Here is a 115,343-nt window from a genome sequence, read left to right as displayed (position 1 = left end):
TATCTTGTCAGCTCTAATACTTAATCCAATCTTGCTCAGGAGAGTTATTTATTGGCAATAGTTCATAAGTTTTGAAGATATTTCCGTCTTGAGATAAAAGAATGGCTATAGGTCTGGTTTTTTCAAAGTGAGCAAAGATTATCATCATCATAACGGTGATGGGTACGGAGAGAAACATTCCTAATATTCCCCATATTGCGCCCCAAACTGCTAATGCAATTAAGATAACCAATGGACTTAAATTTAATGAATTACTTAAAAAACGGGGTTCAATCAAATTTCCAACAATAAATTGGATGGTTCCTAAACCCAGAGTGATTTCAGCAAAAGGAATCCAACTGGCAAACTGAACCAGAGCCAGAGAAGCAGGAAAAGCAATCGCAATAATGGCTCCAATATTGGGAATAAAATTAAGAAAAAAGATGAGAAGTGCCCAAAACTCTGCAAAATCCAATTTAACCCATTTCATAATTATCCAGCTGGAAAGTGCCGTAATAATACTCAAAATGGATTTGATCCCCAGATAGGTCTGAGTGTTATTCACAATATGGCTGATGATGTTGTTCACTATGAGACGACTTTCCAAAGAGGGGAACAGCGAATCGATTTTTTTTAGAAAAAAATGTTGTTCCACAAATAAAAAGGCAACATACAATAAAATGAGTACAGTAGAGCTTGCAAGTGTTGTGAATACTCCATATACACTGGTGAAAATCGTTTGGAAATTTAGACTTTTGATCATGCTGTTCATACTCGCTAATATTTGGATATGAAATTTTTGATCAATATTGTTAAAAATTGTTAATAAGTTTTCTTGATAGCGATTAGATGCCGCGATGACACTAGTGACATTATTAGTAATGATATTTATAAAAATTAAAAGAGATATTCCAAGTATGGCAAAGGCAAAAATCATACTGAGCCAACTGGGGACCTTGGGTATTCGTTGAATGATATTACTTATGGTATTAAGAAGATACCAAATGAAAACGGCGATCACGAATGGAATCAAAACATGACTTCCTATCACTAGGAAATAACCCACTATCCAGATGATAATTAATCCACAGGTAAAAAGAAGCATGCGACTCATTGATTCAATCCTAATAAATGAGTGAGCTTAGTAGATACGCCCCGGCGCATAATACACTTCCTTTTGAATTTCTAATTATTATACCAATAATAGCACTTATTGCAGGAGGATAATTTAATATGAAGAATTTATTTTGTGGAAACTGAATTTAATGTTATTGAGTAAGCTGCTTGAAATATAACCTGGAATGTGAGTCCCAGGTTATATATAAAATCCGTATTAGCTTAGTATGAAACCACATGGAAGATCTTCAGGACCTTCAATCGCTACGTTGGTGAGTGCTTGTTTTGTAGTGGTATATGCTTCATTCATATCTCTTTTCAAGCCAAGATCGTTTTTCTCTACTGTAAAATAGGGTTCGCCAAAATAATGCTCCAGAACGGCGTTAATAAATGCTTTGAGCTTATTCCCAACCCCTGTATGTGCCATCAAGGTAGGTTCCCAACTATAAATAGCAGAACGACACTCATTGGCAAATTCTTTGACACGATATTTATAATTAAGCAGTCGTATCCCATTATCATAATCTTCGTCAAACTTAGTCATTGTTGATTCGAGCTGAGCTCTCAATTGTCGTAACGCATTGAAAACATCGCTAGGAAGTGGTTTTTTTTTGTTTGCATCAATTTCCACATCTAACTGATTAATTAACTTTCTAACTGAAGTATAAATTTGAGGTTTATCTGTAACCAACCCCCCAAGATCTGCCGCTTTATTTTTAAAGAACTTCAAAAATGCCATATTATCAACCTCGCTCTCATTATAAAATTCAAGCTTTCTCTAAATGGTAGAGAAGGCAAGCGGCATCTTAGCACAACTAGATCACAAATTAATAGTGAAGTGCAAAATTAGATCTCTTTGGTTCAATTTTAATCCGCTTAAAATAAAAATCGAGATATAATCTTAGGTAGAGGCGGATTAGGCACCCCTTATATTGCGCGAGCAAGGCATGCTGGGTACTCACCCATCCTAATACGCTGCCCAGCCTGGATTCCTTTGACGTAGTTGGGTGCCGAAGGCTTCACTGCACCTGCATTCAGGCTACATTGGAAATTTGCTATTCTTAAGTCGAATAATTTCATCGCACATCTGCTGAATATTAAGCTCTTCCGTGTCAATACATAATTCACAATACTTCTGGAAGTTGAATCGCTTTAACCAATGAAGCGCCGAGCCTTTTAACCGATCACCTCGAGCGTCCTCTCTTTGTGCAATTACTGTTTCTGAGGCATAAAGATAAACAAATAAAATTCCAAAGGGTTCTAACGTTTTTTTGTAGGCATTAAATTCGTCTATAGTGGTAATAAAGGAGTCAACAATAATATTGAAGCCTTCCTCACCGAGGAGCTTCAAAACATTGGGTATCGTTAAATAGAGTTTTGAACACAATGCTCCCGGCACGATTTCATAAGTTCCATCAGTATGTTTTTGTGCATAACAAATATCATTAGGAACACATACTTGGGGATTATCTGGATGTAATCCATCAAATCTATCGCCCAGCATACCCAAATATCCATCCGTACTAAAACTGAGCCAACCCTCATCAAGTCTGCTTTGTAATTCTTGGCAAAGAGTTGACTTTCCTGAGGATGAAGTACCACAAACAATAATAATCATTTTTTACCTTGAAATAATAAGAAATATTAAGTTTTAATTGGTGCTAAAGTGAGTTCGTGATTTAATAAATAGATTAAGTTTAATGTTAAAAAAAAGTTTTGTGAAAGGGTATTAAAGACGAGTTAGTATAAGGGGAAATACATGACAAATAATGGTTCAATTAGCCCAGAAGATATTATACCCGATGGAGTAGATAACATATCCATCAACGGCACCCTTGTAAGAAAAGGTACGGTTGCTGCTTTTTTAGCAAATGCAAAGGTTCTTGAACACCAATACAGTACCGAAATACAAAAAAACGAAGCAATTAAAACCATGAAGGAATTAGCCCCAGCGATAATTGCTACGGGTTTACATCAACATGTAGTATTTAAAAATAAGGAAGTTGAGCAAATTCTTATTGATGCTGAGTAATAGAGATAAATACTTAAAAAGTAAGGGCGGAGGAGATCCTATACTCGAGTAATATCGCCTATACTATGTATTGAATTTGCTCATTTACTATTAATCTCATGAATTCACCAAACTATCAGAGCCTTGCTTGGGCCCATCCGCTTGTTCAGGATTGGTTTATCCAGAAAGTAGGACAACCTACCGAACCCCAGGAGCAAGGATGGCCTTTTATTTTGGCGGGTAATGATACCCTCATTTCATCGCCGACGGGCTCGGGAAAAACTCTGGCTGCATTTTTAGCATGCTTGGATAGTTTAGTGCGTAAGGCGGTATCCGGAAATTTACAGGATATGACTGAAGTCTTGTATGTTTCCCCTCTTAAAGCACTCAGTAACGATGTACAAAAAAACTTACTTATACCCCTAGAAGAAATTACTGAATTAGCCAAGGGAAGAGGAATGCCTATTCAGGAAATCCGTGTGGCCGTGAGAACTGGGGACACCCCTAGCAGTGAACGACAAAAAATGCTTAAGCAGCCACCGCATATTCTTATTACTACCCCAGAATCGTTTTATATTTTATTAACCGCCGAGAAAAGTCGTATTAATTTGGCAAGTATCCATACGGTGATTGTTGATGAAATACATGCTTTGGCCAACAACAAACGAGGTACACACTTAACTTTATCTCTTGAACGTTTGGAAGCACTCACCTTAAAACCCTTTATTCGTATTGGATTATCAGCAACACAAAAACCTTTGGAAAAAGTGGCCCATTTTTTAACGGGTGCTAAGAAAACTAAAGTAAAATTAGTCAACATAGGGCATGCACGTCAGCTGGATTTGCACGTTGTGGTACCAGACATCGAATTAGCTGCCGTTGCTTCCAATGAAATGTGGGATGAGATTTATGAAAAAATTGCTGCCTATGCCCGAAAACATCGTTCTACTTTGGTATTTGTCAATACGCGAAAATTGGCAGAACGGGTTGCTCATCATTTAGAACAACGTTTAGGTGAGCATAAGGTTTTAGCTCATCATGGTAGTTTATCGCGAAAATTAAGACTCGAAGCAGAAACAAAATTAAAAAATGGATCGCTCCAAGTATTAGTTGCTACTGCTTCTTTAGAACTGGGTATCGATATTGGAAGTATTGATCTGGTTTGCCAAATAGGTTCCCCGCGTGCAATTGCCACCGCATTACAACGCATTGGAAGGGCAGGGCACTGGCATGCTGCGATTTCTAAAGGACGTGTTTTTGCCACCACCCGCGATGAATTATTAGAATGTGCTGCACTGGTCTACGCAATACGACAAGGAGATTTGGATCAGCTAATCATTCCAAAAGAGCCACTCGATATCTTGGCGCAACAAATTGTGGCCGCTTGTGCTACTCAGGATTGGGAAGAAAAATCGCTCTTTAACTATTTTAAAAACGCCTACCCTTATCATCATTTAACATGGGAAAAGTTTGAAGAAATTCTTACGATGTTATCCGAAGGAATCGCGGGTTCTCGAGGACGTTATGGTGCTTATATCCACAGAGATCAAGTCAATCATATGATTAAAGCACGACGAGGAAGTCGACTTGCTGCGATTACTAGTGGGGGTGCTATTCCTGACAATGGATTATTTACGGTTATTGCGATGCCTGACAACGCAATGGTGGGCACTTTAGATGAAGATTTTGCGGTAGAAAGTAACCGTGGGGATATTTTTTTATTAGGGACTAACTCGTGGAGAGTACTTCGTATCGAAAATGGGCGCGTACTTGTGGAAGATGCACATGGAGCGCCGCCAAGCGTACCTTTTTGGTTGGGGGAAGCACCTGCACGGAGTATTGAATTATCACTACAAGTTTCGCAGATGCGCGAAAAAATCAATGAACTATTGCCAGAAAAAAGTCCGCAAATTGTTGATATAAAAAATTATCCTGAAATTAAATCTGCGATTGAATGGTTAATCAATCATTGTGGACTGGATAATTCCGCTGCGGAACAGTTGCTTGAATATATTCGTTTAGGTCGACAAATTTTGGGAGCCGTTCCAACCCAAAAAACAGTAATTGCAGAGCGTTTTTTTGATGAAAGTGGGGGAATGCAACTAATAATTCATGCACCTTTTGGTGCGCGTATCAATAAAGCTTGGGGATTAGCTCTACGCAAGAAATTTTGTCGATCCTTTAATTTTGAATTACAGGCAGCGGCAACCGATAATGGGTTAAATATTTCTTTGGCAGAACAACATAGTTTTCCTTTATCTGATGTGTTTCATTTCTTGCATACCAACACGTTAAAAGAAGTTGTGACTCAAGCAGTTTTACAATCCCCATTATTGGGCATGCGATTTCGCGCAGTGGCTTCCCGTTCTTTAGCACTATTACGTTTTCGGGGGGGTAAAAAAATTCCTCCAAACATCCAACGTATGTTAGCAGATGATTTATTGGCCGCTGTTTTTCCCGATGCTGCGGCCTGTCAGGATAATTTGGGTGGACTTGATGTTATTTTACCTGAGCATCCACTGATTGAAGAGACCATGAAAGATATTTTAACGGAAGCTTTAGATATTGATGGATTTGCTGAGGTGATCCATGCTATTGAGTCCAAGAATATCGCTTGTCTTGCAGTGGATACCCCCGTTCCTTCGGTATTTTCCCATGAAATTTTAAATGCTAATCCCTACGCATTTTTAGATGATGCTCCTTTAGAAGAACGACGTTCGCGCGCAGTCGAAATGCGCCGAGTACTTCCCGAATCACTTTTGGAGGAGGTGGGTAAACTCGATCCTAAAGCCATTTCTGAGGTACAAGAACAAGCGTGGCCAGATATTCGCTCTGCAGATGAATTACATGATATCTTACAAGCGGTAATTCTGTTTCCTGAAACCATTCAATTGTCTGAGTACCAATCTACTTTGCCCGCATGGAAACATTATTTTATTGAGTTACAGCACCAGGGAAGGGCTGCTTTAGCTTCAGTTGCCGGTAAAAACTATTACGTGCCAACGGAAAAAAAGAAAACTTTTCTTGGCATTTTCCCACAAGCAACATTTGCTAACGAAATTGCTGATATTGAGCATAAACCCAGCTCACAAGATGAGGGCATTTTAAATACTCTACGCGGTTGGCTTTTACATACAGGTCCCATAACCCCAAAAATTCTTAGTGACTTTTTGCAGCTTTCTTCTTTGGATGTTGAACATGCTTTACTCAAATTGGAAGCCAGCGGATATCTATTACGGGGGAATTTTCGTGCAGAGCATGTTGGAGAAGTCGAATGGTGTGAGCGTCGTTTACTCGCACGTATTCACCGTTACACTACAGAATCCTTGCGCAAACAGATCAAACCCGTTACACGGGCACAATTTATGTCCTGGTTGTTGAAATGGCAACATGTGACAAAAGGAAATCAAATGCGTGGCGAGGTTGGATTATTAGAGGTTATCAAACAACTACAAGGTTTTGAACTTGCTGCAAATGCCTGGGAATCAGAGATCTTTCCTGCACGGGTGCACAATTACGATCTATTGATGCTGGATAAGCTCTGTATGAGTGGTCTGGTGGGATGGGGACGAATGTCTCCTCATCCTTCCATAGTGGTTAATGAAGAAGAAACAAAAAAATCAAGGCGCTTAACACCAACTCGAAATGCACCGATTACATTTTTTGTCCGCGAAGAAGCCGATTGGATTCCACCTCATGAACTTGTGGATAATATCGAAGAAGTAGATAGTTTGAGTCATCCTGCACGTAATATTTATCAATTCTTACAAAAATATGGTGCCTCATTTTATGCCGATATTGTGCGTGGCACGGGAAATTTAAAAGTGGAAGTAGAAAATGGGTTATGGGAGTTGGTTGCAGCGGGAATGGTCACCGCCGATAGCTTTGATAATGTACGTACTTTGCTGAGTACCAAACGTAAAAACAGCAGGAGACATCGTAGCAGACCACTATTTCCACTGAGTACAGGACGTTGGTCTTTGTTGCATGTTCACGCACAAGCGGATTATGAAAAGCGTGTGGAAGCTGCATGCTGGATGCTTTTGAAACGCTACGGTGTGATATTCCGTGATTTGCTCGTCCGTGAGAAAAATATTCCTCGCTGGCGAGATTTATTGATTTTTTTGCGACGTCTTGAATTACGTGGTGAGGTACGCGGAGGCCGTTTTGTTGACGGATTTTTAGGCGAACAATTTGCATTACCTTATGCGGTTGATTCCTTACGTGCTATGCGAAAAGAGGAACTTGATGGGGAACCCCAAATTATTTCGTCTGTGGATCCTCTAAATTTAGTAGGTATTGTATTGCCAGGTGATCGAATTTCTGCAGCAACAAAGTCAGAGATCCAATTAGTAGCTGGTCAAGTTTCTATGTAAATTGACTCCTCTTCAAATCCAGGTGAATTTTTTTGAGATTCTCTGCAAATAATTGAGAAAAATTCGGTACTATTAAACCGTTATAATGCTATAGATTTAAAATAAATTTTTTGTTATATATTTAGATAAAATGTCAATAATTTGAAACAATTGTCAGTCAAATTTTGTTTGTTTTACCTGTTAAGTGTTCTTCGTATTCCCTTAATCACCTCAATCAGACATGGAGTAAAAGAATGAAAGTCAGTGAGTTAAAACTACGAATGGGTGAACTTAAAAGTAGTATTGAATTATTAGAATTTCCCAAAGAAATCGTAGAGTTGGTCTCAAGACAAACTGAGATGCTTGCCTTACTCGAGGATCAAAAAGAGGTTGATTCGAATGTGATGCTTCTTGTTAAAGAACTCATCAATCAATTTTGGCTATGGGTTATTAGAAATGTCGCTTATGACCAATGGGCCACGGGTACGCACGTCAGGCCTTGGCTTTTATTCCAAAAGTCATTGGCTAAAGCGAATTTGTTAGAGGCGGATTTCCTTCATCCTATACTGTATGAAAAGTTATACAATCATTTTGATGATTTAGCTGAAAATCGCTTAAGGGTAACCGAACTCATGCCTTTACTTATTTCTGCTAGTCGAATGTTAGGGTATAAGGAGGTCACTGAAAATAATTATCCTCTCGAACGGTTAAACGCAAGGATATCTTCAGAAAAGCCTCAAGTAATTGCAAATATAAAAGATGTGATGTTTTTATTAAGAACTATTTTTTATCTAATTCATAGATATTGCACTTTTGAACAATGTTCTTTATTGCCTTCCTTGATTTATTTTCGTTCCCATACTACAGATGAAGAACGACGTTCTGAGTTGGCAATTTTTAATTGGTTAACTCAAAATACAGTTGAATGCACCCAATTTTTTAATACACATAATCAATACATTGATACTCGCTCAATTAAACTCATTGAAGCTTTGCAAAGGGTTGCTCATTTTCTTCCGTCTTTACGTGTCGAGTTTCTAAGTGCTACGAACCAAAGTCGTTGGCTTTACCCCTTTATTCAGCAAACCAGATTGGAGCAAAAGGATACCGAAAATAGTTTAATAGAGAAAACATTTCATTTATTAGAGACAGATTTTAAAACTCAAAAAGATAAATCTCTTGCCGCAAGCTTAAGTTTTGTTTCCGAAGTGAATAGACAAGCCCGAATCCTAACAAACCCAGAAGCAAAAATTGTTTATTCAGCAACCTACTTATTTTGCTTGGAACAATATAAAAAGCATCGCGAAAAGGATTTGCGTGACAAACATTCTTTATGGTCGCTTTCCGGAGACACAAAATGTCAAGCTGCGGAGAAAAAAAAGTTAGTTGTTCTTGGCAAACCGGTTAGGTTTGATTTTTTTGAAACCTTAGCCATTAATCAAGGACGTTTGAAAAAAATAGTCAATTTTCTTGATGAGAAGCAAAGTTTAGAGTTGGAAGATTATACTTCTTATCTATCGAACTAACTACAACATCGAGTGAAAACGATTGTTTTATATAAAATTTATTCCATTTGAAATTTGCTTTTCCATTTTGCGTAACATATATTTATTATTAGCTTTGGTATCTTAAAATCATTTTTAAGTTATTAAGAAAAGGAGTTCTTATGCGTGTCATCAACAAACTGTCCCTAGCAACCATGTTAGGTATTTTAGCAGTGTCACCCAGTATCTACTCTGCAGATACACCTGATATTTCTGGATCCTATAAATGTTCGTACCACGATCCTTTTACAACTCCCAATGATGGTACTGAAACTGTAGTATTCAAGAAAAATGGTGATGTTTATAAAATCTCCGGTATTCCTACTGGAAGCGTATTCCCATATTACATTGGTAAAGGCATATTTAATAAAAACGTCAATAATGCGATTGGCTACATATTTTGGCAACCAAAGTCCCCCTCTGTAACAACAATCCAAATTTTTACAGTGAAACCTGATGGCACTTTGGATGGTGTTTTTGCAGAAAGCAATAAGGATAAAGGTGGTACTGAAACCTGTACTAAATCAACCCAATAGTGAATATTCGCATAAAGGTGAGAAAAGGAATTTATTATGAAAACTGTAATGAAAAGTATTTATTTAGTTACTGCATTATCCCTACCCACTTTAACAGCCTATGCAGATACAGAGAGCACGAGCACGACTCCTTCGAGTACTCCTAGCAGTTCGAGTACACCAAGTAACTCAAGTACTCCGACAACTACTCCTGCTACGAGTGACACTTCAACAAGTAAGACCGGAACATCTTCTTTTTTAGGAGATTATCAATGTCAACGTGTTGATGCGGCAAATAATACTGCAACTTATCCTCTTACCGTATCCAAAACAGGGGATACTTATACGTTAGAATGGGATAATAGTAACGGAGATCCTGTTCTTTACGGTACCGGTGTTATGCATCCAAATCAAACAAATGTGGTTGCCTCTTCATTTTGGGATCCAAGGAAACCGGACACAATTGGTATTCAAATGATAGAAATCAAACCCGATGGTTCATTGCAATCTAATTGGGTTTTGCAATCAGACAATCAACTTGGATCAGAGACTTGTACTAAAAGTAAATAATCAAAATAATCCAAGCATAAAGGGTTACCTTAGGGTAGCCCTTTCATTCTAAGTACCTAAGGAAACTTCAGTTCTGAATATAAAGTTCAATTACCACACTAAATTCTTAGATAAATAGGCTCATAACCTATTTTTCATTTTATAAAAAATTATGGCAAAGGGTTCTTTGAGAAAGTAACGTGAGCTGTATTTGTTCTTTATCCAGCAGGCACTTGTTATTGCAGGAGAACTGAATACGGTGAGGCCCAGTTTTTGAGCTACTAGAATGGCTCGTGGGGCATGAAAAGGTTCAGTGACTAAAATAATGGATTTAAATTGGTTCGCTTGCAATAATTTTTTAGAATAAAGAAGATTTTGGAATGTGGAAGTTGATTCGGATTCAAGCAGAATGTCTTTTTCGGGTACGCCCAAAGATATAGCAATTTTTTTCATGGTTTGTGCTTCATTTATGCCATCTTCCACATCCGTACCGCCTGAGAAAAGTAGTTTTGGAGCATAGTTAGCCTTATATAAATCAATTGCATGTTTTACGCGAGCCACAAGGCAAAGGTTATAGGAATTATTGCGATAGGCTTTTGCTCCAAGAACTAATATAATATCGGCACGTTTTCTCTCATCTTTTTCCGCATTGTTTATAATATACACAGCTAACAAAGCATAAATAGCAAGAGTCGTAATCAAGAGAAAGATACCTAGGGGTATGTACAGTTTCATTGAATTCTCAAAATAATTCGTAGGGTTCTTAGTAACGGAAAGTTTATCAGATCTTATGAGGCTGAATAAAAAGAGTTGGCTGTAAGTAATTTTTAATTATGTAAATGGGCCAATTGGCCCAATTTTTAGTCAAGAGTTTTTTAATCAATGGTGTTGATGGTATTGAGGGTAGGGTGCACCATTTTCCACTACAATATAATCTCTTGGCGGCGTCCAGCGATGAGCATTTCTCCATCTTGAATGATGATGGTGATGGCGAAAATTTTTAAATCGTGGATAATAATCATGGGTATGATAAAAAGCAAAGGATGTAGTGGAAAATAAAGTAGCCGCGCCTAACATCCCGCACAGCAATATTTTTTTGATCATCATTTTTATTCCCCTCTTTAATTGTTATCTGCTGCTGAGTCTAAATAATGAATGTAACAGGGATATAACAAAATGTTGTGAAATTGTAACAACGTTGTTACAAAAGATGACACAGTGGAAAGAACTAACGGCAAACGCTTTTTCCTACCTCCACGCAGTTCAATTTAATAGATTTTCTTTTTACACGGAATTTTTTCAATGAATGGCAGTTTGTTTCAGACTATAAAATAAATCAGTTATGTACGTTTTTAGCGTAAGCTAATTTTCGGTTGTTGTTGTGATTCCATGTGAGTAACTACCTCAGTTAAATCAACTACCTCATCAGGAACATTAGGGATGCTGCAATGTGCAATCAATTTTGATACTAATATAGAGGCACAAGGACTGAAACATCCTGTAACTATTACCGTGGCAGGTAGTGTAGTAAGAAAAGTTAAACTCGTTGAATAAGGTACTTCGCTTGCGCGAAGAATATAATAAATACCAAGATGAACTCCAGCACCAAGGGCCATCGCAGCAAGAATTGCGCATTTTCTATAACAACAATTCTCGTTAATATTGGAAGAACGTTCCATAATCATTTCATCTCGTTCTTTTACATTAGCCAAATAAATATCCTTATGTTGGCTAACAAGCTTTTGGACTAAAGGAGTAATGTATTGACTTTCCAAGTCAGGAGGTAATTTTTTATTGTTGTACAAAGTAAAAAAAAGATGAGGATTCGTTTTTTCGATTTTCTGTGCTGCTAGAGTAACAAGTGTGGGTATTAGTTTTGGCATGATTAAGCCCCTATCTAAATTCTAATGATGTTTTTATGAGTAATTGTTGTTATTTTGTATCAAATCATTAGGATTTGTTTCCATTTACTGGGTCAAACTATCCTGATTTTTGTTTATTTCCTGTGTATGTTGCGCTTCAATACTCAAAAATAAGGCCATTTTAGCCTAAGCGCGCGAAATGTAAACAGCCATTAAAAGATATGATGTTTTTGACAAAATAATTTAAGCTATACGAGAAGTGATTTTTATGGATTCATTGTACGACAACGAGATTATGATTAAGGATAAACATGTGGGATTTTTTTTATGGCATGGGTTATATGCTTCGAGGAGTTCGAACCCTTTCTACCTCAGGCTTAAGACGTTTTGTGCTATTACCTTTAGCAATTAATTTTATAATGTTTTCCGGATTGTTTTATCTGATACATCACTATGTATTGCCTTATGCTTATCATTACCTTGATAAGTTGCCTTCTTGGTTAAGTTTTCTTAGCAGCATATTTTTTATCATTTTTATCCTGAGTTTTTTCTTAATGTTTTTGTCGCTTTTTACTGTATTTTTTAATCTAATCGCAGCTCCTTTAAACGGATTATTAGCGGAGAAAACACAAAAAATACTGTTTGGGAGTGCAATTCCTTCTTTATCATTTTATCAAGTGGTACTTCGCAGTATCAAGCGTCAAGGTGAGTTTCTTGGCTATTTTTTGCCTCGATTTGTGATTATAGTTATTTTATTTTTTGTACCCTTTATCCAGCCGATTTATCCTCTCTTATGGTTTTTATTTAATGCTTGGATACTAAGTATCCAATATCAGGATTTCGCCATGGATAATAATCTGATTAGCTTCAAAGAGGCGCGAAGAATCGTTGCTCGTAATAAAATGCGTTCCCTTGGATTGGGTTTTTCTATAAATATAGCCAGTTTTATACCTATCTTAAATTTCTTGATCATGCCTGCAGCAGTGATAGCAAGTACCATTCTCTACTGTGAGCTTAATAAGAATTTGCTTCCGTCTATAAAGCAGGAATGAGAGTTATAGCCTCGGTGTAGCGCAGCCCAATCTGGATAATAAATCCGATTTTCGCTACGCTATTCTGGCCTATGGTGTTAATACGCTTGAACTACAATTTTTCCTACGGCTTTACCTGATTCGAGTAATGCATGGGCTTTATCAATATTCTCGAAATAAAAAAGATGAGGATCAATAAGCGGCTTTAAAGAATCTTGATCCGCTAATGTTGCGATCTCTTTTAGAATTTTGCCATGACGTTCACGTTCGATGTTGCGTAATAATGGCAATAGCATGAATACTGCATGTAGACTTGCCGATTTACTATGTAAGGGTGAGAGATCGTGGTTTGAAGCGGCTTGAATGCTAATTACATTTCCATATAAGGCAACCGCAGCTAATGACTTATCGAGATTCTCTCCACCGATTGTATCAAATACAATATCAAATCCCTTTCCGTGAGTTAGTCGATTAACATAATCTTGAACGGATTCAAGCCGATAATTAATCGTTTCTTTAGCTCCAAGCGATTTTGCTATATCTGCTTTATCTGGGGAGGATACCGTTGTGTATACTTCCGCGCCAGCCCATTTGGCGAGCTGGATCGCAATATGTCCAACTCCTCCAGTACCAGCATGAATTAATACTTTTTGTCCCGGTTTAATTTTAACTTTTTCAAATAATGCTTCCCAGGCAGTAATGGCCACTAGAGGTAATGCAGCGGCTTCAACCATACTCAAGGTTTTAGGTTTTTTCGCAATTAATTGGGCATCAGCAAGCATAAATTCTGCTAAAGCACCTGGTTCATTGAGGAATCCTCCCGCACATCCATAAACTTCATCGCCCACAGCAAACTCAGTTACGTAGTCACCAACTTGTTCAACAATACCTGCTACATCACTATGCAAAATGGCAGGAAATGGAGGAGAAATTTGGCTGTATTTACCAGAGCGAACTTTACAATCGACGGGATTTACGCTAGTTGCTACAACTCGAATGAGCACATAGCCGGGTTTAATTTGGGGAGTGGGGAGTTCAATCGTTTCAAAGATTGAAGCGTCACCAAAAGATGATATTGCTTGTGCTTTCATAGCGTCCTCCTAACTTGATGCACCAGACGTTTATTAAAATTGAAGAGAGCCGAAAAAATCTATCTTCCTTAATGCAAAATAGCATTCTAAAAAAATCGCAGAACATTTTCCAGCAACCGTTAGTTTTTTAATGGTTTTTTCAGGTACTTGCTCTGCAATTAAGCTTTTAGAATAACAGTTGTAAAAGTAAATTGGCATAGTTCAGCTTAACTGCACTATAGTGTTCATTAAACATTAAATTTATGATTAATAAAATTAAAAAGGATGAACACATGATGTGGCCGACAAAATTGACTCAAAAAATGGGCATCAAATTTCCAATTATCCAGGCCCCTATGGCAGGAGGTGCAACTACTCCGGAACTCGTCGCGGCGGTATGTAATGCAGGTGGTTTAGGTTCATTAGGAGCGGGATATATGCCTCCTGCTGAAATAAAAAGTGCACTCAAAAAAATACGAAAATTAACGAATAAACCCTTTGCAGTGAATCTGTTCATTCCCGAGCATCATTATGCCACAACCGAACAAATTCGAAAATCGTGTATGGATATCAAACACTCTTGTCTTGAATTAGATATAGAAATTGAACCCGTTTTCGAACCTTATGCACAATCCTTTGAGGAACAGATAAATGTCTTAATAGAAGAAAAAATTCCTATTTTTAGTTATGCATTTGGTGTGTTGGATTCGAAATGGATAGCCAAATTTAAAAGGAATCACACTCTTTTAATAGGTACAGCAACCACTTTAGCTGAAGGACACCAACTTGCAGAATGTGACATCGATGCGATTGTTGCTCAAGGAAGTGAAGCGGGCGGACATAGAGGAACTTTTATAGGGCCAGCAGAGGAGGGATTGATCGGTTTGTTTAGCTTGGTGCCGCAATTGGTGGATGAAATTAACCTTCCAATCATTGCTGCGGGTGGAATTATGGATGGCAGAGGAATTAGGGCCGCACTGGATTTGGGTGCCGAAGGCATACAAATGGGCACTGCTTTTTTGAGTTGCCTGGAGTCCGGTATTCCCGGGGTGTATAAACACGCTTTACTATCACAACAGCAGGATAATACTGTACTTACACGAGCTTTTTCAGGTAAATTAGCACGAGGTATACGCAATCAATTTATCGAGCGTATGAATACTAAAACACTAAATATCCTGGATTATCCCATTCAAAATACCTTAACGAGCGGGATGCGAAAAAAAGCAAAAGAACAAAACAATATTGATTTTATGTCTTTGTGGGCAGGTCAATCTGCTCAATTATGCAGGGATGTAAGTGTAAATGAGTTAATGAATGCATTAGTGCAGGAAGCAGAGGCATTAAACTAAGGTACATGGTACACACTAAGAAAGAAAAAATAATAAGAACTCCCATTAAACATGGTGTGGGAGTTCTATAATTAATTTAGAAATAATAGCTATTTGTTGATTCCATTTGAGCAACCTCATCTGGCTTTGCAAATTCCTTTCTAAATTCTTTGTCAATTTCTTGTCTTTGAAATTTGAAGCTATTTATAGCCTCCACTTGGTTTGCGCGTAGTTCATTATTGCTGGAGAAGAACGAATGTTTTTCCGTATAAGTACGGGAAGCATCGGTACATTTGTCGAGTTGTTGATACATTGTGTAATAACTTTGGATTTTACGAGCAAGATATTGATTATCTAAAATATCGATAGAGTACCTTCTGGAGTTTACTAAGTGTGTCTTTAGTTCAATTAGCAAAGTAACATAATTATCTCTTACCGACGTATTTTGAAATTTAATACATTGAGTATCAATGCAATCGAAAATTAACTTGTAATCTCCACTAGATAACGCTTCCAATACCTTCTTAAACGAATTGCGACGTTCATAATAGTCCTTCCCTTTAGTTTTACTTAATAAACAGGTTGCTTTGCCCAAATCATGCACATACTGGTGTATTGCTCTTAATCCTTGGATTATTGGCAAAGGATTAGGTTTTTCGGATAAATTCATTGTAGGGATAGATGGAGAGGATTTTGTCTTCTCGGAATAACAAGCAGAATATTGTTCCCACGTTAGTCGACTTGTTTTTCTCTTCTTTGTTGAATTATCAAAGGAATCAATTTCTTCTTTTTCTATAAAGAAATCGCCTCTAAGATCCTGAATAATGCAATTGCTCGCTAAAACATTACGATCATATAGGGCCTTCACCGCTCTATAGAGACAAAATGGCCCAGGTCTATAGTGGCCGCTTCCATTTGTGATTTCAGTTATCTTGCCATCTTTGACCGTAATTTCTCCTGCACAGGCTACAGCATTTCCACGGGTAAATGCCGGGTGACCAATCCGTTTCCCCTCTTTATATTCATCATCAGGATGTACAAATAAATTTCCTTCTATATCCATAGAGTAAATATATCGGGTGCCAGAGGAAAAAGGTTGTGTGGTGCCACTAAGACAAAGTTCGTTTTGATTATTGGTTGTAAGCATACAATATAGTGCTTCTTCATAAGAAAAATAATAATTCTTAATCACTGCTTGAGATTTTTTTGTTTCATCAAACTCAATTTCTACAGTTAAATCTTCGCATTTGGGTTGTTGTTTTTCCCATGCATCATGAATGGGTTCCAAGGCTGCTTTGGTAGTAGGATATAAAGTTCCCCATGCACGATGTTGAGGGTCTAAGAATTCTTTTTGCACTCTATCTGGTAATGCTAACCCTTGCTGATTTAATAGCGCGTGTACATCTCTAGTCACATCCAAGTTATCTTCGGCATACGGACGAGCTTTTGATTTTTCTTGTTCAGAAATATCTCTTGAAAGGAGATGAGCTTTACACTCAAAACTTTCCTTCACGATAAAGCTTTCTGCCCAATAATTGAATTTTCTACCTTGTTGTAATAACTTAAATACATCATCTTTAATCGCTTGATAGTGTGCTTTTTCCGGGGTTTCCAGAGACAGTTGGCGGGAGGCATATTTATAAATTTCGATTAATTCACCGCGGTTATGTTTGATGAAATTATAAATTGCAATAATCACTTCGGTCTTGGAACTATTATCCTGAGAAAATTGCTGGATAATAGGAAGTAACTTAGAGTTATATCTCTCTTGATACCTTCTTATTAGATCTTTTAAATAGTCATCGTGTGTACCGTGGGGATCTATTTTTTTTACAAAATCAAAGTTCTTAGTTTTAAGTTGATTTACAAAGGAAGTAATTTTCATCGGTTCTCCATCGATTGTTGGACTTTTTTTATGGTACCAATACTGACTTAGAGAACTATTATTAAATATACGCGAATTGTGCAAATAAGAACCATAAAAGGGCAAGATAGGAAGCTTATGCCCCTTCAGCGATAGGTCATAAGCTTAAGAAAAAATAACCGTTAAGATAATATTCTTTTACAGGATCATTCCATTACCACTGCCTTCATCCATTTCAACATCGTTACTAAAACTCTCAGGATATTCTTCTTTTGTTTCTGGATATAACGCTTGATAAAAAAAACTAGCCCCAGATTGACTTACGAAAATAGAGTTCTGACTCTCTTGCGATATAGAAGGGGATGCAGCAAGGAATTGTGATTGTGAAATATCAGGTTTCTTCGATAGATGATGTATTTGTTCTTCCAAATGTTGCATTATCTGCTGATCACTTTTTTGCGGTACTTTTATCGCTTGTAGTGTTTTAAGTGCTTGCTTATATGTTGCAATGGTATCTCCTAGCCGTTGATTTTGAATATGGGCTTTGGCCAGTGCTAAAAGTTGCATTGCCATATTACGGTATGCGCCATCGCTAGGTGTTTCATTGATTAAAACAGGAGTAAATGGATGTTTATCAGCAGATAGAGAAAGCTGATTTAACATATTTTCTATATTGTGGTCAATTTGTTGAATTTCATGAATGGAGATGGTTTCAAACTGTTCAAAAAGTGCTTGCTCTTGTTTTGCAAATTGTCCTTCACTGAGTAAATGTTCATGATTAGCAAACTTGGAAGAAGCAATATATGAATCCGTTGAGAGCTTCTTTTCATAATGTCCATGGAATTGCTTGAAATTAACAACTGGATCACCAATCTTTTGTTCCTCAAAAGTTTTATCTTTAATACAGCCGAATGCTTTTATGGCATTCGCCATAGCCTCATCTCCTGCTGGTTGCTTTAATGATTCATAACATGCATCTGCTAAATCCATATACAACTCAGTTAATTTCCTATAACTTTTATCATGGAGAGGGGTTTGCAGTATTTGGTTTATAGCATCCATATAACATTGCGCTGATTTTTCATATTGAGCACTATTAAAATGGAGGATCGCCAGATCATGGTAAGCAGAAGAAAGATCTTCAAAATCTGTTATTGTTTTATTAACAATTTGTAGAAATAAATTGATTCCTTGTAAGTATCTTCGGATTACTGCTTTTTTGGTTAGAGATGCTGTCTCAAGATATTTGGCTTGTGCAATTTGTAACTTAGCTTGTTTTCTGTATTCTTCATCCATTAAAGATCTCCTAACTCATTAACATTAAACTGTTTCCAATCAAAATATCATTATCGGAGATAGAAATACAATGGCATCAATTTTCATTGCAAGAGGAAACTCGAATATTTTTAAGAAGGATTCCTGGACTCGCTTCGCGTCAGTGGAAAGCGGGCCTCTTTAGAGATGCGTTCCCTCTTTCGGGGGAACGGTAGTCTTTTTTAATGGTACCTATCTTCATACATCAATTGGTGGATTTTTTATTACTCTACTGCAATTAAGGTGGATAATTCGCGTAGTGCAACAAAGAAAATCGTGTAATCAATGCTTGAGCTACCGAGTAACATCTCCAGCAATCTTTCCCATCGTTGCTGAATAAAGGGATTTTTTGAGAACCAGTAAGTGATCAGTTCTTCTGAACTCAGCCCTTTTTGATTATTCTTCAGAATGACAATGCTGAGCCGACGTTGCAAATTGTCCAATTCATCACGTAGAGATAAACGTGCCAGGCTATTCCAATGTCCTTCACGAGAATCATTACCAATTTGGTCCCGGAACCAGACCAGACTAAATTTGCTACCTACTTTGAAATAAACTTCAGCAGTTCTTCCTAGATCAAATTTATTTTGTGTCGCTACTTCCACTACATTTAATACGGTATACATAGCACGGGTAGTAGCGATTTTTTTTGCAGCTTCTTCGGGTAAACCAATGTCGACAAATTGAATAACAATTTTTTCTAAATATTCTTTTGTAACCCCAGCCATCAAATTAGGAATTGATTTTTCAAGTTTGGCTATAGATTGACTGTAGTGGGTAATATTATTAGTAATTCCACCGCTTAAACGTTTATGGTGCAAGAACCATCGAGTAGCCAAATTCATTAATTGTCTGACGTGGTGAAGCAACTCGTACTGAGTTTGTACTGTGACTTTGTAATTAAGCGAATCAATTAATTGGTGTAATTGCTCGGTTCCATATGCCTTTGAAGCAATAATATAAGCACGGGCAATGTCTGCAACTGATTGTCCAGTTTCCATTTGTAAACGATACATAAAGGTAATACCCATGCTATTCACAATTTGATTACTAAGCTGGGTGGCAATAATTTCACGTCGCAAACGATGTGTTTGCATGGATTTGGCGTACGATTTCAGCAACATGGATGGGAATCCGGTCTGTAGAATGGTTGCAAAATAAGGATCATCAGGTAAGTCGGATTTTAATAATTCACTCGTGATATAAATTTTTGTATAGGCCATGATAATAGATAACTCTGGGCGCGTTAGACCTTGACCCGCAGCTTTACGTTCCAAGAGATGTTTATCATCCGGAAGAAATTCGACGGTTCTATCTAAATGTACCAATCCCTCCAATTCCTTAATATAAGCTTGATATAAACCACTGTAAGCGAGAGCGTTTATTGCAGAAAAGCTTAGAACCAATGCTTGGTTGTAATTATCTTGTAAAACCAGCTGGGCGACTTGTTCCGTCATTTTGGTAAGCAGCTGGTTGCGTTTCTTTTCGGTAAGCTTGCCTTGATTCATTTCTTTATTGAGGAGAATCTTAATATTCACCTCATGGTCAGAGCAATTTACTCCAGCGGAATTATCAATTGAATCGGTATTGATCAGTCCCCCTGTAAGCGCAAATTCAACTCTTCCAAGTTGAGTAAATCCGAGATTACCCCCTTCTCCCACAATTTTGCAGCGCAAATCATTACCATTGACACGTAAGAATTCATTGGTTTTGTCACCTACATCTGCATTCGATTCAGTAGATGCTTTTACATAGGTACCAATACCGCCGTTGAATAATAAATCTACAGGGGCTTTTAATATTTCACGAATCAGTTCATTGGGGGGTAGCGAGTCTGCTTGAATATCGAGTGCTTTTTTTACTTCAGGTGTAAGGGTAATCGATTTGCTTGAACGCGGATAAATACCCCCACCTTTAGAAATTAATCGAGGATTGAAATCTTCCCATGAAGAGGTAGGCAAATTAAATAAGCGTTGACGTTCTTCAAAAGTTTTACGACCATCAGGATTTGGATCAAGGAATATATGACGATGATCAAAGGCTGCAATTAAAAGAGAATGATTGGTATAGGTTAGGCCATTACCAAATACGTCTCCACTCATGTCGCCGATACCAACCACCGTAAAATCTTGTTTTTCAATATTAATGTCTAGTTCACGGAAATGTCTTTTAATGGATTCCCAGGCTCCACGCGCTGTAATTCCCATTTTTTTATGATCATAGCCCGCAGATCCTCCAGAAGCGAAGGCGTCTCCAAGCCAAAATTTGTATTCTTTAGATATACCATTTGCAATATCGGAAAATGTGGCGGTTCCTTTATCGGCTGCAACAACAAGATAAGGATCAGCGTCATCATAGCAAATAGTATTCCGGGGCGAAACAACACGGTCCTCTTCATAATTGTCTGTCAGATCAAGCAAACCTCTGATAAATGATTGGTAACAGGCAATGACCTCATGTTTTATCTGCTCTCGATCAAGCAGGTGAGCTGCTTTCTTTAAAACAAAGCCTCCTTTGGCTCCAGAAGGTACTATTACTGAGTTTTTTACTTTTTGAGCTTTCATCAAACCCAGAACTTCTGTACGAAAATCTTCGGGCCGATCAGACCAGCGAATACCACCACGAGCCACCTTGGCGCTACGCAAATGTATACCCTCAAATCGTGTAGAATACACAAATATTTCATACATAGGTTGCCCAGGTGGTAAATCAGGAACTTTGGCGGAGTTGAGTTTAAATGACAAATAATCTTTGGGATTTCCATCATCGCCTAACTGAAAATAATTGGTACGAAGTGTTGCTTTGATTAAAGACCAAAAAAAACGAATGATATAATCTTCATCTAAGCTGGTAATCGCATCAATATTCGCTCGAATTTCTTTCTCCAATTCAATGCGTTTATTTTTACTTTTAGTGTTTTGTTTCAAACTAAACTTTAAACAAAAAAGTTCAATAAGTTTGTTGGCAATGGGTGCATAGTTAGCAATGGTTTTTTCAATATATTGTTGGCTAAAACGAAATCCAATTTGTTGCATGTATTTGGCATAGGCACGAATAATCATTATTTCACGCCAGGATAATCCCGCCCCTAACACCAATCTGTTAAACCCATCGTTTTCACAAAGCCCGACATTTATTTTGATTAAGGCTTCATTAAAATTGCTTTTAACTTGATCCAGCGTGAGTAAATTAGGATAGGAATAAGAAACATTAAAATCACCAATCCAAATAAATTGATTGGGTTCTAAAGCAATTTTATAGGGTCTTTCGGTATAAGTGCGTAATCCCATGTTTTCAATCATGGGTAAAATATCTGATAAGGGAATAGGGCCGCCGTATCGATATAGTTTAATGTGTAACGGGTGTTCCCCGCGTGCTGATTCAAAAAACACAATCGCCAAGGGGTTTTGTAGGGATAGATTATCAATTTGAGAGAGATCTTCTACTGCTTCTTCAATTGTGTGTTGTTCACAATAACTCATTGGTAATGCAGGAAGATATTTTTCAGCAAATTCTTTACCTTTTTTCGTACCGAACTGTTTTTTTAATTTTTGATGCAACTGATCTTTCCATGTGTTTTCCATTTTTATATCTCACACAGTTGAGTGTTATTATTGAATAAGTATAGGACATGAAAATGAATTGCATGTAATGGAGAGATTTGTCCCAATAAATGTCAGTTTTTCATTGCATTTCAAATAAAATCATTCATGTATAAAAGATATAAACCCTCCTTCCCAAGGCTGAATGATGGCTAGGGCTCATTTCCTTTTATTGAGACCAGCAAGCTTGTGGAGTTCTGGTAGTATTAAGTCCATTAACTGTCAAGGTTAAGGTACTACACGAAACGCCATTCTGGGTGTCATTAGCTTGGGCACCTTGGGCAGTTGCAGTAAGAGTATACCCCGTTGCGGTATTGTTAGTAGCTGATAATGAATAGTAGTTATTTTCTGTAGTAGTTACGGCGTTCCAAACGTCTGCTAAGGTACCATAAGTTGGGTTTTGACCACGGTATTTTTCTTCCTCAAGTTGGATACTGTTTAGAGTATTAATCCCTTCTGTGCGTCTAGAACGCATCACATAATTAAAGTAACTGGGCATACTAATCATAACAATAATAGCAATGATGGCGAGGGCAATTACTAACTCCATCAATGAAAATCCCATTTTATTCTTTAAATTATCCATTTTAAAGGCTCTCCTGAATTACCCTCTTTAATCTTAGACTAAACTAATAATATATATTACCCATTTTGCATGGATGATAAAGTAAATGGAGTTTCTTTTTATGACCGTTCAAAGGATTGGCACCTATAAAGTAATGGGCTTTAGTTTCCTTGAGTTATTAATTACCGTAATAATTCTCGTCATTATTACGAGTATTGCTTTTCCTGCCTACACAAATTTTATGAACCAGAAGCGTGTCAGGACCGGAACGGAGGAATTGTATAATTTTATTAAAATTGCGCAATCAGAGGCTCTTACTACAAAAAATACCTATTATCTTAGTTTTAGTCCAACAACTTGGTGTTATGGGCTTAGTGATACTGCTCCATGTGATTGCACCGTAGTAAATAGTTGTATGGTTAAAAGTATTCAAACAATTGTTCGAAGTAGTGATTACTCAGGTAACCCGGTTGCTCTTTCTATAACTGGATTTTCAGGAACAAGTTCTGCCCCTTACATTATTTTTGACGGATTCCATGGAACAATAACTTCTGGAGGATCTATAACCGTTTCTTTGTCAGATAAATCTGCCAGAATTAATGCTAACAGTATGGGGTTGGTAACTGTGTGTTCTAATACTGTTTCAGGATACCAAACATGTCCTTAATACCGATTAAACAACACAAGGGTTATACCCTGCTCGAAATACTAATTGGAATTGGTATAGGTTTATTCTTATTAGGGGGGAGTATTGTAATTTATATCTCCTTAATGCGTTCTTTTTACAGTGTCATAGCAATTAATCGACTGGATCAACAATTACGTTCTGCCATGAATATGATGGTTATCGAAATCCGTCGTGCAGGTTATTCTGCAAATGCTGCTAATGATATAGGGACTGGAACGATTACGAATCCTTTTATTGCCTCTGCTAATGATATTACTGTCCCTGTAAGCAGCTGTATCTTATTCACCTATGATATCGATTCAAATGGCACTATGCCTTCATTAAATTCAGCCGGTTATGATAAACGCTTTGGATTTAGACTTTCAAATAATGTCTTACAAGCTAGAGCAGCAACAGACTCATTTTTTGATTGTACTAATGGCACCTGGATCAATTTGACAGATCCTAATCAGATCCAAGTGACTAATTTATCATTTACCCTGACACCTACGGTTATCACATTAAGTAATGGAGTCAGCACACTTACGATACGAAATGTTACAGTTACGCTAACAGGGAATTTGATTTCTGATACTTCAGTAAGCCGAACATTTGTCCAAGAAATACGAGTACGTAATGATAAATTTCAGCCCTGAATTATAGGAGGAGGGTATATTGCTATGAACTTTCAACGTGGCTATGTCCTGCTTGCTACATCGGTGATGATTTTGCTGGGAATTGCAATCACGGCACTATTAACCAGTAAAACAGTGGATTTTGATCAAAAAATAGAAAATAACTTTTATCGGACCTCCCAATCATTCATGGCTGCTGAAGCGGGTTTAGAATATGGGTTAGCGTATCTTGAAGCAAATAAAACCGCCATTCGTGTTGATGCGAACAATGATGGTTTTATAGATACCTATACCAACTCTCAAATAACCAATGTTGCTTTTAGTAATAATACAAATTATACCGTCACTTATAGCAATCCAGTATATAATAGTTTCAACCGCATTACGGTATCTTCGAAGGGAACGGCAGATAATAACTTAGCCTCAACTACTGTAGTTCAAATTATGCAGATTTATCCCTTTGTACCGACACCTACACCTGTCCCACTCCTTGTAAAAGATAATGTAAATTTGAGTGGTTCTTTGACTATTAGTAATACAACAACAGGGACAACTATTTGGAGTGGAGGTGATACGGTTCTGGGCGGCTCGGCAAGCACATCCTCAAATGCAAGTTCTGGCTCTAACAGTGGTAGTCTTCAGGCTGATGTGGTGCACCACGATTCAAGTTTAAGCAGTTTGAGCTCCGATCAATTTTTTAGTAATTTTTTTGGAACAACAAAAACTTTAGCGCAACAATCTGCAGATATTACCTATACTAATAGTAGTAACACCGATTACAGTGGTCTTTTAAATGGAGTGGTGGGTCAATCCATTTGGATTAACCAAACTGGAACAAGTTCAGCCGGCTTCTCAGGTAATGCCACGATAGGTTCCCCTACCAATCCGGTTGTCTTAGTAGTTAACGGGCCTCTGCAGTCTAATGGTACTACAACAATTTACGGTATGGTTTATGTAATGGGAGATTGGAATAATAGTGGGGGGGGAACATTGGATATAATCGGAGGAGCCGTAGTCGAAGGTTCAATCACTTCAACTGGTTCACCGAATATTACTTATAACACAGCAGTCCTGAATCAATTGAACAAAGTGGGGGCTTTTGTCAAAGTTCCAGGATCTTGGCGAGATTTTTAAGGATTTATAGGTGAGGAGAGAGACGATGAACGCTCATCAATTCAACTCAACCTCTTGCAAACAGAAAGGCTTGGGACTGGTTGAAGCCATGGTTGTTACCTCACTATTAATTTTTGGGATGGTAGCGGGTAGCAAGACTGAAGTGCATCTTATTAAAGCTAAGGCCAATACCAATCAAGATTATTTGTCCACTCAATTATTTAATCAAAAAATGGAAGAGTTACGTAATTACTCCACTATTGCAGGGTATAATGCCATTACAACGGGCTCCGATATAACTACTGAGTTTGATTCTACTTTTTATCGTACCTGGACGATTACCAATAATTCTAAATATAAAAAAGTGGATCATATTGTTACCTGGACCAATTCTAACGGCGAAAACTTGTCTCTGGTATCTGCTAGTTATATTAGTCAAAATGATCCGGCGCTCAGTGGCCAATTGTTTAATTCCACTTTTACAAGTACGAGCTTACCTCCTATAGGCTCAGGGGTTCCTAATGCAAATCCAAATCCCAATCCTCCTTCGGTTCCAGCTGGCTCTACTTATACGGTTACAGTTCCTAACACTAATATTGTGCTTACCTATGATTCAAATAATAATGTGACATTAATTAATAGTGAGCACGCTGTAACGCTATCAGGAACGATTGCTCTGGGTACAGGAGGTAATGCACCTCCTAATACGGTAGATCTGTCGAATGTAACTATATCCGTCGATTCATCCAATTCCCAGACTGCCACCTGTTTTTATGTAGGATCTTCAGCCGCCTTTAACTGCATTATGGCTTCAAGTTGGAGCGGCCGGGTTTTGTTGGGGGGAGTGAGTAATGTCAATGTATGCACCAGCAATCAACAACCCTATACTAATCTGCTTACTTCCTTAAATAATCAAGATTATCTAATTATAAAATCCAATAGAAACTGTCCTTCGAGTAATCCATTCTTATTGCAGTCTCTCTAAATACTCACCGAACACTTCAAATCTTTAGGGAAGGTAGGAAACCAAGAAATCAATCGATTATTTTCTATAATTAAAAGATTCAACTAAAAGGCTTAGCGGAGCGCCGTGTATGATAAAGGAACCCAATATGGATACACCAATCAATTTTAACGCAGGACCTGCAACCCTACCTGTGCAGGTATTGGATATTATTCAGAAAGAGCTATTTAATTGGAACAATACAGGGGTTTCAATTCTATCGATTGGTCATCGTACTCCCCAATTTTTGGAATTAGGGGAGAGGCTGGAGGCTTCAGTTCGACGTTTGCTCCACGTACCTAATGATTTTGCGGTTCTATTTTTACCAGGTGGTGCCCAAATTCAATTTGCAATGATTGCGATGAATTTAACGCGAGGCTTTAAGTGTGCCAATTATATTGAAACCGGTTATTGGTCGGGTATGGCTATAAAAGAAGCACAAAAATACATACAAGTACATTTAGCTGCCAGTAGTAAAGATCGGCAATTTACAACTATTCCTGCTCAGGAAACATGGGATCTCCGACCCGATGCCGCATTTTTGCATTTCACTGATAATGAAACAATCGGTGGAGTTGAATTCCCCGATTTCCCACAGGTAAGCGATAAGGTATTGGTCAGTGATATGAGTTCCAATATTTTTTCAAAGCCGGTGGATTTTAATCGTTTGGGGTGTATCTATGCTTGTGCGCAAAAAAATTTTGGCATCTCGGGTATGAGTTTGGTGATTGTCCGTCGTGATTTGTTAGATCGGGCTTTACCTGAAACACCCGCTGTATTTAATTATGCGATGCAGGATAAAAATCATTCACTTTTAGCTACACCTACCACCTTTGCCTGGTATATAGCCTCGCTTGTATGTGATTGGATAGAGCAAGAAGGCGGGGTAGTCGAGATGGAAAAACGAAGTTTGGCTAAAGCCAAATTACTTTATAGATGTATCGATGAAAGCAATTTCTATCATAATTCGGTATCGACTGATTGTCGTTCACGAATGAATGTTCCTTTTCTCCTTCCCAATCCCAGTGTGGAGGCGGAATTTTTCTCGTCAGCAAAAAAGGCAGGCTTATTGTATTTGGAAGGTCATCGCAGTGTTGGTGGTGCCAGGGCAAGTATTTATAATGCTATTGGTTTAAAAGATGTTAAAAGATTGACTGAGTTTTTAAACTTTTTTGCTAAAACGCACAGAATGCATTAAATATGTTCTCGAAAGGTAAAAAATTTATGTCCCAGATACGTTGTAAAAGTGGGGAAAATAAGTCCAATTGCGTGTGCTGTTTCTAGAGGAAATGATTTAATACCCAACTCAGGAAAAATATGTTCGGCGAGAAACAAACTAACCAGCCAAACTTGAACCATACCAACTAAATTGACGAGGATAAAAAACATAATCGAACGTAAAAAGGTTTGCTGACTGTTCTTAAATACAAATAATTTACCCAGAATGAACGAGGTGATCATCCCGGTAATATAAGCCAAGATAATAGAGATTGAAAAGCTGAACTCATAGTTATAGAGAATTCTGCTGCAGAAATTTACCATAACTGAAATTGCTCCTGCCACTATGAAAGCAAGGAACTGTTTTGATTTAAATGCCTTGATCACAAAACACTCTCTTCAGTTTTTCCAGTATGTAAGATGATAGTTCAATCCATGTAGACTGATTGTTCATAAATACAGTTTCCTAGTTCGCGGGATTAGCTCTTATTAAGATTATTCCAGATTTTTTTACCTATCCAATAAACAATCAAAACGATACAAATCCATAATAGTAGTAAGGGTAAAACATACACAAAGAAAGCGATCAAGCCATAAGTAAAATTGCGTAATTGATCAATGAGGGCATGATATGAGTTAATAAATGTTTCGGTAATTTTCCATTGTTTTTGTTGCTCTGTTTGAACGATCGGGTTCATGCTTAGGTTAATATTGATTAATGAATAAGCTACTGATTCCTTAAAATATTTAATTTGTCCTTGGATGACATCAATTTGTCCTTGGGTATCGCTTAATTGCTTAAAGACACTCAAAACGTCAGATGTATTTGTTGCGCTGGTCATAATTTTGGAGAGCTGTTCTTTGGCTTTTTGTAAATTGCTCAGTTGGCTTTGTAAATCAACAAATTGTTGGGTAATGTCTTCACCAGTTACTGATTCTTGCATAACGCGGGTTGCGAGGGACTTTAATGCAGTTAAGGCTTTATGTAAGCCTTGGGCAGGTACTCTAATACTAATATTTGCATTAGTATTATTGGTTGCATCGTTATCCTGAGTTACATTGGAGCTTACAACATAGCCACCTGAATTTTCTGCTAGTTGAGAAATTTTTTCTATTGCGGTGTTAATGTTATTAACTTGCAAGGAAATATTCGCATTACGAATAATCATACCTCGCATAACCTGATCTGATGGTTGGCTTCCAGAAGATGGGCTTGTGCTCTGCATTGCTACAGAGCCACCAGCATACTCTTGCTTTCCGACTGCCGCTGGCATGGGTACAGGACCGCCCTCATACATCGTCGTTCCCGTTATGCTAAACCATTGAGCGATAAAAAATAATATAGCCAAAGTGCCAATGAAAGCTAAAAAATAAAGGATTATTTTCTTCATTATTATTTCTACTCGTTACAATGGGTCAACTAAAGTGTGGCAAAGGTTTATTAAATTGTAAAATAATTGGCCTATTTGTTATAGGCTAAGGACGCCAAATAGATCGGTTTCCAAAGCTTTTAAAATGAAAAAACCAGCAATTCTGAATCAATAAATTGCTGGTTTGTCTGGACTTTGCCCTAAATATAAAAAATTTTATCTTTATCGGAGCGTCGGGACGAATTATAAGCTTTGCCTAATGCTTGTCACAAAACGCGACACATACTTTATGTTCTCTGACTTCCCCGCCACAGGCGGAATAACAATCACGATACGTAGACTCACATTGACACGAATTGGTACAGCTATTGCTTCGATCAAAATCAGTTATAGATTTACTAATCGGTAAGCCCATTCTTTTTTGGTCTTCTTTGTATTGTTTGTATTCAAACATCGCATTTTGTTGAGCTCTTAGGCGGCAATTTTCATTGTCTACTCGGCAACTTTGTTGGCAATCATTTTTACTTTGAATACACTGGGCAGTGCACATTTTTGCTATATCTGATTTTGGCGGAACATAACTGTATTGGGTATTATAGATAGGACCACAGGCAGTCAATACGCCAGCTAGAACCAAAATAGAAACAATGAAGAATTTTCGAAGCATATTTATCCTCTTTTGATGAGTTAGGTAAAGCAATAGTTCTGGCATAGTGGTCATATAGCATGCAGACAAGTCTTAAACAGAACAAAATAGGGGTAGTTTAGTAATGCCTAATTGAAAAAGCAAGCGGGGATCTGGCTCAAGTATGCAAGATCTTAAAATAAAGTATCGTTACTTTTATTCCTATTTTGATATATAATTAATCAACTTTTTAATCGTTTAATGATCATGCTTCGCATCATCAATCTCTTATTTTAAAAAACATGAATACTTCATTTTTATTTGGCTTTTTAAGCGGTTGTTTTACTACTGCTTTAGGTGGGTGGCAAGTACAAAAATTCGTGCAGAATAAGAATAAAACAGAACATATAAAGCAAAAAAAAATATTGGATTTAGATAAACTTTTTAATGAATACTCTCATTTCATGAGTGTGATTAAAAATGATGTGACCAATCCAAATTTTAAAAATATAAAAGAATTTTTTGTTGTCGATAAGGACGCAATATTGAATTCTTCTGTACCCAGATTCCGCTATGAGTTGTCTCCAGATGTTCTTCCAGCTTTAAATAGACTAGAAGAATTAGGTTATATTGAAAAAGTACAAAATAATTGCCTGCATTATAAAATTGCTGAAGAGTTTATAATGCAGCTGAAATCAATTAATTAGTGGCCTTTTAAGAAGTTATAGTCTTTTCAATAGACATGACCCCTATTTGATTCTTGGCCTTTTTGTGAATCAAATAGATTAATCCTGCTCCCATCAACGCACACAAAGGTATTAGCACTAATGCATGATAATAAGATTGGATACTGTATTGTCTTAGGCCATCTTCAGTGATACCTCCCTCCCAGTAATAATTCATTATTTTGCCTATTACTGTATGAAAAATTGAGCCGCCAAACATATTCACACAGTTTAAAAAGGCTATAGTTATTCCCAAATGTTTTGGGGAAACCAGTGTAGAGCCTGCTGCAAATACAATTACTTGATAACAGCACAAGATCCCAACCGTGAAAAATAAAATACTAAGTATCCACCAATTACTCACATTTCCTGTGAGAAGTGTTAAAAAAGTTAAGGCCAATCCAATTCCACAAAATCCTATAACTTTATAATTTCCTATTTTTTTACTCAAAAATGCCAACACGGGGCCACCAAACAGCATGCCTACGAAGATAAATGAAACGAGGAGGGCGGCATCAGATTTAGCAAAACCATAGTCTGTAGTAAGATAAGCTACCCCCCAAACATCTGCAAAACCCTCCAGTGCGCCTACCATGAGCAAATTTGCCAGGGCAAGCGTCCATAATATTCTTGAGTTAAATAAAACCGATAAATAAGATAGGCTTATCGCATTGGATTTTGTTGTTTTAATATTCTTTGGAGTGCGTAAGATTAAATAAACCAAAATTCCTATACTGATACAAGTGAGTGCAAGTAATAAACCAACCTGTTGACCACCGTAAGTCTCAATGAGCTGGGTTGCTGGCTTGCCTCCATATACCGCCCCTAACAGCCCAATACTAAATGAAAATCCAACCATTTGAGAGTATTGAGTACTACTGAACCATTCCGAAATAACTTTGGACACTCCTAAGAAGCCAACAGCAGAACTCGCCCCAATTAAAAATCTACTCAACAAGGCTAGATAGAAATTATCAGTTGAGGTAAAGAGTAAGGCGCTGAGGCCACAGAGTACTGTAAAAATAAAAATTACTGTTTTGGTGCCAAATTTTTCGAGTAATAGCGCCATAGGAATTTGCATTCCCGCATAACCATAATAATAAAATGCAGCTAAGAGCCCAAAACTGGATGCATCTATTGAAAATTGTTTCATTATTTCGTGCATCATTAATCCTGGCCACAGACGCAAAATAAATTGAAGCGCAAAAAATGATAGGGGGAAAAACCACATCAAAAAGGGCAAACAAGTATTATTTAATTTAAAAAAATTGGTGCGAGTCACGATACCCTCCAGTATAGACAGTTATTCTAGTATCCCAAGACTTCCTCCCTAGAGAGGTTGGGAATAGAAAAAGCTAACCGCTCTAGGGTAAAGAGGGCAAAATAATAATAATGTGTACTAAAGAGGTTGTTATCTGAAGGAAATCATGGCATGGCGATACTTTTGCAGTAAGCACTGCACTATAATTATTGCCTTTGTTCGTATCGCGATGATTCATATGGATAGCAGTTTGACTAAATTTTATCTATTATTGGATTAACATACCAAATTAGCCTTCAATATGTCAATTTAAATTTTCAGAGCATCACTTGGATTGATTGAGTAAATATTGGGGTAGGGGAATAAATCTATGAAACGAATCGCACCATTTATTTTATTGATGGCTTCATTGAATCCATTATTTGCAATGGATAGTACACAATGGACTCTTTCACCGGATGGTTTAGGTCCTATTAAAATGAATATGACCCTGAAACAGGTTGAACGTAGTACTGGGAAAACATTCAACGCTACAAAACCCAATCTCGATCAAGCTGAAAATGAAGGGTGCTTTTATGTCACTTTGAATGGGGTAAAGAACGTATCCTTCATGGTTTCAGGTAATAAAATTGTGCGTATTAACATTAATTCTCCTAAGTATTTGACATCAAAAGGCGCAAAGATTGGAGATACTGAATCTCATGTCCAAGCGCTATATAAAGGTAAATTATCCATAGAACCCCATCATTATGATCCTCAAGGTCATTATCTCACTTTTTTTGAAAAACCCGATAATCGGGGTATTCGATTTGAATCTGATGGCAAGGTAATCACTTTAATCTATAGTGGCAACCATGAAGAAGTTCAATATGTTGAAGATTGTCTTTAAGTGGAAGGCTTATATTTTTAGTACCAGTTTTTTATAATAAATCCTAATGAAACCTCATTGTATCTTTCTATTAAATTTAAATGCTTAGAAAACATACTGACTCAAAGAAGAACAATGAGTTCTTCTTTTTCAATGAACAAACATTAGAGTTGCTGTATTCAATAATTGACAATAGGCTCGATGTAATTCGCGTCTGTTGTAGTTAATCTACCGCTTTAGGGCTGAATCATTCAGACAGCAACCTTGAATGTCGCTGAATGAGCTTGACGATAAATCTCATTAATTATAAGTTGAATGGTTGTACTTAATAAATATAAATTTTTTTTACTCCAAAGGAGGGTGATAATAATAATGAAAGGACTTATTAGATTAAGTAGTATTCTACTATTTAGCGCAAGTTATGGATTACATGCTCATGGATCCATGGAAATACCTATTTCAAGATCTTATCAATGCTATAAAGAAAATCCTGAGAATCCAAAATCTGCTGCGTGTCGCGCGGCTGTCGAATTAGGTGGTGCTCAACCACTGTATAATTGGAATGAAATCAATCAGGCGGCAGCTAATGATCGCCATCAAGATCTTATTGCTGATGGGCAACTATGCGCAGGTGGAAGAGATTTTTTTAAAGGGTTTAATCTTCCTCGAGCGGATTGGACTACAACTACAATTAAACCTGATTCTAATGGTCATTTTACCTTTACTTATCTCGCGAGTGCGCCTCATCAAACAAAGTATTTTAAATTTTATATCACGAAAGACAGTTATAACTTTAATGAGCCGTTGAAGTGGTCTGATTTAGAGGCTAGCCCATTTTGTACGATAACTAATGTAACTCTCGCTAACGGACGTTACAAAATGGATTGCCCATTACCTACTAATATGAGTGGTAAAAAAATAGTGTATGTAATATGGCAGCGTTCAGATAGCCCTGAAGCATTTTACTCGTGTAGTGATGTATTTATAGATAATGTTTCTCTACCTACTTCCTGGTTTGAATTGCAAGATTTTTATGGTTCAGCAGATATTGCGGTAAATACCCAAGTGGTATTACGTGTCTTCAAGAATGAAGTTGAAGTCGAAAATAATAGCTTAACGGTCACTGATAGTAATAATAAGGCAACTCAATGGCCATTGGCTCTGGGACAAATAGTTAATGCTAATTCAAATTTAGTACACATTGGTCGGTTAGATCCTCAGACGGGACAAGTCGTTTTAGAGGCCGATCAGGCAAATAAAATTTATCTAAGTGATAGTGGAACCCAAAATTATCATGTGGTCCTTGATTTTATTGAGCCTAACGGCCAAGTCGATTACATCTATCCGGATGGCATTAACAATTACAAAGCAGGTACCGTAGTTATGGGGCGTTCGGATCATAAGCGGTATCAGTGTAAACCTTGGCCTTATTCAGGATGGTGTGCGCAAGCCCCAGCTTATTATGAACCTGGCGTAGGTTTGGCTTGGAGGGATGCTTGGGTGTTGTTGAATAATTAATTCTTAAAGTTTATGGTAACTCGTGCAGGTTGAGTTGATTCAACCTGCACCATTAATACCTATCATTTAGTATGGACTATTGCTGGTAAATTGACTCTCAGACCGATTAATACAGTGTTTACATAAGGCTTATAGCGTCCTTGCAGTGTCTCATCAGATAATGGTTCAATCTGAGTTCGTTCCGTACTGCTGTACTGGATAAATTGATACGTTAAGAGTAGATCCAGATTATTATTGAGCCTTGTGATGGCTCCTGCTTTTAAACCGCCACCGATTAGCCATTTTTTAAAATTGTCGCTAACTCCCACATTCCCTGCAGTATTGTTCATGCTCACCGCAAAACGACTTCCTGAAATTCCAGGTCCTACGAAAAAACGAGCTGACTCATTATATTGGTATGCAGGCAATAAAAAGAGGGAGAATCCATATTCTAAATGTTCTTCAGCATGAACATCATTATTAAAGAACCATTCATTGATTCTATATCGTGACTTCCCTGTGAACAGATCTGCATCTGCTTCTAACGCAGTAGAAAATCTTGCGCTAAAGAGCAATTCATATCCTGCTGTAAGTTGTCCATGAAAATTAGTATATGCGTTGTTAAAACTGGAAGAAGTAGGTGTGACTTCTTCAAGAGGATAGCTCAAGCTTTTATCTATTGTAACTGAATTAATACCTAAATTTAGACCAGAATAAACGCCTGTATATCCATTACATGATAAGATAAAAGCGAGGATTGTTGATAGGGAATGTTTATTCATATTAAAGCCTTTTCTATAAAATACTGGGAATAGTAATTGGGTTTGAAGTTTGACTTACGTGATTTTCACTGGTCGCAGTAATCGTGACATGAGGAATCCTTTTGGCCGATCGAATGTTTCCAATAACGAAGCGATGGTTCTTAATATCCAACTTTACCGTGGCGCCAGGTAAACCATTCACTGTATAGACATCATTGGATATGGAAATACAATTAGCATATGAAACAAATGCTGTACTGGTGTTCATAGGATCACGCTCGGCTGCCGTTAATACCGGAGCTTTTGTCGGAACTGCGGTGATTGAGAAATTATTTTTTGACATATTAAAGAAGGTTCCATTACTTGCTTGCACCATAATCCGGGCTTTAGTGGTATTTAAATTAGGTGCGCAGATTTGTTCGTGCCCATCGTTTGGTATGTTAGACAAAAGAGTATAGGGAAATGTTTTACCGCCATCAGTAGATAAAAGAACGTTTACATTCTTGGCATTAACCGGAGAAAAATTAGTATTTGCTACATCCCAAGTAATTGTTTGTGGGGATAAACCTATCCAGCTAATACCTTTACCGGTGGGGGAGGTCACGATAAAAGGACCTGCACTCCTTGTGGTGGTTACAGTGGTATCAGTATATGCGTTGCAAGATCCCCCTGGTGTATTCCCGCGTACTGAAACTCTAAACTTCATAACACGTGAAACTGAAGGTAAAACTTCCCAGGTAAACGGACCTCCATTGCTGAGTGCGGTGAGACTTGGGAAAAAACGAGTACCTTTTGGTTGTGGTGAAAAACTTCTAAAGCTGGGTCCTCCTGTTGCTGTACTAGTTGGAGGTTGGGGAGAAACTTCATTGTTCATTTGTTCCCAGGTATAGGTTAATACTCCATTGCCCTTACTTTTAGTTGCGGATGCAGTCAAAGCAAAAGGTGTTTGAGCAGGAATAATAACCCCTCCATTAACACTAGAAATCTCCGGTGCACTAGGGATCTCTGTAGTAACAGGACAGGTATGTGAAGGACTAGAAACAAAAGCTCCCATTTCTTGAAGACTAATCCCATTAAAATACGCATCTGAATTTTTTTGAACATTCGGGGGGCAAATTCCCGCATAACCCATAATGGTACTGCCACTTCCTGGTTCTACAGCTGTAGGCCCATTTCTTTGGCAGCTGTTATTTTGTACGTGATTTGCTCCAAATTGATGGCCTATTTCGTGAGCTACATAGTCAATATCAAAAGGATCTCCTACAGGCTTGGTTTGTCCCGTGACTCCACTTGCTTTATATGCATCAATACAAACACTGGATAATTGTGCGAGACCGCTTCCTGCTGAATCTACAACATGACCAATATCATAATTGGGTGCACCAATAACTTGATTCACATTCTTCTGATTTTCTCTAATCATTTTTTGGGGGGAACCGTGTGTATAGGGTTGATCATTAGGATCGGTATAAATAATGAGATTATTATTAGCAATAATTTGCATAGTAATTGCCATGTCAATTTCATAAACGCCGTTCACTCTGTTCACTGTGGTTGCTTCTGCTCCCAATGCATCGTTTATGGTTCCACCTTGAAATTGGGTGTACTCTGCTGTTGCAGCCATGGCCAAGCGGTACTTTTTGAGTTGACAAGGATTAAAACGAGCAAAATGTTTTGAACGAACAGGTGAGGTTGCAAATGGATTTTGACTATGGACCTCGCATTTTAAGCGCTTTGAAGTTATAAAATCCTTTTTACTATAAACCATATAATACTGATTGTTTCCTTTTCTTAAGGGATCAATAAAAACCGGACTTAGTCCTGGTCTGAAAATCATTGCATGAAACCCCTGGGGTGTTAGATCCAACTTAACAAATTCACTTGGATCAGTAATCCCATAAGCATCGTAGGTTTTGATTGTGGGGAATTTTGCACTGAGCTCTGGATGCAAGGTGCTATTTTCAACAACCTGATACAGCTTTGTGGTTTCATCAGGCAGAGGAAGGGCAATTTGTAATCCAGCTCCTGATTTTAATTCATCTCGATGTGGCGCGTTCTCCAGCTCAGCGTAAAGTTGGCTGAGGTCAATTTCAACAAGGCGAAAATGGGTGGCCTGTATATTGTTTTTCGTCTTGGAAGACAATACTGAGGGATTTACATCTTTAAAAAAATGCTCAATCACTTGATCTTGTGCAGAGGCAATGGAACAAAACAGCATGAATGATGAAGTAAAAAACGTCCGTGTCATTATATTTATCTCTAATAATTGAGTGACAAAATTTAACATTAGAATAAAAGGAATTCAATTTAAGATAGAATTTTTGCATAAACAAAAAAAACGATCGTAGTTTATTGTATTTAAAGCAATAAAAGAATTTTTTAGGTATCATAAAAAAGATTCTTTATAAAAGGAGCAACCCTAATGATCGTTGAAATGAATGTTATTCTTGGAGGAATTCTTCTTGGAGTAGCTGCCGGAGTAATGTTGTTGGTTCGAGGAAGAATTCTAGGTTGCAGCGGAATACTTTTTAATGCCTGGAACTTTGCTACTTATCGACCCAATATCGATAATCTTTTATTTATTATGGGGTTATTTTTAAGTGGATTATTCTTTGATTTGTTAATAACTGTGTCCGATCCCCTAGCAATTTTTAAAACCAATTATTGGCTCATATTCCTCGGAGGGGTATTAGTTGGCGGCGGTACCTATTTAGGTAGTGGTTGTACCAGTGGACATGGGCTTTGTGGACTGTCTCTATTACGTAAACGCTCCATCATCGCGGTGGCTATCTTTTTTCCTGTGGCAATAATCACCTCTTGGTTAGTGCACTAAGGAGCTAATATGAAATCTATAATCTCATTAATTGCTGGATTGATATTTGGTTTAGGGTTAATTTTAACGGGAATGTATAGTCCCGACATTATTATTTCTGGCTTAAAAATTGGTGCAGCTACCTTTAAAATAAATTTATACCTCACTTTTGTTACTGCTTTATTGGTAACTTTTCTGTTATTCCAATTACGTAAATGCCTTCCTAAACCTTTATTAAATACCCGTTATGAATTACCCACCAAAGAAAAAGTTGACTGGCAACTTATTCTTGGTGCAATCGCTTTTGGTGTGGGTTGGGGAATTAGTGGAATTTGTCCAGGTCCCAATATTGTAGGGCTGGGAATTTTTGTCTGGCCGTTTTACTGGATAAATTTTATAGGTGTTATTATTGGTTTTTTGCTCACTCGATTTTTTATGGAAAAACGAGCGTCGAACTCCAAAAGAGTCTCGTCCTAATCAACTCAAGAAAGCTCCTCGATTACTGAGGAGCAGTATGTTCTTGTATAAATTATATTTTTTAACAGAGTGCTTTCTTCTTTTAACTCCTTGCTTTAAAATCGTTCTATTCATCATTGAGATGATAACAATGATTTGCTCATTGAGAAGGAAACTTATTTATTATATCGAAACTCAAAAATGAGGATGGTGTATGTGGCGGATACTCAAAAGATCTTATCTTGCGATAATCTTAATCAGTGTAAGTCCTATTCTTTCGGCAAGAGCTATTATTGACGCCGATGTCCTCCAAACTTTGAAACATTCCAGAAGTTCTTCACATGCTCCTTTGTCACTTCTGATTTTTTTACATGATTTCTCTGAAAAAGAATCTTTTATTGAAGAAATAAAAAAAATTCCTAATGTAAATATAAAAGATTTAGGCTTTATGCCTGCAGTAGGGATACAAATTCCTAGAGATCGTAACTTAGTCTATCGTATTGCGGGTTTAAATGCAGCAGCACAAATTTCTTCTCATCCAGCAGCTATGCCAGAGTTAGATGTTACAGCGCAAGTTTTAAAACTAACGCCATCATCCTTTTACCCTAATGTAAATAATTGGTGGGCTCATGGTTATACGGGTCAAAAAGGTATTATAGGCATTATCGATACCGGGGTAGATCCTTTACATCCTGCTTTAGCCAGTAAACGATTAGTAGTGCGTCAAGATGTAGGCTCTGGATATTCTAATTTGATTAATGGTGTAAAAGAACCTCATGCAACCGGCGTAGCCTGTATTTATGCCAGTACTCATGAGAAATATAAGGGAATTGCTTATGGGGCCTCAGCCATCGTTTCTGGATTAGCAGGAGAGGAAACCGCTGATCCTGCAAGTATTATGCGTACCATGGAAACTTTGGATTGGATGTTGAATCGTTCTGAGTTGAAACCCACCATTATTAATTACAGCATGGGGAATGGTCGACTTGATTTAAATTGCCCTGCTTGTCCTGAGTGGAGTGGGCTTGCAAAAGTCATAGATTATGTAGTAAATACTCAGAAAATTCTTTGGGTAAAATCGGCAGGAAATGCTGGATACATAGAACCCGCGCATCAATTTACCTTTGCTTCCACATTAACAGTCCCAGGCGATAATTATAATGCGCTTACCATTGCCAATATGAATACTCTTGTTGCCGAAAATGAAACGATGGTGAAAACCGTAGATAGAACCAAACATCATATAAAGAATACCAGCAGTCGAGGTCCTACACCCTTTGGTAGACGTAAACCTGATTTAACTGCTCCGGGCCATGATACGATGACCTGCGCTCCCGATCCTAAAATATATGGTTTCGTCTATTCCAATGCGATGAACTATAGAGATGGGTATCGTCTTATGGGGGGAACAAGCTCAGCAGCTCCTCATGTAGGTGCGGCAGCTTTGTTATTACAAGATGCAGGGATTCAAAATCCCATGGCCATCAAAGCCTTACTCATTAATAGTGCAGATACGTGGACTGATGCGGGTACCATGGATACAGGACATACTAAAATCATGGGTTCAGCCTGGAATCGAACTTATGGATGGGGTTATCTCAACATGGAAAAAGCATTTCAACAAAGAAATGACATTGTGGAACGTGAGTTAACCGTAGAGCAGCCCACATGGGAGTATCAAACTACTTTAAAAAGAGGGCAAAAAGTTACCCTAGTTCATGAACGACGCGTTGGGTATACTCCCGAAGGAAAAGAATGGAAACTAAGCCACCTTGAGTTAGTGCTTATTGATTTGGAGCATCAAAAAGTAATAGATAGCGATAACAGTCCTATCGATACAGTACACCAGGTTTCAAACTGTAAAAGAGAGCCGAATGAGACAAAATGTTCTGATGACAGTAAAACAAGGAAGGTTTTAATACGAGTTACGCTATTAGATAAAGTTATCGATGGTAGCAGAAGCGAACCCTTTGCTATTGTGGTTCCTCCCAACAATGAAGAGCATTAAAGGTAGAACCAGCAATTGTTTTCTTGGGGTTTAATTAAACTGATATCCAAATCTAATTGATTAATTCAAAGGACTATGAAATGCAAAAGTTGCCTCAATTAAATTAATAAACATATACTATCTATCTTAAAAATAAGAAGATTTTTATGTCAAAATTCTTAGCCAATCAATTTTTAGTTCGTGTGATTAACCATTTAAAGCAACAATCTGATCCATCCATTATCAAAAAATACTACATGATTTTAGATTAAATTCACTTGAACTTCGCGACCAGGGGTTAAAGAGTTTTTTGGATAAACTCACCGAAAAATCCATTAATTTAGAGCAACTTATTGATTCTGTGAAGGAGGGATTGCTAAACAATCCGCCCATATGCGAATTACTTGCTTTTATAGAGCGAGAAAAATTAATTAGCGATCATGAGTTAAAAATAATGACAGAGCAGCTGCAAGTTCAACTGAATTTATTATGTTTATTTGAAGCATTTGCAGTGACTATGGTAAACAGCTTCACTTTTAATGAAGATATATATAATTTTACAAAAAAACAAAGGAATACTTTTTATCCTGGAAATCCTATCAACAATTTCTTTTTTTGTTCAAATAAGAATAATAGTTCTCTTTTTAAAAGCCTAAAATTAGTTTCTGTTGATCCTGTAATCACAGAAGGTGCATTTATTCGTGCATTAGGAGATGAGGAGCTTAGCCAGGAAGAACTTGTTAAAAAATCAGAAGAGTTTATTAGGCAACATGGATTAGCATTGTGGAATGCGAAGATTTGTCCTCCTCCATTAGGCCAAATGCAGGATGATTCAGTTAAAAATGTGAGCTTAAATATATTAAGCAACTTGGGAAGAACAATACACCAAGGATGGAAAACCGGCTGACAATGCGTTTGTAGGAGCTACGCTTATTCGCATGTTAGAATACCTTCGACCTCCTCACTGTTATTTCTTTAGAAATTTAGTTTTGCCTGAGAAAAGTTCAATTACAGAGGATGGAAAATATAGTCTATTACCGGACTTAATAGTAAATCTATTACAGAAACGAGTCAGTCAATTTTATCTATCGAAAGAATGGATGTATTTGTACAACAGTTGGAATTTACTATTTGTAATCCGGAATTTAGAAGATAGTAAATTCCTTGCGCTTAAACTTCTCATTCCTTCGGTATTGAATGCTATGCCAATGCAATATATGGAAACCCGAGTTTTTGTTCTTTATCTAATGGGCAATTTATATCATTTCAATAAATTAAGTATTTTCCCAAATGAGGCTCGACTCACTCATGCCAATGTCATATTGAAGAAATGGGGAGAGATCAATAAAAAATATGCTGATCTTCTACTCAAAAAGTGTTGCCCTGCATTAGCTGAAACTCCGGAAGGGGTTTATCATGATATTTTTGGGGAACATGCTAATTTTTCGTTAGCGTATCATATCGCCAATTTCATCCGAGATTTTGAAAATTTTCGAATTACCCCTGAAGAAACGAACACTTATGGAGTCCTTGCACCTGGAGCTAGCAATTACGAAATCTCATAAGTAGGGTTGTTGGTTTTTATTGTTCTTCGTGATACAACTCCATGTTCCTATTAGGATAGCAGATTTAACAAAAGGACTAGATTTCATAATGAGAACAGCAGCTTTAAGTCTTATACTTGTATTGAGTATAATGATTTCACCCCTATTTGCGAACGATAAAATAGAAATTTATGATTCCTCATCTAATGAATGTATTGAAAATATAGAACTACGTGTTAGCGAGGGAGGTTTATTCCTGGATCAGTGCAGTCTCCGCGATCGTGATATTCCACACATTTTATCCTATCTCAATGAGCACCCAGAAATCACTCGTTTAAGTCTATCGGACAATCAGATTGGTTACCAAGGGGCAGAATTACTTTCTACTAGTACTCATGTTCGATATCTTTTTCTCACCGGCAACCGTATTGGTTCGCTAGGAGCTGAAGCATTAGCAAAGAATGTTTCTTTGATATACCTTCTTTTAGGGAACAATCATATTGGTCCCTATGGAGCGCAAGCTTTGGCAAATAATACTTCATTGATCTTTCTTTCTCTGGATGGTAATCCTATAGGTTCTTCGGGAGCTAAATCATTAGCAAAAAATAAATCATTAATTCATCTTTCTCTCAAAAGAAGTCAAATAGGGGCAGAAGGTGCGAAAGCATTGTTTGCGAATCAAACATTAAAAAGTTTATATATAAGCCATAACCGCTTAGGGAATGAAGGTATCGAGTTTCTTGATAAAAATTTCTCCCTGAACTTTATTGATTTAGAAAACAATAATATTGATAAAGACGGCGTCGAGATTATAGCAAGAAAACCTAATTTACTTTATCTCACTCTGGATAATAATCCGTTACAAAATGAAGGAGCGGATTTTTTAGCTCATGCCAGTTCACTTGAGTGGCTTTCTATTGCGGGTTGTAGCATAGGCAATGCAGGGGCTCAAGCTTTATCAAATTTGAGTCACCTTACTTTGCTTAATATCGACAATAATTTAATTGGAGATGAGGGTATTGCAGCTCTCGCAACAATGAGTTCTCTAAATAATTTATATGCTGATAATAATCTTATTGGAGATGAGGGGGCAAAAAACTTAGCTAAAGCGATACCACTTCAAAATCTGAGTTTGAGTCATAATTACATTGGAGATGAGGGGGCTTTAGCCTTATCTGAAACGACAACGCTTTACACGTTAGATGTAGGATTTAATCAAATTACTGCCATCGGAATAAACGCACTAAAAAACAATGAGGTATTGACTTATCTGAATACTGAAGGCAACCCTGGAGATGAACGAAATACGCTCTAAACTTGGGGCCTGGGTGAAATGAAGTGGCCTGGGTTACGTCTTTTCGACAAAACCCAGGGTACTAAGATGAATCTACTTATTTGAAGCCAGTTGAACGATTGTCTCAATTGCATTATCCAAACTTAGTAGTTGTGTTTCTCCATTAGCTCGGTTTTTATATTCCACACAGTTTTGTTCCATATTCCGTTCACTTACGATGATACGATGTGGAATACCAATCAAATCGTGATCCGCAAACAATACGCCAGCTCTTTCATTGCGATCGTCAATTAATACATCGACGTCTAACTCTTTTAAACGTTCATATAACGCGTCTGCTTGTTCTTGGACTAACGGGGAGCGATTTCCGTTCAAAGGAATAATGACTACTTGGAAGGGGGCAATATTCTGAGGCCACAGAATGCCTTTTTCATCATGATGTTGTTCGATTGCGGCTGCAACTACACGAGTGATACCTAAACCATAACAGCCCATTAACATAGTTTCTAATTGACCTTGTTCATTAATGACTGCAGCGTTCATGGCTTTGGCATATTTGTCGCCCAGCTGAAAGACATGGCCAACTTCAATGCCACGGCAAGAGCGCAGTACCCCTTTCCCATCTGGACTGGGATCGCCTTCTTTTACATTACGTAAGTCGTAAACATGATATTCATGCACATCTCTATCCCATGCAGCATGTTGGTAATGCTTGTCTGCTTGATTGGCACCACAAATAAATGAATCCATAGCCAGTGCATGGTAATCTACGATAACAGGAATCGGTAAATTTACCGGACCCAGTGAACCAATGGGTGTCTTCAGGTTAGTTAAAATAGATTCCTCATCTATAAATTGCAAGGGAGAATGCACCAAAGGATTTTTTATGGCTTTGACTTCATTGAGTTCGTCATCACCTCTTAAAACTAAAGCAACCATAGGATGATCTTTTCCCTTTACAATCAGGGTCTTAATAGTTTGACTACTCGCTACACCCAGGAAGTTTGACACTTCAGCTATGGTTTTTTGTTTTGGGGTATCGACCAGAATCATTTTTTGAGTGGTAGGATTTGCTTTTTTAGGTTTGAGACTGGTTGCTTGTTCAATATTTGCGGCATAATCTCCGTGATCACTATAGAAAATTAAGTCTTCACCCGAATCAGCTAATACTTGAAATTCATGAGATGCAGAACCACCGATAGCACCTGTATCTGCTTCAACGGCACGATATTTAAGACCCATGCGATCAAAGATACGGCAATAAGCCTGATACATATCTTGATAGGTCATTTGAAGACTTTCTAAATTTAAATGGAACGAATAGGCATCTTTCATAATAAATTCTCGTGCACGCATCACCCCAAAACGTGGTCTGATTTCGTCGCGGAATTTGGTCTGGATCTGATAAAAACTTGCGGGTAATTGCTTATAGGATTGCAATTCATTACGCATAATATCCGTGATTACTTCTTCGTGGGTTGGGCCATAGCAATATTCTCGACCATTAGAGTCTTTCATGGTAAGAAGCTGGCCACCAAAGGTGTCCCAACGTCCTGTTTCTTGCCATAGCTCTGCAGGTTGCACTGCGGGCATGAGTAACTCCATGGAGTTGATGCGGTTCATTTCCTCTCGTACTATTTGTTCTATTTTACGTAATACTTTTAAACCCAAAGGCATCCAGGTATAAAGGCCTGAACCCAGCTTACGAATCATTCCAGTTCTCAGCATTAATTGATGAGAAACAATCTCAGCATCGTTGGGAGTTTCTTTGAGAGTGGCTAAAAACCATTGAGACGCACGCATTTCTGCTCCTGAAAAATAGTATTGTTCTTGAATTCCAATGCATTATACAGAAGGTTTCTGTTCAAAAACAGATGAATTGATGTGAGATAATGGCCCAACGAAGTTGAACCCAGGGTTAAATAAAGAGCTCCCAGGTCCTACTTCGCTGGATTTACTTAGAGGCTATTCCTTAATCTTAGCTTCTTCTAATAATGTATTTAATTTAGTTGCAAAGTGGGCGTAATTTTTTTCACCAAGTTGACTTAGTTCATACTCATAATTTTTATAGTGGACTTTACCTGTTTGAACATTATAAATCGCACCCACTATAGCTATATCATTTTGTTCAATCATGTCGTGCAAAATAGAGCTGCGATCATAAATTTCTTGCATGGTATGGGCTACGTTTAACTCAGTAACATTATCTACAAACGTTTTATTTTTACTGTGACGATTCGTATCAGTTTCGTTTTCAGCCTGGATAGCGGGTTTTATTTTGTTCAGTAATTCAGTGATATGGCCTTTTTCAACCCCATCACAAGCAGATTGAATTGCACCACAACGAGTATGGCCCAGAACGATAATCAGTTTAACACCCACAACATGACAGGCATATTCAATACTGGCCAAAACGTCATTATTGACGACATTGCCAGCAACTCGGACACAAAAAATATCACCGAAGCTCACATCAAAAATGGTTTCTACAGGAACCCGGGAATCAATACAACCAAGAACAATGGCAATGGGATGTTGCCCTTTAGCAGTGAGTTTAATGTCCAAATGGTTTGAACGGTGGATCCGGCTATCATTAAGGAAGCGTTGATTTCCTTCATATAAGATATTTAATACCTGTGCAGGAGATAGGTGCGATTGTACGTCATAGGTGGTTACATTGATAAACTCAATATAATTATGAATCTTATAATGTTCTTTAAAGCCAATAAGATTCAATGAAATTTTCTTATTGGGAGCTTGCTCTTCTTTAAACTCTTTTAAAAGCTCCGTAATTTCCTTATCAATATACTGAGTATAACGCGCATCAATAATTAATTGAGACTCTCTCGGTATGGAATCAAGTTCCGCAACCAAAGCTGCCTTATTAAGGAAAGTCATTTGTTGCGGAAGCATTAAACGATTAATTTCTCCGGTGGGATGAATTTCTTTAAGAATATTAATTCGTGCTTGGCTGTTTGATTTCAATATATAAAATAAACTTACTGCTAATCCGATTAAAATACCCGTCAAAAGGTTAAACACAATGATGCTGATCACGGTAGCGAGAAATGGAATAAATCGATCACTTCCCTGAGCATAAATGGAGCGATAAATTGAAGGCTTATTTAGCTTATACCCGGTGTAAATTAAAATGGCAGCTAAAGAAGATAAGGGAATCTTATTTAGAGTACCAGGGATTAACATCACTGCAAAGAAAATAAAAATACCATGTAAAATAGCTGAAATTTTGCTTTTCGAGCCCGCTTGAATATTAATAGAGGTCCGTACGATTACCGAGGTAACGGGAATTCCACCAATTAAGCCTGCGGTCATGTTTCCAACCCCTTGAGCAACTAATTCTCGGTTTGAAGAGGGATGACGACGTTTTTTATCCAGTTTCTCTCCGGCCTTAAGATTCAATAAGCTTTCAAGAGAAGCAACAATGCCAATAATAAAAGCATAAAGATAGACTTTGGGATTAGTTAAAGCTGCCCAATTGGGGTATTCCAATTTATTAACTAGCTCACCAAAACTTCCTGTATGCGGAATGTTAACTAATTGTGGAGAATTTTGAACCATACTTGAGTTGGTCCATTGAAAAAATTCATTAAGTAGTACTCCCAAAATAACGACGAGTATTGGCGCAGGTATTTCTTTTAGTATTTTATTTTTGGTTAGATCAAAATAAATTAAAGTACTGAGCGAAAGAACTGTAATCAACATCGCCCCTGTATTGATATGTTGATACAACCCAAGAATAGGACTCAACTTGATCTCTTCTGCTGTTTCTAACAAATGCATTTTGAGTTCATTGAAATCTGCAGAAAGAGTAAATGCTAGCGGTAGCTGTTTGATTATTAATAAAATACCAATAGCACATAATAAGCCTTGCACCACATTTGAGGGGACATAGTCTGCAACAAATCCAGCGCGTAAGCTTCCTATAACCACTTGAAGGATACCTGCGAGAAAAAGGGCAATTAAGAATGTATTGAAATCCCCAAGTTGGGTAAGAGCAGCAACTACCACCGCGGCCATACCGGCTGCTGGCCCGCTGACACTAACGTGCGAGCCACTTATACAACCTACGACCACTCCGCCTATAACCCCACTTAAAATTCCTGAGAAAAGAGGTGCGCCTGAAGCTAAGGCAATACCCAGACATAAAGGTATGGCAACTAGAAATACGACTATGGCTGCTACAAAATCAAATTTAAAATAACGCTTTGCATAAATTCGAAATATACGGGAGTCAACCGTTGAATTTGTAAACATGGGGTAAAATCCTCTATTAACGAAATAAAGTAAAAGGGTTACGTAGAATTTTCTGATTTTAGACTAAAGTGCCATCTAATAAAACATCATTGTAACAAAAATGTTATTAAAATGTTACGGTTTTGTTAAGATTTGTGTTTGATACCAGCTTATTGATCTATATTTGAGCATTATGTTTGTTTAATTCGGTTTGGATAAGACCAATAAATAGAAAGTTATAACGGGGGTGTCGCGTGAAACTAGGAAGATGTTTTGCAGGTAATCCTGGGCTCTTCACCCAGGGTCAGTAATTTAGACTTCAACTGGATCGAATTCTTCAGTACCAAAGACTTCGTCGGTATTAATTGTTTGGTTGGTAATTAATTCATTCTCAAGATTTCTAAAATTCCACATGTTTTGATCCATAAGCTGGCTGGGTTTAATACTTTGCAGCGCATGCAGGATATTACTAGGAACTTTGGGATTTTCTTCTGCAAGCTGATTAATTAAATGGGTTACTTTTTTCCGCATTAAATTTTCTTGAGAACCACAAAGTGTACATGGGATAATTGGGTAAGATTGTTCCTGGGCGAAGGTGATGATATCTTTCTCTTGCACATAACATAATGGGCGAATGACGATATGTTTTTTATTATCGCTAAGCAATTTAGGAGGCATTGAGCGGATATCCCCATTATAGAATATGGACATTATTAACGTACGAACTAAATCATCACGATGGTGACCAAGGGCAATTTTATTGAAGCCATGTTCCTCGGCATAACGATAGATAATCCCACGACGTAATCGTGAACATAAGGAACAATAGGTTTTACCTTCAGGAATTTTTTCTTTTACGATACTGTAAGTATCTCGAGTTAGGATTTCATACGGAATGGAACGATCAGCAAGCCATTGTCGCACGGCAGTATCATTCCAACCTGGTTGGGCCTGATCCAGAGTAAAAGAGAAAAGTTCAAATTTATTACCAGAACGCCGGCGTAATTGATCTAAAATCGTTAAGAGCGTAAAAGAATCTTTGCCACCAGATAAACAGACCATGACGCGATCACCACGCTGGATCATATTAAAATCTGCAATTGCTTTACCTGTATAATGGAGTAATTTTTTTTCAACTTGAGAGGGATTGGACATTATTAAAAACCTGAATTAAAGTGTTATTTAGTGATTTTGGTCTTGCTTACAGTAGAAATTGATCCATTAATACGAGTTGTTTCTAACCATGAATTTATCAACTCAAGATCATTTACATTCAATGTTCCGGCAAGATATTTTAGAGTTAAAACAGCATTAATTAAACTGTATTGATCATTAGCAAGCTGGTTCTGCGCTTCAAAGAGGCGCTGTTGGGCATTTACCACATCTACCATGGTGCGAGTACCTACTTCAAATTGTGCCTCTGTACTTTCCAATGAATTTTGTTGGGAAATAACAGTTTGCCTGTCCGCTTTTACTTTGCTAATTCCATCAGTAATGGTATTAAAGGCAATCCGGCTGTTTACCACCACATCTCGATAAGTTTGTTCGACTCGTTCACTGGTGGCTCGAAAATTATGTTTTGCTTGCCGTGTTTGCGAGAGTACAAGTCCTCCTTGGAATGCAGGAAAGTTTAATGCCAAACCCACGCTGGATTGCTTTTGATTTGCGGGTAAAAACGGGCTGGAAGTGTTTACTTCATTGTTTGTTTCTGTGGAGTTGCCTTGGATCGCCACGGTAGGCCAGTTTCCTGCAGAGAGTGCCTTCATATTTTGACGGGCTACTTCAAGATTGCATTTAGCAGACAGTAATTTATAGTTTTGCCTAAGCCCTGTATCTATCCATTCATCTACATCGTTGGGTTCTGGCTTAATAAGAGGAATTTTTCCATCGCGTAGAGGCGCTATGAGTTCGTAAACATGATTGGTTAATTTCCTCAAATTTTCGTTTTGATTGATTTGATTGTTACGGGAAGCAATCACTGTAGCAATTGACTGATCATAAGCCGCCTTTGCTTCATATACAGAGGTAATTGGATCAAGTCCTACTTCAAAACGTTGTTTGGCTTGTTCATATTGGCGCATGTTTGCACGCTTTTTTGCCTCGGCAAAATTTAAGGTATCTTGGGCAAACAGTATATCAAAATAGGCTTTTGCTGTTCTAAGAATCAAATCCTGAGCTGCATCGTTAAAAGTGGCCTGTGCTGCTTTAACAGAGGCTCTTGCTTGTTTTACTTTTGCCCAAGCTTGGTAATTGAAAATAGCCTGAGATGCGGAAAATTGCCAGGTTCTAGATTTGTAATAGTCGTCTTGGACAGTAAAGAAGCCATCATTAACATGAAGGAAATTTCGCGATGTTCGTGCTGTAAGACCGGCCTGGGGAAGCAATGCCGCCCATGCTTGAGGCACAGCTTCCCTATTAGCCATGTAGGTTTCATAGGCATTTTTAAATATAGGATCATTTTCAAGAGCTTGATGATAGATATCCATTAAGTCCGTTGAAGCAAATGTTGGCGACAACAGACCAAAAGCCATAAGATAGCAAATCAACAATTTTTTCATTTAAACCAAATCCTAAAATACAAATTGTTTATGCATAGATTTATCGATCAACAAAGGAATGTTTGTTTCAAAAATCAGTGTTTCATGCCAATGTTCACTATGATCCAATTCGTACAATCGGCCTTGCATTGCAGGAGATGTTCCTTCAATAACAAATAATTTTCCGCCCGGAAGTATCTGTAATTTTTGAGTCTCATTTATTTGTTCTTTGGCTCCCGTGAACACAACCACATCATAAGGAGCATTTTCTAACCACCCTTGGCTGGCATCACCCGTAATTAATTCGACATTATTACAGTGGTGTTTTTTTAATACACGTGCTGCATGGCTCGTGAAATCGGCAAAATAATCTACGCTAATTACCTTTTTGCATAGCTTACTGAGTAAAGCAGTAAAAAATCCACTGCCGGTTCCTACCTCCAAAACTGTTTCATGGCCTTGCAAATCCAGGGCTTGGAGGATTTTTCCTTCTTCCAAAGGCGTAAGCATGCATTGATTATGATTCAGAGGTATTTGCATATCTGAATAAGCAAAATCGATAAATTGCTCGGGAACGAATTCGTGTCTGAGTACTATATCATATAGATTAAGTATGAATTCGTTTAAAACATCGCCAGTTCGAAGTTGTTGTTTGACCATGTTAATGCGTGCGCTTTGATAACTCATTTGTTCTACCGGGTTGATTGTTTTAGGTTAAGATTGACTATCATTTGCCAAGATTGCTCTTTCGCGATTTATTCGCGGTGATCTATTTTTAGTGATTTTAGAATTCCGCAAAATATGCTGTGAAACGAGATGGCAGCAGTGAATTGTCAATACACGTTCAAAACTGTTACACATCTTAGCAAAAAAATAGCGCATGCGCTAAGAAATAATGTCTGAATCCCAAATTTCGTGGTGACTCTGTTTAAAGTTTGTTATGATCTGCAATTTTTAATGGTTTTCTTAACCGATTTATATTTACCGATACATCAGTCACGAGATGAATGACTGGAGAAAAAAACAATCTAACGTAGGGGAGAATGCAGTGCTTGAGCAATTTACTGATTATTTGCAAACTGAAATAGCGACACTTAAGAGCGAAGGCTTATATAAAGGGGAGCGTGTTATTTCCAGCCAGCAACAAGCTGCTGTCACCGTAAATCATAAAGAAGTAATCAATCTTTGCGCTAATAATTATTTAGGTTTAGCCAATGATCATCAACTTATTGCTGAAGGACAAAAAGCACTGGCTCAGTATGGGTATGGTATGGCTTCTGTGCGTTTTATTTGTGGCACCCAAACTCCTCACAAACAGCTCGAACAGAAAATTAGTCAATTTTTAAGCAAGGAAGATACCATATTATATTCTTCATGTTTTGATGCGAATACTGGGCTTTTTGAAACCTTATTAGGTGAAGAAGATGCGATTATTAGTGATGCTTTAAACCACGCCAGTATTATTGATGGGGTCCGTTTGTGTAAAGCTGCGCGGTATCGATATGCAAATAACGACATGAAGGCATTAGAGGAACAATTAATTGCTGCTCAAGGTGCGCGATTTCGTTTGATTGCTACCGACGGGGTTTTCTCTATGGATGGAATTTTAGCAAATCTTCCAGCCATTTGTGAATTAGCTGACAAGTATAATGCCATGGTTATGGTTGATGACTCACATGCAGTAGGCTTTATGGGTGAAACAGGTCGAGGAACTCCAGAGCATTTTGGCGTGAGTGATCGTATTGATATTATAACGGGTACTTTGGGTAAAGCCTTAGGCGGTGCTTCTGGCGGCTATACTTCAGCAAACAAGACGATAGTTGAGTGGTTGCGCCAACGTTCTAGACCTTACTTATTCTCAAATACTTTGGCTCCTGTTATTGCGCATACCTCTTGTGTCGTTTTAGATAATTTAATGGCCAATAATCACTGGGCTGAGAAATTAAAACAAAACAGCCGTTATTTTCGTGAAGGAATGACCCAATTAGGATTTAAGTTAATCCCGGGAGAGCATCCAATTATCCCCGTTATGTTAGGTGACGCAAGCTTGGCAGGACGCATGGCAAATCGTCTGTTGGATTTAGGTATCTATGTGGTGGGTTTTTCTTATCCTGTAGTACCTAAAGGGTTGGCTCGAATTCGTACTCAAATGTCTGCAGCACATGAGTTGCATCATTTGGATAAGGCAATCGAAGCTTTTGAAACCGTAGGTAAGGAATTTTCTGTTATTTAGTAAAGTGCTCTTCTCAAACTTAAAGAAGAGCTTTTGTTGAGGTACTTTTATGAAATCATTAGTCAAGGCGAAAAAGGAACCTGGAATTTGGATGGAAGATGTTGCTATGCCTGAATACGGCGTCAACGATGTATTAATAAAGATTAAAAAAACTGCGATTTGTGGTACTGATATCCATATTTATTCCTGGGATGAATGGGCGCAAGCGACCATCCCCGTACCGATGACTGTAGGCCATGAGTTTGCTGGTGAAATTGTTGCAGTAGGGCAGGAAGTACAAGGACTTCATGTTGGACAACGAGTTTCTGGAGAAGGTCATATAACCTGTGGTTTTTGCCGAAATTGTCGTGCAGGTAAACGTCATCTGTGCCGTAACACTTTAGGTGTAGGTGTCAATCGGCCTGGATGTTTTGCGGAATATCTCTCTATCCCGGCCACTAATGTGATTGTTCTTCCAGATAATATTACCGACGAACAGGCTTCGATTCTTGATCCTTTTGGTAATGCAACTCACTGTGCTTTGGCTTTCGATGTAGTTGGAGAAGATGTATTGATTACCGGTGCTGGACCCATTGGAGTTATGGCTGCAGCTATAGTAAGACATATAGGGGCTCGCCATGTAGTTATTACGGATGTGAATGATTACCGTTTGGATTTAGCCCGCAAAATGGGTGTAACTCGTGCAGTAAATGTTAAATATGAAAAACTGTCAGATGTCACTGCAGAGCTGGGAATGCTAGAGGGTTTTGATGTAGGCTTGGAAATGTCAGGTAATCCCATGGCGCTTAATGATATGATGAAAGCGATGAACCATGGTGGGCATGTCGCCATGTTAGGTATTCCTCCCCAAGAAACAGCTATTGATTGGAATCAAGTTATTTTTAAAGGATTAGTAATTAAGGGTATTTACGGACGTGAAATGTTTGAAACTTGGTATAAAATGATTGCTATGTTACAAAGTGGATTGGATATTTCACCTGTTATAACGCATCGTTACCCAGTGAATGATTTTCAACATGCATTTCAAATTATGGCATCAGGCCAATCTGGCAAAGTAATTCTTGATTGGTAGAAGACGATGAATTTTTTAATTGCCTCCCCCAGGCTATAAAGACAGTTTAAAGAAGACGGAGTAGTTATGTCACAATATATTTTTACCATGAATCGTGTCAGTAAAATTGTTGAAAACCAAAGATTTATTTTAAAAGATATTTCCTTGAGTTTTTTCCCTGGCGCTAAAATCGGCGTTTTAGGATTGAATGGTTCGGGTAAATCAACTTTATTACGCATTATGGCGGGGGTTGATACTCAATTCGAGGGCGAGGCAAGACCTCAACCAGGAATTAAAATCGGTTATCTTGAACAAGAACCTAAATTGGATCCGGATAAAACGGTACGGGAAGTTGTGGAAGAGGGCGTGAAGGAAATGAAAGAAAAACTCGCACGCTTTGACGCAATTAGTATGCGTTTTGCAGAACCAATGAGCGATGATGAAATGAATACGCTGCTTGCTGAACAAGGTGAATTGCAAAACGATATTGAAGCCGGTGGCGGTTGGGATTTGGATAGAAAATTAGATGTTGCAGCTGATGCACTTCGATTACCCGATTGGAATGCAGTGGTCGGTAAATTATCCGGAGGTGAGCGTCGCCGAGTCGCATTATGCCGCTTGCTGCTTTCTAACCCCGATATGTTGTTGCTTGACGAACCAACCAACCATTTAGATGCAGAATCTGTAGCCTGGTTAGAACATTTCCTGGAAAGTTTTCCGGGTACTGTTGTTGCGATTACGCACGATCGTTATTTCTTGGATAATGCTGCAGAGTGGATATTAGAACTCGATCGTGGTGAGGGGATACCCTATAAAGGCAATTACTCTGCTTGGCTTGAGCAAAAAGAAGCTCGCCTAGAGATGGAACAAAAGCAAGAAGATGCCCATATGCGTGCAATGAAAGCAGAATTAGAGTGGGTACGCACCTCACCTAAAGGACGTCATGCTAAAAATAAGGCTCGTCTTGCCCGATTTGAAGAAATGAATTCGAAGGAATTCCAAAAACGCAATGAGACAAACGAAATATACATTCCGCCAGGGGAGCGCTTGGGTGACCTCGTTCTTGAAGGTGAAAAAATCAGCAAATCATTTGGCGACCGAATCCTAATCGACAATTTGGATTTTAAACTTCCTAAAGGGGGTATTTTAGGGATTATTGGTCCTAACGGAGCGGGTAAGTCTACATTTTTGAAAATGATTACAGGTCAAGAAGAGCCAGATAGCGGAACTATTCGTATCGGAGAAACCGTACAATTGGCCTATGTAGATCAATTACGTGATGAATTAGATCCCAATAAAACAGTGTGGCAAGAGATTTCTGATGGTCATGACATAATGCAAGTAGGTAGTTTTCAAATGCCTTCCCGTGCGTATGTAGGTCGTTTTAACTTTAAAGGCACCGATCAACAAAAGAAAATGGCCCAACTTTCTGGGGGAGAGCGCAACCGTGTTCATTTAGCAAAACTATTAAAAAGTGGTGGGAATGTATTACTACTTGACGAACCGAGTAACGATTTGGACGTGGAAACGTTACGTGCGTTGGAAGGGGCTATTCTCAACTTTCCTGGTTGCGTCATCGTGATTTCGCATGATCGATGGTTCTTAGATAGAATTTGTACCCATTTGATGGCATTTGAAGGGGACTCACAAATTACCTTTATTGAAGGCAACTATAGTGATTATGAAGCAGATAGAAGACGTAGGTTGGGTGATGCAGCAGATAGGCCATCACGCATTAAATACAGAAAATTAGAATCGTAAGTTTTAATTAAATGTATAAAGCTATCAGATGGAAATAAGAGTTAAATATCACTACTTATTTCTAACTGCAGGTCTAGAATGGATTGATTAATTTCTAGATTCTGCAGTATTTTTTTGTAACTATTCGAAGGGAACAAGGTGTAGGGAAATGAGAATTTCAAGAAAAGTTTTAATTAAGTGGAGATAAAATTTAAATGAATAAGTTGTTTTGGGCAGGTTTGTTACTATGTATCGGGGGGTTAACATCCTGTGTTGAGAATGATCCATCTACTTTAATTACTGATGATGCAGGTTATGTGCATCGAACAGTTCATTATACAAAAGATAAACGAGGTCGTGATTATTATCCGCAGAAGATTCAAGCAACGGGTGAGAGACGCTTTATTTTTGATCCAAAAGTTTCCGCATGGGCTGCTTATGATGAAGATGGGAATCGATTATTGACTGGGGGTGGATCCGCAGGTATTGATGTATGCGAAGAAAATCCAAATCAATCATGCAGAACTGTTACCGGAACATTTAAAGTTTATAACCGTCGCGGAGTCGATTGTAAGTCTGGGGAATATCCTGTTGATAAAAATGGCGGCGCTAAAATGCCTTATTGTACCTACTTTTATCAAGGATATACCGTTCACGCAGCCTACGATGTTCCAGAACATCCATCTAGCCATGGCTGTGTACGTATCTTCCCAAGTGCTGCAAAATGGTTAAGTGAAAACTTTTTCAAAATAGGCACAAAAGTTATTGTACTGGAATATCCTAATGAAGTGGGTGCCAATAAACCTGCTGTATCCGCATAAGGGAGAGATGAATTTATTCATCTCCCTAAAAACCAACTATAGCTTTGGTGATAAGTACGTATGTTCGTTAGAATAAAAGTCACCTCTAACGTAGTAAGGGGCGAGCTCCTCAGTAAATTCTTCCCGGGTTCCGCGTACGCTTCACCCAGGCTGCCATTCTAACGCTGGAAAGACAATAGTCCAAATTAAGGAGTATTAGGTGGTAGTGATGGTTGTGTGGAGCGATTTTCAGGCAAAGTAGGCTGTCCAGGGGTAGCTGGGGTCTGAGTCGCCGCCGGATTTGCAGTAGTGGGTTGGGTTGTTGTCGTTGGAGTTGACGGTGTAGCTTGATTTGGTGCAGTTGTGGGGGCCGGTGAGGTCGTTGGCGTTGAAGTATTTTCCGTATTTGGATTCATTACTGTAGCAGGGTTAGGATTAAAATCAGGCGGTAGTTTTTGAGTCACTGTTCCTCTTGGAGCAGCAATCATCTGGGTAATTCCCAAGTCTCCAGTCATTTTACGACCAATAGTCACGTCAACACTGAGTAATTGGGTTACTTTTTCTTTCTCATTCTGATAAACAACTTGTATCGGTAAATTAATTTTCCATTGATTGTCTTTTGCTTCTGTTAAAATAACTGGCCCATCTACTTGACTGCTTACAGTCAGCTTTTGAGATTTAATGGCTTCTAAATTCCCTGATTTTTGCAAAGCAGTGTTAAATCCAGTCCAGCCTTGCTCGGTAAAGCAAGGTTGCAATTTTTGCAGTTGAGCCTCCAAATTATTTGGATCAAAATCAAACGCTTGGGTAACTGCCTTCCCTGCCCATTTTAAAACCAAGGATTGATCGATAGTTTTAGTTTCTGCAGGAATTTTATACTCACAATTAATCGGTGCTGTGGGGGCTTGTGCTGGATTTATTGAAGGTATATTTTGACCCGGAGGTGTTGGTGTAGGAGGGGTCTGTTGTACTGCGCCTGGACTTTGAGGCGTTGGTGTCACTGGCTGAGTAACATCTGCATGTACTTGAGTACCCAGCAGAGCAAATAGAGTACTCCAGAGTAATGTGTTCTTCATGAAATTGACTCCTTAAATAGTATGTAGCAATTCTGCGATAATAAGAGCCGCCAGTCTAGCAGTTTTTTGATCTTGATCCAAAGGCGGTGATAGTTCAGCAACATCAAAACTAACTACTTTGCCACTTTGAATAATGTATTTCAAGAGTGGTAAAATTTGCCAGGGGGTAAGGCCCAAGGGTTGAGGCGCACTGACGCCGGGTGCAAAGGACTCTGCTAAAACATCCAAACAAATTGTCAGATAAATATGATCTAAATTGAGCATAAAATCATCAAGAAAAGCCAAGTGCCAAGCTAAGCTGTTCCCATATAACTCTTCTGCTGTTAAATAATTAACATTAAGTTCATCTGCTTGTTCGAAAAGGGAGGGCGTATTTCCCATTTTTTGAATACCCATACAGCAATAATTAAAAGCTTGATTATTTTCTTTACAGTAGGCTGCAATTTGTGAAAAAGGGGTCCCCGATGTACCAGGCTGATTTTTTTGATGGGGTCTTAAATCAAAATGCGCGTCAAAATTGATAATACCTAACTTAGAATAATGGGGCGCTAAACCCTGATAATGTGCCCAGGCAATTTCGTGTCCTCCTCCAAAGGCAATTGTTTGATGCCCTTGTTGATGGCAAAAACTGATTAAATTAGCAAATTGAGTTTGTGCTATTTCCAGTTCATCTTGTTCACAAAAAATAGTTCCTAAATCGAAAAGTGGTTTATCAATAGAGCAAGGGAGTTTTGCTAATTGAGTTTTAATTTGATCCGGGCCTAATTTTGCTCCTGGTCTGCCCATATTTCGAAGGACACCTGCATCACTGGCGAAACCAAGAAAAACCGTTTTTTTCTCTTTAGTGATTAAATCAGTTTGTTTAACAGGAAAAATAATTTTTTGAAAGAACCGCTCCGCATTAATTGTATCTTTTCTACCTTGCCAGAGTGCAGGATTGGCACGTTGGTAATTGGAAAGATGTTCAAACATTAAATTCTCCCTATAATCATTATGATATTACAATTTATCTTTGTTTATAAAAATCGGCATTTATCCTTATCCTTTAGATCCTACTTATTAAATTCATTTTAGTTTTCATAACTCTGAGCTTAAATACAGTGGATGGCAACTACTTTCGAAAAATTTGCATTATAAGTTACAGTACACGATTTTGTTCCTACAGGTAGTTTTTGTATCAACTGAATTTGAGTCTGGGTGTACTCACAAGCAATCCAAATTTCTTGCTCACCAAATGTCCAGGTTAGTTTTTTAATTTTAGAAGATTCAGTATCCGGTGCAAGGCTTGCATGGTCTTTAGGATGTCCAGAATAAAAGGTGATCCGTTCAAAATGATTAGTGTTATTCAAATTATCCATAAATCCATTCCACGGGGTTATTTCCTGCTGTAAAGATTGATTTGTTTGAATGACCGCAGGACAGTGGATTGTTGCTGCAGACGCAATGGGGCATAACCCGATAAATCCCAGAAAGAAGCTGTAGCCCACAGTAGTTTTCATTTAACTTGCCTCTCGTGTTTTTTACTTATTGAATTCATTATAACATGTCAAAAAGATTTGACTTCGGCACTAGTTCATTTGATTTTTTGCCAGGACTCTCAATCTATTGCGATCGATTTTCCCAGTAAAACCATAAGGAAGTTGGTTCAAAATGATCACTTGATAGGGACGTTTGTTTATTGGGAGTGACGCATGAGCAAAATTCATTAAGGTTTGTGGCGTGAGTTGCGACGCTTTGGTTTTAAATGTGACATACACAACAATATGATCCTTATTTTGCTTATTAGTATTGGGTAAAGCAATGGCCGCAGCTTCTTTAACCCCATCAAGTTGATAAAAGATATTTTCAATTTCTATAGGAGAGATAAGTTCCTCATTATAGCGAATAATATCTACTTTACGACTGACGAACCAATAGTATCCCTCTTTGTCTTGATAAGCTAAATCACCGGTATGAAACCAGCCATCTTTTATAGTTTTTGCTGTCAGAGTCGTATCTTGCCAATATCCCGAGCACATACTTTTGCCACGAACAATTAGCTCGCCAATTTTGTGGGGCGTCACAATGGTTTTATTTTTATCATCTATTAAGCATATTTCCATATTGGTTATCGGGAAGCCTATGGATCCGGTTTTCTTTGCTCCATAGGGTGGATTCATGGCGTAGATCTGTAATTCAGACATACCACAACCTTCGGTAATTTCGATATTAAATAGTTCTTTAAATCGCTCCTGAAGTGAAACCGGTGTTGCATCGCCTCCTGAAAAACAAAAATTAAGTGTGTTAATTTTAAAATCTGAAGACTCTACGTGGTTAATGAGCTCCAAATATAGCTTAGGAAAGCCGTAGATTTTTGTAATCTGATGAGCCTGGAGCTTTGCTAATGCATTCTCTGGATGAAATTCAGGTAATAGCACTACTGTCGCACCTACAGCGTGAAAAGGAAGAATTTGTGAACCAAGTCCAATTAAATAACACACTGGAAACATTACTAAGGTTTTATCCTCATGATTAATCTTAATTTGGGTGATTTGATTGCGCGTCCCTTGATATAAGCTTTGATGGCTGTGTACAACTGCTTTAGGTAGTCCCGTAGTCCCAGACGTAAAGAACAGCAAAGCGTTTTTTTTTAATCCAATTTCCATATTTACTGGAGAAGCTGTCGCAGATGAGAGTAATTGTTGAAAGTCTTGCACTCCAGGATAATTGTCTGATTTGAATGTTAGATAGCATTCTTTTATTACTTTTAATATTTTTTCATCTAACTGATTATAATATTCTGGTGACGTTATAAAAATACGCGCATTACTGTGTTCTAGCACATAATGAATCAATTCATTATTAAATCGAATGTTAACCGGGACAGCAATAGCTCCTATTGAAAAACAGGCGTAGTAGCATAGGATAATCTCGATGCAGTTTGGTAATAGAAAAGCGACACGCTCTCCTTGTGAAATACCTCTCTTCAATAATGAAGCAGCCAGAGGTATGGTTAATTCGTTGAGTTGTTGGTAACTGTAGCACCGTTGATCAACAATCAAGGCAATATTTTCAGGGAATTGTTCCGCTGATTTACCAAGTAATGTGCTTAATTGAGACATAAGACCTCCGGGGTTATTTTACAGAGTAAACTACTTACGTCAGCAGTAATTATTGCATATGGATTTTTAAATTGCTCCAGAGGTGAGTTATAAAGTTTTTTAGTTTCCTACTACTTTTCGATTATTACTACATCACTGGAAGGCATGCCCGGATCGTCGTCTAGATTAACTTCTTCTATATTTTCGGCTTCGTATAAGATTTGGGTTGTTTTATCCCGCACTAATTTATTTTTAATTCCCGTAAATATCGAAAATAAAGCAAAGCCATGAACTGTTCTAATTCTATCGATTTCATCTTTGAAATCCTTATAGGAAGAAAATGAACCAGTATTAAGCTGCATCATTTTGGCTATCCTCATAGGAACCTTATAAGTTAAATCCCCATATTGGATTTTTGTTCCTCCATCTGCTAATACTTTTTCTTGCCAATATTTTAGATGTTCAGGATTTTGTGCGTCTAACTTTAATTTTTCTTTTAAAATGAAAATATCTTTAAATTCTATTGCTTGGGCTGTTTGTACTTCGGCCTTTATTTTAAAAAGGGAATCATTAAAAGAATGAGATGTATCTGTCCCCGCATAGGCTTTATTATCAGAAAAATATTCTTTCAATTCTTCTTTGAAATCCGCCTCGCAGGTGTCCATGTTTAAATTTAGTACGAATTTTCTAAATTCTTTGCTTTTTAAAGCCTCAGTTTTTAGTATGTTGATACGCTCCTGAAAGAAGCTGTGAATCTCTTCTTTTAATTCAAGGTCTGCTGGGGCATTCACTTCTTGGATCATATCCAACGTTTCTGGTGGATAAACAAGTATTCTTAAGATTTGAAGATATATTTCTTGTTTAAATAGTTCATTTTTTTTAAGCTTCTCCTTTATTTCTTTTTTAAGACCTCCTGCCCATATAACGGGATGGAATACTTTGGGTGACAAAATATCATCCAGATCTTCGAAACTAAAATTGATTTGATTCACATCATTTTCTATGGACATTATTTTTTTAACAAATGGCCACAAAGAAGAGTCATGATCAATTTTAACGCTTCTGGCATTAGAATTTGTACCAATGTTATCTGATTTTAGGTCCGTTTCAGCAAGAACCAAAGCACTAACGAGAATCCGTGCAAAAGTCTTATAGTCTGTAGGCTCTAATCCTTTTTCCATTATAGATTTAAAGGTTGTGAAACCAGGAACGCCTTCGGAGGCTACATAACGGTTCCCTAATTTGTCAGTTACTAATCGAGTTTTAGGTTGTGTGTTTCCAATCCAGAATCGATAAACTTCACCTGAAATTACTTCCAGTTCTAAGGGCTCATCTGGAGAATAGGCTTGTTTAACGAACCAAATTTTTTTATTACGTGCACTAATTTTTTCAGTGTTTTTTGGCTTTTTTTTGTAAACCCCAGCGGTATGTCCACCCGATTTGTCTTGAATGCCTTCTGACTCAAAGTTTTCTAGCGATTTGATTAATTTATCTTTCGAGAACATATCCACCAGCTTTAAAAATGACCTGATTTAAATATAATTATATCAAATAATGGCCAAAATTAGTACAGATGGGTTTGTTTTTGATATATTGGATTAAAAAATAAATGTGACCCGGTCGAAATGGAATAAAATAGATGATTAAGTTAGAATGCTCTGTTTTAGCTGCAATTGGTGTTCAAATATGGAGTTCTTCACGCTTCAACCGTATCAATCTATTCAGGAAATGAAAAACCTGTGGAGAATAGCCATGCACATGGCATACGTGAATACCCATCAGCAAAATCACACCATCTTAGACTGTTCATTATGTGTAGATAATGAAACCAAGGCAGAGATTGTTAAACGTTTGCTATCTACGCTTTCTTATACCAACTCAGCGGATATAACCTCAATAACTTTTTTTTGTTTAGGTGTATTTCATACAGGATTGCAAGCAGATGAGATAACTTTTCAAAACGGACTAGAGTATCTACAACAGGCTCTCACCCACAGAAATAAACAGGCGGTTCATTATTTAGCTAGAATTTATTCTGGGTGTCATCAATATAGAGGAACTTTGTCTCTGAATGATGAGGAACGAGCGATCCATTATTATCTTACTTCCTTTAGATTAGATTCCTATGAAGCCCTAAACGACCTTATGTCGAGTTTGAGATTAGGAGAGGGGGATATTTCTAAAGATAAAGATCGTTGGTATCAATTCTTTATTCAATTGTTTTTAGAGGCGGCAAAGAATGAGAATTTGGAACTCATACCTCATTTAATTCGCTGTTTAATTCAACAAAATTATGTACTTTCTAAAACGGAGCCATTTTTAGTTATGGCTGCTGAAATTATTCATTCTTGGATGACCACATCTTATTGGAAGCCAAGTTATACAAGGCTGGTTCAAGGTTACCTGGAGCAAGAGCAAAAAAAGGGGAACCAAGGAACGCTTTACTTATTTTATAAGCTCGATTTCTCTAAATCATCAACTGGAACTCATTTTTTTAATTCGAAGAATCCATTGAGTAATGACGACTGGAAGTTTATTCAGTCCATCGAGCAATTGCATAAAGGATTGGATATAGAATTACCAGTGCAAAATAAAATGACTGAAAAATATAAGACCTTTTCTGTACTATAGAAGAGCCACGGTTGTCTCTAATTGTCTCAATGAGTTCATAATACTGGAATGATCGTTGAAAAAGGAATAGGGATTACCTGTGGAAAAAACAGAATGCGAAACTTCATAAATTAAAAAGAGAATAGGGTTGAATTCTCGATTACCCCCCCATCGTTTCCTTAAATCTTGTTTCGCTTGTTGAATCAATTTAAAGCATTGTCGTTGAAAATCAGCTTCTTCATATTTGTTTTGTGCATTAATAAAATGATAAAGCTCTTGTTTTATTGAAGATAAAGAAGTTAATGAATATTCAACATCTTCCTTAAATTGGGGGTCAAGTTTTTTGATTTTTTCTTCAATTGCGTTTACAGCTTCATATATAGTAAAAAATTTTTTTGTTTTGTTTATTAATTGCGGATGGTCATGGTTCCATTTTTGAATTGCAGGATTATTACCAACCATCAGGATGGAGCGTCTTAAAGACCAATTTTTTTCCAATAAATCAATAAGGCGTTGTTCTTCGCCGCAACGTAAACACGAAGTATCTTTGGGTTCAAGCGATTTCCCGATTAATGCGTCAATAAACTCGGCGATATATGAAGTAGGATTAGTTAAAGGAATTATCAAGGAATCAGTCAGATTTCTAATATTCTGTTCTTGTCCGGAACTCAAAGTCCAATGTTGAAATTCTTTTTGATTTAAAAAAGGAGCACAAAAGAAATCCAAATTTGTTTTGATAATATGTAGGGCTTGCTGGGTATCTTTATGCATGGCCTTGAAATAGGGAAATTGATATATTGTAGTCATTATAATGTTCTAGTGGATACGGAGCTAGGGCTTAAAGGTCTAGAATCCAAATTATTTATAAAGATAAATGAACATCTTGAAATATCGTTAAACGAAGTTCCATTAAATTCCTTCTAAAAATTTAGATTCTTCTTTCATTTTTATTGATAACTCAATCATGCGCATAAAATTATGCCAACTTTATTCAATGTCTGGTATTATTTCTCGCATGTAAAATAAAAAAGTGTAAGAGGATATTGTGATTGTTATTACCGGTGGAGGAAGTGGGATAGGAAGATCATTAGCCTTTTCTTTGGCAAAACGAGAACAATCAATCTTAGTTGTAGGTAGAAGAGAGAAGGCATTGCAAGAAACAGCAGCCTTTTCTCAAAACATCCAATATATATGCGCTGATGTATCCACACGTGAAGGTCTTGAGTCAATAAAAAAACGTTTACAGGATATTGAGCAAATTAATGCGCTTGTTAACAATGCAGGAACCTTAAATCCCTTGGTACCTATCAAGGAAATTCATTCTGAAGACTGGAATCAAGCTTTAAATACCAACTTGAATGCCGCTCTTTTTCTTCCACAAATGATTTACGATAAATTGACTCATGGCCGAGTTTTGAATATTGGTTCCGGAGCTGCTTATTTCGCGATAAGAGGCTGGGCTGCATATTGCGTGTCTAAAGCCGCTTTATCGATGCTAACAAAGTGTTGGCAACTGGAATGTGATTCAATCGCATTCGCCAGTGTGATGCCAGGAATAATTGATACAAAAATGCAAGTTATTGCGCGAAGCGAAGAAAATCCTGATTATGAGCGAATTAATTTTTATCAACGCTTAAAAGATGAAAATCGACTGATTTCCCCAGATACCGTTGCCGAATTTTTGACTTGGCTTTTGTTGGATGTAGACAAAAAAACTTATGTCTCTAAAGAATGGGATATTTATGATACTAAGCATCATAAAGCATGGCTTAAACCTCCTCATCAAGTTCAACATTGGGATCATTAATGGCTGCCTGCGACAAATTATTATTAAATGCAACGACCATTGATGCTCAGGGAAATCAATTAACCCAGCAAGCTATTGCGATTAAAGACGGTCTTATTGTCTGGTGTGGGTTGCAAGCCCAATTGCCAAAACAATTTTACGAAGCGCAACACAAAGAAGAATGTCAGGGGAAATTGCTTACCCCAGGGCTTATTGATTGTCATACTCATTTGGTTTATGCAGGAAATAGGTATGCTGAGTTTCAAATGAAACTGGCAGGAGTGAGTTATGCTGAAATTGCTAAGGCGGGAGGAGGGATTTTATCTACAGTACGCCACACTCGAGAAGCCTCTGAAGAGGAATTGCTCCAACAATCTCTGCCCAGAATTCTTGCTTTACGCGCTGATGGAGTGACTACAGTTGAGATAAAGTCAGGTTATGGCCTTGATCTGGCAAATGAGTTGAAAATGCTGCGAGTAGCTAAACGTTTAGGAGATCTAACGGGCTTAAGAGTTAGAAAAACCTTTCTTGGAGCGCATGCAATAGGTCCTGAGTTTCAAGGAAACAGCCAAGCGTATATTGATGTTCTTTGCCATGAAATGCTGCCTGCATTGTGTGAAGAGAATTTGGTAGATGCAGTGGATGTATTTTGTGAGTCCATTGCATTTTCTCTGAAGCAAACAGAACAAGTTTTTACAGCTGCACGTGATTTAAATCTCCCTTTAAAATGTCATGCTGAGCAATTATCCAACCTCGGGGCAAGCGAGCTTGCAGCAGAATTTGGTGCTTTGTCTTGTGATCATTTGGAATTTCTCAATGAGCAAGGGGCATCTGCTATGGCAGAAGCCAACACGGTTGCTGTTTTACTTCCTGGCGCTTATTACTTTTTGCGCGAAAAACAAAAACCTCCAGTAGAACTTCTGAGACGAGCAGGGGTTGGTATGGCTGTTGCCACCGATTGTAATCCAGGCTCTTCACCAACTACTTCATTACGTTTAATGATGAGTATGGCCTGTCAATTCTTTTCATTAACGGTTCCTGAGGCTTTAGCAGCGGTTACCAGTCAAGCGGCAAGAGCATTAGGATTGCAAAAGGAACTTGGAACAATTGCTGCGGGCATGAAAGCTGACTTGTTATTGTGGTCTGTTAATGACAGTGCGGCTTTATGTTATTACTTTGCCTATCCTTTATCCCATCATATGATGATTGCAGGGGAATGGGTTTCTACACCAGATAATTACTAGGAATACTTTATGTTAAAACCACTAAAAACCATTATTTCTTTAGGTATTATTGTAAGCTCGTTTACTGTTTGGGCAGTAAATCCGATATCAATTAAAAAAGAAACTCCCGCATATATTATTGATGTTAAATATCCTCAGGGATTTACCGATCCACGGATTAATGCAGTGGTACAAGACTTCATCGATAAAACCAAAACGAGTTTTTTTAAAGAACTTTCAGCTGATGCCGATGTGCCTTTAGACGCACCCGGAAAATCCGGTTTAAATGTCACCTACTCTTTGCCTTACAAAACAAAGGAAGCCTTGAGCGTTGCTTTTAATATTTCAATTAATCATCGAGGAGCTGCACATCCTTCAAACACTGTAGCAGTGTTGAATTTTATCCATGGTAGCCAAGTTCAGTTAGCGGACTTATTTCGACCTGAGACAGATTATTTAAAACCTATAGCAAGTTTCTGCAGTAAAAAAATTGCTGAGAAAAATATTTCAGACAAAAAATGGCTCGAAGAAGGCACTAAGCCTATAGACAAAAATTATAAGATTTGGTCTTTTTCAAAAAATGGCATAGATATTATCTTTGATACATATCAGGTAGCAGCCTATGTTTATGGTCCGCAAACAGTAAACATACCTTTATCCCAGATTTCTTCTTTGCTAATGCCTGAAGTAAAGCATAGTGTTTGGGGTCATTAATGGCTGATACTCCTTTTATAGCTGCCGATAAAAAGGTTGCTGAACTTACTATCCGAGTGGTGTTTCTCGCGATCATACTCACTGTATTGTTGGCGATGTCCAATGCGTATCTTGCCTTAAAACTTGGAATTTTAACTTCAGCATCAATACCCGCTGCAATTATTTCTATGGGGGTCTTACGTTTTTTTAAAAACTCTACCATTCTAGAAAATAACGCAGTGCAAACTGCGGCTTCGGCAGGTGAGGCTGTTGCAGGTGGGATTGTTTACACCATTCCCGCGTTAATAATTATTGGTTTTTGGAATCATTTTGATTACATGACCAATTTTTTCATTGCAGTATGCGGTGGAATTCTAGGTGTATTATTCTCTATTCCCTTACGACGTATTTTAGTCCATGATCCTTCATTGAAATTTCCGGAAGGCCGGGCAATTGCCGAAGTTTTAAAATCATCCGCAGAAAAAACTGGCCTAATAGATATATTAATCGGTGGGGGGATAGGCGCGATTATTGAGTTACTCCAAACTGGATTTAAAGTCATTGCTAACAGTTGGAATTATTGGTTTGTAGTAAAACGTTCACTATTTGGTTTAGGCGCAGGTTTTTCTGCAACAATGATAGGTGCTGGTTATCTGGTTGGTCATGATATGGCAATCAGTATCTTTTTAGGCGCAGTGATTTCCTGGCTCATTGCATTACCTATTGTCAGTCAATTTTATCCAGAATTTCTAAATCAGCATCCTGCGGAACAAGCCGCATCCCTGTTATGGAATAGCGAAATGCGTTATCTGGGAATAGGTGCAATGTTGTTTGCTGGGATGTGGACTTTTTTAAAATTAGTTAAACCCCTTTCTAGAAGTATTCAGACTTCCCTGAAAACATATACGTATAAAGGTATTGCGGCGCAGGTGCCACGTACGGATAAAGACATTCCATTACATTATATTTTAATAGCTATAGGTGCATTAGCTGCAATTCTTTTTCTCTTTTTCCAGCTGGTTCTCCCTTTACATTCAGTAGGATTGGATAACGAATACTCTCCAACCCTAATTTTCATTGCCGTTCTTTACGTTTTGATTATCGGATTTATTTTTTCAGTTATTACCGCCTATTTTTCTGGTATGGTTGGTGTCACAGCAAGCCCGGGAAGCTCTGTCGTTATTTCGGGAATGCTTTTTGCTGCTTGGTTATTATTGGTCGCGGTGGATCATTTATTACCCTTACCTCTAAAGCCCGAACAAATTAAGGCTGCCGAGGCAATTACAATTATGATAGGCGCAGTAGTAACTGGTATCGCGGCAATTGCCAACGATAATACCCAAGATCTTAAAGTGGGGCAGTTGGTTGGTGCAACTCCATGGAAACAACAATTGATGCTGTTGTTGGGCGTGGTGATTTCTTCTTTGGTTATCCCACCAGTGATGCAATTATTATTTAATGTATATGGGATTGCAGGGGTCATGCCTCACGCAGGGATGGATATTAATCAATCGTTGCCTGCGCCTACGGCGGCTTTGATGGCAGCCATTACAGAAGCTGTTTTCAGAAATTCACTACCATGGACCATGATGTTTATTGGCTCGGCAATTATTTTGATTATTATATTTCTTAATCATTTTTTTCAGTTGCGCCGCTATTTAAATTTATCCATTTTAGGCGTTGCTATAGGGATGTATTTGCCACTTTCTTCATCCTTTCCATTGTTTATTGGGGGAATGATTGCATTGTTTGTTAAAAAGCGTTTACAGCGTTCAATGCCTGTAAAAGAAGAAGCGATGATTCGTAAACAAAAAGGAACGCTCATTGCCTGTGGTTTAGTCGCGGGCTCTGCTATTATGGACGTCCTGCTTGCAATTCCCTTTTCCATTTTTCAAAGCCCTGATGCTTTGCAATTGGTAGGGCCCAGTTGGAACAATATAGGCGTTTATTTGGGAGTTTTATCTACCTTATTTCTTGCTTGGTGGATTAACCATAGAGTGGTTGGAAAAGGAGACAATTCAATTTCCTAATTTTTGGGCGTGGGGGGCAGTGGAACGAAACCTGGGGTTTCGATCCTTGGATCTGCACCCCATTAAAAACGCTGCAGTTTATTACAATGACTCAACTCTGATTTTATGTTGCAGGAGCTTTTCTTTGGTTTGTTGTGCTTGCGTTAATTTTTCACGTTCTTTAGCAATAATTTCCGCAGGTGCTTTATCCGTAAATTTAGGATTATTTAATTTACCTTCAGCAAGATTGATATCCTTCTCTAATTTGGCCAACTCTCTGGATAAACGAGTTAGTTCCGCTTCTTTATCAATTAAATCAGCCATGGGGATGAGTAATTCAATTTCTCCAAGCACAGCAGTAGCTGAAACGGGAATTTTTTCATCTGCCTCCAAATAATGGATCTGGCTTAATTTACTCAATGCCTTTAAGGTATGTTGATATTTTTCCACTCTGTCTTTAAGTATGGGTGTAATATTCCGAATATAAAGCGGAATAAGCTTAGCCGGCGAAATGGACATTTCACTCCGGATGGTGCGTATCGCTTGAATGGCTGCTTTTAACCATTCTAATTCCTCTTCAATGGTATCATTAATGAATTCAGGGTTTACTTGAGGATAAGCACTGATCATAATGCTTGAGCCGTTATCAATGGTTAACTTTGTAGTACGTTGCCAGATTTCTTCTGTAATGAATGGCATTAGAGGATGCAACATTTTGAGAATCTGATCGAGTACATGAATTAAAGTCTTACGAGTACCACGTTTCAAAGCACTCAATGCGTGCTCATCTTGTAGGATAGGTTTAGATAATTCAAGATACCAGTCACAGTATTCATGCCAGACAAATTCGTACATTGTGTTGGATAACAAGTCAAATCGATAGGTTTCGAAATAATGATGTACTTTACTGATGGTGTGTTGCAATCGTGATAAAATCCACTGGTCTGCTGGGGTATATTGAAATGCTCCGTCATCGAAATCTATTTGTTCTTCAGCAGTATTGAGCAATACATACCGTGCGGCATTCCATAATTTGTTACAAAAATTACGATAACCCTCAACTCGGCCTATATCAAAGCGTACGTTTCGGCCGGTGGATGCCAGAGAGCAATAAGTAAAACGAAGAGCATCTGTTCCATAGGAGCTAATTCCTTCAGGGAATTCTTTACGGGTGTTTTTTATGATGTTGTCCCGAACAGATTGCAGCATTAAATTAGAGGTTCGTTTTGCAATAAGCGAATCCAGATCAATTCCATCAACAATGTCTAGGGGATCAAGCACATTCCCTTTTGATTTAGACATTTTATGTCCTTCACTGTCTCGAATTAAGCCGGTAATAAAAACCTCTTTGAAAGGAATCTTGCCGGTAAATTTTAGCCCCATCATAATCATCCGAGCTACCCAGAAAAAAATAATATCAAAACCAGTAACCAGAACTGAGGTAGGGTAGAACTGTTCTAATTCGGGAGTACGTTCAGGCCAACCCAAAGTCGAAAAGGGCCAAAGTGCCGATGAAAACCAAGTATCTAAAACGTCTTCATCTTGCTTCAACACAGTTGAGTCTTTAATTTTATATTTAAAGCGAACATCATTTTCGCTGTATCCTACGTAGACATTGCCATTACTGTCATACCAGGCGGGTATTCGGTGTCCCCACCATAATTGGCGGCTAATACACCAATCCTCAATATTATCCATCCATTGAAAATAGGTTTTGTTCCAGTTTTCTGGAACAAAGCGAATTTCGCCATTTTTCACTGCAGCAATTGCGGGCTCAGCGAGAGGTTGAGTTTTGACGTACCATTGATCAGTTAGTAGGGGTTCTATAATGACATTTGATTTTTCACCACGAGGTACTTTTAATTTATGGGGTTCTGTTTTAACTAATAAACCCTCGGCATCCAGATCTTTAATGATTTGTTCTCGAGCCACAAACCGATCCATGCCTTGATATTTCAAAGGGGCATTTTTATTAATAGATGCTTTTTTAGTTAAGATGCTAATAACGGGGAGTTGATGACGTTTACCAACTTCATGATCATTAAAGTCATGAGCTGGGGTAATTTTAACGCAGCCACTGCCAAATTCCTTATCGACATATTCATCCGCGATAATTGGAATGGTTCGATCACAAAGTGGAAGATGTACCTCTTGTCCAATAAGATGTTTAAAACGCGAGTCTTCGGGGTGTATCGCAACTGCAGTATCCCCTAACATCGTTTCAGGTCGGGTGGTAGCAACAATAAGAGATTCAGTTGAGTTTACGACTGGGTAGCGGATGTGCCAGAGAAAACCATCTTCTTCTTCGGAAAGCACTTCGAGATCAGATACTGCTGTACCTAATTTAGGATCCCAATTCACTAAACGGGTTCCACGATAAATTAAACCTTCATCATAAAGTTGTACGAATACTTTTTGTACTGCGGCGGATAATCCTTCATCCATAGTAAATCGTTCACGACTCCAGTCTACTGAAGCACCCAAACGTCGCATTTGCTGGGTGATAGTATTTCCAGATTCATTCTTCCATTGCCAAACGCGTTCTAAAAACTGTTCGCGGGTAAGATCTTTTCTAGAGGTTCCAGCGGCCTCAAGTTGACGCTCAACAACGAGTTGGGTAGAAATACCCGCATGGTCAGTACCAGGTTGCCATAAAGTCTTATGGCCTAACATCCGATGATAGCGGGTTAATGCATCCATAATCGTATGCTGAAAACCATGCCCCATATGCAGACTGCCTGTGACATTGGGAGGAGGAAGCATGATACAATATTTTTTACCATCACCATGAGGTTGGAAATAGTGATGAGTTTCCCAATTTGTATAGCATGCTTTTTCAATTGCTTCAGGGGAATAGATTTTATCCATGATTAAACCTGTACTGATAAAAAGACGAAATGTTATCACAAAATCAACCATAAGTTGAGTTAATACGGTGAGCAATAATTTTCGATTGGAAATTTATAAGTGTAAGTTTGGAGCTTAGTTGAAGCGCAGCGAAACCCGGGATCAATTAGATCGAACTCCTTGGTTCACTGCGCATCACCCAGGCTAGACTTTGTTAGGGATGTTGATGATTATGAGAGGGCAATTGAACATCTGGAATTTTTGCTTCATCAAACTGGGGTTCAGATTTCTTGGAGCGATGATCTTCCGCGATGTAAGTATATAGGGTAGGGACTACAAACAGGGTGAACCCCGTTCCGATTAACAGACCTGTAGCGATAACCAGCCCTATATCAAAACGGCTTACTGCTCCGGCACCACTAGCAAACAAGAGAGGTAATACCCCAAATACCATAGCAGCAGTAGTCATGAGAATAGGTCTTAACCTAATTCCCGCAGCCTCTTCCACTGCTGCTCGTTTATCCAGATTTTTTTCGCGCTGTAAATGGTTCGCAAAATCAACGATCAAAATTCCATGTTTGGAGATCAATCCGATTAGAGTAATCAAACCAACCTGAGTGTAAATATTGAGACTTGCCTGACCCAAATTCAAGGGAATTAAAGCTCCGCAGATCGACATGGGTACGCTGATTAAAACAATGAGCGGATCACGAAAACTTTCATATTGAGCTGAAAGTACCAAAAAGATAATGATGATTGCAAAAACGAATGCAAAAAGTAAAGCGCTTCCTTCTTGAATAAATTGTCTTGATTCACCACCATAATCAAAAGAAAAGCCTTTAGGTAAAGTATCATTGGCCGCATCTTGTAAAAATGCGAGGCCTTCGCCTAAGGTTTTTCCAGGCATCATTACTGCTTGAATGGTCGCGGAATTCATTTGTTGGAAATGTGTTGCTGCATTAGGTGCAGTTTGTTCTTTGGCAGTGACTACCGTTGAAAGGGGTACCATGGTACCGTTTATGGTTTTCACATATATTTGCCCCAATTGCTCAGGAGTCATACGAAACGAGCGGTTTAATTGGGGTATTACCTGATAACTGCGGCCTTCTAAATTAAAATAATTCACATAACTGCCTGAAAAAGCACTGGTTAAGCTGCTTCCTACAGCCTGCATATCTAATCCCATTTCTGAAGCCTTAGAGCGATTAATATCCAATAGAATTTGCGGCTTATTGAATTTCAGTGAATTATCGATGTAAATAAATAAGCCACTTTTTTTGGCTTTTTCGGTAAGCTTATCGGAGACATCTAACAAGCTCTGAAAGTCATTTGTTGTTTTAATAACGAATTGCACTGGCGTACCTCCTCCGCCGCCTGGAAGGGGGGGAGGGACAATTGCAAAAGCATTTAAGCCTGCAATCTGTGATAATTTATCTTGCAATGGTTGTTTTAAAGCAAACTGGCTTTTACTACGTTGATTCCATGGTTTCAATACCATTCCTGAGATGGTTTGACTGCTGTTGTTCACGGTAAAATAATTTTCTGTTTCAGGGAAACTTTTATAAATATCATCAAATGGTTTGGTGAAGGCTTCTATATAATTAAGTGTCGCGTATTGAGGGATCATGGCCATGACAAAGAAGAAGCCCTGGTCTTCATCTGGGGCTGTTTCAGCGGAAGTATGGGTATAGAGATAAGGCAGCATAAGTATAACAATTGCCGCAAAAAACAACATAATTACCCGAGTGTACAGCAAACTGTGTAATGCATTTTGATATCTTACTTTTAGTTTATTGAAAAAAGTATCAAGAAAATTAACAAATTTGCCACTACTAATGTCTTTAGACAAAACCCTTGAACACATCATGGGAGAAAGAGTTAAGGCGATAACTCCGGAAATGATTACTGCACTCGCTAAAGTAAAGGCGAATTCTTTGAATAAAGCACCTGTTAACCCCCCCATGAAACCGATAGGTGCATAAACCGCTGCCAAGGTGATAGTCATTGCAATAACTGGAGTGGCAATTTCTCGAGCCCCAATCAAGGCAGCGTCAAAAGGAGTTTTTCCTTCTTCGATATGTCGATGGACGTTTTCTACGACCACAATGGCATCATCCACTACCAAACCAATGGCGAGTACAAAAGCGAGTAAGGTCAGCAAATTGATACTGTATCCTAAAATAAGCATCAAGGTACATACACCTATTAATGAAAGTGGAATGGTTACCACAGGAATCAGTACCGAACGGATGGAACCTAAGAATAAAAAAATCACTACGATAACAATCAAACCTGCTTCAATAATGGTATGGGTTACTTCATCCAAGGAGGCTCGAATAAATGCAGTTGCATCATAAACTATTGTTCCTGTTAAGGAGGGCGGAAATTCTCTGATAACCGAAGGAAGTATTTTTCTCACATCACTGATTACGGTCAGGGGGTTCGCAGTTGGAGTGGGAGTTATAGATATGAATACTGCTTTTTTGCCATTGAATGTTACTGAGGTGTCATAATCCTGTGAACCTAATTCAATGGTGCCAACATCACGTAAGCGAACTATGGATCCTTTATCACTTTTAACAATCAAATTACTAAATTGAGCTGTGTCATTAAGATCAGTTTTTGCAGTAATGCTGATCGCAACGTATTCACCTTTTGTATTTCCTGCTGCAGTTAGAAAATTATTTTTGGCAAGTACCATAGAGACATCTGAGGGAGAAACCCCTAATGCAGCCATTTTAACGGGATCAAGAAATATTCGCATGGAGTAGGTGGCACCGCCCAAAATCTCTGCTTTAGCTACACCATCTACTGTTTGCAATTGGGGTTGGACAACACGAGTGGCGTAATCAGTAATTTGCTGGGGTGTCATTTCCGTACTGTCTAAGCTGATATACATCAGTGCTGTTGAACTATCGGAAGTTTTCAATATAACAGGTTGTTGAGATTCTTTGGGCAATTGGTTTAATGTTTGTTGGACTTTACTCATCACATCAGTAAAAGCCACTTGCGGATCAAAGTTTAATTTAATATTGAGAGTGATGGTACTTAACCCTTGAGTACTGGAAGAGGTCATATAGTCAATTCCCTCTGCACTGGCTACAGCTTTTTCTAAAGGTGAAGTAATGAATCCGGCAATAAGATCTGCATCTGCACCAGGATATCCTGTCATAATGGTAATAACTGTATTGTCCATGCGGGGGTACTGACGAATTTGCATCTTATAGATTGAGTTGATACCAAAAAGCAGAATGAGCAAACTAATTACCATGGCAAGTACGGGCCGTTTGATAAAAAGATCGGTAAACTTCATAACGTGTTCCTGATTAAAATTTTTGTAATAGGTATGATATGCCTATATTAAAATTAACCTGGGTTTATTTGACCCAGGTTACTATGATTCAATTAATTTATTGTCCCAATATATCCGGATTACTGATTTCATTTAGTTTGACATCATTATTGATTACAACAGGCGTGCCATTTTGTAATTTTATTTCTCCGGCGCTTACGACCAATTGTCCTGGCTTAACTCCTTTTTTGATTACCGTATAATTTCCTCGTTGTTCTCCGGTTGAAACAAAAACACGTTTGACCGTGAGTAGGTCAGAACCATCTGCATTTTTCTTTCCTTCTGCATTTTTTTCAATGATGTACACTGCGTTACCGTAGAGACTGTATGATATAGCGGTTGAAGGAACAATCACGGTATTAGGCTCAGGCGGTTGGCTTATTTCAATTGAAGCAAACATACCCGGCACAAAGGTAAAACTATGAATTTTATTTTTGCTATTTAGATCAGAATTGCACGTAACAATTCGTTTATTGCCCATGGATTCTTTTCGGGTTTCGACTAAAGGAGAGTGTTCAGGATCTTTAACTGCTGCGGTAGGGCAATTAGCAAGGGTACCTTGTACTAACATATTGTGTGTGTTGAGATCCACTTTAGAGTTTATTGCAGTAACTTTGGCCTCAAAAAGAGCATTAGGAAATCCTTCTACGGAAAACGTAATAGTTTGGTTAGGTTGAATACGTTTATACATTTGTTCGGGGAGATAAAACTCCAAATACAAGGGGTCAAGTGATTGTAAGGAAACAATTGTAGTTTGTCCCGGGCTGATAAATTGGCCTAGGTTTACTTGTCGTATACCTAATTTACCCGCAAAGGGTGCGGTAATGTGCTTTTGCTTAATCTGTGCTTGCGTTTGATCAAGTTTTGCTTGGGCTTGATCGAGATTTGCTTTAGCTTCATCAACACTGGAAATAGGAGCTGCACCACGTTTGAACAAGTCATATTGACGTTTATAACTGAGCGTTTTCAGGGTTAATTCTGCTTGATTAAATTTTAATAACGCTTGATCCACACTATCATCAATAGTAATTAAGGGGGCATCTTTATCAACATATTGTCCTGATTCAAAATCAATTTTTACCACATTTCCTGAAGCTTGGGCGCTTACATCGACTCCGTTAAATGCAACAAAATTGCCTACGGCATTAATGGTTGGCTGCCAGTTTACTGACTTGGCAACAGCTGAGGCGACAGAAACAGCAGGTGGTTGGTAGCTTGCAAAAAAACGCTTAATCAAAATTGATTTGATCAGGTTAAAAGCAATGATCCCACCGAAAACAATCACTAAGGCGACTCCCATTATGATCATTCGCTTTTTCATTAATACTCCCCTAAATGCTTAAAAAAAACGATAATTTTGAAACCCGCCAACTATACCATGAAAGATGAATATTATTACCCTATATTGTGCTTATAAGTTTCAATTTTATTTATTTCATGGTTATAAAAATATCCTATTGACTAAATACAACACTTTGCTACTATGCTGCTTTCATTAAACGAAGGAGAAACCATGAAGTTGAAGTCCTTGTTATTTGCTCTTTGTTTTAGCTTGATCGGTCAAGCTTTGGCTGCAAACGCACATTTGCACCCTAAAGCTACTGAAGCTGACAAAAATAAACCTGCTGGTAAATCAATGATGTATCCAGGTTATTGTGAAATTGAAATCATCAATAACAGTGTTGATAATGTTCGCGTCTACGGTTCTTTTGATGATGGTGCTCCTTTAGATCCATTCACCATATTTTACTATGATGCACCTCATTACATTAGCTTGTACTACTACGGTTACTGCCATTCTGGTATGAACCTGTTGATCCAATCTCCTTATGGTACTATTTACTCCGGTTGGACTAATGTAAATAGCACTGTACGTATCGTTAATTACCTGAACAAAGGTATTAAAGGCGATAAAGTTGAGATTACAGCAAAAAAATAAGTATTTCTAAAATAAGCTAGCTTATTTGACGATAGGGAAGTTGCATGCAATGCACCTTCCCTTTTTTATTTGTGTTTCAGGAGTTGTTCATGAAGCGTTTAATCCCTTGCCTTTTGTTAGTACCTTTTTTGACTTCGTGTGAAATGACCCAGCCTGAATATTATGATGCGGGTTATTATCACACCGTTCCTCCCCGGGCTGAAATCTATGGTTTCGATGAGCATCCACAGGACTACCGGCCTCGTCTTCCTTACCATCGCGGTCAAAAAATAAATGCCACACCGAGTCAGAATAAAGTGCACGGCCATCACCAACAAGCTCACAAACAAATTCCGAATCCAAAACAAGTTGTTGTGAACAATTCAAATAAGAGCACTGTTCATGGACATGAGAAGAAAAATCAGGTGGTGAAACATCACCCATCAGAATCGGGATCCAAGGTTGTAGTTACTGAATAATGGAACAATTTTAGGAAGGGAATCTATGTTTGCGCAACCTGGGTATGCTTGGTCCCAGCCCAGGAAATGCGTTTTTTTAAATCAAAATTACAGCATGATTTCCAATTTATATTCACGATTCGTATCCCGGTAAATTTTGTGGTAGTCTTAGGAGGTTTTTCCTTTAGGGGTTTTGAGGATGCGTAACTTACTTAAAATACTGTTTGTAGGACTTTTATCTATACTTATCATAGCATGTGTTGCTTCTCCTGGAAGTGAGAGTACGGGAGAGTTTTTGGATAGTTCGACTACCACTACTAAAGTGAAAGCAACATTAGTAAATCATTTAGGACGTACGGGTTTAGCCGTGCAAGTTAAAACCTTTAAAGATGAAGTGCAGCTCAGTGGTTTTGTTGCTACTCCAAGATTGAAGCAAAGAGCAGGGATTATTGCTGCGAGCGTGGATGGTGTTAGAAAGGTACGTAATGACATCATCGTTAGACCTTAACCATTTTCCCAAGGATTACTCATGTTTGACCGAAGCTATACTATAAAACATTTTGATGATGAATTATTCCAGGCTATTGTTGATGAGCAACGCCGACAAGAAGAGCATGTAGAGCTTATTGCGTCGGAAAACTATGTGAGTCCCCGAGTACTGGAGGCTCAAGGTTCTGTGTTAACTAATAAATATGCTGAGGGATATCCGGGCAAACGTTATTATGGCGGATGTGAGTATGTCGATGTGGCTGAAGAGCTAGCAATAGCCCGCGCTAAAAAACTTTTTTCAGCGGATTATGTTAATGTTCAACCTCATTCTGGATCCCAGGCTAATGCGGCAGTAATGATGGCTCTATTAGCTCCTGGCGATGTTGTTTTAGGTATGGCATTACCGCATGGTGGTCATTTAACGCATGGTTCCAAAGTCAATTTTTCGGGTAAGCTTTATGAAGCAATTCCTTATGGGGTGGATGCGAATACTGGTTTAATCGATTATGATGTATTAGAGAGTTTAGCCCTCGAACATAAACCTAAATTAATCATTGCGGGATTTTCAGCTTACTCTCGCGTTCTTGATTGGGCACGGTTCAGAACTATAGCGGATAAGGTCGGGGCTTTCTTAATGGCCGACATTGCTCATGTGGCTGGATTGATTGCTGTAGGTCTTTATCCCTCACCTGTTCCTTATGCTGATGTAGTAACCACCACAACTCATAAAACACTCAGAGGACCAAGAGGTGGGATGATTTTATGTCGTGCAAATGAGGAAATCGAGAAAAAATTAAATTCATCCGTTTTCCCTGGCAATCAAGGTGGACCCTTAATGCACGTGATTGCTGCCAAAGCGGTTTCCTTTGCTGAGGCCTTGCTGCCTGAATTTAAAACTTATCAACAACAAGTATTAGTGAATGCTAAGACTATGGCCTCAGTACTTATGAGTCGCGGCTATAAAATTGTTTCAGGGGGCACTGATAATCATTTAATGTTAGTTGATTTAATTGATAAAAATATTACCGGTAAAGATGCTGATTCAGCTTTAGATAAAGCAAATATTACCGTGAACAAAAACACAGTGCCTAATGATCCTCGCTCTCCTTTTGTAACGAGTGGCTTACGTTTGGGAACTCCAGCAGTTACAACAAGAGGATTTAAAGAAAAAGAAATAACGCTATTGTCTAATTGGATAGCGGATATTCTTGATGATATTAACAATGAAGCGACCATAGCAAAAGTTAAAGAACAAATATTGCTTTTGTGTCGTGAGTTTCCGGTTTATGGATAATTATGTTTTGCCCTTTTTGCCACGCAGAAGAAACTAAAGTAGTGGACTCGCGCTTGGTCGCTGAAGGCGCCCAAGTGCGTAGAAGACGAGAGTGTCTTGTATGTCACGAACGGTTTACTACGTTTGAAACAGCTGAATTAATCATGCCGTTAATTGTTAAACGTGATGGCAGGCGTGAGCCCTTTAATATTGATAATTTACGTTCCGGCATGTTGCGCGCTTTGGAAAAAAGGCCCGTCAGTGTTGATGCCTTAGAAGCATCAATTATTGCGATTACACAGGAAATTCGCCGTCGAGGAGAGCGAGAAATTGACTCCCAGATTATTGGTGAATTGGTCATGAAGGAATTATATAGTTTGGATCATGTAGCTTACGTTCGTTTTGCGTCGGTGTATAAGCGCTTTAAAGATGTAAGTGACTTCAGACAAACAATAGACCAGATGAATAAAGACTAGGGTAGTTAAAAGTATTACTTGTTTGGGGCACTCAGGCTCCAAAAAGGGTAAATTTTTTAATACTCAGTATTCGCTATTTTTATGCTCTCTCAATAAAATTAAAAGAGAGGTTTTATAGATGTTACTAAGAATTCATGAGGTTAAGGTGGAAAAGCAGTCAATTAGCGGTAAAAGAAAAGCCAGAAAATTAGCACTTCAGGCTCTTTATCAATGGTTAATGTCTGGAAGTGATTTAAATGAAATCGAAGCACAATTTCGAATCGTTAACAATATGGATAAAGTGGACGTAGAATACTTTTGCCGTATTTTACATGGCGTTCCAGCTCATGTTGAAACCTTGGAAGCAAGTATTACTCCTTTTCTTGACAGAGATATTACCGGCTTAAATCCAATTGAATTGACTGTATTGCGCATTGGTTCTTTTGAACTATTACATTGTCCTGAGATTCCATACAAAGTCGTTCTTGATGAATCAATATCGCTGACGAAAGAATTTGGATCTCAGGATGGACATCGTTATGTTAACGGTGTATTAAATAGTTTGGCACAACAGGTACGTTCTGTCGAAATCAGTCATAACTATGGATGAGTTCACCCTTATTGAGCATTTTTTTAAACCACTAGATTATGAGCGTGATGATGTATTATTAGGTATTGGTGATGATGCTGCTTGTGTGCGTCTTTCTCAGGAAATGGATTTACTTGTGAGCACAGATACGCTTGTGTCAGGAGTACATTTTCTCCCTCAATGGAATGCCTATGATATTGCATGCAGGTCAGTCATGGTCAATGTGAGCGATATGGCCGCTATGGCGGCAACCCCTTGTTGGATTACTCTTGCTCTAACCTTACCTGAATTCAATGAACAATGGCTCAATTTATTTACGCAAGGGCTAAAGGACTCCTTAAACCGATTTAATATGACTTTAATAGGTGGCGATACCACACAAGGTCCTTTATCGATAACGCTTACTGTTTTTGGAACCACGCCCAAAGGAAAAGCAATATCACGGAAGGGAGCAAAACCTGGGGACATTATCTTCGTTTCAGGTGAATTGGGTGCTGCTGCTTTAGCTGTAAAATTTCTTGAAAATCAGCATCTATCAAAGCAAGATAAAGGTGAATTAATGAAAAAATTAATCCACCCTAAACCTCGAGTGGATTTAATTGAGTTTTTACGATCTTATGCAACTGCAGTTATAGATATTTCGGATGGGCTTAGTGCGGATTTAAGCCATGTCTGTGTCGCGAGTGGTGTTGGTGCATGCCTCAATAAAGATGCAATTCCAATACATCCCTTGCTTAATAAATATTGGAAGGATAATGCAGTTGAAATGGCATTGACTGGCGGTGATGATTATGAATTATGTTTTACCGTACCCGAACATCACTTAGCTTTATTGATAAATGATTTGAAGAACGCTAATTTGCATTGTTACCCCATTGGAGTAGTTGAGGAGAACCCAGGTTTAAAAATGAAAGATGCAAATCATCAATACCATGAGTTAAAACCAAAAGGATACTCACATTTTTAGCCAAAGGATATGAATAGAGCATCGTGGAGTGGCTAGTGTAAGTTATTGTATTTTGATCCAACTTTTTAAGATTAGCTAAGTAAGAGAAGAAGAAATGAAACAAATAAATTTAGCAAAAAGTGTTTTTCAGGATCCTATATATTTTATTGCCTTCGGGTTTGGTAGTGGTTTAATGCCAACTGCTCCGGGTACATGGGGCACATTAGCTGCAATACCGGTGTATTTATTGCTTATGGGTACTCATTGGGTAGTTTATCTTTTATGTACCTTCTTTGCTTTTTTATTGGGAGTATGGGTAAGTGAAAAGATTACTCAGGATTTGGGGGTACACGATTATAAAGGGATTGTTTGGGATGAGGTTGTAGGTTATTTATTAACTATGTTCATGGCACCCCACGGGGTCAAATGGATGATCTGTGGTTTTATTTTGTTTCGAATTTTTGATATTTGGAAACCCCAACCTATTGATTATATTGATCAGAAAGTACGTGGTGGTTTTGGTATTATGCTGGATGATGTATTAGCTGCGGTGCCTGCCTGGATATTGATGCAAATTTTAGCGTGGAGTTTTGCTTAATGAATGAGAACCATAAAGAACTCATTAGTATGGGTTTAACTATTGGGATTGTAGTCCTTAGTTTATTTATTATTCATCGTTTTATTCCATCATTAATATGGGCATCTATAATCGTTATTGCTACTTACCCCTTGTACGAAAAATGGTGTAAGTTTTTTGGAAATAAAAATAATTTATCCGCGTTACTTTTTACTACTTTAATCGGTTTGTTGTTTTTACTTCCTTTAAGCTGGTTATTGGGGTTGTTAATCAAGGAATTACAAATATTCATTAATTTCCTGCAAGATATAAATCACCAAGGTGGTGCGGCCCCTGGCTTTTTAAGAGACTTTCCATTTTGGGGGACTGAATTAGTTGCATATTGGGATGAACATATTGGTAAACCAGGGATGATTAAGAGTTTATTGTCTAATGTTCATTTATCGCTTACACCAACTAGCTATTATGTAAAACAAATAGGGGCAAGTTTAGCGCATCGGAGCGTCCAAGTAGGCTTTACGCTGTTAAGTTTGTTTTTCTTTTATCGTGATGGAGACCAATTATTATCTCAAATTTACCAAGTCGGAGAATATTGCTTGGGGAAAAGATGGTTTCGTTACGCAGATAGACTACCCAGAGCACTTAGGGCTACGGTTAATGGTACGATAGTAGTGGGCCTTGGAGTAGGTATTTTAATGGGAGTTTGCTATGGTTTGGTTGGTTTCCCAGCACCTACCTTAGTGGGATTTATCACTGCACTCGCAGCAATGATCCCCTTTGTTGTTCCAATAGTATTTATTACGGTAGCAATGGTTCTTTTTTCCTTTGGCAGTATGATTGGTGCAATTGTAGTTTTGGTTTGGGGCACCCTTGTGATGTTTGTTGCAGATCATTTTGTTAAACCTGTTTTAATCGGTGGTGCAATTGAGCTGCCTTTTTTAGCGGTATTGTTTGGAATTTTAGGCGGGGTGGAAACTTTAGGGCTTCTTGGTTTATTCGTAGGTCCTTTGGTTATGGTATTGTTCATGACTTTATGGCAGGAACCACAAATTCTAAATCCTAAAACACCCCTCCAGTATTAAAAAAAGTAAGGGTTAAGGTGAGTTGTTTACGACCCGTCGCCTTAGATGGTATACGACGAGGGGTCTTGATTTCAAAGAGGATATAATGTCTCATATTTACTAATCTATCCCCTATTTTTTTTAAGATACTTTACTTATAAGTACATTGGTCAAAGCGATAAACGATACCTACATTACCCATCTGAACTTGTAGAGTTCTACCAAAATCGTCGTTACTGGCTGTTGCTAAATAACGATAGGAAGCATTTAATGCCCAGTTCTCTGCAAAATTATAAGTTAGCCCCGCAGTCCCCTGATATGCAAAAGCTCCTTCCGTGACGCCAAAGGAGTATGCACCAAAGGGGCCTGTACTATCCAAAGAAGTCTCAATATAAGCATATCCGATACCCACTCCTAGGAACGGAGAAATTGTGGGTAAGATAACATCAGCAAAATCATAATAAATATTTGCCATACCAACATTGGCATTGGTATTCCCTGATACTCCAGTTTGAGCAATGAAGTCAACATCAAAGTCTTGGGTATTCGCTTGTAAGTAGGTGTACTCTAATTCATAACGAATTGGATTACTTTGATAACCTAAACGTAGTCCAGCATTAAAACCACTTTCATAATCTACGTTATCAAATAGAAATCCCAAATGGTGTTTTGATACATTTCCAGAGATGTGGGTATATCCACCAAATACGCTGGAATACCATCCATTCACTGGTACTGCAGCTACAGCAATACTACTTGATAATAAAGTAGCTGAAAAAAATGCAAATTTCATAACATCCCTTTGTTATTATTTTTTTTTGTCGAATCATGTTAACGTGTTACTTTAAATTTGCAAGTATTAGACACGCATATTTTTTTTGAAAAACGAATGATGGATGTGCTTTTTTAATTATATAAGTGTGCTAAATTTCGGTAAAATTTATTAGCAATATTCTGGTTGCCTGAGATTACCTACTGTAAATTTAAGAGTGAAACTCTTTTTGGCAAAAATTGGAACAAAGTCTATACTTCTAACTGGTATTTCTTATTTAAGAGTTCTTCGTAAGTAGATGCCAATGCCAACAAAGCTTAAACCAATGCTCATGATATTCAGTAGAGCAACGGGTTTTAGAGAATTCAATTTTATCTTTTTGAAAATGCAAGTCTAGGCCATCAGCTAATGGAGTGGGTTAAAAACGAACAATTTTTATAACTTAGTGCGATGTAGAAAAATTAACATGACTATACGTATGCGAGCAATTTAGCATAATAATTTTCTACTTGTATAAAATTAACATTAATGTAATCATGAATTTTGCATCATGAAAAGGAGTTTCAAAAATGCCAAAAAAAAAATCATTGAAAATACCCAAAGAATTTGTGGAACAAGTGGTAGGGATCATTGCAAATGAGTCCGAAGCAGGACGCCAAAAAATAGTCGCTATTGCTCGAAGAGCAGAAAAAAATTATCAACGCCCGGTACAATCATGGGTAACAGGCTGGTTTTATCAGCACACCAGAACTCGTGGTGAAAAAATAGAACAATCCATTAATGTCATGAAAGACTTTCCAGATGCTTATACTCGATTGCTGGAATTAAAGCTCATGATTAGTGAAGGTGAATGGAATGTAAACAGCTCCTATAACTATTTTCTCTTTCTTGAATTAATCGATGCCGTGCCGGACTATCAACCCGTTGAAGACAGCCAACTTCCTAAATTTATAATGGAACTTAAAGACGAAGTATTAGCTGAAATTAATATCTTTATGAACCAATATAAGCTCTCATTGGAAGAGAAAAATAGATTAAATGAAGAACGTGAAGCGATAACTCTATCATCAATTCAATTAGTTAAAGATGTACTGGTCTTTAATAATCTTTCTACTGCAAAAGAGCAATCGGTACAACAAAACAAGATTGTTTTTACTCTAAGTTATAAAAATTCACAATGGCATCTTTCTTTGGTTGATTCCTCCGGAGAGGTTTATCCTCTAACTCCAGGTGAAGAATTGGCTCAGAAGCTGGCCACCCTTGAAAATCGGGACATAGAAAAATTAAACCCTGTGCATTTAAAACAAGTTAAACGAGAGTGCCTTGCAGCAAGAAAAGAATACCTTGCTAAAGTTCATTTACTCATTAATCCCCAAAATACCAAAACGAAGCTTGAATTAACTAATGAAGATCTTAAAGAGCAAGGCATTACTTCAACATTCGTTTTACGACGTACTGAAAAAGAAGAGGTAAGCCTTTGGTGGATAAATAGTCTAGGAAATGCAAGTAAAATTTCATTATCTGATCATCCTAAGCTGGATTTCTGGTTAAGTAACCAGAAGGGAGAATTTAAAGAGGCAGATGTTTTGCAGCTTAAAGCCTATTTGTTGCAATTGAATACTAATAAATCAATTTCTTCTGAAAAAATGGTTGAAATGAATAATATGATTTCTCAAGTATTGCAAAATAAAAGTAAGCTAAAACAACAAGAACCTTCCAGTCAAGGCAAGATCAATATAAAGGAATTTGCTCTGCTCGAAAAACATATGAAGGCTCGAATTGAAAAAGAGTCAACCATAAAACCTAATTTATCTAAGGAAGAAGTTGTAGAGGAAGTCGCTAAAGAGACGCCTGCAGAAAACACGTCAAAAAAGTTAGACGATAGTAGGTATAAAGCACTTTCAAAGCTACCAAATTTTTGGCAACAACGAAAAATTGCTGCGGAACAAGCGACCATGGAAGAATCAAAAACTTTAACAAATGGTTAATTTTTGTGTCCTAGTCGATTATAAAGAAATTAGTTTTGTAACCTGGGTGAAGGCGTGAGACGTAGCCCAACCCAGGAATTTGTCATTAAAAACTGGATAAATTATTCCCAAACCACTTCATTCTGCGGAGTTTACGACAAAGAATCTTCTTAATTTAGCGTTATATGCACTTACAGGAAATCTCCCACTGTGCGTTTCGGTTGACATCGAGAGGCACGTTTAAAACCCATTCGTAATTGGATAACGCCAGTCCTTTCCAAAAGCAGTGGGACTTATTTTAATTCCAGGTGCCGATTGACGGCGTTTATATTCATTGCGTTTGATCAAATGAATCACTTTGTTTACTGTTTCTGCAGAATACCCTTGTTGAATGATTTCTGTAGGTGATAAGTACTGTTCCATGTAAGAAACGATGATTGCATCTAATATCTCATAGTCAGGCAAACTGTCCTGATCGGTCTGATCCGCTCTTAATTCAGCGGACGGGGGTCGGGTTATCACGCGTTCAGGAATGATTTCAGAAAGACTATTCCGGTATTGGGCAAGTGCATAAACTTGAGTTTTAAGTACATCTTTAAGTACCGCAAACCCACCGGCCATGTCTCCGTATAATGTAGCGTAACCTACAGCGGATTCACTTTTATTCGAGGTTGTGAGTACCATTTTCCCCATTTTATTAGACAATGCCATAATTAGCAGACCCCGAATACGAGCTTGAATATTTTCTTCGGTTGTATCAGGGGCTAGTCCTGTAAATACTGGTTCAAGTGTGGTTAGCAGTGCATTAAAAGCGGGTTCAATTGATAATAGGGAATGGGATACATTCAATTTTTTTATTTGAGCTAATGCATCTTCATTACTCATTTGCGCGGTATAACGCGAAGGCATAAGTACGGCATGAACTCGCTCGGCTCCTAACGCATCAACTGCTATAGTCAATGTTAGTGCCGAATCGATTCCTCCTGAGAGTCCGACTAGAACTCCGGGGAAATGATTCTTATTGACATAATCACGTGTACCACAAACTAAGGCGTCATAGATTAAGGGCTCAAACTCAAGAAGAGGAGCCACTGCCCCTGTAATGTGGTTTCCTTGGATCTCAACGGTACACAAATCTTCTTTAAATGCGGGGGCTCGTGCACAAACTGTTCCTTTGGTGTCGATTGCTAAGGATTGGCCATCAAATAATAGTTCATCCTGGCCGCCAATTTGGTTCACATAGATTATGGATATCCCCCGCTGTGCATAAAATCTTAAAAGCGATTCTCTTTTGTGATATTTGCCGCAATCAAATGGGGATGCATTTAAAATGAGTAAAACCGAAATTCCATTTTCTATCAAATCTTCAGTAGGGCCTGGATACCAAAAATCTTCACAAATCATTACTCCTACTTTGTATTGATTTATATCTAGAATACATGGATTTCTTTTTCCTGGGGTAAAATAACGTGCTTCATCAAAAATTTCATAATTAGGTAAATTTTGTTTATGATACTCGCTTATTTTTTGTCCATTATGAAAAATACTCACACTATTGTAGAGTTGTTGTTGGTTACGCGAAGGATGACCTACTAACACATAGCAATCTTTAGTTGCAGCTTGTATTTGTGTTAAATGCTCATCAACTGCTTGTTGAAATTCCTTACGAAATAGTAAATCTTCGGGAGGGTAACCCGTTAAGGCCAGTTCAGGAAAAAGAATGACATCGTGAGTTTTTTGTTTACTTTTTATAATCTCTATAATTTTATCCCTGTTCGACGTCAAGGCGCCTACTGTGGGATTGATTTGTGCCATAAGTACACTAAGCTGATTCTGCATTATATATACTCTAAAAAGACCCAAGATTCGAAAAGTAGGATTTGCTGACAAAACGCTACTCACTCTTGGTCATTACGGATGAGATTTAACACGCTACGATATCACATAGTTTGTGCATTTCGGGTGTTCTAAAAGCTCCTCATTTTGTCTTAATCCAGCGAATTGTCAACAGACCCTTATTCAAAAAAATCTTAGATTTGAAGATAAAATTGTTAATTAATTTAAAAATTGACTAAAATAGATCCTTTGTCCAATAAAAAGCACATTTTATGTTAAATGAAGCACTATCAAAAATGCCAGAAGTCTTTGAACCCAAAATATTATTGCGTGGCCAAGAGTATTTTGAAAATGGACATGTGCTCAATATACGTTTTAGCGATGGACTGTTAAAGGGACGAGTTAAAGGAAGTTCAAGTCAGATTTACGATGTACATATGGATTTAAAAGTCTGGCCAACGAAATTAGCCCATTGTACTTGTGCATACCAATATAATTGTAAGCATGCCGCCGCATGTTTGTTCGCTTTGCGGGACAGAGAAAAGGGAAATTCCCAATCTGTATCGGGTACTAAATTAAATAGAAGACTCGACAGCTGGTTGAAAAATTTACGGGCCCAAGAAGCGGCTGTAGTCAAAGCACCCGAAGTGACGCATCATTTAGTTTATCTCATAGAACTAAGACTTGATGGCCATGAGCATCGAGTGGCGATTAGATTAGCTTTAGCCAAGTTATTAAAACGTGGTGGCTATGGAAAAATGATTCCTTTCAATAGTCTTTCTGACTCCAAAAAGCAACATTTCATTGATGATGATAATGAGCTGGTGGCTTTGCTGTTGTTTAAATGTGGTGTTTCAGGCTGGTTTGATACATTAACCATTCGCAATAGTGAATTATTAGAGAGGGTTCTTGCTACAGGAAGGGCTTTTTTTATACAAAATCAGGATGAACCAATTCATTTAATTGAGCCGATTCAAGGTACCTGCCAATGGGTGTTATCTCATAATGGCAGTCAAAATTTGTTATTAATGCATGAAGGAAAAGTCCTTGAACCTTTATTGTTGGATGACAGTTGGTTTTTTAATTATTTAGAAAGCACCATGGGGCATTTAACTACCCCATATCCAATAAAGCAATTGGGTTATTTATTGGAAGCTCCGCCAATACCCCTCGATCAGGCAGAATTATTAGCAAATAAAATGGGACAAACATGCCCTGAATTTCCCATACCCCAAGTTTTTAAAGAACGCGAAGTTCGAAATGTTATGCCAGTACCGGTGCTTATCCTAGATGCCATTAGTGAACTTGGTGAAGAATCTCCATGGCTTTATGATACAGAAGAAGAATTGCATGCCTTATTTACTGCACGTATTGTATTTGATTATGCAGGTTTAAAAATCGCTGCATCTGAAGAATGCGACACAATAGTTTGCCAGCAGGAAAATGTTTTAATTGAATATAAGCGGGATAGGGATTTTGAGAAAGCCAAATGGAATGAGGTACAGAATATACTTAAGCTGAGGGTACCAAGAGCCTGGGAAAATGAACAGTGGGAAAAAATAAAGAAAGCTGATTTTATAGTCCAGAATATACATGTTTTGGCGGATTTGGAATTTCTTTACAGTCAATTAGTGCCAGAGTTAAAAAGTCATGACTGGCAAGTTGAGTTTATTAGTTCGTTGTATCAAGAAGTTATTCATGCTGACGATGTAGAGTGGTACTCGGATCTGAATGAAAATACGACTGATTTTTTCTCTTATCAATTGGGAATTTTGGTTGAGGGTAAACCAGTGAGTATCGTACCTTTGGTGGCCGATTTGATCCACCGTTATAGTGGTAATGATTTGGATAATCTGCCAGATAACCAATTAGTAAAATTGCCCTTGCATGATGGGAGGGCCTTACAGTTAGAAATGGGACGAATTAAGCCTTTAGTTCGTTTGCTGTTACAATTTGGCTTGCGGCATATAGATGAAAACCAACAGGTCCAAATTAATAAGTACCAACTTATTCTCATGCGAGAGGCGGAATTAGCTATTGCAGCCACTAAAACACGATGGCAAGGGGCTGAAACCCTAAGAGAGCAAATCCGACAACTTTCCCAATTAACTCAGATTCCCGAGGTACAGCCTCCCACCGGGCTAGATGCTCATTTGCGAGATTATCAACGGGATGGATTGAATTGGTTACAATTTTTGCGGACCAGTCATTTTAGTGGAATTCTCGCTGACGATATGGGATTGGGTAAAACAGTACAAACCTTGGCGCATTTACAATATGAAAAAGAACAAGGTCGTATAAGAGCAGCGACCTTAATAGTTGCTCCCACAAGCCTTGTTGGAAATTGGCAAGCTGAAGCCAAACGTTTTACTCCTGAATTAAAAGTTTTAATTTATCATGGTTCAGATCGTCATCAGGATAATTTTGATGACTATGACATTGTTGTCTCTACTTATGGACTAATACATCGTGATAAAGAGAAATTTATAGCCTATTCGTTCTATTATCTTATATTGGATGAGGCGCAATTTATAAAAAATGCGCGCACCAAGACTACGCAGATTATCCAACAATTACACGCGACCCATCGCTTATGTCTTACCGGTACCCCTTTGGAAAATCACTTAGGTGAGTTATGGTCTTTATTTCATTTTTTAATGCCTGGTTTACTTGGCGATGCAAAACAATTTAGGCTTTGGTTCAGAACCCCTATTGAGAAATATGCAGATTTGAGTAGACGGGAAGTGCTTACTAAAAGAGTACAACCATTTATATTGAGAAGAACAAAAAATCAGGTGGCTCGTGAATTGCCTCCCAAAACTGAAATGACTCGCACTATAGAGATTGTGGGTCCCCAGCGGGATCTCTATGAAGCGATTCGTATGAGCATGGAGAAAAAAGTTCGTGATGCTATTGCCAAACAAGGATTAGGGAAAAGCCATATTCTGCTTCTGGATGCCCTACTAAAGTTACGTCAGGTGTGTTGTGACCCCCGACTGCTGTCATTGCCTGCAGCAGAAATTGCCTATGGGACTTCTGCCAAACTCGAAGCATTAATGGATTTATTAGATAATTTGGTGGGTGAGGGAAGGCGCGTTTTGGTATTTTCACAATTTACTTCGATGTTGCAGTTAATAGAAGATGAATTGCGTGCGAGAAATTATGATTACTTAAAATTAACGGGTCAGACAATGCATCGACAGGCCATGGTGGAAAAATTTCAGGAAGGAAAAACACCTGTTTTTCTTATCAGTTTAAAAGCAGGAGGGACCGGACTTAATTTAACACGAGCTGATACAGTGATTCATTATGATCCATGGTGGAATCCAGCTGTAGAAGACCAAGCGACCGATCGAACGCATCGAATAGGTCAAGAAAACCCTGTGTTTGTTTATAAGTTGATTACCTCAGGTACTGTAGAGGAAGCTATTTTAGGGATGCAAGAGAAAAAAAGATTGCTCGTAGAAGGTATTTTATCTGCTGATCCCGCTAAAGCGATGACTTTAAGTGAAGAGGATGTAGAACAATTTTTTATGCCTCTAGCTTGAGTTATGTTATGCATACAGGGGAGGGGATGTATAGGGATTACAATTACACCACAATGCTTTATTTCATCCAACATAAGCCATCCATTTTTAAATTTATTCTATTTAAAACTGGCATAGTTTTCGATCATGACATAAGCTATAAATGATTGTAAACATGGAGAAAATTATGAACTTATGGAAACTAGCTTGTGGTTTTTTTGTTGCCGCGTTCTATTTACCTGCAGTACTTGCAGCATCTCAAGCACCGGTAGGTACTTGGGTAACAATTGATGATAAAACGGGTAAGAAAAGAGCTGTTGTAACCATTAATGAGTCTGGTGGTACTTTAAGCGCAGTTATTAATAAGGTCTACCCACAACCTGGTGATACAGGTATTTGCGAGAAGTGTCCTGGAGGATTTAAAGGTAAGAAAATCCAAGGATTGCAATTTATGTGGGGATTGAAAAACGAGGGTAATAATGAATGGGGTGGTGGTTCAATACTAGATCCAAAGTCAGGTAAAGTCTATCGTGCTAAACTCACTGTTCAAGGGAACAGACTCTTAGTTCGAGGATATGTAGGTATTTCCTTATTAGGCCGTACTCAAGTTTGGCAAAAGCAATAATTAACAAACCAAATTTATTTTTTGTCATTCCTGCAGCGGTGGGAATGACAAAAAAATATCGTATTCATTGAAAGTATGATTTTTGCCCGGTTGTTCGAGGTGACATCCTTTTAAAAGATCATTACAATAGATATCGTTCAAAATTCCATTATGTCATTACCATGTATGATCTGCAAAATTCCAAAAAGACAGTTGATCCTTTAAAACGACCACCTCATTCAGTGGAAGCAGAACAATCCATCATTGGTGGATTAATGTTGGACAATGAAGTTTGGGATAAGGTCAGCACTAAATTATGTGAAGCAGATTTTTATCGCACTGAGCATCGAATTTTATTTCGCGCCATTGCTTCTTTGGTAAAGAAAGATCAACCTTTTGATGTGGTGACCCTTCTTGATGCATTAAAGTCTTACAACGAATTGGATGACGCGGGTGGGGAAGCCTATTTGTTTGAACTGGCAAATAATACCCCCAGCGTTGCTAACGTGTCTGCTTATGCTGATATTGTGCGAGAAAAATCTGTACAAAGACAGCTTATTGCTGTAGCTACAGAGATTGCTGATTCGGCATATAATCCTGGGGGCAGACAAGTCCCTGAATTACTTGATATGGCAGAAACTAGAGTTTTTGCTATAGGCGAACAAACAGCCGGCGATGGTGGGCCTGAAAATATAAAATCCGTTTTGGTGCGTGCAGTGGAAAAAATTGATGCACTTTATCATAATGGCGATGCGATTACTGGGCTTGCTACGGGCTTGTCTGACTTGGATGAAATGACCTCAGGATTACAACCTTCTGATTTAATTATTGTTGCAGGACGTCCCTCCATGGGTAAAACGACCTTAGTTATGAATATGGCAGAGCATGCGGCGATTAAATCAGGAAAGCCCGTGCTTGTTTTTTCTATGGAAATGCCCTCCGATTCTTTGGCAATGAGGATGATGTCTTCTTTGGGACGTATTGATCAACATAAAATTAGAACGGGGAAACTGGATGACGACGATTGGCCTCGTGTCACCTCTGCCGTGCATATGCTTTCGGAAGCTCCATTATTTATCGATGATACTCCAGCTTTAAGCCCTGGGGAAATGCGTGCACGAGCACGACGATTGGCAAAAGATCATGGAAATTTAGGGCTAATTGTGGTGGATTATTTACAATTAATGAAAGTACCTGGTTTTTCCGCTGATAACAGAACGGCAGAGATCTCTGAAATTTCTCGCAGTCTCAAATCGCTTGCTAAAGAATTACAGGTCCCGGTTATTGCTTTGTCACAGTTGAACCGAAGTCTGGAACAACGTTCAGATAAACGGCCTGTTATGTCTGATTTACGTGAATCGGGTGCGATCGAGCAAGATGCCGATTTAATCTGCTTTATTTATCGCGATGAAGTCTACAATGAAGACAGTCCTGATAAGGGAACCGCAGAAATAATTGTAGCAAAACAAAGAAATGGTCCTATTGGTAAAGTACGGGTAGCATTTATTGGTAAATACACCCGTTTTGAAGACTTAGCGTTTAATGGTTATCAAGGGGTAGATTAAGATGTCACGACCCACCAAATTGGTGATAGATCCCAATGCATTACACCATAATTTAGCGCGGATAAGACGCACTGCTCCAGGCAAAAAAATAATTGCTATGGTTAAAGCTAATGCCTATGGCTGTGGTGTACATGTTGTTGCACCTGTATTGGAAGGGCACGTGGATGCTTTTGGGGTAGCTTGTATTGAAGAAGCTTTAGTTCTTCATAAGATAGGAATTCGAACTCATTGTATTCTTTTTCAAGGCGTATTTAGTCCCGATGAGTTTAAGGCCGTCTCTCAATACCAGTTTGGTTGTGTGATTCATCAACCCCATCAGGTCCAATGGCTTTTAAACACTCCATTAGAAAAACCCATTAAACTTTGGGTTAAGGTAAATACGGGCATGCATCGCTTGGGTTTTAAAATCGAAGACCTGCAAGAACTAATGAATGCATTGCAATCATGCCCTTGGGTGGATAAAGAAATAGGCTTGATGACTCATTTAGCCTGTGCTGATGAGCCAGAGCGAATTGAAAATTCCCAGCAAATTACTTTGTTTGAAAATATTGCAATCGCAGGGTTTAGTCAACGCAGTATAGCCAATTCAGCCGCTATTATTTCATTTCCCCAAACTCATGCAGATGTGGTGAGACCGGGGATTATGCTTTATGGCGTATCTCCTTTTGCCAATCAGACTGCGATTGATTTGGGTCTGCTCCCTGTAATGCGTTTTGTTTCAGCAATTAGTGCCGTTCATTATAATCCTCCTTTAGCTCAAGTCGGATATAGTGGACTTTGGAAAAGTGAAAAGCCTTCAATTATTGGTATTGTTGCTGCAGGTTATGGGGATGGTTATCCACGGCATATAGCGGCAAATACCCCCGTTTGGGTCCAAGGCAAAGAAGTGCCTATTGTAGGGCGAGTCTCGATGGATATGCTTGCCGTGGATTTAACAGATCATTCAGAAGTAAAGCCTGGAGCACCTGTTGAGCTTTGGGGGACTCATATTTTAGTTGAGCGAGTTGCTCAAGCGGCCGGTACTTCAGGATATGAATTATTATGTCAAATCTCTGAGCGAGTACGTCACGATTAAGAATATATGTATTCTCTGCTAGTGAAATGGGAACTTAGGCCGATGAAATTAAAAGCAAAATCTCGAAGTTATGGGCCGAATACCAAGGATGCATTTAACTATGGATAATAACTGACCGTGATGATAGAATTACAACCGATTTCTATAACCTTTAAATTGGGTGATATGTTATGAAAAAAATAGCTGTTGCATCTTTGTCTTTATTATTAGTTGGTTGTGCATCAATGAATCACCAAGATGTAGGTACTCTTTCAGGTGGGGTTATTGGGGGATTAATTGGAAGTCAATTTGGGGGTGGCCCAGCAGCTAAATTGGCGGCAACAGCAGGTGGTGCTATTGCTGGTGCTTATTTAGGTGGCCAAATTGGTAAATATATGGATAAAGTAGATAGAATGGAAATGCAACGTGCCTTAGAAACTGCGCCCACTGGCAGATCAGTACATTGGTCAAATCCAGACACTGGAAATAGTTATACCGTACAACCCACTCGCACGTATTATCGTGAACATTTGCCTTGCCGTGAATATCTAACTAAGGCAATCATTGATGGAAGACCACAAACATTACGTGGTAGCGCATGTCGTCAGCCAGATGGCACATGGCATGTGGTAAATTAAATAAATCATCTATTATAGCCTGGGGGAAGCGCTGCGGAACCCAGGTTGAATCAGCCTCTCTGAATTATGATCGCAGCCTCCCTTACGCTACTGCTTTTCTTAAAATAGACTAACCATTAATTAATAATTTCTCACAAATTAAAAAATATAGAGCTTCTAATTGATGCAGATCCTTTAAAGAAACGCATTCATTCACTTGATGAATAGTGGCATTTACGGGGCCCAATTCTACTACTTCAACGCCATAGGGCGCGATAAATCGGCCATCAGAGGTGCCGCCACTGGTAGAAAGCTCTGGGGTAATTCCAGTAAGTTCGTTAATTGCTTGCTTACAACTGTCTAACAAGGCACCTTGAGCTGTCAAGAAAGGCTCGCCACTGATACGCCATTCAATGATGGGATTCAAATCGTGCTCCTGAAAAGTAGCAAAAACTTTTTCTTTTAATGAGCTATGTGTTTGCTCTGTGGAGTACCTAAAATTAAGGTGTAAAATCAGTTCTCCAGGAATTATATTTGGAGCATGCCCCCCTGATTGAAGGTGAGTAACTTGCATTGAGGTTGGTGGGAAATGATGATTGCCCTGATCCCAGAGCGTAGAAGTCAGTTTCGCTAAGGCGGGGCTAATTTTATGGATTGGATTATCTGCTAGATGTGGGTAGGCAACATGACCTTGTTTTCCATGTAACCTAATTTTGGCGCTTAGTGAACCGCGACGACCAATTTTAATTACATCCCCAATTTTTTCACTACTTGATGGTTCGCCTACCACACAATAATCAATATGAATACCTTGATTTTGCAAAAGCTGCATAACATAAGGGGTGCCTAGATCGTAATCATCGCCTTCCTCACCACTTGTAATAAGAAAACCTAATCTTCCCTGAAATTTAGGATAGGTTTTAATAAATCGCTGTGCCATCACTAACATGCAAGCCAGGCTTCCTTTCATGTCAGCGACACCACGTCCGTAAAGCATTCCGTTTTTATTCAGCGCTGCAAACGGATCAGACAACCATTTTGTGATATCGCCAACAGGAACCACATCCGTATGCCCCGCAAATACTAAAAGAGGCCCAGATTCTCCGTAAAAGGCAAAGAAGTTTGAGACAGAGCCCTTATTCATCCGTTGACAAGTGAATCCTGATTGCTCCAAGAATTCAATCATAAACTCTTGGCAACCGGCATCTTCGGGAGTAATCGAGGGGAATTTCACAAGCTCCACTAAGATTTCTTCTAACAATTTTTTCGACTCAATCATAGGCTAATTAGCTCTCAATAGTTCATTAATGCTTACTTTCGCTCGGGTCTTTTCATCCACCTGTTTCACAATGACCGCACAATATAAACTGTAGCTTTTATCTTCACTGGGCAAACTACCTGCAACAACTACAGATCCTTCTGGGATACGACCATAGGTAATTTCACCGGTAAGACGATTGTATATTTTTGTACTTTGCCCTAAATAAACGCCCATAGATAAAACAGAGTTTCGTTCCACAATAACCCCTTCAACCACTTCCGAGCGGGCGCCGATAAAGCAATTATCTTCGATAATGGTAGGATTAGCCTGTAAAGGTTCAAGTACACCACCAATGCCTACTCCCCCAGAAAGATGCACATTTTTACCGATTTGTGCACAAGAACCCACTGTGGCCCAAGTATCTACCATAACTCCTTCATCAATGTATGCACCCACATTGACGTAAGAAGGCATTAAAACAGAGTTTTTGGCAATGTATGCCCCTTTGCGGACTAAAGCATGAGGTACCACGCGTACCCCTGTTTGTTTAAATTGCTCTTCAGTATAGTTATTGTATTTAAGCGGTACTTTGTCATAAAACTGACAAAAACCGGAATCAATTACTTGGTTAGGATAAAGTCTAAAGGATAAAAGAACCGCTTTTTTTATCCACTGATGAACGATCCATTCATTATTTATTTTTTCAGCCACTCGGAATTGGCCGCTGTCCAAACACGAAAGCACTTCATTTACTGCAGTAATGAGTTCAGAAGGAGCTGTATCAATGGATAATGTTTGACGTTGTTCAAAACCTTGCTCAATTATATTTTGTAAAGTCTGCATTTATTTTTCCTATGTTACTTTGTATTCCGAGTGTATTGTAGCCTGGGTGCAGTGTAACCGGAGAAATTATAGGTCGAGTTAAAACCCAGATTTCGCTGGCAGCACCCATCGTACTCATTAAATTTAATATGCCAGCGCATATTCCAAATCAGCTTGTAAATCTTCTATATGTTCTATGCCCACTGAAAGTCTAATAAATCCATCTTCTATCCCTAAGGATTTACGTTGTTCTGGAGGGATCGAGGCATGCGTCATAATTGCTGGATGCTCAATTAAACTTTCTACTCCACCTAGACTTTCGGCTAGAGTAAATAATTCACAGCGAGCCAGAAAGCGTTTTGCTGCATCTATACCCCCATCAATTACCATGGAAATCATGCCTCCAAACCCATGCATTTGTTCTTTAGCTAATTTATGTTGGGGATGGCTTGCAAGACCGGGATAAATTACTTTTTTTACTCTGGACTGGCTACTCAGCCAATGTGCTAAATGATGTGCATTTTCGCAATGCCGCTCCATACGCAATGACAACGTTTTTAAACTTCTTAAAACTAAAAAACTATCAAATGGACCTGCAATTCCCCCACAGGAGTTTTGGAGAAAAGCGATTTTTTCAGATAAATTTTGATTATCACCCACGACTACGACACCACTGACCACGTCTGAATGGCCATTGAGATATTTAGTTGCTGAATGCAATACAATGTCAAATCCTAATTCAATAGGCCTTTGAATCCAGGGGGTTGCAAACGTATTGTCTGCTACAGTGATGAGATTATGGCGTTTGGCTATAGTCGCTATTTCCCTTAAATTCGCCAGTTTTAACATGGGGTTTGAAGGGGTCTCTACCCAAAGCATGCGGGTTTTTGGGGTAATCGCTGCTTCTATATTGCGTGTATCCGACATGTCGACAAAAGAAAAAGATAATCCAGATGTGCGGGTTTTAACTTTGTCAAATAAACGAAAAGTTCCTCCATACAGATCATCCATAGCGACAACATGATCTCCTGCATCTAATAAATCAACAATTGTATTAATTGCAGCCATCCCAGAAGCAAATGCAAAACCACGTTCCCCCGACTCTAAACTGGCAATACATCCTTCAAAGGCCCCCCGAGTAGGGTTATGGGTACGAGAATATTCATAACCAAGATGTTCGCCCGGGGCAATTTGTTTGTAAGTGGAGGTTGCATATATAGGAGTCATGACGGCACCAGTACTTGGGCAGGGTTGTTGCCCTGCATGAATGGCTCGAGTTTCAAAGTGATTCTTTTTCATTGGACTGTCCTTAGGTCTGTAAATATTTTTTATCAATACCTTCTTCATTAAACGAGTTCCAAACGCAACTGAGAAGATGAATTAAATCGAAGGCAGAGCTCGCATCCTCGGTACTGTCGTGTACATTCAGGTTCCTCTCTCTACGTCTCTTGGTAATTCACTTCATCAGCGAGTTTTGAAAAGAGGTGTATTTATAGAGGGCGATCTTTTCAGAGCGGTTTATGTAGGATATTCTAGTGGGGGTTCTATATATAGGCAAGTTCTACTTCTCTAAAGCACGAAGAGGAGTCTAGGTCTAGGCAAGTTAATACTGCAGGGGCGTTTTGATAATGAAATTTGATCTTCAAGCTTTATTTTCAGCAAAATACGCACAATGGATTATTATCGCCTTAATTTCACTTTTTTCCGTACTGATTATTGCCGAATATGCTACATTGATATTTTCTCCGGCACATATTCAGGCAGAACCTGAAACCATAACTGAAATGCCGGTAGTTGCAAAACAAAATTCTTTTGATGCAATTTTACATTCTTCTTTATTTGGTGTGTATGTTTCTGATAATTTATCGACAATTAAAAAATCGATGCTGAATGTTACTTTAGTCGGAATTTTGTTTGCTAATGAAATAAATGATTCTCAAGTAATTATTCGTTCTGCTGATGGAGAGGAGAACACTTATAAATTGGGGGATAGCATTCCGGGCGGTGCAGTAATAAAACGCATCATGGCCTCTGGAATTTTAGTTGAACGCAATGGTGCCTTAGAGAGTTTAAGTTTACCCAAAATTGAATTAATCTTTGAACCCATAGCAAAGCCTTTAGATGAGGAATAAAAATAAATGAGACGTTTATATAATCTATTCATCGTTGTAATTTTTATTTCTATTCTTGCAGGATGTGCTATGACTAGTGCGCGGAATTTGCGTGAGGGAATAGATAATTTCAGACTGGAAGAGTATCGCAAGGCATTTATCCGCTTAAAACCCTTGGCTCAAAAAGGTCTACCTGATGCACAATATGCTGTAGGGTATATGTATTATTATGGCAAAGGAGTGGTTGAAGACCGAAAAAAAGCCTGGTTTTGGATCAATGCGGCTGCCAATTTAGGGCAACCAGATGCAAAAGTAGCGATTCAAATATTAACCAGTGGCGGTTCACTCCGTTAAAAAACATAATATTTGTAGCCTGGGTGTAGAACAGCGACTCCGAAATTTTGGATACTTATTATAAAAAAATTAAAAAAGTCATAGTCATACCATAAGGTATTTCAAATGTACAAATTGTAATGAAAAGATAATATTTTGCTGGTAGGCTGCGCTAGCCCTAAAGCGCTTATTTGTTCTTTAGTAAACCACTGTCCTTTTGGTTCAAACAATCTCTTACCTAAAACTTTAGTTTTGATACTAAGTGCGTTGATTTCTAAATGAAAATGGCTGAAACGGTGTTTAAAAACAATCAGTTTCTGGGGTGTTTCTCCTGATAAATCATAGTTCAAACGAATGAAATCAAGTGGGCAATCTTCTTCATCTAAGTAGGGTAAACACCATAAACCTCCCCATAATCCTACCGGTGGTCTTTTTTCTAAATAAACGTGGCCTTGTTCATTGTGTAAGACAAGTAATTGTTGGTATTCGATGGGGACTGGTTTCTTTATTTTTTTAGTGGGATATAAGTGCTGTTCTTTATGTTTATATGCTAGACAATTATTCTGTAAGGGACAATTAAGGCAATTCGGATTTTTAGGAGTACAGCATATTGCACCTAAATCCATAATCGCTTGAGTATAATCAGCACAGCGGTCTTGAGGCATACACGTATTAGCCAATTCCCATAAAGTCTTTTTTATTTGAGTTTGTTCTGGATAGCCATTAATCATGAAAAAACGCGTCAAAACTCGTTTTACATTTCCATCAAGAATAGCAACTGGTTGGTTAAAGGCTTGCGACGCAATGGCTGCTGCAGTAGAGGGGCCAATTCCTGGTAGTTCCTTAAGTAGAAGATAATTATCAGGGACAACACCGTCATGGTTTTGCATCACTTTTTTGGCTGTCTGATGAAGATTTCTAGCGCGGCTGTAGTAACCCAGGCCTGACCATAAAGAAAGTACTTCATCTTCATTTGCTTGAGCTAAATCCCCAATGTTAGGAAATCGTTGCATAAAACGTTCAAAATACGGGATAACCGTTTTAACTTGGGTCTGCTGAAGCATAATCTCGGAAATCCAGACTCTGTAGGGCGTACGCGGTAATTGCCACGGCAAGTTTTTTCGTCCATACAGATCAAACCAATTCAGCAAGGGTTTACTAAATTGTTCATATAAATTTTGCTTATCCACGTGCCAATTCTCGATAGTTTATTATTGGCGTACTGTAAAAAAAGTAATGCTCTAGGTCAATGAGATCCGCTTATCAATACCCATTTCAATAATGCTTCATGAGCCCCTCGCAAGGAATTTCGTCGGGTACAAAAAGGGATAATATAGCCAAATACTTAAAGTAACTTTTAGCTGTCCGCTTACAAAAATACAACTGGTTACAGGCTAATAACAACTCTGTCTCTAGTCATGCACACTTGCTGAACCCTCATAACCTTATTAATATTATGAAAGAATTAAAGTTGATTCGCTAAGTGTCGATATATAGTCTATCGTTTTAAATAGGGGGCCGGTTGTACTCAGGATGAATCAATCAAGCTGAATCATTTTGCTAAAGATTGTAGCGATGCGTTTTTATATTGGAGCAGTGAGTTTTTAAGACTTTTTCATAAAACAAAAGTTAAAATGTTTAAAGACAGAAAAAAAGATCTTAAGTGAACGCGCAGTTCAATGAATGAAACGTGTGCTGTAAATCTGTTGGTGAGAGATTTAGGTTCAAATCAAGGAGAGATTATGCACCATAGCCAACATGAAATAGTGGTATTAAAGCCCACGGCTGTTTTTTTATCATTTCTTGCTTCACAAATATCTGACACAAAATTACCCGATCTTAGATTGTTACAAATTGATAATACGGCTTACGTGTTACCCAAACAAAACTCAGATGATGCGACTTTGGATGAAATAGAAAAACATTTCTCAAAAATGTTTCGCCATGAAATTTGTCGTTGGTTAGGTGATAAAGCGCGTAACGACATTGAAACCAATTTTCTGGATTTTCTTTGTTGTTTTAAATTTGAGCTACACAACCATATTGTATTGATGGAGCCTTCAATAGAAACAAGTCATCAATTATTGCTCATTAAGCCTCGTTCTGCTTTACTTGAATGGATAAAAGAATCATTAGAAGGCCAAGAGGATCTCTCAGATGTTATTGAAAAAGTAGAATTATCGCATTTGGAAGAAAATGCTACTGCGTTAGTAAAGAATTTTTCAAATTTAACCGACATAAAACCGTTTATTAAAGAACATTATCCGCCCATTTTTTCGGCGGCAATGAGCCGTATGTCAAGTGTCCCTGAACAGTGGCCAACCATTGATTCTTATCAGATGTTTAGCCAGTATTTTGCCATTGAAATTCATACTCAATTGATTCATTTGTCTCATACTAGGAGTTGATTATGGAGCCAGTCAGTATAGCGCTTATTTGTGCTGCAGTATTGGGAACAGTTGTTGTTTTGGCTGCATTCGTTAGACAAATTTTATTAAGCAGAGACAAGCAATTAAATGATACGGCTCAAAGTAGGGCCTTATCTCAGGAAGTCAAAGAGCTTGAAAAAATGCGTACTCAAATGCAAAGTGAGAAGCGATTTGATTCTCATTATCAAGTGCTTGGTTCCAATAAAGATGCAATTAAGTATATAGATACTAAAGTAGAGGAGATTTTAAACAAAAAAACCGAATTAGTGGAGCGTTACGCCCAGGCTATTATCAAAGAATCTGGTTCTATAGTCAGTGGGGAAATTTCGTCTGAACGTAAAATTGCATGTGATCGCTTAAGAGAGGAAATTGACCGTGAGATCGCATTTTATGATACTGAACTAAAGCAACTACAGGACAGAAGAGGTCTTTTATGGGATGCACATACTGATTTTCAAAAATATCTTTTGAACCAAGAAAAAGCTCGGAATGACAGTCTGGATAATGTCTACCAACAGCATTCAGCTCTATTGGAAAAAGTATATTTGCGCCATATCGATAATACTGAAATTGTAGCGGTGAAAAGCATCGAAGCTTCATCCATGACTTTTAAAGACATGATAATGATTCCAATTCAATTTCTGATGCAATATTTTGGGGTTAGTGCTGGAATTTCGTTGATCCAAACGCGAGTAGAGCATGTTGCACGTATTGAAGTAGATAAAATACAAAAGGAAATAAATAATCCGCCAGCAAAACAAAAAGAAAATAAGGTGCCTAAAGATAGCAAGACCAGCCAAGATAAAAAGCACGAAAGTCCCCCCAAGGATGAGAACAAAGAGGAGAAGAATCATTCAATAACATTTGCTTGAAAATTATTCTGCTAACTCATTTAGTGACATTTTTGATTGTTTATATTACAATTCAACTTTCATTTTTTGCTGGAATGCAAAATTTTTAGCTAATTGGGAGATATATTGATGGCAAAACATCGTTTCTTATGGTTTATGACATTTATGTTATGTTCTATTCTGGCTTTGCCAGGACATAGCGCAGGTGTAAACTCACTTCTTCCTGATGAACAAAATACGGTCACCGTATTTCATGAAGCAGCACCAAAGGTAGTTTATGTTCACAGGTTGACCACAATTACCAACCGGTCGTTGCAGAAAAAACAAGTGCCAGATGGCGCGGGCTCTGGAATTGTGTGGAATAATAGTGGGTATATAGTCACTAATTATCATGTCATCAAAGGTGCCGATAAGTTGGCGATTACTTTAGGGAATTTAACCGTTCCGGCTAAGGTTGTTGGCTCAGAGCCACGTAAGGACATCGCGGTATTGAAAATTGAATCGCCACAAGCCTTGGCTTTACTTAAATCATTTAAACCGTTTGAAGTAGTACATCTGCATGAACTCATGGTAGGACAAAAGGCTATTGCGATTGGTAATCCTTTTGGTTTGGATCATAGTTTGTCTAAGGGAGTAATTTCTGCTTTAGGTAGAAAGGTGCCTGGTATTGGGGGAGTTACAATCCGCAATATGATTCAAACAGACACTCCAATCAATCCAGGTAACTCAGGTGGTCCCTTATTGAATAGCGCCGGGCAGTTAATTGGTATGAATACGATGATTTATTCTCATTCAGGCTCATCTGCCGGAATCGGTTTTGCTGTCCCTGCTGATGATATTGACCGCATTGTGACGCAAATTATTAAAAATGGTCGAGTTGTATTGTCTGGTATAGGTATTCAAAGTGTACCGCCCAATATTGCTCGTCAATTAGGTATACGTAAAGGGATACTTATTGCTGATGTTTTACGCGATACACCTGCCGCTAAAGTTCATTTGCGCGGTACTCATAGAGATCCTTGGGGACGTATCGAGTTAGGTGATATAATTGTTGCACTCAATGGACATGCTGTTCCAAACTACGATGCTCTCTACAACATGTTGACCGAAATAAAAGTAGGCGAGCAAATAACCGTATCCATTCAGCGAGGAAGTAAGCAAATGGATGTAAAAATGAAAACAATCGATATCGCAGGAATCTAGATTTTTTCTCGATTTAATCTGTTAGTATGCACAGCCTGGATTGCAGTTTTAAATCCAGGCTGTATGCTTTTATAGGTCTTAAAAATTGATGGAGAATAAGGATGTTACTTAATAAAGAGGACTCACTTTTATTACTGGTTGATGTACAGGAAAAATTAACACCAGCGGTTCTAAATAGTGAAGCATTTATTTCGCGCTGTGAATGGCTATTAAAATTAGCTAGAAAAATCGGCGTACCTATTTTGGTAAGTGAGCAATATCCGCAAGGTCTTGGTTCAACTCTGCAGCAATTTCAATCTTATTTTGATCCCCAACAATGTATTGATAAAGTAAGTTTTTCTTGTATGGGTGAACCTAAATACCAAGAGCAATTAAAAAAGCATCATAAAAAGCAATTAATCCTCATTGGCATTGAAACTCATGTTTGTGTTTTACAGACTGCCTTAGAAATGAAAGCGGCTGGATTTGAGGTTTTTGTTGTGGTTGATGCAGTAAGTTGTCGTGGTGAACAAAATATGAAATATGGACTGAAACGAATGAAAAATGAAGGCGTTCATTTGGTTACTTCCGAAATGGTATTTTTTGAGTGGTTAAGAAAGGCAGGGACTCCTGAATTCAAACAATTGAGTAAGGAGTTTTTTTAGGAGAGTTTGCATCTAATGTGCCAAAACCTTGTTCATTTTTGTCTGGGTGCAGCAAAGTGAGGGTTAACAAATCCCGGGTTCCGCTTCGCTGCACCCAGACTATAAATTATGGAGAATAATAGTGAATTTTACGAATCAAATCGCATTGATAACCGGTGGTGCTTCGGGCATGGGGAAAGCAAGCGTTCAATACCTGCGAAAGCGAGGAATGCGAGTTGTGGCATGGGATAAACAAGTAGACGACCACAGCGAAGCTGATTTATTCATCAGTTGTGACGTGACCAGTGATGAATCTGTCGAGAAGTCAATGCAACAAACGGTGGAACAATTGGGAGTCCCAAGAGTTTGCGTTAATTGTGCAGGCATTGCTCCAGCAAAGCGTATTGTGGGAAAAGATGGAGCTATGCCTTTAGCAGCTTTTAAACAAGTTATCGATGTAAATTTAATTGGTACGTTCAATGTGATGAGGATTGCAGCTCATGCCATGAGCAGTTTGGAACTGGAGAGTAGTTCACAGGAGCGAGGAGTCATTATTAACACGGCTTCCATTGCCGCATTTGAAGGACAAATTGGCCAAGCCGCATACAGTGCCTCAAAGGGTGGAGTTGTTGCAATGACACTTCCAGCTGCACGTGAATTAGCTCAGTTTGCTATACGGGTAAATACTATTGCCCCTGGATTAATTGCTACTCCTATGCTGTTGAATATGCCGCAAGAAGTACAAGACAATTTGATTGCGACTATGACTTTTCCCAAACGGTTTGGGAAACCGGATGAATTTGCTTCATTGGTTGCGCATATCATTGAAAATGGGATGATAAATGGTGAAGTGATTCGTTTGGATGGAGCACTTCGTATGCGATAAGTTCTTTATTTACTGTGGAGATCCCGCACCACGTGCGGGATGGCGAATCTTTAGCTATTGTCCCCTGGATGGAGGAAATCCAAGAAGCTATTTTTTTTCTTATTTAACTTAAAATTTTAAAAGCCCTTTTTATATGAGAAGTCTAAAGTTTTTTCTAAGGCGGGCGTTACCGTAGTTGCCCCCTCAAACATTTTTAAATTTCTTTTCTTACTCGGCTTAGATTCTAAATCATCTATGGAAGTAAGAATCATTTCATCATCCTCATCATTCGCTTCAGACAATTTATCGACGTAATAAGGGTTAATTTCTTGAGTATCGACCAAAACGACCTGTTTCGGTGGCGTGCCTTGAAGTCCTTGTTCCCAACCCATCACAAGTTTTTGTTTGTTCGCTTTAACCAGTCCATCATGTTCACCTAAATCAACCCAACGATGTCCCGAACTATCCACAATCAAATCGGCTTTATAAGCAGCTATCTCGGTATAAATTCCTTCCTCAGCTAATTTTAATTGGAGTTCTTCAATAAATTTTCTCGCTCCTCCAAGATGGCATGCGAGGAACGTAATTCGTTTGACGGCGCTTAAAGAACAATCTTCCACTAAACGTTCTACCAGCATCTCTACATCACAACCTGAAAATTCTTGTTCTCCTTGGGCACTATGACCAATTAAGCATAAACGGGATTGAGAGGTGAGTTGACTCAGATCAGGATAACTTTCAAGTCGAGAAGAGTAGAATAATTGATTTTCTTCTTTAAAAAGCTCTCCTAATAAGTTTTTATAGTTCTCCTTTATTGCTTTATCTTGGGTTTCGTGATCCGAGAAAAATTCCATTACTACGGAAGAATCATATTTTTTTGAAAACAATTTCATATTAATACAAATTAAAAACTTTATCCTATTATACATATTTTTGATTTTATTGTGTAAAAATAATTCTATTTATGTAGGTTGTTTCTGGGAACGAGGTTTGTTGGAGGTTTTTCTGGGTTCAGCTTTTGCTCTCACCCAGAAGGAAAATGAATTGTATTATTCTAAGCTTCTTGATGATGCGAATTTTCTTTTGTTGACTCGATGTTACCTTGGGAAGTATAGACACTAATCGCGTTTGTTTGATTTCCTGACAGTGTATTGACAATTTCTTGACGGACATAAAGATTGTTCGCTATGACTTGTCCATTTACTGCATTTAATTCGCGACAACGTGTAAGAAGTTCGGCTAGGGTGGTATTTAACTGATTGATCTCATTTACCTCTTCAGTACTGCAATCATGAAGAAACTCAGTCAAAGCCTGATTCATCGTTTGATTGGGATTGGTGTGATTAAGAAGCTGCATCCGTTGTTTGGCACTTTCTTCTAGCTTGTTGGATAATTCTTGTTTTTTATTTGCAAACTCCTCAAGGCGGTTAAACTCTCGAGATACTAATATTTCTTTTTCATCAACTAACAAAGAATTGAGCATTTCTATCCAGTTTATTTCTTGTGCCAAACAGCTACTCAATACTTTTTTCTTATTATCCATAATAGCCCTTAGAATTTAAGCAGGTTCTACATTTAACATGTTCATGGCAATTTTGTCACTATCGATCTGATAATTTCCAAGAGCGATTTCGGTTTTAAAATATAAAACTCGAGCAGCATTGATTTCAGATACTTCCTTAAGAGAGTTTTTTATTGCATCTAATTGTTTGGAGGTGTCACTTATACTAACAAATGAAGAAGGGTCTTCAATCAAACTTTTAATTTGTTCTTGATGTTTTGTTTTTAATCGATTGTCTGCCTCTAGAGTTTTCACAGGAGCTGCATCACTGATTTGATTAAACATAATTTATCCTCAAGCAAGTTTGACTTCTAAATGTATCGGCCGTTTTTTTAAAATCTTTAGTAAATTTTACTTAGTTGTTGATTTTTTTAGATAATAACATTCACTTTTTTTGCATCTGTAATTTGAGCTTCAATAATTTTTTTGGAAGAAAGATTACGCACTTTAATGGTTTCACCTAATGAACCATCTTCCATAGCAACACCATCCATACTTATCATTAAATTATTATCATTGACTACAATAGAAACACGTTCTCCTTTATTAATCAATTTTGCTGCCTCAACATTATGAGGATTCAGTGGGCTATTCGGTGAAATATTTTGCTTGCAGATTTGTCCTACTAATAAATCCTTTTCAGTGAAATAGCCTTTGTTCAATCGTTGCACATCCATTTCTGTTTGATAAATGTCATCTATTGTAAGTCGATTCCCTTTTATTAGGGCACGTTTTGCGACATAGATTTTTTTTAATACAGTTATTTTAACGGGAACATATAAGGACCAGTGATTATCATTTTCTTGACATTTAATACCCATAGTATTTGTGCTTAAGATGGGAGTTTGATAGGGGTTAAAGACAACCAATTGATCTTCGGCACATGCTTTGAGATTTAAACGGGAATCAATTTTATCTGCTGTGACTCGAATTCTTCCTTCTTTATATGATGAAAGTTCATTCCGTATATGTTGTTCTATTTTATTCGTCAGTATATCAGGTGACTGTATTGCATCAGCATTTAATCCAGTGCTTGCAAAAAATAGTAAAACACTTAGTATGCACTTGTTCACAAATAATCCCTCTCTGAGTAACTTGCGGTACGTTGCAAATATTGTGCCAAATTTTTGGAGAATACTACATAATGATTCGTTTCAATATTTACGTAATGATTTTACTAATATTCCAACTCCCTGCTTATGCAAATACTCATCATCCACAAGAGTTTTTGCAATCGATTAATGGTACCAAAAATGAAGGGGAACAAATCTATCATCATTTTTGTGCAAATTGTCATGCTAGTAAACCATTAATTCCTCTAGGTGCACCAAGAATTGGCGAAGAAGCAGATTGGAAACTGCGTTTAAAACAAGGGATGAGCGTCCTCTTTAAGCATACGGATGAGGGGTTCAACGCAATGCCTGCACGAGGTGGATGCTTTGAATGTACTGACAAACAGTTAATGAAAGCTATTCGATTTATATTACCAAAGCAATCAAAAAAATAGTCATTTAACAATCTTTAAGCTCATAAAAAAAACACTGTGTAAAAAATATTTATAAAAAACACTAAACCTATTTTTAAATCTCCCGATAAATAAGAAAAAAAGAGGGAGAAATAAAGTGAAAAAATATCTAGTGTTGGTACCAGTGTGTGCTTTAGCAACATCCTGTGTTTCCATGGATAGGTCAGTCCCTGTAGTTGACGATGCTGGTTACACTCATTATACGATGAGTATGAAATCAGACCATAAGGGCTCAAATTACTTTCCTATGAAAAGACCAGCTACAGGAAAAAAAGTCATTGTATTTGACCCTAAAGCCACAGCATGGGCAGCTTATGACAAAGAAGGTAACAGGGTAAATACCGGAAGTGCTTCTGGGGGTAAGGATTTCTGCGAGGATGCAGGTAAACCCTGTCGTACTGTGACTGGGACATTCAGTGTTTATTCTAAAAAAGGTGAAGACTGTACTTCCAGTATTTACCCATTAGAAACAAATGGCGGGGCAAGAATGCCATACTGTATGCATTTCCATGGAGGATATTCAATTCATGCAGCGTACGAAGTACCTAACTACAACGCAAGCCATGGTTGCATCCGTGTTTTACCCAGTGCTGCAAAATGGTTAAACCAAGATTTTGCTGATATTGGTACAACAGTGATTGTTAAGCCCTACTAATCAACGGGATAATCTCCACTACTGCCCTGCGTTAAGCAGGGCTTTTTCATTTATATTTTTCAATTCTTTTGTTATAAATTCATTCATTTTTGCTGACTAATAACTTGATAATAAGAGAATCGCAATTTACTATCGTGTTTTTTGAACCTGGATGCATGCCCTTATGATTCTTTGTATTGATGTTGGAAATTCTCATATCTACGGTGGTGTTTTTGCTGGAGAAGAGATAAAGCTTCGTTTTCGTCATACTTCTACAGTAAGTACCTCTGATGAATTAGGCATCTTTTTGAAAAGTGTTTTAAGAGAAAATAATTGTTCTCCGGAGGCAATTAAACAAATTGGCATTTGTTCTGTAGTTCCTCAAATTGATTATTCATTGCGTTCAGCGTGTGTTAAATATTTTTCTATAGATCCTTTTTTATTGCAGGCGGGGGTTAAAACGGGCCTTAATATCAAATATCGTAATCCTATAGAAGTGGGAGCCGACCGAATTGCCAATGCAATTGCCGCAACGCATAGCCATCCAAACCAAAATGTGATTGTTATTGATTTTGGCACTGCCACTACTTTTTGTGTTATTAGTGCTCAAAAAGCTTATATGGGCGGTGCGATTCTGCCTGGGGTGAGACTTTCAGTTGATGCTTTATCAAAAAATACAGCTAAATTACCCGCTGTAGAAATCATTAAAACTGAAAATTCAGTGGGACGTTCGACTATAGAAAGTATTCAATCTGGTGTTTATTATGGTGCAATTGGCGCTTGCCGCGAATTGATCCAACGCCTAAATCAGGAGGCTTTTGGAGCAGAAAAAGCATTGGTATTAGCAACAGGTGGTTTTGCTTCTTTATTTGAAAAACAAGGTTTGTATGATCATTTAGTTCCTGACTTGGTCCTGCAAGGGATAAGATTAGCAGCCTTGATGAATTAATAAATTTATTATGATTCTATTATCAAACTTTCTTGGTTTCGCTTTTGTAAAGTTCTGAGATTCGAGATCAAAAAACTTATCCTACGAACTTATAACAATACGGCTTTAACCTAAACTCATTTAGAACCGCTTCTAAGTTAAATCGCATGTTTGTGGTTTCTTTTTTAAGAAATCCTTCCTAATTTTCTGCGTAATTAAATAATACCAGGAAGACAGTCATGACGTTTTAAATTCAATAGATGTTTATAATTTATCTATACAAATCAAATTTTAATCATTCGTTGCCTAATCCATAAATAAATTAGTTAAAAAGTGACTTTTTATCTTGACGCATGGAGAAATGTGTTTCTATAGTGTAGAAAAGTGGGGTAAAATAATAAAAAAGTGGAGAATTGTGGAAGGAGAAAAACTTTCACATAAAAAAAACAATGTTTCGTGGAATAAATGCCATCACTATTGATACTAAAGGGCGCTTAGCAATCCCAACGCGTTATCGATCTGCGCTGGGTGCTGAAGAAAAAATCCCTTTAGTGGTGACTATCGATACGGAAGAAACATGTTTATTGCTCTATACCGCGGCTCAATGGCAGATAATTGAAGATAATTTGCAGAAACTGCCCAGTTTTAATGCTGCAGCCCGAAGAATACAACGGTTATTGATTGGACATGCGACAGATGTCGAATTAGATGCGAATGGACGGGTACTTTTGCCCACAGTTTTAAGAAATTATGCACAGTTGGAAAAAGATGTAGTGATGATAGGTCAAGGAAATAAATTTGAAGTATGGAATAAGGATATCTGGGAAGCCCGACGTGAACAATGGTTGGCTGAGGAAAGTTCCGGTACTAGTGGATTACCCGATGAAATGAAAACGTTTTCTTTGTAATGGAAACAAAAATGGCAATGCATCAATCTGTATTACTTCATGAATCCATAGATGGCTTGGCAATTAAAAGCGGAGGCATCTATTTTGACGGTACTTTTGGCCGTGGAGGTCATAGTCGAGAAATTTTGCGTCATTTAAACGAACAAGGTCGTTTATATGCCATAGATAAAGATTTAGAAGCAATTGCATATGCCTCCGAACATTTTGGCCAAGATAAGCGTTTTCATATATTTCAAGGTTCCTTTGCAAAAATTGAAGCGTTTGCTAGCGAGGCTGGGGTGTTGGGAAAAGTAGATGGTATTTTGCTGGATTTAGGGGTGTCTTCACCACAATTGGATAATCCAGAAAGAGGTTTTAGTTTTATGCAGCAAGGACCATTGGATATGCGTATGGATTTATCTCAACCAATGAGTGCAGCACGATTTGTTAATGAAGCCGAAGCAGAGGAAATGGCTTCAGTTTTCAGATTATATGGTGAAGAACGTTTTGCAGGTCGTATTGCCAAGGCAATTGTTGCTGCCAGAAATGTTGCTCCTATTAACACAACTTTGCAATTGGCCGAAATTGTAAAAGAAGCAAATCCCAAATGGGAAAAACACAAACATCCAGCAACACGAGTGTTCCAAGCGATAAGAATTTATATAAATCAAGAGTTAAATGATTTAAAGAGCTGTCTAGAACAATGTCTAAATGTTCTAGCTCCTAAAGGCAGGTTGGCAGTGATTAGTTTTCACTCCCTGGAGGATCGCATAGTAAAACAATTTATGCGTGATAAAGAAGAAGGAGACAAGCCCCCCCCTGAGGTGCCCATTCGTTATGAAGCATTAAAAACTAATTTTAAAAGAATAGGTAAGGCGATTATGCCAAAAGAAGTTGAAGTTAAAGAGAATGTTAGATCTCGAAGTGCTGTACTTAGAATAGGGGAGAAATTAGCATGAACGCTGCAGCGAAAGTAATCAATCAAGGTACCTTATTTAATGGTCAACTAGCTGATATGCATATGTCAAAATCATTATACATGCTGATTATATTATTAGTTGCTGTGTTAGTGAGTGCTTTGGCTGTTGTATACAGTACCAATTCTTACCGAGTGACTTTAAGTAAAGTAGAACAACAAGAACAGTTAACACACTATTTACAGCTGCAATGGGGGCAATTACTCTTAGAACAAGCAAGTCTAGCTACACCAGCGCGAGTTGAAGAATTAGCTACTGAAAAATTACAAATGGTTTTACCAACATCCACAAATACGTATTGGTTACAAGCACAGCAGTAGAAGTTTTGGTTTTAAACGAGTACCATTGCCATTTAGTTTTAGTGTAACGTAGCCTGGGTGTAGCAAGGTGGTAACCTGGGAGTTTTTGTGAATCAAACCCAGGTTATGGCATAGCCTTCATCCTGGCTACAGATGGATAGTATCCATGAAAAACTCAACTCATTTAAACAGACTGATTGTAGTATCTACCTTTTTTTCTTTGGTTCTATTCATTTTGATTTGGCGCATGGTGGATCTCACTGTGTTGCATCGCCAATTTCTCCAAGGGCAAGGTAATGCCCGAAGTTTGCGTGTTGTAGATATTCCTGCTCATCGAGGGATGATCATGGATAGGAATGGTACCCCTTTAGCAATCAGTACCCCTGTAGAATCAGTATGGGTTAATCCAAAGGAGTTTTCACCTGACAAAGAACAATTTATGTCTCTAGCTGAATATTTGAGTTTGACGCCTCAGCAATTAAGTAGAAAAATAGTAGATGCAGAAAAAAAAGAATTGGAATTTCTTTACTTACAAAGACAATTACCTCCTCCCTTGGCTAAAAAAATAAAAACGCTAAAAATCCCAGGTGTTAATTTTCAAAAAGAATTCAAACGTTATTATCCTGATTCGGATAGTATTTCCCAGTTAATTGGATTTACCAATGTCGATGATCAAGGTTTGGAAGGAATTGAGCTTGCTTATCAAGATTGGTTAAAGGGTGTTGTTGGTAAAAAAAGAGTAATTAAAGACCGTTTAGGCCGAATTATTGAAGAATTGGGTGTCATAAAACAGCCACGTCCCGGACGGGATATGGCTTTGAGTATTGATAGGCGTTTGCAATATTTAGCATACAGTGAATTAAATAAAACCGTCGAAGAATTTGCTGCAAAATCGGGTTCTGTGGTCGTAGTTGATACAGAAAATGGTGAAATTCTGGCTATGGCTAACGTCCCCTCCTATAATCCGAATTCGCGAGGGCATTACGATAAAGATACCTATAGAAATAGGGCAGTTACGGATACCTTTGAACCCGGTTCTGTTATTAAAACGTTTAGTATCGCCAGTGCCTTAGAAACGGGTTTATTTACACCGTCTACGATTATAGATACAAATCCGAGTTGGATGAGTGTTCAAGGGCGTACAGTTCGCGATATTCATAATTATGGGGTCCTCGATGTAACGGGTGTATTGCAACACTCAAGTAACGTAGGGGTTACGAAGATGGTTTTAGCAAGTCCTCCAGAGCAATTGATTGGATTACTGCAACGCTGTGGTTTTGGACAACGAACTGAAAGTACTTATCCTGGAGAGAGTGAGGGAGGAATTGTTAGTGTTAAAGATGCAAAACCTTTTGTATTAGCTACATTAAGCTTTGGTTATGGATTGTCAGTTACAGCATTACAATTAGCTAAAGCAAACATGGTTTTTGCAAATCAAGGTAAGTTGATTCCAGTAACGTTACTCCATAATGATCCACCAACTCCAGGCGTGCAGGTAATGAAACCTGAAACAGCGCAACAAGTATTGTCTATGATGGAAGCAGTTTTAGGAAAAGATGGTACGGGAAAAGCAGCAAGGGTACCCGGTTATCGGGTAGCAGGTAAAACCGGTACCGCAAGAGTAGCAGGAAAGGATGGTTATAAAGACCGAAAATATACTGCGAGTTTTATAGGTATTGCACCGGTATCAAAACCTAAGTTTGTTGTAGTGGTAATCATTCATGAACCTTCCCGTAAAGGTTATTATGCTGCAGCAGTTGCCGCTCCCTTGTTTGCTAAAGTGATGTCGGGAGCCTTGCGTTTGTTTAATATACCTACTGATGAGTTGGTAGGTTAAATTCGACTTTAACCGGTCTTTGTAAATAACAGTTTAGCTGAAGCGTAGCGGAAACCGGGATGTTGTATGCTTAGCCTAGGTTTTGCTACGTTTGCACCCTGGCTATTTTTTAGAACTACTAGGAACCTGGTGATGAAACTTTCACATTTATTAAAACCTTGGATGCATCACATAAAATCAGATTGTATTGTTACCGGTCTGGAAAATGACAGCCGTCGGATTAAACCAGGAGACCTGTTTATAGCTTATGCGGGTGCAGCAGCGGATGGCCGGTTCTTTATAAACAAAGCCGTTTCTGCTGGGGCTGTTGCAATTGCTTATGATCCCGCTCATTTTCCCAAGGATGCTATATTACCCCAATCAGTTCCTTGTATTCCTGTTCCAGAGTTAGCGACCCAGCTGGCCGCAATTGCCAAACAGTTTTATGCTAGTCCTGGTAGTTCTTTAAATATAACCGGTGTAACTGGTACCAACGGCAAAACTACAATTGCATATCAATTAGCTCAAGCCCATCGTTTATTAGGACAAGAAGCAGCTTATATTGGTACGATTGGACAAGGAAATGTTGATAAACTTCAATTATTGGATAATACCACCCCTGATTCCCTGTGTTTACAGAAGTTATTACATCAGTATAAGAATCAAGGTATCAGACAAGTGTGTATGGAGGTATCTTCACATGCCCTTGCGCAACATCGAGTTGATGCTATTGAATTTAAGCAAGCTATATTCACCAATCTAACACTGGATCACCTAGATTATCATTTAACTATGGAAAATTATGCGGCCGCAAAAGCAATGTTGTTTGCCCGAGAATCATTGGATTGTGCGATCATAAACCAAGATGATACTTATCAAAGAATCATGGCAGCAGCAGTTAAGCCTCATGCAAAGAAATTAACCTATGGAATACACCAGAATTGTGATGTAAAAGTCGTAGATTGGTCTATGGATATAAAGGGCACCGAAATAGAAGTGCACTCACCATGGGGACAACATCTATTAAGAATAAAAGCTCTTGGACAATTTAATATTTATAATAGCTTGGCTATATTTAGTAGTTTATTGGCTTCTGATTATCACCCTAGTAAGGTTGTAGATGTGATGACACAATTAAAGGCAGCTCCTGGACGAATGGAAATTATTTCCCATGCACCCTATGTGCTGGTTGATTATGCCCATACCCCCGACGCTTTGGAAAATGCGCTACTCACGTTAAATCAATTGAAAAAAGGGCGTTTATGGGTGGTATTTGGTTGTGGTGGTGACCGAGATAAAAGTAAGAGACCGGTGATGGGCGGGGTTGCAAGTAAGCTTGCTGATCAAATCATAATTACTAGTGATAATCCACGTACTGAAGATCCACAAATCATTGTTAATGAGATAGCACAAGGTATTACAAAATCCTCCAATGTCATTAAACTGGTTGATCGTGAAGAAGCAATTGCTTATGCATTAAACGAGGCCGATGAAAATGATGTAATTTTAATTGCAGGCAAGGGGCATGAGGCCTATCAACAGATTGGTTCGGTAAAACATGCTTTTTCCGATCAAGATGTGGTAAAAAAATTGATTCAGAAATAATTTTTTATAAATTTATAAAGATGAGTTTGCGAAAGGGAATTTTTAGTATTTTATAGCCTGGGGTGAAACGCAAATCCGGAGACTAATCCTACTTGCTACTGGTTTAGAATTTCCAGATTCCGCTGCGCTTCGCCAGGCTACACATTTTACTAATGAGCTTTATGTATGTATTGTTTGAACTTCATAGGTGACATTTCTTCATAGTCTTTTATTGCTACTGCAAAAAGATCTGGATCATTTGTTTCGTAGAGGCAAACTAATTCATCACCTTGACCTGACTCTGGAATCCCTGGAGCAGTCAAATCTGCTAAAATGTCATTAGTGATTTCTATAGTTTCTTCTTCAGATTTTGCTTCTACAGGCCCAATAGCAAATCCCCAGCTCGAAGAAGTATTGTAATGGTTGACTGAATAACCAATATAATAATTATAAGCCAGTTGCGAAGCCATTGTAATTCCTACCGATTGAATATCACTCAATTTAGGGCAGACCGGTTCTTCGGCAAAAGCAGATCCGGTGAGCACTAAGGCAACTGCAGCTGAGGTTAAAGTAACTCTTAAAGACATAGTATTTACTCCTTGTTAAATCTAATTATTCCAAATCAATTCAAATTTCTGTGAACTCTGAATATCAAATTTCTATTTATTTATTTATGCGCGTTTAGTAAGTACTGTTTTAATTTCATTGGGCTGATTGCGTAATCTCTTACCGCAACAGAATAAACATAAGGATTGCCTGTGTCATATAAACAAACTAATGTGTCATTATCCAGTTCTAAAGGAAATCCAGGAGTAGCCATGTTATTTAAAATTTCATTTGAAACATCTAAAGCATCATCTTCTGTATCTGCTTGTACGGGTCCAATAGCAAAGCCCCAAGTAGCAGAGTTGAATTGACCGATAGAGAAACCAATGAAATAGTTAGTACCGATCTGTTGAACTTCTGAGAGTCCTTCAGCTTGAAGATCATTCAGATTGGGACAGGCGTTATTTGCGAAAGCAGAACCAGCAAGAACGAACGCTGCTGCTAAGGTTGATAATTTTACTCCTAAAGACATAACACATACTCCT

Annotated in this window: 103 protein-coding genes; 60 read left to right on the top strand and 43 right to left on the bottom strand. The window is 38.2% G+C overall.

Going from position 1 to position 115,343, the window contains the following annotated elements; translation table 11 throughout:
* Positions 1-13 precede the first annotated feature (13 nt).
* From ACWTE2_RS10020 to ACWTE2_RS10010, 3 genes are all read right to left on the bottom strand, one after another.
* A complete protein-coding gene (locus ACWTE2_RS10020) occupies positions 14-1,093 on the bottom strand; it encodes an AI-2E family transporter (protein WP_454785238.1) in 1,080 nt (359 codons plus the stop codon).
* A gap of 219 nt (positions 1,094-1,312) precedes the next feature.
* On the bottom strand, positions 1,313-1,834 hold the full coding sequence (locus ACWTE2_RS10015; protein WP_454785237.1) for a hypothetical protein: 522 nt from the start codon (positions 1,832-1,834) through the stop codon (positions 1,313-1,315).
* A 300-nt stretch (positions 1,835-2,134) separates the two neighbouring features.
* Positions 2,135-2,713: a phosphotransferase-like protein gene (locus tag ACWTE2_RS10010; protein ID WP_454785236.1), complete on the bottom strand. Its 579-nt coding sequence runs from the start codon at positions 2,711-2,713 to the stop codon at positions 2,135-2,137.
* Positions 2,714-2,854: 141 nt separating this feature from the next.
* Between ACWTE2_RS10010 and ACWTE2_RS10005 the strand changes: the two genes are divergently transcribed.
* From ACWTE2_RS10005 to ACWTE2_RS09985, 5 genes are all read left to right on the top strand, one after another.
* Positions 2,855-3,127 carry a hypothetical protein gene (locus ACWTE2_RS10005; protein ID WP_454785235.1) on the top strand — a complete coding sequence of 91 codons (273 nt, stop codon included), beginning with the start codon at positions 2,855-2,857 and terminating at the stop codon, positions 3,125-3,127.
* A gap of 98 nt (positions 3,128-3,225) precedes the next feature.
* Positions 3,226-7,482, top strand: coding sequence for a DEAD/DEAH box helicase (locus ACWTE2_RS10000; RefSeq protein WP_454785234.1), 4,257 nt, complete (start codon positions 3,226-3,228; stop codon positions 7,480-7,482).
* Positions 7,483-7,715: 233 nt separating this feature from the next.
* Positions 7,716-8,987 (top strand): hypothetical protein, encoded by a 1,272-nt coding sequence (locus tag ACWTE2_RS09995; protein WP_454785233.1) that lies wholly within the window; start codon positions 7,716-7,718, stop codon positions 8,985-8,987.
* A gap of 140 nt (positions 8,988-9,127) precedes the next feature.
* Positions 9,128-9,541, top strand: a complete 414-nt coding sequence (locus ACWTE2_RS09990) for a hypothetical protein (RefSeq protein WP_182392879.1) — start codon at positions 9,128-9,130, stop codon at positions 9,539-9,541.
* Positions 9,542-9,577: 36 nt separating this feature from the next.
* Positions 9,578-10,090 carry a hypothetical protein gene (locus ACWTE2_RS09985; RefSeq protein WP_182392880.1) on the top strand — a complete coding sequence of 171 codons (513 nt, stop codon included), beginning with the start codon at positions 9,578-9,580 and terminating at the stop codon, positions 10,088-10,090.
* Positions 10,091-10,210: 120 nt separating this feature from the next.
* Here ACWTE2_RS09985 and ACWTE2_RS09980 read toward each other — a convergent pair whose 3' ends face one another.
* From ACWTE2_RS09980 to ACWTE2_RS09970, 3 genes are all read right to left on the bottom strand, one after another.
* The gene (locus ACWTE2_RS09980) at positions 10,211-10,804 is read right to left on the bottom strand and encodes a YdcF family protein (RefSeq protein ID WP_454785232.1); all 594 of its coding nucleotides are present in this window, start codon (positions 10,802-10,804) and stop codon (positions 10,211-10,213) included.
* A 144-nt stretch (positions 10,805-10,948) separates the two neighbouring features.
* The gene (locus tag ACWTE2_RS09975) at positions 10,949-11,176 is read right to left on the bottom strand and encodes a hypothetical protein (RefSeq protein WP_255464345.1); all 228 of its coding nucleotides are present in this window, start codon (positions 11,174-11,176) and stop codon (positions 10,949-10,951) included.
* Between the two features lie 245 nt (positions 11,177-11,421).
* Positions 11,422-11,952 carry a hypothetical protein gene (locus ACWTE2_RS09970; RefSeq protein WP_454785231.1) on the bottom strand — a complete coding sequence of 177 codons (531 nt, stop codon included), beginning with the start codon at positions 11,950-11,952 and terminating at the stop codon, positions 11,422-11,424.
* Between the two features lie 290 nt (positions 11,953-12,242).
* On the opposite strand from ACWTE2_RS09970, the gene cysZ reads away from it, so the two are divergent.
* Complete coding sequence (gene cysZ, locus ACWTE2_RS09965; RefSeq protein WP_182392883.1) at positions 12,243-12,983, top strand: sulfate transporter CysZ; 741 nt, start codon at positions 12,243-12,245, stop codon at positions 12,981-12,983.
* A 77-nt stretch (positions 12,984-13,060) separates the two neighbouring features.
* Here cysZ and ACWTE2_RS09960 read toward each other — a convergent pair whose 3' ends face one another.
* The gene (locus tag ACWTE2_RS09960; RefSeq protein ID WP_454785230.1) at positions 13,061-14,053 is read right to left on the bottom strand and encodes a zinc-dependent alcohol dehydrogenase family protein; all 993 of its coding nucleotides are present in this window, start codon (positions 14,051-14,053) and stop codon (positions 13,061-13,063) included.
* Positions 14,054-14,328: 275 nt separating this feature from the next.
* On the opposite strand from ACWTE2_RS09960, the gene ACWTE2_RS09955 reads away from it, so the two are divergent.
* A complete protein-coding gene (locus ACWTE2_RS09955) occupies positions 14,329-15,384 on the top strand; it encodes an NAD(P)H-dependent flavin oxidoreductase (protein WP_454785395.1) in 1,056 nt (351 codons plus the stop codon).
* Positions 15,385-15,460: 76 nt separating this feature from the next.
* Here ACWTE2_RS09955 and ACWTE2_RS09950 read toward each other — a convergent pair whose 3' ends face one another.
* The 4 genes from ACWTE2_RS09950 to ACWTE2_RS09935 form a co-directional block, all read right to left on the bottom strand.
* Positions 15,461-17,248, bottom strand: coding sequence for a hypothetical protein (locus tag ACWTE2_RS09950; protein WP_454785229.1), 1,788 nt, complete (start codon positions 17,246-17,248; stop codon positions 15,461-15,463).
* Between the two features lie 177 nt (positions 17,249-17,425).
* Complete coding sequence (locus tag ACWTE2_RS09945; RefSeq protein WP_454785228.1) at positions 17,426-18,523, bottom strand: hypothetical protein; 1,098 nt, start codon at positions 18,521-18,523, stop codon at positions 17,426-17,428.
* 242 nt (positions 18,524-18,765) lie between these two features.
* On the bottom strand, positions 18,766-22,125 hold the full coding sequence (locus ACWTE2_RS09940) for an NAD-glutamate dehydrogenase (protein WP_454785227.1): 3,360 nt from the start codon (positions 22,123-22,125) through the stop codon (positions 18,766-18,768).
* A 187-nt stretch (positions 22,126-22,312) separates the two neighbouring features.
* Complete coding sequence (locus tag ACWTE2_RS09935; RefSeq protein ID WP_454785226.1) at positions 22,313-22,729, bottom strand: type IV pilin protein; 417 nt, start codon at positions 22,727-22,729, stop codon at positions 22,313-22,315.
* A gap of 100 nt (positions 22,730-22,829) precedes the next feature.
* Between ACWTE2_RS09935 and ACWTE2_RS09930 the strand changes: the two genes are divergently transcribed.
* The 5 genes from ACWTE2_RS09930 (at position 22,830) to serC (ending at position 27,324) form a co-directional block, all read left to right on the top strand.
* Positions 22,830-23,375, top strand: coding sequence for a GspH/FimT family pseudopilin (locus ACWTE2_RS09930; protein ID WP_454785225.1), 546 nt, complete (start codon positions 22,830-22,832; stop codon positions 23,373-23,375).
* On the top strand, positions 23,366-24,031 hold the full coding sequence (locus ACWTE2_RS09925; RefSeq protein ID WP_454785224.1) for a hypothetical protein: 666 nt from the start codon (positions 23,366-23,368) through the stop codon (positions 24,029-24,031). The genes ACWTE2_RS09930 and ACWTE2_RS09925 overlap by 10 nt, the downstream gene beginning before the upstream one ends.
* Positions 24,032-24,055: 24 nt before the next feature.
* A complete protein-coding gene (locus ACWTE2_RS09920; protein WP_454785223.1) occupies positions 24,056-25,144 on the top strand; it encodes a pilus assembly PilX family protein in 1,089 nt (362 codons plus the stop codon).
* 25 nt (positions 25,145-25,169) lie between these two features.
* Positions 25,170-26,108: a type IV pilus modification PilV family protein gene (locus tag ACWTE2_RS09915; protein ID WP_454785222.1), complete on the top strand. Its 939-nt coding sequence runs from the start codon at positions 25,170-25,172 to the stop codon at positions 26,106-26,108.
* A gap of 127 nt (positions 26,109-26,235) precedes the next feature.
* The gene (gene serC / locus ACWTE2_RS09910; protein WP_454785221.1) at positions 26,236-27,324 is read left to right on the top strand and encodes a 3-phosphoserine/phosphohydroxythreonine transaminase; all 1,089 of its coding nucleotides are present in this window, start codon (positions 26,236-26,238) and stop codon (positions 27,322-27,324) included.
* Here the strand turns inward: serC and ACWTE2_RS09905 are convergent.
* From ACWTE2_RS09905 to ACWTE2_RS09895, 3 genes are all read right to left on the bottom strand, one after another.
* Positions 27,321-27,731 (bottom strand): GtrA family protein, encoded by a 411-nt coding sequence (locus ACWTE2_RS09905; protein ID WP_182392892.1) that lies wholly within the window; start codon positions 27,729-27,731, stop codon positions 27,321-27,323. The two genes, serC and ACWTE2_RS09905, sit on opposite strands and share 4 nt — an antisense overlap.
* Before the next feature lie 92 nt (positions 27,732-27,823).
* A complete protein-coding gene (locus ACWTE2_RS09900; protein ID WP_454785220.1) occupies positions 27,824-28,735 on the bottom strand; it encodes a DUF4349 domain-containing protein in 912 nt (303 codons plus the stop codon).
* A gap of 235 nt (positions 28,736-28,970) precedes the next feature.
* Positions 28,971-29,381, bottom strand: coding sequence for a hypothetical protein (locus ACWTE2_RS09895; RefSeq protein ID WP_454785219.1), 411 nt, complete (start codon positions 29,379-29,381; stop codon positions 28,971-28,973).
* 260 nt (positions 29,382-29,641) lie between these two features.
* Here ACWTE2_RS09895 and ACWTE2_RS09890 point away from each other — a divergent pair, with 260 nt between their 5' ends.
* On the top strand, positions 29,642-30,046 hold the full coding sequence (locus ACWTE2_RS09890) for a hypothetical protein (RefSeq protein ID WP_454785218.1): 405 nt from the start codon (positions 29,642-29,644) through the stop codon (positions 30,044-30,046).
* A gap of 7 nt (positions 30,047-30,053) precedes the next feature.
* Here the strand turns inward: ACWTE2_RS09890 and ACWTE2_RS09885 are convergent, their stop codons facing one another.
* On the bottom strand, positions 30,054-31,346 hold the full coding sequence (locus ACWTE2_RS09885; protein ID WP_454785217.1) for an MFS transporter: 1,293 nt from the start codon (positions 31,344-31,346) through the stop codon (positions 30,054-30,056).
* A 349-nt stretch (positions 31,347-31,695) separates the two neighbouring features.
* Here ACWTE2_RS09885 and ACWTE2_RS09880 point away from each other — a divergent pair, with 349 nt between their 5' ends.
* Together ACWTE2_RS09880 and ACWTE2_RS09875 are read left to right on the top strand one after the other, a co-directional pair.
* Complete coding sequence (locus tag ACWTE2_RS09880; RefSeq protein ID WP_454785216.1) at positions 31,696-32,214, top strand: hypothetical protein; 519 nt, start codon at positions 31,696-31,698, stop codon at positions 32,212-32,214.
* Between the two features lie 351 nt (positions 32,215-32,565).
* Positions 32,566-33,711 (top strand): lytic polysaccharide monooxygenase, encoded by a 1,146-nt coding sequence (locus ACWTE2_RS09875; protein WP_454785215.1) that lies wholly within the window; start codon positions 32,566-32,568, stop codon positions 33,709-33,711.
* A gap of 62 nt (positions 33,712-33,773) precedes the next feature.
* On the opposite strand, the gene ACWTE2_RS09870 is transcribed toward ACWTE2_RS09875, so the two are convergent.
* Both ACWTE2_RS09870 and ACWTE2_RS09865 read right to left on the bottom strand, forming a co-directional pair.
* Entirely contained in the window at positions 33,774-34,472 is a 699-nt protein-coding gene (locus ACWTE2_RS09870; RefSeq protein WP_454785214.1) for an outer membrane beta-barrel protein, read from the bottom strand.
* A 13-nt stretch (positions 34,473-34,485) separates the two neighbouring features.
* Positions 34,486-36,699 carry a reprolysin-like metallopeptidase gene (locus ACWTE2_RS09865; protein ID WP_454785213.1) on the bottom strand — a complete coding sequence of 738 codons (2,214 nt, stop codon included), beginning with the start codon at positions 36,697-36,699 and terminating at the stop codon, positions 34,486-34,488.
* Between the two features lie 174 nt (positions 36,700-36,873).
* On the opposite strand from ACWTE2_RS09865, the gene ACWTE2_RS09860 reads away from it, so the two are divergent.
* The 6 genes from ACWTE2_RS09860 to ACWTE2_RS09835 all read left to right on the top strand — a co-directional run bounded on the left by ACWTE2_RS09860 (position 36,874) and on the right by ACWTE2_RS09835 (position 42,565).
* Positions 36,874-37,284, top strand: coding sequence for a YeeE/YedE family protein (locus tag ACWTE2_RS09860; protein WP_454785212.1), 411 nt, complete (start codon positions 36,874-36,876; stop codon positions 37,282-37,284).
* A 9-nt stretch (positions 37,285-37,293) separates the two neighbouring features.
* Positions 37,294-37,740 carry a DUF6691 family protein gene (locus ACWTE2_RS09855; RefSeq protein ID WP_454785211.1) on the top strand — a complete coding sequence of 149 codons (447 nt, stop codon included), beginning with the start codon at positions 37,294-37,296 and terminating at the stop codon, positions 37,738-37,740.
* Positions 37,741-37,933: 193 nt separating this feature from the next.
* The gene (locus ACWTE2_RS09850; RefSeq protein WP_454785210.1) at positions 37,934-39,727 is read left to right on the top strand and encodes a S8 family serine peptidase; all 1,794 of its coding nucleotides are present in this window, start codon (positions 37,934-37,936) and stop codon (positions 39,725-39,727) included.
* A gap of 289 nt (positions 39,728-40,016) precedes the next feature.
* A complete protein-coding gene (locus tag ACWTE2_RS09845) occupies positions 40,017-40,613 on the top strand; it encodes a hypothetical protein (protein ID WP_454785209.1) in 597 nt (198 codons plus the stop codon).
* Positions 40,614-40,644: 31 nt separating this feature from the next.
* Positions 40,645-41,271 (top strand): hypothetical protein, encoded by a 627-nt coding sequence (locus ACWTE2_RS09840; protein WP_454785208.1) that lies wholly within the window; start codon positions 40,645-40,647, stop codon positions 41,269-41,271.
* An 88-nt stretch (positions 41,272-41,359) separates the two neighbouring features.
* Positions 41,360-42,565, top strand: coding sequence for a leucine-rich repeat domain-containing protein (locus ACWTE2_RS09835; RefSeq protein WP_454785207.1), 1,206 nt, complete (start codon positions 41,360-41,362; stop codon positions 42,563-42,565).
* A gap of 72 nt (positions 42,566-42,637) precedes the next feature.
* Here ACWTE2_RS09835 and ACWTE2_RS09830 read toward each other — a convergent pair whose 3' ends face one another.
* The 5 genes from ACWTE2_RS09830 to ACWTE2_RS09810 all read right to left on the bottom strand — a co-directional run bounded on the left by ACWTE2_RS09830 (position 42,638) and on the right by ACWTE2_RS09810 (position 50,022).
* Positions 42,638-44,347, bottom strand: a complete 1,710-nt coding sequence (locus tag ACWTE2_RS09830; protein ID WP_454785206.1) for a proline--tRNA ligase — start codon at positions 44,345-44,347, stop codon at positions 42,638-42,640.
* A gap of 162 nt (positions 44,348-44,509) precedes the next feature.
* Positions 44,510-46,819: a bifunctional SulP family inorganic anion transporter/carbonic anhydrase gene (locus ACWTE2_RS09825; protein ID WP_454785205.1), complete on the bottom strand. Its 2,310-nt coding sequence runs from the start codon at positions 46,817-46,819 to the stop codon at positions 44,510-44,512.
* 291 nt (positions 46,820-47,110) lie between these two features.
* The gene (ttcA, locus tag ACWTE2_RS09820; protein WP_454785204.1) at positions 47,111-47,953 is read right to left on the bottom strand and encodes a tRNA 2-thiocytidine(32) synthetase TtcA; all 843 of its coding nucleotides are present in this window, start codon (positions 47,951-47,953) and stop codon (positions 47,111-47,113) included.
* A gap of 23 nt (positions 47,954-47,976) precedes the next feature.
* Positions 47,977-49,356, bottom strand: a complete 1,380-nt coding sequence (locus ACWTE2_RS09815) for a TolC family outer membrane protein (protein WP_454785203.1) — start codon at positions 49,354-49,356, stop codon at positions 47,977-47,979.
* Between the two features lie 12 nt (positions 49,357-49,368).
* The gene (locus ACWTE2_RS09810) at positions 49,369-50,022 is read right to left on the bottom strand and encodes a protein-L-isoaspartate O-methyltransferase family protein (protein ID WP_182392908.1); all 654 of its coding nucleotides are present in this window, start codon (positions 50,020-50,022) and stop codon (positions 49,369-49,371) included.
* Positions 50,023-50,383: 361 nt separating this feature from the next.
* Here ACWTE2_RS09810 and ACWTE2_RS09805 point away from each other — a divergent pair, with 361 nt between their 5' ends.
* The 4 genes from ACWTE2_RS09805 (at position 50,384) to ACWTE2_RS09790 (ending at position 55,180) form a co-directional block, all read left to right on the top strand.
* Positions 50,384-51,568 (top strand): glycine C-acetyltransferase, encoded by a 1,185-nt coding sequence (locus ACWTE2_RS09805; protein ID WP_182392909.1) that lies wholly within the window; start codon positions 50,384-50,386, stop codon positions 51,566-51,568.
* A gap of 49 nt (positions 51,569-51,617) precedes the next feature.
* Positions 51,618-52,640 carry an L-threonine 3-dehydrogenase gene (tdh, locus tag ACWTE2_RS09800; RefSeq protein ID WP_182392910.1) on the top strand — a complete coding sequence of 341 codons (1,023 nt, stop codon included), beginning with the start codon at positions 51,618-51,620 and terminating at the stop codon, positions 52,638-52,640.
* A 66-nt stretch (positions 52,641-52,706) separates the two neighbouring features.
* The gene (gene ettA, locus ACWTE2_RS09795; RefSeq protein ID WP_454785202.1) at positions 52,707-54,380 is read left to right on the top strand and encodes an energy-dependent translational throttle protein EttA; all 1,674 of its coding nucleotides are present in this window, start codon (positions 52,707-52,709) and stop codon (positions 54,378-54,380) included.
* A gap of 194 nt (positions 54,381-54,574) precedes the next feature.
* The gene (locus ACWTE2_RS09790) at positions 54,575-55,180 is read left to right on the top strand and encodes a L,D-transpeptidase (RefSeq protein WP_182392912.1); all 606 of its coding nucleotides are present in this window, start codon (positions 54,575-54,577) and stop codon (positions 55,178-55,180) included.
* Between the two features lie 185 nt (positions 55,181-55,365).
* On the opposite strand, the gene ACWTE2_RS09785 is transcribed toward ACWTE2_RS09790, so the two are convergent.
* The 5 genes from ACWTE2_RS09785 to ACWTE2_RS09765 form a co-directional block, all read right to left on the bottom strand.
* Entirely contained in the window at positions 55,366-56,235 is an 870-nt protein-coding gene (locus ACWTE2_RS09785; RefSeq protein ID WP_454785201.1) for a DotI/IcmL family type IV secretion protein, read from the bottom strand.
* Between the two features lie 12 nt (positions 56,236-56,247).
* Positions 56,248-57,207, bottom strand: a complete 960-nt coding sequence (gene hutG / locus ACWTE2_RS09780; RefSeq protein WP_454785200.1) for a formimidoylglutamase — start codon at positions 57,205-57,207, stop codon at positions 56,248-56,250.
* 119 nt (positions 57,208-57,326) lie between these two features.
* A complete protein-coding gene (locus ACWTE2_RS09775; RefSeq protein WP_454785199.1) occupies positions 57,327-57,734 on the bottom strand; it encodes an STY0301 family protein in 408 nt (135 codons plus the stop codon).
* Positions 57,735-57,803: 69 nt separating this feature from the next.
* Positions 57,804-59,336: a class I adenylate-forming enzyme family protein gene (locus tag ACWTE2_RS09770; protein WP_454785198.1), complete on the bottom strand. Its 1,533-nt coding sequence runs from the start codon at positions 59,334-59,336 to the stop codon at positions 57,804-57,806.
* Between the two features lie 110 nt (positions 59,337-59,446).
* On the bottom strand, positions 59,447-60,820 hold the full coding sequence (locus tag ACWTE2_RS09765; protein ID WP_454785197.1) for a hypothetical protein: 1,374 nt from the start codon (positions 60,818-60,820) through the stop codon (positions 59,447-59,449).
* Positions 60,821-61,067: 247 nt separating this feature from the next.
* On the opposite strand from ACWTE2_RS09765, the gene ACWTE2_RS09760 reads away from it, so the two are divergent.
* On the top strand, positions 61,068-61,946 hold the full coding sequence (locus tag ACWTE2_RS09760; protein WP_454785196.1) for a hypothetical protein: 879 nt from the start codon (positions 61,068-61,070) through the stop codon (positions 61,944-61,946).
* Here the strand turns inward: ACWTE2_RS09760 and ACWTE2_RS09755 are convergent.
* Complete coding sequence (locus tag ACWTE2_RS09755) at positions 61,941-62,732, bottom strand: hypothetical protein (RefSeq protein ID WP_454785195.1); 792 nt, start codon at positions 62,730-62,732, stop codon at positions 61,941-61,943. The two genes, ACWTE2_RS09760 and ACWTE2_RS09755, sit on opposite strands and share 6 nt — an antisense overlap.
* 238 nt (positions 62,733-62,970) lie before the next feature.
* Between ACWTE2_RS09755 and ACWTE2_RS09750 the strand changes: the two genes are divergently transcribed.
* From ACWTE2_RS09750 to ACWTE2_RS09735, 4 genes are read left to right on the top strand one after another with little or no spacing between them, the layout of a single operon-like run.
* Positions 62,971-63,732, top strand: coding sequence for an SDR family NAD(P)-dependent oxidoreductase (locus ACWTE2_RS09750; RefSeq protein WP_454785194.1), 762 nt, complete (start codon positions 62,971-62,973; stop codon positions 63,730-63,732).
* On the top strand, positions 63,732-64,955 hold the full coding sequence (gene hutI, locus ACWTE2_RS09745; RefSeq protein ID WP_454785193.1) for an imidazolonepropionase: 1,224 nt from the start codon (positions 63,732-63,734) through the stop codon (positions 64,953-64,955). The genes ACWTE2_RS09750 and hutI overlap by 1 nt, the downstream gene beginning before the upstream one ends.
* 9 nt (positions 64,956-64,964) lie before the next feature.
* Positions 64,965-65,648 carry a DUF3298 and DUF4163 domain-containing protein gene (locus ACWTE2_RS09740; RefSeq protein ID WP_454785192.1) on the top strand — a complete coding sequence of 228 codons (684 nt, stop codon included), beginning with the start codon at positions 64,965-64,967 and terminating at the stop codon, positions 65,646-65,648.
* Positions 65,648-67,657 (top strand): OPT family oligopeptide transporter, encoded by a 2,010-nt coding sequence (locus tag ACWTE2_RS09735; RefSeq protein WP_454785191.1) that lies wholly within the window; start codon positions 65,648-65,650, stop codon positions 67,655-67,657. Before ACWTE2_RS09740 ends, ACWTE2_RS09735 begins: the two co-directional genes overlap by 1 nt.
* 81 nt (positions 67,658-67,738) lie before the next feature.
* On the opposite strand, the gene ACWTE2_RS09730 is transcribed toward ACWTE2_RS09735, so the two are convergent.
* The 3 genes from ACWTE2_RS09730 to ACWTE2_RS09720 all read right to left on the bottom strand — a co-directional run bounded on the left by ACWTE2_RS09730 (position 67,739) and on the right by ACWTE2_RS09720 (position 75,156).
* A complete protein-coding gene (locus ACWTE2_RS09730) occupies positions 67,739-70,504 on the bottom strand; it encodes a valine--tRNA ligase (RefSeq protein ID WP_454785190.1) in 2,766 nt (921 codons plus the stop codon).
* 193 nt (positions 70,505-70,697) lie between these two features.
* The gene (locus ACWTE2_RS09725; RefSeq protein WP_454785189.1) at positions 70,698-73,796 is read right to left on the bottom strand and encodes an efflux RND transporter permease subunit; all 3,099 of its coding nucleotides are present in this window, start codon (positions 73,794-73,796) and stop codon (positions 70,698-70,700) included.
* Positions 73,797-73,893: 97 nt separating this feature from the next.
* Positions 73,894-75,156 carry an efflux RND transporter periplasmic adaptor subunit gene (locus tag ACWTE2_RS09720; protein ID WP_454785188.1) on the bottom strand — a complete coding sequence of 421 codons (1,263 nt, stop codon included), beginning with the start codon at positions 75,154-75,156 and terminating at the stop codon, positions 73,894-73,896.
* 192 nt (positions 75,157-75,348) lie between these two features.
* Between ACWTE2_RS09720 and ACWTE2_RS09715 the strand changes: the two genes are divergently transcribed.
* The 9 genes from ACWTE2_RS09715 (at position 75,349) to ACWTE2_RS09675 (ending at position 81,622) form a co-directional block, all read left to right on the top strand.
* The gene (locus ACWTE2_RS09715) at positions 75,349-75,774 is read left to right on the top strand and encodes a hypothetical protein (protein ID WP_182392927.1); all 426 of its coding nucleotides are present in this window, start codon (positions 75,349-75,351) and stop codon (positions 75,772-75,774) included.
* Positions 75,775-75,863: 89 nt separating this feature from the next.
* A complete protein-coding gene (locus tag ACWTE2_RS09710; protein ID WP_454785187.1) occupies positions 75,864-76,232 on the top strand; it encodes a hypothetical protein in 369 nt (122 codons plus the stop codon).
* A gap of 178 nt (positions 76,233-76,410) precedes the next feature.
* Entirely contained in the window at positions 76,411-76,719 is a 309-nt protein-coding gene (locus ACWTE2_RS09705) for a BON domain-containing protein (protein ID WP_182392928.1), read from the top strand.
* A gap of 21 nt (positions 76,720-76,740) precedes the next feature.
* Complete coding sequence (gene glyA / locus ACWTE2_RS09700; protein ID WP_454785186.1) at positions 76,741-77,994, top strand: serine hydroxymethyltransferase; 1,254 nt, start codon at positions 76,741-76,743, stop codon at positions 77,992-77,994.
* A 2-nt stretch (positions 77,995-77,996) separates the two neighbouring features.
* Positions 77,997-78,449 (top strand): transcriptional regulator NrdR, encoded by a 453-nt coding sequence (nrdR, locus tag ACWTE2_RS09695; RefSeq protein ID WP_058468406.1) that lies wholly within the window; start codon positions 77,997-77,999, stop codon positions 78,447-78,449.
* A 145-nt stretch (positions 78,450-78,594) separates the two neighbouring features.
* Complete coding sequence (nusB, locus tag ACWTE2_RS09690) at positions 78,595-79,038, top strand: transcription antitermination factor NusB (RefSeq protein WP_182393611.1); 444 nt, start codon at positions 78,595-78,597, stop codon at positions 79,036-79,038.
* Positions 79,031-79,984: a thiamine-phosphate kinase gene (gene thiL / locus ACWTE2_RS09685; protein WP_454785185.1), complete on the top strand. Its 954-nt coding sequence runs from the start codon at positions 79,031-79,033 to the stop codon at positions 79,982-79,984. The genes nusB and thiL overlap by 8 nt, the downstream gene beginning before the upstream one ends.
* Before the next feature lie 94 nt (positions 79,985-80,078).
* Entirely contained in the window at positions 80,079-80,561 is a 483-nt protein-coding gene (locus tag ACWTE2_RS09680; RefSeq protein WP_454785184.1) for a phosphatidylglycerophosphatase A family protein, read from the top strand.
* Positions 80,561-81,622 carry an AI-2E family transporter gene (locus tag ACWTE2_RS09675; protein ID WP_182392932.1) on the top strand — a complete coding sequence of 354 codons (1,062 nt, stop codon included), beginning with the start codon at positions 80,561-80,563 and terminating at the stop codon, positions 81,620-81,622. The genes ACWTE2_RS09680 and ACWTE2_RS09675 overlap by 1 nt, the downstream gene beginning before the upstream one ends.
* Before the next feature lie 130 nt (positions 81,623-81,752).
* On the opposite strand, the gene ACWTE2_RS09670 is transcribed toward ACWTE2_RS09675, so the two are convergent.
* On the bottom strand, positions 81,753-82,394 hold the full coding sequence (locus tag ACWTE2_RS09670) for an outer membrane protein (protein WP_454785183.1): 642 nt from the start codon (positions 82,392-82,394) through the stop codon (positions 81,753-81,755).
* Between the two features lie 548 nt (positions 82,395-82,942).
* Here ACWTE2_RS09670 and ACWTE2_RS09665 point away from each other — a divergent pair.
* On the top strand, positions 82,943-84,361 hold the full coding sequence (locus tag ACWTE2_RS09665) for a hypothetical protein (RefSeq protein WP_454785182.1): 1,419 nt from the start codon (positions 82,943-82,945) through the stop codon (positions 84,359-84,361).
* A 219-nt stretch (positions 84,362-84,580) separates the two neighbouring features.
* Here the strand turns inward: ACWTE2_RS09665 and ACWTE2_RS09660 are convergent, their stop codons facing one another.
* Positions 84,581-86,179 carry an NAD+ synthase gene (locus ACWTE2_RS09660; RefSeq protein WP_454785181.1) on the bottom strand — a complete coding sequence of 533 codons (1,599 nt, stop codon included), beginning with the start codon at positions 86,177-86,179 and terminating at the stop codon, positions 84,581-84,583.
* A 269-nt stretch (positions 86,180-86,448) separates the two neighbouring features.
* Between ACWTE2_RS09660 and ACWTE2_RS09655 the strand changes: the two genes are divergently transcribed.
* From ACWTE2_RS09655 to ACWTE2_RS09635, 5 genes are all read left to right on the top strand, one after another.
* Positions 86,449-89,724 carry a DEAD/DEAH box helicase gene (locus tag ACWTE2_RS09655; RefSeq protein WP_454785180.1) on the top strand — a complete coding sequence of 1,092 codons (3,276 nt, stop codon included), beginning with the start codon at positions 86,449-86,451 and terminating at the stop codon, positions 89,722-89,724.
* 166 nt (positions 89,725-89,890) lie between these two features.
* Complete coding sequence (locus tag ACWTE2_RS09650; protein WP_454785179.1) at positions 89,891-90,328, top strand: DUF2147 domain-containing protein; 438 nt, start codon at positions 89,891-89,893, stop codon at positions 90,326-90,328.
* Positions 90,329-90,489: 161 nt separating this feature from the next.
* Positions 90,490-91,872: a replicative DNA helicase gene (gene dnaB / locus ACWTE2_RS09645; protein ID WP_182392938.1), complete on the top strand. Its 1,383-nt coding sequence runs from the start codon at positions 90,490-90,492 to the stop codon at positions 91,870-91,872.
* 1 nt (position 91,873) lies between these two features.
* Positions 91,874-92,947 (top strand): alanine racemase, encoded by a 1,074-nt coding sequence (alr, locus tag ACWTE2_RS09640; RefSeq protein WP_454785178.1) that lies wholly within the window; start codon positions 91,874-91,876, stop codon positions 92,945-92,947.
* 170 nt (positions 92,948-93,117) lie between these two features.
* Positions 93,118-93,564 (top strand): RT0821/Lpp0805 family surface protein, encoded by a 447-nt coding sequence (locus ACWTE2_RS09635; RefSeq protein WP_182392940.1) that lies wholly within the window; start codon positions 93,118-93,120, stop codon positions 93,562-93,564.
* A gap of 109 nt (positions 93,565-93,673) precedes the next feature.
* Here the strand turns inward: ACWTE2_RS09635 and dapE are convergent, their stop codons facing one another.
* The 3 genes from dapE to ACWTE2_RS09620 all read right to left on the bottom strand — a co-directional run bounded on the left by dapE (position 93,674) and on the right by ACWTE2_RS09620 (position 96,925).
* A complete protein-coding gene (dapE, locus tag ACWTE2_RS09630) occupies positions 93,674-94,822 on the bottom strand; it encodes a succinyl-diaminopimelate desuccinylase (RefSeq protein WP_454785177.1) in 1,149 nt (382 codons plus the stop codon).
* A gap of 3 nt (positions 94,823-94,825) precedes the next feature.
* Positions 94,826-95,647, bottom strand: coding sequence for a 2,3,4,5-tetrahydropyridine-2,6-dicarboxylate N-succinyltransferase (gene dapD, locus ACWTE2_RS09625; RefSeq protein ID WP_454785176.1), 822 nt, complete (start codon positions 95,645-95,647; stop codon positions 94,826-94,828).
* Between the two features lie 123 nt (positions 95,648-95,770).
* Complete coding sequence (locus ACWTE2_RS09620; protein WP_454785175.1) at positions 95,771-96,925, bottom strand: trans-sulfuration enzyme family protein; 1,155 nt, start codon at positions 96,923-96,925, stop codon at positions 95,771-95,773.
* A 329-nt stretch (positions 96,926-97,254) separates the two neighbouring features.
* On the opposite strand from ACWTE2_RS09620, the gene ACWTE2_RS09615 reads away from it, so the two are divergent.
* Both ACWTE2_RS09615 and ACWTE2_RS09610 read left to right on the top strand, forming a co-directional pair.
* Positions 97,255-97,758, top strand: a complete 504-nt coding sequence (locus ACWTE2_RS09615; RefSeq protein ID WP_454785174.1) for a type II secretion system protein N — start codon at positions 97,255-97,257, stop codon at positions 97,756-97,758.
* 6 nt (positions 97,759-97,764) lie between these two features.
* Positions 97,765-98,091, top strand: a complete 327-nt coding sequence (locus ACWTE2_RS09610; RefSeq protein WP_182392945.1) for a tetratricopeptide repeat protein — start codon at positions 97,765-97,767, stop codon at positions 98,089-98,091.
* A 101-nt stretch (positions 98,092-98,192) separates the two neighbouring features.
* On the opposite strand, the gene mutY is transcribed toward ACWTE2_RS09610, so the two are convergent.
* Positions 98,193-99,260: an A/G-specific adenine glycosylase gene (gene mutY, locus ACWTE2_RS09605; protein WP_454785173.1), complete on the bottom strand. Its 1,068-nt coding sequence runs from the start codon at positions 99,258-99,260 to the stop codon at positions 98,193-98,195.
* Positions 99,261-99,812: 552 nt separating this feature from the next.
* Between mutY and ACWTE2_RS09600 the strand changes: the two genes are divergently transcribed.
* From ACWTE2_RS09600 to ACWTE2_RS09580, 5 genes are all read left to right on the top strand, one after another.
* Complete coding sequence (locus ACWTE2_RS09600) at positions 99,813-100,478, top strand: hypothetical protein (RefSeq protein WP_454785172.1); 666 nt, start codon at positions 99,813-99,815, stop codon at positions 100,476-100,478.
* A 2-nt stretch (positions 100,479-100,480) separates the two neighbouring features.
* Positions 100,481-101,371: a hypothetical protein gene (locus tag ACWTE2_RS09595; protein WP_454785171.1), complete on the top strand. Its 891-nt coding sequence runs from the start codon at positions 100,481-100,483 to the stop codon at positions 101,369-101,371.
* 108 nt (positions 101,372-101,479) lie between these two features.
* Positions 101,480-102,553 (top strand): S1C family serine protease, encoded by a 1,074-nt coding sequence (locus ACWTE2_RS09590; protein WP_454785170.1) that lies wholly within the window; start codon positions 101,480-101,482, stop codon positions 102,551-102,553.
* Between the two features lie 101 nt (positions 102,554-102,654).
* A complete protein-coding gene (locus ACWTE2_RS09585; RefSeq protein WP_182392950.1) occupies positions 102,655-103,197 on the top strand; it encodes a hydrolase in 543 nt (180 codons plus the stop codon).
* A 121-nt stretch (positions 103,198-103,318) separates the two neighbouring features.
* Positions 103,319-104,062, top strand: coding sequence for an SDR family NAD(P)-dependent oxidoreductase (locus ACWTE2_RS09580; RefSeq protein WP_182392951.1), 744 nt, complete (start codon positions 103,319-103,321; stop codon positions 104,060-104,062).
* 116 nt (positions 104,063-104,178) lie between these two features.
* On the opposite strand, the gene ACWTE2_RS09575 is transcribed toward ACWTE2_RS09580, so the two are convergent.
* From ACWTE2_RS09575 to flgA, 4 genes are all read right to left on the bottom strand, one after another.
* Positions 104,179-104,934 (bottom strand): C80 family cysteine peptidase, encoded by a 756-nt coding sequence (locus tag ACWTE2_RS09575; RefSeq protein ID WP_454785169.1) that lies wholly within the window; start codon positions 104,932-104,934, stop codon positions 104,179-104,181.
* Between the two features lie 161 nt (positions 104,935-105,095).
* Entirely contained in the window at positions 105,096-105,584 is a 489-nt protein-coding gene (locus tag ACWTE2_RS09570; RefSeq protein WP_454785168.1) for a flagella synthesis protein FlgN, read from the bottom strand.
* A 15-nt stretch (positions 105,585-105,599) separates the two neighbouring features.
* Entirely contained in the window at positions 105,600-105,887 is a 288-nt protein-coding gene (flgM, locus tag ACWTE2_RS09565; protein ID WP_454785167.1) for a flagellar biosynthesis anti-sigma factor FlgM, read from the bottom strand.
* Between the two features lie 86 nt (positions 105,888-105,973).
* The gene (gene flgA, locus ACWTE2_RS09560) at positions 105,974-106,675 is read right to left on the bottom strand and encodes a flagellar basal body P-ring formation chaperone FlgA (protein WP_454785166.1); all 702 of its coding nucleotides are present in this window, start codon (positions 106,673-106,675) and stop codon (positions 105,974-105,976) included.
* A gap of 71 nt (positions 106,676-106,746) precedes the next feature.
* On the opposite strand from flgA, the gene ACWTE2_RS09555 reads away from it, so the two are divergent.
* The 8 genes from ACWTE2_RS09555 to ACWTE2_RS09520 all read left to right on the top strand — a co-directional run bounded on the left by ACWTE2_RS09555 (position 106,747) and on the right by ACWTE2_RS09520 (position 114,273).
* Positions 106,747-107,109, top strand: a complete 363-nt coding sequence (locus ACWTE2_RS09555; protein ID WP_370530108.1) for a c-type cytochrome — start codon at positions 106,747-106,749, stop codon at positions 107,107-107,109.
* Positions 107,110-107,224: 115 nt separating this feature from the next.
* Complete coding sequence (locus ACWTE2_RS09550; RefSeq protein ID WP_454785165.1) at positions 107,225-107,782, top strand: L,D-transpeptidase; 558 nt, start codon at positions 107,225-107,227, stop codon at positions 107,780-107,782.
* 163 nt (positions 107,783-107,945) lie between these two features.
* Positions 107,946-108,710, top strand: coding sequence for a type III pantothenate kinase (locus ACWTE2_RS09545; RefSeq protein ID WP_182393613.1), 765 nt, complete (start codon positions 107,946-107,948; stop codon positions 108,708-108,710).
* Positions 108,711-109,138: 428 nt separating this feature from the next.
* A complete protein-coding gene (gene mraZ / locus ACWTE2_RS09540; protein WP_182392957.1) occupies positions 109,139-109,597 on the top strand; it encodes a division/cell wall cluster transcriptional repressor MraZ in 459 nt (152 codons plus the stop codon).
* 11 nt (positions 109,598-109,608) lie between these two features.
* Positions 109,609-110,535, top strand: a complete 927-nt coding sequence (rsmH, locus tag ACWTE2_RS09535) for a 16S rRNA (cytosine(1402)-N(4))-methyltransferase RsmH (protein WP_182392958.1) — start codon at positions 109,609-109,611, stop codon at positions 110,533-110,535.
* Positions 110,532-110,873 (top strand): cell division protein FtsL, encoded by a 342-nt coding sequence (gene ftsL, locus ACWTE2_RS09530; RefSeq protein WP_454785164.1) that lies wholly within the window; start codon positions 110,532-110,534, stop codon positions 110,871-110,873. The genes rsmH and ftsL overlap by 4 nt, the downstream gene beginning before the upstream one ends.
* Positions 110,874-111,018: 145 nt before the next feature.
* Complete coding sequence (locus ACWTE2_RS09525) at positions 111,019-112,689, top strand: peptidoglycan D,D-transpeptidase FtsI family protein (protein WP_454785163.1); 1,671 nt, start codon at positions 111,019-111,021, stop codon at positions 112,687-112,689.
* A gap of 132 nt (positions 112,690-112,821) precedes the next feature.
* The gene (locus tag ACWTE2_RS09520) at positions 112,822-114,273 is read left to right on the top strand and encodes a UDP-N-acetylmuramoyl-L-alanyl-D-glutamate--2,6-diaminopimelate ligase (protein WP_454785162.1); all 1,452 of its coding nucleotides are present in this window, start codon (positions 112,822-112,824) and stop codon (positions 114,271-114,273) included.
* Between the two features lie 149 nt (positions 114,274-114,422).
* On the opposite strand, the gene ACWTE2_RS09515 is transcribed toward ACWTE2_RS09520, so the two are convergent.
* Together ACWTE2_RS09515 and ACWTE2_RS09510 are read right to left on the bottom strand one after the other, a co-directional pair.
* Positions 114,423-114,839, bottom strand: a complete 417-nt coding sequence (locus ACWTE2_RS09515; protein ID WP_454785161.1) for a DUF4949 domain-containing protein — start codon at positions 114,837-114,839, stop codon at positions 114,423-114,425.
* An 80-nt stretch (positions 114,840-114,919) separates the two neighbouring features.
* Entirely contained in the window at positions 114,920-115,330 is a 411-nt protein-coding gene (locus ACWTE2_RS09510) for a DUF4949 domain-containing protein (RefSeq protein WP_454785160.1), read from the bottom strand.
* Between the last annotated feature and the right edge of the window lie 13 nt (positions 115,331-115,343).

Source organism: Legionella nigrisilvae (assembly GCF_977063395.2).
Note: the sequence above shows the minus strand (reverse complement) of the source record. Positions and strands in the feature narration are given on the sequence as shown.

What these genes read in the sequence shown, in the direction of transcription:
- ACWTE2_RS10020 (WP_454785238.1), bottom strand. Translation starts at nt 1,093, where the DNA reads ATGAGTCGCATGCTTCTTTTTACCTGTGGATTAATTATCATCTGGATA.
- ACWTE2_RS10015 (WP_454785237.1), bottom strand. Translation starts at nt 1,834, where the DNA reads ATGGCATTTTTGAAGTTCTTTAAAAATAAAGCGGCAGATCTTGGGGGG.
- ACWTE2_RS10010 (WP_454785236.1), bottom strand. Translation starts at nt 2,713, where the DNA reads ATGATTATTATTGTTTGTGGTACTTCATCCTCAGGAAAGTCAACTCTT.
- ACWTE2_RS10005 (WP_454785235.1), top strand. Translation starts at nt 2,855, where the DNA reads ATGACAAATAATGGTTCAATTAGCCCAGAAGATATTATACCCGATGGA.
- ACWTE2_RS10000 (WP_454785234.1), top strand. Translation starts at nt 3,226, where the DNA reads ATGAATTCACCAAACTATCAGAGCCTTGCTTGGGCCCATCCGCTTGTT.
- ACWTE2_RS09995 (WP_454785233.1), top strand. Translation starts at nt 7,716, where the DNA reads ATGAAAGTCAGTGAGTTAAAACTACGAATGGGTGAACTTAAAAGTAGT.
- ACWTE2_RS09990 (WP_182392879.1), top strand. Translation starts at nt 9,128, where the DNA reads ATGCGTGTCATCAACAAACTGTCCCTAGCAACCATGTTAGGTATTTTA.
- ACWTE2_RS09985 (WP_182392880.1), top strand. Translation starts at nt 9,578, where the DNA reads ATGAAAACTGTAATGAAAAGTATTTATTTAGTTACTGCATTATCCCTA.
- ACWTE2_RS09980 (WP_454785232.1), bottom strand. Translation starts at nt 10,804, where the DNA reads ATGAAACTGTACATACCCCTAGGTATCTTTCTCTTGATTACGACTCTT.
- ACWTE2_RS09975 (WP_255464345.1), bottom strand. Translation starts at nt 11,176, where the DNA reads ATGATGATCAAAAAAATATTGCTGTGCGGGATGTTAGGCGCGGCTACT.
- ACWTE2_RS09970 (WP_454785231.1), bottom strand. Translation starts at nt 11,952, where the DNA reads ATGCCAAAACTAATACCCACACTTGTTACTCTAGCAGCACAGAAAATC.
- cysZ (WP_182392883.1), top strand. Translation starts at nt 12,243, where the DNA reads ATGTGGGATTTTTTTTATGGCATGGGTTATATGCTTCGAGGAGTTCGA.
- ACWTE2_RS09960 (WP_454785230.1), bottom strand. Translation starts at nt 14,053, where the DNA reads ATGAAAGCACAAGCAATATCATCTTTTGGTGACGCTTCAATCTTTGAA.
- ACWTE2_RS09955 (WP_454785395.1), top strand. Translation starts at nt 14,329, where the DNA reads ATGTGGCCGACAAAATTGACTCAAAAAATGGGCATCAAATTTCCAATT.
- ACWTE2_RS09950 (WP_454785229.1), bottom strand. Translation starts at nt 17,248, where the DNA reads ATGAAAATTACTTCCTTTGTAAATCAACTTAAAACTAAGAACTTTGAT.
- ACWTE2_RS09945 (WP_454785228.1), bottom strand. Translation starts at nt 18,523, where the DNA reads ATGGATGAAGAATACAGAAAACAAGCTAAGTTACAAATTGCACAAGCC.
- ACWTE2_RS09940 (WP_454785227.1), bottom strand. Translation starts at nt 22,125, where the DNA reads ATGGAAAACACATGGAAAGATCAGTTGCATCAAAAATTAAAAAAACAG.
- ACWTE2_RS09935 (WP_454785226.1), bottom strand. Translation starts at nt 22,729, where the DNA reads ATGGATAATTTAAAGAATAAAATGGGATTTTCATTGATGGAGTTAGTA.
- ACWTE2_RS09930 (WP_454785225.1), top strand. Translation starts at nt 22,830, where the DNA reads ATGACCGTTCAAAGGATTGGCACCTATAAAGTAATGGGCTTTAGTTTC.
- ACWTE2_RS09925 (WP_454785224.1), top strand. Translation starts at nt 23,366, where the DNA reads ATGTCCTTAATACCGATTAAACAACACAAGGGTTATACCCTGCTCGAA.
- ACWTE2_RS09920 (WP_454785223.1), top strand. Translation starts at nt 24,056, where the DNA reads ATGAACTTTCAACGTGGCTATGTCCTGCTTGCTACATCGGTGATGATT.
- ACWTE2_RS09915 (WP_454785222.1), top strand. Translation starts at nt 25,170, where the DNA reads ATGAACGCTCATCAATTCAACTCAACCTCTTGCAAACAGAAAGGCTTG.
- serC (WP_454785221.1), top strand. Translation starts at nt 26,236, where the DNA reads ATGGATACACCAATCAATTTTAACGCAGGACCTGCAACCCTACCTGTG.
- ACWTE2_RS09900 (WP_454785220.1), bottom strand. Translation starts at nt 28,735, where the DNA reads ATGAAGAAAATAATCCTTTATTTTTTAGCTTTCATTGGCACTTTGGCT.
- ACWTE2_RS09895 (WP_454785219.1), bottom strand. Translation starts at nt 29,381, where the DNA reads ATGCTTCGAAAATTCTTCATTGTTTCTATTTTGGTTCTAGCTGGCGTA.
- ACWTE2_RS09890 (WP_454785218.1), top strand. Translation starts at nt 29,642, where the DNA reads ATGAATACTTCATTTTTATTTGGCTTTTTAAGCGGTTGTTTTACTACT.
- ACWTE2_RS09880 (WP_454785216.1), top strand. Translation starts at nt 31,696, where the DNA reads ATGAAACGAATCGCACCATTTATTTTATTGATGGCTTCATTGAATCCA.
- ACWTE2_RS09875 (WP_454785215.1), top strand. Translation starts at nt 32,566, where the DNA reads ATGAAAGGACTTATTAGATTAAGTAGTATTCTACTATTTAGCGCAAGT.
- ACWTE2_RS09870 (WP_454785214.1), bottom strand. Translation starts at nt 34,472, where the DNA reads ATGAATAAACATTCCCTATCAACAATCCTCGCTTTTATCTTATCATGT.
- ACWTE2_RS09865 (WP_454785213.1), bottom strand. Translation starts at nt 36,699, where the DNA reads ATGACACGGACGTTTTTTACTTCATCATTCATGCTGTTTTGTTCCATT.
- ACWTE2_RS09860 (WP_454785212.1), top strand. Translation starts at nt 36,874, where the DNA reads ATGATCGTTGAAATGAATGTTATTCTTGGAGGAATTCTTCTTGGAGTA.
- ACWTE2_RS09855 (WP_454785211.1), top strand. Translation starts at nt 37,294, where the DNA reads ATGAAATCTATAATCTCATTAATTGCTGGATTGATATTTGGTTTAGGG.
- ACWTE2_RS09850 (WP_454785210.1), top strand. Translation starts at nt 37,934, where the DNA reads ATGTGGCGGATACTCAAAAGATCTTATCTTGCGATAATCTTAATCAGT.
- ACWTE2_RS09840 (WP_454785208.1), top strand. Translation starts at nt 40,645, where the DNA reads ATGTTAGAATACCTTCGACCTCCTCACTGTTATTTCTTTAGAAATTTA.
- ACWTE2_RS09835 (WP_454785207.1), top strand. Translation starts at nt 41,360, where the DNA reads ATGAGAACAGCAGCTTTAAGTCTTATACTTGTATTGAGTATAATGATT.
- ACWTE2_RS09830 (WP_454785206.1), bottom strand. Translation starts at nt 44,347, where the DNA reads ATGCGTGCGTCTCAATGGTTTTTAGCCACTCTCAAAGAAACTCCCAAC.
- ACWTE2_RS09825 (WP_454785205.1), bottom strand. Translation starts at nt 46,819, where the DNA reads ATGTTTACAAATTCAACGGTTGACTCCCGTATATTTCGAATTTATGCA.
- ttcA (WP_454785204.1), bottom strand. Translation starts at nt 47,953, where the DNA reads ATGTCCAATCCCTCTCAAGTTGAAAAAAAATTACTCCATTATACAGGT.
- ACWTE2_RS09815 (WP_454785203.1), bottom strand. Translation starts at nt 49,356, where the DNA reads ATGAAAAAATTGTTGATTTGCTATCTTATGGCTTTTGGTCTGTTGTCG.
- ACWTE2_RS09810 (WP_182392908.1), bottom strand. Translation starts at nt 50,022, where the DNA reads ATGAGTTATCAAAGCGCACGCATTAACATGGTCAAACAACAACTTCGA.
- tdh (WP_182392910.1), top strand. Translation starts at nt 51,618, where the DNA reads ATGAAATCATTAGTCAAGGCGAAAAAGGAACCTGGAATTTGGATGGAA.
- ettA (WP_454785202.1), top strand. Translation starts at nt 52,707, where the DNA reads ATGTCACAATATATTTTTACCATGAATCGTGTCAGTAAAATTGTTGAA.
- ACWTE2_RS09790 (WP_182392912.1), top strand. Translation starts at nt 54,575, where the DNA reads ATGAATAAGTTGTTTTGGGCAGGTTTGTTACTATGTATCGGGGGGTTA.
- ACWTE2_RS09785 (WP_454785201.1), bottom strand. Translation starts at nt 56,235, where the DNA reads ATGAAGAACACATTACTCTGGAGTACTCTATTTGCTCTGCTGGGTACT.
- hutG (WP_454785200.1), bottom strand. Translation starts at nt 57,207, where the DNA reads ATGTTTGAACATCTTTCCAATTACCAACGTGCCAATCCTGCACTCTGG.
- ACWTE2_RS09775 (WP_454785199.1), bottom strand. Translation starts at nt 57,734, where the DNA reads ATGAAAACTACTGTGGGCTACAGCTTCTTTCTGGGATTTATCGGGTTA.
- ACWTE2_RS09770 (WP_454785198.1), bottom strand. Translation starts at nt 59,336, where the DNA reads ATGTCTCAATTAAGCACATTACTTGGTAAATCAGCGGAACAATTCCCT.
- ACWTE2_RS09765 (WP_454785197.1), bottom strand. Translation starts at nt 60,820, where the DNA reads ATGTTCTCGAAAGATAAATTAATCAAATCGCTAGAAAACTTTGAGTCA.
- ACWTE2_RS09760 (WP_454785196.1), top strand. Translation starts at nt 61,068, where the DNA reads ATGCACATGGCATACGTGAATACCCATCAGCAAAATCACACCATCTTA.
- ACWTE2_RS09755 (WP_454785195.1), bottom strand. Translation starts at nt 62,732, where the DNA reads ATGACTACAATATATCAATTTCCCTATTTCAAGGCCATGCATAAAGAT.
- hutI (WP_454785193.1), top strand. Translation starts at nt 63,732, where the DNA reads ATGGCTGCCTGCGACAAATTATTATTAAATGCAACGACCATTGATGCT.
- ACWTE2_RS09740 (WP_454785192.1), top strand. Translation starts at nt 64,965, where the DNA reads ATGTTAAAACCACTAAAAACCATTATTTCTTTAGGTATTATTGTAAGC.
- ACWTE2_RS09735 (WP_454785191.1), top strand. Translation starts at nt 65,648, where the DNA reads ATGGCTGATACTCCTTTTATAGCTGCCGATAAAAAGGTTGCTGAACTT.
- ACWTE2_RS09730 (WP_454785190.1), bottom strand. Translation starts at nt 70,504, where the DNA reads ATGGATAAAATCTATTCCCCTGAAGCAATTGAAAAAGCATGCTATACA.
- ACWTE2_RS09725 (WP_454785189.1), bottom strand. Translation starts at nt 73,796, where the DNA reads ATGAAGTTTACCGATCTTTTTATCAAACGGCCCGTACTTGCCATGGTA.
- ACWTE2_RS09720 (WP_454785188.1), bottom strand. Translation starts at nt 75,156, where the DNA reads ATGAAAAAGCGAATGATCATAATGGGAGTCGCCTTAGTGATTGTTTTC.
- ACWTE2_RS09715 (WP_182392927.1), top strand. Translation starts at nt 75,349, where the DNA reads ATGAAGTTGAAGTCCTTGTTATTTGCTCTTTGTTTTAGCTTGATCGGT.
- ACWTE2_RS09710 (WP_454785187.1), top strand. Translation starts at nt 75,864, where the DNA reads ATGAAGCGTTTAATCCCTTGCCTTTTGTTAGTACCTTTTTTGACTTCG.
- ACWTE2_RS09705 (WP_182392928.1), top strand. Translation starts at nt 76,411, where the DNA reads ATGCGTAACTTACTTAAAATACTGTTTGTAGGACTTTTATCTATACTT.
- glyA (WP_454785186.1), top strand. Translation starts at nt 76,741, where the DNA reads ATGTTTGACCGAAGCTATACTATAAAACATTTTGATGATGAATTATTC.
- nrdR (WP_058468406.1), top strand. Translation starts at nt 77,997, where the DNA reads ATGTTTTGCCCTTTTTGCCACGCAGAAGAAACTAAAGTAGTGGACTCG.
- thiL (WP_454785185.1), top strand. Translation starts at nt 79,031, where the DNA reads ATGGATGAGTTCACCCTTATTGAGCATTTTTTTAAACCACTAGATTAT.
- ACWTE2_RS09680 (WP_454785184.1), top strand. Translation starts at nt 80,079, where the DNA reads ATGAAACAAATAAATTTAGCAAAAAGTGTTTTTCAGGATCCTATATAT.
- ACWTE2_RS09675 (WP_182392932.1), top strand. Translation starts at nt 80,561, where the DNA reads ATGAATGAGAACCATAAAGAACTCATTAGTATGGGTTTAACTATTGGG.
- ACWTE2_RS09670 (WP_454785183.1), bottom strand. Translation starts at nt 82,394, where the DNA reads ATGAAATTTGCATTTTTTTCAGCTACTTTATTATCAAGTAGTATTGCT.
- ACWTE2_RS09665 (WP_454785182.1), top strand. Translation starts at nt 82,943, where the DNA reads ATGCCAAAAAAAAAATCATTGAAAATACCCAAAGAATTTGTGGAACAA.
- ACWTE2_RS09660 (WP_454785181.1), bottom strand. Translation starts at nt 86,179, where the DNA reads ATGCAGAATCAGCTTAGTGTACTTATGGCACAAATCAATCCCACAGTA.
- ACWTE2_RS09655 (WP_454785180.1), top strand. Translation starts at nt 86,449, where the DNA reads ATGTTAAATGAAGCACTATCAAAAATGCCAGAAGTCTTTGAACCCAAA.
- ACWTE2_RS09650 (WP_454785179.1), top strand. Translation starts at nt 89,891, where the DNA reads ATGAACTTATGGAAACTAGCTTGTGGTTTTTTTGTTGCCGCGTTCTAT.
- dnaB (WP_182392938.1), top strand. Translation starts at nt 90,490, where the DNA reads ATGTATGATCTGCAAAATTCCAAAAAGACAGTTGATCCTTTAAAACGA.
- alr (WP_454785178.1), top strand. Translation starts at nt 91,874, where the DNA reads ATGTCACGACCCACCAAATTGGTGATAGATCCCAATGCATTACACCAT.
- ACWTE2_RS09635 (WP_182392940.1), top strand. Translation starts at nt 93,118, where the DNA reads ATGAAAAAAATAGCTGTTGCATCTTTGTCTTTATTATTAGTTGGTTGT.
- dapE (WP_454785177.1), bottom strand. Translation starts at nt 94,822, where the DNA reads ATGATTGAGTCGAAAAAATTGTTAGAAGAAATCTTAGTGGAGCTTGTG.
- dapD (WP_454785176.1), bottom strand. Translation starts at nt 95,647, where the DNA reads ATGCAGACTTTACAAAATATAATTGAGCAAGGTTTTGAACAACGTCAA.
- ACWTE2_RS09620 (WP_454785175.1), bottom strand. Translation starts at nt 96,925, where the DNA reads ATGAAAAAGAATCACTTTGAAACTCGAGCCATTCATGCAGGGCAACAA.
- ACWTE2_RS09615 (WP_454785174.1), top strand. Translation starts at nt 97,255, where the DNA reads ATGAAATTTGATCTTCAAGCTTTATTTTCAGCAAAATACGCACAATGG.
- ACWTE2_RS09610 (WP_182392945.1), top strand. Translation starts at nt 97,765, where the DNA reads ATGAGACGTTTATATAATCTATTCATCGTTGTAATTTTTATTTCTATT.
- ACWTE2_RS09600 (WP_454785172.1), top strand. Translation starts at nt 99,813, where the DNA reads ATGCACCATAGCCAACATGAAATAGTGGTATTAAAGCCCACGGCTGTT.
- ACWTE2_RS09595 (WP_454785171.1), top strand. Translation starts at nt 100,481, where the DNA reads ATGGAGCCAGTCAGTATAGCGCTTATTTGTGCTGCAGTATTGGGAACA.
- ACWTE2_RS09590 (WP_454785170.1), top strand. Translation starts at nt 101,480, where the DNA reads ATGGCAAAACATCGTTTCTTATGGTTTATGACATTTATGTTATGTTCT.
- ACWTE2_RS09585 (WP_182392950.1), top strand. Translation starts at nt 102,655, where the DNA reads ATGTTACTTAATAAAGAGGACTCACTTTTATTACTGGTTGATGTACAG.
- ACWTE2_RS09575 (WP_454785169.1), bottom strand. Translation starts at nt 104,934, where the DNA reads ATGAAATTGTTTTCAAAAAAATATGATTCTTCCGTAGTAATGGAATTT.
- ACWTE2_RS09570 (WP_454785168.1), bottom strand. Translation starts at nt 105,584, where the DNA reads ATGGATAATAAGAAAAAAGTATTGAGTAGCTGTTTGGCACAAGAAATA.
- flgM (WP_454785167.1), bottom strand. Translation starts at nt 105,887, where the DNA reads ATGTTTAATCAAATCAGTGATGCAGCTCCTGTGAAAACTCTAGAGGCA.
- ACWTE2_RS09555 (WP_370530108.1), top strand. Translation starts at nt 106,747, where the DNA reads ATGATTCGTTTCAATATTTACGTAATGATTTTACTAATATTCCAACTC.
- ACWTE2_RS09545 (WP_182393613.1), top strand. Translation starts at nt 107,946, where the DNA reads ATGATTCTTTGTATTGATGTTGGAAATTCTCATATCTACGGTGGTGTT.
- mraZ (WP_182392957.1), top strand. Translation starts at nt 109,139, where the DNA reads ATGTTTCGTGGAATAAATGCCATCACTATTGATACTAAAGGGCGCTTA.
- rsmH (WP_182392958.1), top strand. Translation starts at nt 109,609, where the DNA reads ATGGCAATGCATCAATCTGTATTACTTCATGAATCCATAGATGGCTTG.
- ftsL (WP_454785164.1), top strand. Translation starts at nt 110,532, where the DNA reads ATGAACGCTGCAGCGAAAGTAATCAATCAAGGTACCTTATTTAATGGT.
- ACWTE2_RS09525 (WP_454785163.1), top strand. Translation starts at nt 111,019, where the DNA reads ATGAAAAACTCAACTCATTTAAACAGACTGATTGTAGTATCTACCTTT.
- ACWTE2_RS09520 (WP_454785162.1), top strand. Translation starts at nt 112,822, where the DNA reads ATGAAACTTTCACATTTATTAAAACCTTGGATGCATCACATAAAATCA.
- ACWTE2_RS09515 (WP_454785161.1), bottom strand. Translation starts at nt 114,839, where the DNA reads ATGTCTTTAAGAGTTACTTTAACCTCAGCTGCAGTTGCCTTAGTGCTC.
- ACWTE2_RS09510 (WP_454785160.1), bottom strand. Translation starts at nt 115,330, where the DNA reads ATGTCTTTAGGAGTAAAATTATCAACCTTAGCAGCAGCGTTCGTTCTT.